The sequence below is a fragment of the Rhizobium changzhiense genome, from assembly GCF_013087625.1.
GTDB classification, from domain to species: Bacteria; Pseudomonadota; Alphaproteobacteria; order Rhizobiales; family Rhizobiaceae; genus Rhizobium; species Rhizobium sophorae.
Map to the genome: position 1 here is coordinate 283467 of NZ_JABFCQ010000001.1, position 111976 is coordinate 395442.

The 111976-nt window shown below is 61.1% G+C and carries 113 protein-coding genes, 1 tRNA gene and 1 pseudogene (2 of these 115 only partly in view); 72 read left to right on the top strand and 43 right to left on the bottom strand.

Annotation, left to right across the window (positions count from 1 at the left end):
- The 4 genes from G9X68_RS01415 to alr form a co-directional block, all read left to right on the top strand.
- Positions 1-782 carry the 3' portion of a DUF2232 domain-containing protein gene (locus G9X68_RS01415; RefSeq protein ID WP_171600978.1) on the top strand. Its footprint begins 205 nt before the window's first position, so the window shows 782 of its 987 coding nt (coding positions 206-987); the start codon falls outside the window, past its left edge; it ends in the stop codon at positions 780-782.
- Positions 783-804: 22 nt separating this feature from the next.
- Positions 805-1383 carry a 50S ribosomal protein L9 gene (gene rplI, locus G9X68_RS01420; protein ID WP_171600979.1) on the top strand — a complete coding sequence of 193 codons (579 nt, stop codon included), beginning with the start codon at positions 805-807 and terminating at the stop codon, positions 1381-1383.
- Positions 1384-1757: 374 nt separating this feature from the next.
- Positions 1758-3254, top strand: a complete 1497-nt coding sequence (locus G9X68_RS01425) for a replicative DNA helicase (protein ID WP_026188341.1) — start codon at positions 1758-1760, stop codon at positions 3252-3254.
- Positions 3255-3342: 88 nt separating this feature from the next.
- Positions 3343-4512, top strand: coding sequence for an alanine racemase (gene alr, locus G9X68_RS01430; RefSeq protein WP_171600980.1), 1170 nt, complete (start codon positions 3343-3345; stop codon positions 4510-4512).
- Between the two features lie 9 nt (positions 4513-4521).
- Here alr and G9X68_RS01435 read toward each other — a convergent pair whose 3' ends face one another.
- On the bottom strand, positions 4522-5157 hold the full coding sequence (locus G9X68_RS01435; protein WP_171600981.1) for a LysE family translocator: 636 nt from the start codon (positions 5155-5157) through the stop codon (positions 4522-4524).
- A 163-nt stretch (positions 5158-5320) separates the two neighbouring features.
- On the opposite strand from G9X68_RS01435, the gene radA reads away from it, so the two are divergent.
- The 4 genes from radA to G9X68_RS01455 all read left to right on the top strand — a co-directional run bounded on the left by radA (position 5321) and on the right by G9X68_RS01455 (position 9896).
- Complete coding sequence (gene radA / locus G9X68_RS01440) at positions 5321-6721, top strand: DNA repair protein RadA (protein ID WP_025393959.1); 1401 nt, start codon at positions 5321-5323, stop codon at positions 6719-6721.
- A 90-nt stretch (positions 6722-6811) separates the two neighbouring features.
- Entirely contained in the window at positions 6812-7438 is a 627-nt protein-coding gene (locus tag G9X68_RS01445) for a CvpA family protein (RefSeq protein WP_017959796.1), read from the top strand.
- Between the two features lie 148 nt (positions 7439-7586).
- On the top strand, positions 7587-9077 hold the full coding sequence (gene purF, locus G9X68_RS01450; RefSeq protein WP_171600982.1) for an amidophosphoribosyltransferase: 1491 nt from the start codon (positions 7587-7589) through the stop codon (positions 9075-9077).
- A 78-nt stretch (positions 9078-9155) separates the two neighbouring features.
- Entirely contained in the window at positions 9156-9896 is a 741-nt protein-coding gene (locus G9X68_RS01455; RefSeq protein ID WP_171600983.1) for an SDR family NAD(P)-dependent oxidoreductase, read from the top strand.
- Between the two features lie 113 nt (positions 9897-10009).
- Here the strand turns inward: G9X68_RS01455 and G9X68_RS01460 are convergent, their stop codons facing one another.
- The gene (locus G9X68_RS01460; RefSeq protein WP_171600984.1) at positions 10010-10759 is read right to left on the bottom strand and encodes a glycoside hydrolase family 25 protein; all 750 of its coding nucleotides are present in this window, start codon (positions 10757-10759) and stop codon (positions 10010-10012) included.
- Positions 10760-11091: 332 nt separating this feature from the next.
- A complete protein-coding gene (locus tag G9X68_RS31695; RefSeq protein ID WP_244956084.1) occupies positions 11092-11466 on the bottom strand; it encodes a hypothetical protein in 375 nt (124 codons plus the stop codon).
- Between the two features lie 309 nt (positions 11467-11775).
- On the opposite strand from G9X68_RS31695, the gene cysS reads away from it, so the two are divergent.
- The 8 genes from cysS to rarD all read left to right on the top strand — a co-directional run bounded on the left by cysS (position 11776) and on the right by rarD (position 18978).
- On the top strand, positions 11776-13167 hold the full coding sequence (cysS, locus tag G9X68_RS01470; RefSeq protein WP_171600985.1) for a cysteine--tRNA ligase: 1392 nt from the start codon (positions 11776-11778) through the stop codon (positions 13165-13167).
- A 241-nt stretch (positions 13168-13408) separates the two neighbouring features.
- A complete protein-coding gene (locus tag G9X68_RS01475; RefSeq protein ID WP_171602128.1) occupies positions 13409-13777 on the top strand; it encodes an endonuclease domain-containing protein in 369 nt (122 codons plus the stop codon).
- Complete coding sequence (locus G9X68_RS01480) at positions 13774-14253, top strand: GFA family protein (RefSeq protein ID WP_171600986.1); 480 nt, start codon at positions 13774-13776, stop codon at positions 14251-14253. The genes G9X68_RS01475 and G9X68_RS01480 overlap by 4 nt, the downstream gene beginning before the upstream one ends.
- A complete protein-coding gene (locus tag G9X68_RS01485) occupies positions 14250-14738 on the top strand; it encodes a GFA family protein (RefSeq protein ID WP_171600987.1) in 489 nt (162 codons plus the stop codon). The genes G9X68_RS01480 and G9X68_RS01485 overlap by 4 nt, the downstream gene beginning before the upstream one ends.
- Complete coding sequence (locus G9X68_RS01490; protein ID WP_171600988.1) at positions 14735-15211, top strand: GFA family protein; 477 nt, start codon at positions 14735-14737, stop codon at positions 15209-15211. The genes G9X68_RS01485 and G9X68_RS01490 overlap by 4 nt, the downstream gene beginning before the upstream one ends.
- Positions 15208-16164, top strand: a complete 957-nt coding sequence (pip, locus tag G9X68_RS01495; protein ID WP_171600989.1) for a prolyl aminopeptidase — start codon at positions 15208-15210, stop codon at positions 16162-16164. The genes G9X68_RS01490 and pip overlap by 4 nt, the downstream gene beginning before the upstream one ends.
- A gap of 82 nt (positions 16165-16246) precedes the next feature.
- The gene (gene cimA, locus G9X68_RS01500; RefSeq protein ID WP_171600990.1) at positions 16247-17860 is read left to right on the top strand and encodes a citramalate synthase; all 1614 of its coding nucleotides are present in this window, start codon (positions 16247-16249) and stop codon (positions 17858-17860) included.
- A 206-nt stretch (positions 17861-18066) separates the two neighbouring features.
- On the top strand, positions 18067-18978 hold the full coding sequence (gene rarD, locus G9X68_RS01505; protein WP_171600991.1) for an EamA family transporter RarD: 912 nt from the start codon (positions 18067-18069) through the stop codon (positions 18976-18978).
- A 69-nt stretch (positions 18979-19047) separates the two neighbouring features.
- On the opposite strand, the gene G9X68_RS01510 is transcribed toward rarD, so the two are convergent.
- From G9X68_RS01510 to G9X68_RS01520, 3 genes are all read right to left on the bottom strand, one after another.
- Positions 19048-19980 (bottom strand): hypothetical protein, encoded by a 933-nt coding sequence (locus G9X68_RS01510; protein WP_168316236.1) that lies wholly within the window; start codon positions 19978-19980, stop codon positions 19048-19050.
- 107 nt (positions 19981-20087) lie between these two features.
- A complete protein-coding gene (locus G9X68_RS01515) occupies positions 20088-21095 on the bottom strand; it encodes an alpha/beta hydrolase (protein ID WP_168316235.1) in 1008 nt (335 codons plus the stop codon).
- Positions 21088-21981, bottom strand: a complete 894-nt coding sequence (locus G9X68_RS01520) for an MBL fold metallo-hydrolase (protein ID WP_171600992.1) — start codon at positions 21979-21981, stop codon at positions 21088-21090. Before G9X68_RS01520 ends, G9X68_RS01515 begins: the two co-directional genes overlap by 8 nt.
- An 87-nt stretch (positions 21982-22068) precedes the next feature.
- Here G9X68_RS01520 and G9X68_RS01525 point away from each other — a divergent pair, with 87 nt between their 5' ends.
- Complete coding sequence (locus G9X68_RS01525; protein ID WP_171600993.1) at positions 22069-23004, top strand: LysR family transcriptional regulator; 936 nt, start codon at positions 22069-22071, stop codon at positions 23002-23004.
- A 47-nt stretch (positions 23005-23051) separates the two neighbouring features.
- Here the strand turns inward: G9X68_RS01525 and G9X68_RS01530 are convergent, their stop codons facing one another.
- Positions 23052-23675, bottom strand: coding sequence for an LOG family protein (locus G9X68_RS01530; protein ID WP_003558142.1), 624 nt, complete (start codon positions 23673-23675; stop codon positions 23052-23054).
- A gap of 155 nt (positions 23676-23830) precedes the next feature.
- Here G9X68_RS01530 and G9X68_RS01535 point away from each other — a divergent pair, with 155 nt between their 5' ends.
- The 5 genes from G9X68_RS01535 to G9X68_RS01555 all read left to right on the top strand — a co-directional run bounded on the left by G9X68_RS01535 (position 23831) and on the right by G9X68_RS01555 (position 30096).
- Entirely contained in the window at positions 23831-25837 is a 2007-nt protein-coding gene (locus G9X68_RS01535; RefSeq protein ID WP_171600994.1) for a LysM peptidoglycan-binding domain-containing protein, read from the top strand.
- 212 nt (positions 25838-26049) lie between these two features.
- Positions 26050-27927 (top strand): ABCB family ABC transporter ATP-binding protein/permease, encoded by a 1878-nt coding sequence (locus tag G9X68_RS01540; RefSeq protein ID WP_171600995.1) that lies wholly within the window; start codon positions 26050-26052, stop codon positions 27925-27927.
- A gap of 29 nt (positions 27928-27956) precedes the next feature.
- The gene (locus tag G9X68_RS01545; protein WP_264257558.1) at positions 27957-28760 is read left to right on the top strand and encodes a phosphatidylserine decarboxylase; all 804 of its coding nucleotides are present in this window, start codon (positions 27957-27959) and stop codon (positions 28758-28760) included.
- Between the two features lie 10 nt (positions 28761-28770).
- Entirely contained in the window at positions 28771-29616 is an 846-nt protein-coding gene (pssA, locus tag G9X68_RS01550; protein WP_171376506.1) for a CDP-diacylglycerol--serine O-phosphatidyltransferase, read from the top strand.
- A 333-nt stretch (positions 29617-29949) separates the two neighbouring features.
- Positions 29950-30096 carry a hypothetical protein gene (locus tag G9X68_RS01555; RefSeq protein WP_168309772.1) on the top strand — a complete coding sequence of 49 codons (147 nt, stop codon included), beginning with the start codon at positions 29950-29952 and terminating at the stop codon, positions 30094-30096.
- A 223-nt stretch (positions 30097-30319) separates the two neighbouring features.
- On the opposite strand, the gene G9X68_RS01560 is transcribed toward G9X68_RS01555, so the two are convergent.
- Together G9X68_RS01560 and G9X68_RS01565 are read right to left on the bottom strand one after the other, a co-directional pair.
- A complete protein-coding gene (locus tag G9X68_RS01560; protein WP_171600997.1) occupies positions 30320-31084 on the bottom strand; it encodes an SOS response-associated peptidase in 765 nt (254 codons plus the stop codon).
- Between the two features lie 41 nt (positions 31085-31125).
- A complete protein-coding gene (locus G9X68_RS01565) occupies positions 31126-31446 on the bottom strand; it encodes a YnfA family protein (protein ID WP_171600998.1) in 321 nt (106 codons plus the stop codon).
- A gap of 74 nt (positions 31447-31520) precedes the next feature.
- On the opposite strand from G9X68_RS01565, the gene G9X68_RS01570 reads away from it, so the two are divergent.
- From G9X68_RS01570 to G9X68_RS01605, 8 genes are all read left to right on the top strand, one after another.
- Positions 31521-31937, top strand: coding sequence for an NUDIX hydrolase (locus tag G9X68_RS01570; RefSeq protein ID WP_171600999.1), 417 nt, complete (start codon positions 31521-31523; stop codon positions 31935-31937).
- 34 nt (positions 31938-31971) lie between these two features.
- A complete protein-coding gene (locus G9X68_RS01575) occupies positions 31972-32415 on the top strand; it encodes a TIGR02301 family protein (RefSeq protein WP_011651218.1) in 444 nt (147 codons plus the stop codon).
- A 103-nt stretch (positions 32416-32518) separates the two neighbouring features.
- On the top strand, positions 32519-32776 hold the full coding sequence (locus tag G9X68_RS01580) for a hypothetical protein (protein WP_003546972.1): 258 nt from the start codon (positions 32519-32521) through the stop codon (positions 32774-32776).
- Positions 32777-32792: 16 nt separating this feature from the next.
- Complete coding sequence (locus tag G9X68_RS01585) at positions 32793-33551, top strand: hypothetical protein (protein WP_171601000.1); 759 nt, start codon at positions 32793-32795, stop codon at positions 33549-33551.
- Positions 33552-33649: 98 nt separating this feature from the next.
- A complete protein-coding gene (ygfZ, locus tag G9X68_RS01590; RefSeq protein WP_171601001.1) occupies positions 33650-34495 on the top strand; it encodes a CAF17-like 4Fe-4S cluster assembly/insertion protein YgfZ in 846 nt (281 codons plus the stop codon).
- Positions 34492-35100: an HD domain-containing protein gene (locus G9X68_RS01595; RefSeq protein ID WP_029872987.1), complete on the top strand. Its 609-nt coding sequence runs from the start codon at positions 34492-34494 to the stop codon at positions 35098-35100. Before ygfZ ends, G9X68_RS01595 begins: the two co-directional genes overlap by 4 nt.
- Positions 35097-35627 (top strand): protein tyrosine phosphatase, encoded by a 531-nt coding sequence (locus G9X68_RS01600; RefSeq protein ID WP_171601002.1) that lies wholly within the window; start codon positions 35097-35099, stop codon positions 35625-35627. Before G9X68_RS01595 ends, G9X68_RS01600 begins: the two co-directional genes overlap by 4 nt.
- Positions 35628-35685: 58 nt before the next feature.
- A complete protein-coding gene (locus G9X68_RS01605) occupies positions 35686-36570 on the top strand; it encodes a mechanosensitive ion channel family protein (RefSeq protein WP_171601003.1) in 885 nt (294 codons plus the stop codon).
- A 109-nt stretch (positions 36571-36679) separates the two neighbouring features.
- On the opposite strand, the gene G9X68_RS01610 is transcribed toward G9X68_RS01605, so the two are convergent.
- Together G9X68_RS01610 and G9X68_RS01615 are read right to left on the bottom strand one after the other, a co-directional pair.
- Positions 36680-37195 (bottom strand): superoxide dismutase family protein, encoded by a 516-nt coding sequence (locus G9X68_RS01610; protein WP_171601004.1) that lies wholly within the window; start codon positions 37193-37195, stop codon positions 36680-36682.
- A gap of 232 nt (positions 37196-37427) precedes the next feature.
- A complete protein-coding gene (locus G9X68_RS01615; RefSeq protein WP_171601005.1) occupies positions 37428-37781 on the bottom strand; it encodes a hypothetical protein in 354 nt (117 codons plus the stop codon).
- A 425-nt stretch (positions 37782-38206) separates the two neighbouring features.
- Here G9X68_RS01615 and G9X68_RS01620 point away from each other — a divergent pair, with 425 nt between their 5' ends.
- The 3 genes from G9X68_RS01620 to G9X68_RS01630 all read left to right on the top strand — a co-directional run bounded on the left by G9X68_RS01620 (position 38207) and on the right by G9X68_RS01630 (position 41886).
- Complete coding sequence (locus tag G9X68_RS01620; protein WP_171601006.1) at positions 38207-40111, top strand: putative bifunctional diguanylate cyclase/phosphodiesterase; 1905 nt, start codon at positions 38207-38209, stop codon at positions 40109-40111.
- A 248-nt stretch (positions 40112-40359) separates the two neighbouring features.
- Positions 40360-41019, top strand: coding sequence for an HD domain-containing protein (locus G9X68_RS01625; protein WP_171601007.1), 660 nt, complete (start codon positions 40360-40362; stop codon positions 41017-41019).
- Positions 41020-41028: 9 nt separating this feature from the next.
- Positions 41029-41886 (top strand): MOSC domain-containing protein, encoded by an 858-nt coding sequence (locus G9X68_RS01630; protein ID WP_171601008.1) that lies wholly within the window; start codon positions 41029-41031, stop codon positions 41884-41886.
- Positions 41887-41891: 5 nt separating this feature from the next.
- Here the strand turns inward: G9X68_RS01630 and G9X68_RS01635 are convergent, their stop codons facing one another.
- The 12 genes from G9X68_RS01635 to rpoZ all read right to left on the bottom strand — a co-directional run bounded on the left by G9X68_RS01635 (position 41892) and on the right by rpoZ (position 52446).
- Entirely contained in the window at positions 41892-42887 is a 996-nt protein-coding gene (locus tag G9X68_RS01635; RefSeq protein ID WP_171601009.1) for an aldo/keto reductase, read from the bottom strand.
- 101 nt (positions 42888-42988) lie between these two features.
- Positions 42989-43759, bottom strand: a complete 771-nt coding sequence (gene recO / locus G9X68_RS01640) for a DNA repair protein RecO (protein WP_171601010.1) — start codon at positions 43757-43759, stop codon at positions 42989-42991.
- A 120-nt stretch (positions 43760-43879) separates the two neighbouring features.
- On the bottom strand, positions 43880-44365 hold the full coding sequence (locus G9X68_RS01645; RefSeq protein WP_171601011.1) for a response regulator: 486 nt from the start codon (positions 44363-44365) through the stop codon (positions 43880-43882).
- 208 nt (positions 44366-44573) lie between these two features.
- A complete protein-coding gene (locus tag G9X68_RS01650) occupies positions 44574-45326 on the bottom strand; it encodes a Crp/Fnr family transcriptional regulator (RefSeq protein ID WP_171601012.1) in 753 nt (250 codons plus the stop codon).
- A gap of 150 nt (positions 45327-45476) precedes the next feature.
- Positions 45477-46418: a GTPase Era gene (gene era, locus G9X68_RS01655; RefSeq protein ID WP_171601013.1), complete on the bottom strand. Its 942-nt coding sequence runs from the start codon at positions 46416-46418 to the stop codon at positions 45477-45479.
- Positions 46419-46425: 7 nt separating this feature from the next.
- Positions 46426-47145: a ribonuclease III gene (rnc, locus tag G9X68_RS01660; protein WP_171601014.1), complete on the bottom strand. Its 720-nt coding sequence runs from the start codon at positions 47143-47145 to the stop codon at positions 46426-46428.
- Positions 47142-47885 carry a signal peptidase I gene (lepB, locus tag G9X68_RS01665; RefSeq protein WP_003546939.1) on the bottom strand — a complete coding sequence of 248 codons (744 nt, stop codon included), beginning with the start codon at positions 47883-47885 and terminating at the stop codon, positions 47142-47144. Before lepB ends, rnc begins: the two co-directional genes overlap by 4 nt.
- Positions 47886-48086: 201 nt before the next feature.
- On the bottom strand, positions 48087-48491 hold the full coding sequence (gene acpS, locus G9X68_RS01670) for a holo-ACP synthase (protein WP_129418589.1): 405 nt from the start codon (positions 48489-48491) through the stop codon (positions 48087-48089).
- Positions 48492-48529: 38 nt separating this feature from the next.
- Positions 48530-49120, bottom strand: a complete 591-nt coding sequence (locus tag G9X68_RS01675; protein WP_171601015.1) for a DUF2062 domain-containing protein — start codon at positions 49118-49120, stop codon at positions 48530-48532.
- Positions 49121-49281: 161 nt separating this feature from the next.
- Positions 49282-49431, bottom strand: coding sequence for a DUF3563 family protein (locus tag G9X68_RS01680; RefSeq protein WP_003558084.1), 150 nt, complete (start codon positions 49429-49431; stop codon positions 49282-49284).
- Between the two features lie 194 nt (positions 49432-49625).
- Positions 49626-51860, bottom strand: a complete 2235-nt coding sequence (locus tag G9X68_RS01685; RefSeq protein WP_168309750.1) for a RelA/SpoT family protein — start codon at positions 51858-51860, stop codon at positions 49626-49628.
- A gap of 181 nt (positions 51861-52041) precedes the next feature.
- Positions 52042-52446, bottom strand: a complete 405-nt coding sequence (gene rpoZ / locus G9X68_RS01690; RefSeq protein WP_003558080.1) for a DNA-directed RNA polymerase subunit omega — start codon at positions 52444-52446, stop codon at positions 52042-52044.
- Between the two features lie 297 nt (positions 52447-52743).
- Between rpoZ and G9X68_RS01695 the strand changes: the two genes are divergently transcribed.
- Positions 52744-53325 carry a LabA-like NYN domain-containing protein gene (locus G9X68_RS01695; protein ID WP_003546927.1) on the top strand — a complete coding sequence of 194 codons (582 nt, stop codon included), beginning with the start codon at positions 52744-52746 and terminating at the stop codon, positions 53323-53325.
- A 120-nt stretch (positions 53326-53445) separates the two neighbouring features.
- Here the strand turns inward: G9X68_RS01695 and smpB are convergent, their stop codons facing one another.
- The gene (gene smpB / locus G9X68_RS01700) at positions 53446-53925 is read right to left on the bottom strand and encodes an SsrA-binding protein SmpB (protein WP_003546925.1); all 480 of its coding nucleotides are present in this window, start codon (positions 53923-53925) and stop codon (positions 53446-53448) included.
- Positions 53926-54025: 100 nt separating this feature from the next.
- A complete protein-coding gene (gene dapA, locus G9X68_RS01705; RefSeq protein ID WP_171601016.1) occupies positions 54026-54910 on the bottom strand; it encodes a 4-hydroxy-tetrahydrodipicolinate synthase in 885 nt (294 codons plus the stop codon).
- A 214-nt stretch (positions 54911-55124) separates the two neighbouring features.
- Between dapA and G9X68_RS01710 the strand changes: the two genes are divergently transcribed.
- Positions 55125-57200 carry a lytic transglycosylase domain-containing protein gene (locus tag G9X68_RS01710; protein ID WP_171601017.1) on the top strand — a complete coding sequence of 692 codons (2076 nt, stop codon included), beginning with the start codon at positions 55125-55127 and terminating at the stop codon, positions 57198-57200.
- A gap of 64 nt (positions 57201-57264) precedes the next feature.
- Positions 57265-58161 (top strand): alpha/beta fold hydrolase, encoded by an 897-nt coding sequence (locus G9X68_RS01715; protein WP_171601018.1) that lies wholly within the window; start codon positions 57265-57267, stop codon positions 58159-58161.
- Between the two features lie 99 nt (positions 58162-58260).
- On the opposite strand, the gene G9X68_RS01720 is transcribed toward G9X68_RS01715, so the two are convergent.
- The 4 genes from G9X68_RS01720 to G9X68_RS01735 form a co-directional block, all read right to left on the bottom strand.
- The gene (locus G9X68_RS01720) at positions 58261-59283 is read right to left on the bottom strand and encodes a porin (RefSeq protein WP_171601019.1); all 1023 of its coding nucleotides are present in this window, start codon (positions 59281-59283) and stop codon (positions 58261-58263) included.
- Between the two features lie 558 nt (positions 59284-59841).
- Positions 59842-59932 (bottom strand) — tRNA-Ser (locus G9X68_RS01725).
- Positions 59933-60171: 239 nt separating this feature from the next.
- Positions 60172-61389, bottom strand: a complete 1218-nt coding sequence (locus G9X68_RS01730; RefSeq protein ID WP_171601020.1) for an FAD-dependent oxidoreductase — start codon at positions 61387-61389, stop codon at positions 60172-60174.
- Positions 61390-61474: 85 nt separating this feature from the next.
- A complete protein-coding gene (locus G9X68_RS01735; protein WP_171601021.1) occupies positions 61475-62590 on the bottom strand; it encodes a Gfo/Idh/MocA family protein in 1116 nt (371 codons plus the stop codon).
- A gap of 207 nt (positions 62591-62797) precedes the next feature.
- Between G9X68_RS01735 and G9X68_RS01740 the strand changes: the two genes are divergently transcribed.
- The 8 genes from G9X68_RS01740 to G9X68_RS01775 all read left to right on the top strand — a co-directional run bounded on the left by G9X68_RS01740 (position 62798) and on the right by G9X68_RS01775 (position 71295).
- Positions 62798-63673, top strand: a complete 876-nt coding sequence (locus G9X68_RS01740; RefSeq protein ID WP_171601022.1) for a MurR/RpiR family transcriptional regulator — start codon at positions 62798-62800, stop codon at positions 63671-63673.
- A gap of 92 nt (positions 63674-63765) precedes the next feature.
- Positions 63766-65700: a bifunctional 5-dehydro-2-deoxygluconokinase/5-dehydro-2-deoxyphosphogluconate aldolase gene (locus G9X68_RS01745; RefSeq protein WP_171601023.1), complete on the top strand. Its 1935-nt coding sequence runs from the start codon at positions 63766-63768 to the stop codon at positions 65698-65700.
- 203 nt (positions 65701-65903) lie between these two features.
- The gene (iolD, locus tag G9X68_RS01750; RefSeq protein WP_171602129.1) at positions 65904-67754 is read left to right on the top strand and encodes a 3D-(3,5/4)-trihydroxycyclohexane-1,2-dione acylhydrolase (decyclizing); all 1851 of its coding nucleotides are present in this window, start codon (positions 65904-65906) and stop codon (positions 67752-67754) included.
- Positions 67755-67819: 65 nt separating this feature from the next.
- The gene (gene iolE / locus G9X68_RS01755) at positions 67820-68737 is read left to right on the top strand and encodes a myo-inosose-2 dehydratase (RefSeq protein ID WP_026158607.1); all 918 of its coding nucleotides are present in this window, start codon (positions 67820-67822) and stop codon (positions 68735-68737) included.
- 192 nt (positions 68738-68929) lie between these two features.
- A complete protein-coding gene (iolB, locus tag G9X68_RS01760) occupies positions 68930-69727 on the top strand; it encodes a 5-deoxy-glucuronate isomerase (RefSeq protein WP_171601024.1) in 798 nt (265 codons plus the stop codon).
- 89 nt (positions 69728-69816) lie between these two features.
- Entirely contained in the window at positions 69817-70044 is a 228-nt protein-coding gene (locus G9X68_RS01765; protein ID WP_171601025.1) for a DUF1127 domain-containing protein, read from the top strand.
- A gap of 51 nt (positions 70045-70095) precedes the next feature.
- Positions 70096-70932, top strand: coding sequence for a helix-turn-helix transcriptional regulator (locus G9X68_RS01770; protein WP_171601026.1), 837 nt, complete (start codon positions 70096-70098; stop codon positions 70930-70932).
- Between the two features lie 201 nt (positions 70933-71133).
- Positions 71134-71295, top strand: coding sequence for a hypothetical protein (locus G9X68_RS01775; RefSeq protein ID WP_012756769.1), 162 nt, complete (start codon positions 71134-71136; stop codon positions 71293-71295).
- A gap of 44 nt (positions 71296-71339) precedes the next feature.
- On the opposite strand, the gene G9X68_RS01780 is transcribed toward G9X68_RS01775, so the two are convergent.
- Entirely contained in the window at positions 71340-72704 is a 1365-nt protein-coding gene (locus tag G9X68_RS01780) for an MATE family efflux transporter (protein WP_171601027.1), read from the bottom strand.
- A gap of 87 nt (positions 72705-72791) precedes the next feature.
- Positions 72792-73232 (bottom strand): glyoxalase superfamily protein, encoded by a 441-nt coding sequence (locus G9X68_RS01785; protein WP_171601028.1) that lies wholly within the window; start codon positions 73230-73232, stop codon positions 72792-72794.
- Positions 73233-73586: 354 nt separating this feature from the next.
- On the opposite strand from G9X68_RS01785, the gene G9X68_RS01790 reads away from it, so the two are divergent.
- On the top strand, positions 73587-73919 hold the full coding sequence (locus tag G9X68_RS01790) for a hypothetical protein (RefSeq protein ID WP_018241377.1): 333 nt from the start codon (positions 73587-73589) through the stop codon (positions 73917-73919).
- Here G9X68_RS01790 and G9X68_RS31700 read toward each other — a convergent pair.
- Positions 73870-74121: a hypothetical protein gene (locus tag G9X68_RS31700; protein ID WP_240602390.1), complete on the bottom strand. Its 252-nt coding sequence runs from the start codon at positions 74119-74121 to the stop codon at positions 73870-73872. The genes G9X68_RS01790 and G9X68_RS31700 overlap by 50 nt on opposite strands.
- Positions 74122-74212: 91 nt before the next feature.
- Here G9X68_RS31700 and G9X68_RS01795 point away from each other — a divergent pair, with 91 nt between their 5' ends.
- Positions 74213-75079, top strand: coding sequence for a LysR family transcriptional regulator (locus tag G9X68_RS01795; RefSeq protein ID WP_171601029.1), 867 nt, complete (start codon positions 74213-74215; stop codon positions 75077-75079).
- A gap of 167 nt (positions 75080-75246) precedes the next feature.
- Here the strand turns inward: G9X68_RS01795 and G9X68_RS01800 are convergent, their stop codons facing one another.
- On the bottom strand, positions 75247-75693 hold the full coding sequence (locus G9X68_RS01800; protein ID WP_171601030.1) for a baeRF12 domain-containing protein: 447 nt from the start codon (positions 75691-75693) through the stop codon (positions 75247-75249).
- 161 nt (positions 75694-75854) lie between these two features.
- Here G9X68_RS01800 and G9X68_RS01805 point away from each other — a divergent pair, with 161 nt between their 5' ends.
- The 3 genes from G9X68_RS01805 to G9X68_RS01815 all read left to right on the top strand — a co-directional run bounded on the left by G9X68_RS01805 (position 75855) and on the right by G9X68_RS01815 (position 78106).
- Complete coding sequence (locus G9X68_RS01805) at positions 75855-76277, top strand: DUF2177 family protein (RefSeq protein ID WP_425328633.1); 423 nt, start codon at positions 75855-75857, stop codon at positions 76275-76277.
- Positions 76278-76478: 201 nt separating this feature from the next.
- Complete coding sequence (locus G9X68_RS01810; protein ID WP_129418568.1) at positions 76479-76880, top strand: PilZ domain-containing protein; 402 nt, start codon at positions 76479-76481, stop codon at positions 76878-76880.
- Between the two features lie 113 nt (positions 76881-76993).
- Positions 76994-78106 (top strand): pyridoxal phosphate-dependent aminotransferase, encoded by a 1113-nt coding sequence (locus tag G9X68_RS01815; RefSeq protein WP_171601031.1) that lies wholly within the window; start codon positions 76994-76996, stop codon positions 78104-78106.
- 208 nt (positions 78107-78314) lie between these two features.
- On the opposite strand, the gene G9X68_RS01820 is transcribed toward G9X68_RS01815, so the two are convergent.
- Positions 78315-78581 carry an SEL1-like repeat protein gene (locus tag G9X68_RS01820; RefSeq protein WP_171601032.1) on the bottom strand — a complete coding sequence of 89 codons (267 nt, stop codon included), beginning with the start codon at positions 78579-78581 and terminating at the stop codon, positions 78315-78317.
- Positions 78582-79022: 441 nt separating this feature from the next.
- On the opposite strand from G9X68_RS01820, the gene G9X68_RS01825 reads away from it, so the two are divergent.
- From G9X68_RS01825 to G9X68_RS01835, 3 genes are all read left to right on the top strand, one after another.
- Positions 79023-79361: a DUF2147 domain-containing protein gene (locus G9X68_RS01825; protein ID WP_113547143.1), complete on the top strand. Its 339-nt coding sequence runs from the start codon at positions 79023-79025 to the stop codon at positions 79359-79361.
- Between the two features lie 271 nt (positions 79362-79632).
- Positions 79633-79812, top strand: coding sequence for a hypothetical protein (locus G9X68_RS01830; RefSeq protein WP_027685326.1), 180 nt, complete (start codon positions 79633-79635; stop codon positions 79810-79812).
- A gap of 89 nt (positions 79813-79901) precedes the next feature.
- A complete protein-coding gene (locus tag G9X68_RS01835; RefSeq protein WP_171601033.1) occupies positions 79902-81404 on the top strand; it encodes an AMP nucleosidase in 1503 nt (500 codons plus the stop codon).
- Between the two features lie 9 nt (positions 81405-81413).
- Here the strand turns inward: G9X68_RS01835 and G9X68_RS01840 are convergent, their stop codons facing one another.
- Positions 81414-81629 (bottom strand): hypothetical protein, encoded by a 216-nt coding sequence (locus tag G9X68_RS01840; RefSeq protein ID WP_171376500.1) that lies wholly within the window; start codon positions 81627-81629, stop codon positions 81414-81416.
- A 156-nt stretch (positions 81630-81785) separates the two neighbouring features.
- Between G9X68_RS01840 and G9X68_RS01845 the strand changes: the two genes are divergently transcribed.
- The 4 genes from G9X68_RS01845 to G9X68_RS01860 are packed head-to-tail and all read left to right on the top strand — an operon-like array spanning position 81786 to position 84123.
- On the top strand, positions 81786-82142 hold the full coding sequence (locus G9X68_RS01845) for a YciI family protein (protein WP_171601034.1): 357 nt from the start codon (positions 81786-81788) through the stop codon (positions 82140-82142).
- Positions 82143-82152: 10 nt separating this feature from the next.
- Positions 82153-82512, top strand: a complete 360-nt coding sequence (locus tag G9X68_RS01850) for a YciI family protein (RefSeq protein WP_171601035.1) — start codon at positions 82153-82155, stop codon at positions 82510-82512.
- A gap of 2 nt (positions 82513-82514) precedes the next feature.
- Positions 82515-82874, top strand: a complete 360-nt coding sequence (locus G9X68_RS01855; protein WP_171601036.1) for a YciI family protein — start codon at positions 82515-82517, stop codon at positions 82872-82874.
- Positions 82875-82881: 7 nt separating this feature from the next.
- A complete protein-coding gene (locus G9X68_RS01860) occupies positions 82882-84123 on the top strand; it encodes an RNA polymerase sigma factor (protein ID WP_171601037.1) in 1242 nt (413 codons plus the stop codon).
- Here the strand turns inward: G9X68_RS01860 and G9X68_RS01865 are convergent.
- Positions 84091-85053 carry a lysylphosphatidylglycerol synthase domain-containing protein gene (locus G9X68_RS01865; RefSeq protein ID WP_171601038.1) on the bottom strand — a complete coding sequence of 321 codons (963 nt, stop codon included), beginning with the start codon at positions 85051-85053 and terminating at the stop codon, positions 84091-84093. The genes G9X68_RS01860 and G9X68_RS01865 overlap by 33 nt on opposite strands.
- Positions 85054-85226: 173 nt before the next feature.
- On the opposite strand from G9X68_RS01865, the gene G9X68_RS01870 reads away from it, so the two are divergent.
- The 7 genes and pseudogenes from G9X68_RS01870 (at position 85227) to G9X68_RS31710 (ending at position 91609) form a co-directional block, all read left to right on the top strand.
- The gene (locus G9X68_RS01870) at positions 85227-86720 is read left to right on the top strand and encodes an ArnT family glycosyltransferase (protein ID WP_171601039.1); all 1494 of its coding nucleotides are present in this window, start codon (positions 85227-85229) and stop codon (positions 86718-86720) included.
- A gap of 138 nt (positions 86721-86858) precedes the next feature.
- Complete coding sequence (locus tag G9X68_RS01875; protein WP_171601040.1) at positions 86859-87875, top strand: glycosyltransferase family 2 protein; 1017 nt, start codon at positions 86859-86861, stop codon at positions 87873-87875.
- A 12-nt stretch (positions 87876-87887) separates the two neighbouring features.
- A complete protein-coding gene (locus tag G9X68_RS01880; protein WP_171601041.1) occupies positions 87888-89387 on the top strand; it encodes an ArnT family glycosyltransferase in 1500 nt (499 codons plus the stop codon).
- Positions 89388-90872: an ArnT family glycosyltransferase gene (locus G9X68_RS01885; RefSeq protein ID WP_171601042.1), complete on the top strand. Its 1485-nt coding sequence runs from the start codon at positions 89388-89390 to the stop codon at positions 90870-90872.
- Between the two features lie 177 nt (positions 90873-91049).
- Positions 91050-91301 carry a ribbon-helix-helix domain-containing protein gene (locus tag G9X68_RS01890; RefSeq protein ID WP_171601043.1) on the top strand — a complete coding sequence of 84 codons (252 nt, stop codon included), beginning with the start codon at positions 91050-91052 and terminating at the stop codon, positions 91299-91301.
- A gap of 70 nt (positions 91302-91371) precedes the next feature.
- Positions 91372-91419, top strand: a pseudogene (locus G9X68_RS31705) (type II toxin-antitoxin system RelE/ParE family toxin); the annotation flags it as partial.
- 10 nt (positions 91420-91429) lie between these two features.
- A complete protein-coding gene (locus G9X68_RS31710; RefSeq protein WP_244956085.1) occupies positions 91430-91609 on the top strand; it encodes a type II toxin-antitoxin system RelE/ParE family toxin in 180 nt (59 codons plus the stop codon).
- Between the two features lie 25 nt (positions 91610-91634).
- Here the strand turns inward: G9X68_RS31710 and G9X68_RS01900 are convergent, their stop codons facing one another.
- The gene (locus tag G9X68_RS01900; protein WP_171376493.1) at positions 91635-93002 is read right to left on the bottom strand and encodes an aspartate aminotransferase family protein; all 1368 of its coding nucleotides are present in this window, start codon (positions 93000-93002) and stop codon (positions 91635-91637) included.
- Between the two features lie 82 nt (positions 93003-93084).
- Here G9X68_RS01900 and G9X68_RS01905 point away from each other — a divergent pair, with 82 nt between their 5' ends.
- On the top strand, positions 93085-94437 hold the full coding sequence (locus tag G9X68_RS01905) for a glutamine synthetase family protein (protein WP_171376562.1): 1353 nt from the start codon (positions 93085-93087) through the stop codon (positions 94435-94437).
- 35 nt (positions 94438-94472) lie between these two features.
- Here the strand turns inward: G9X68_RS01905 and G9X68_RS01910 are convergent, their stop codons facing one another.
- The gene (locus G9X68_RS01910; protein WP_168309718.1) at positions 94473-95417 is read right to left on the bottom strand and encodes a diacylglycerol/lipid kinase family protein; all 945 of its coding nucleotides are present in this window, start codon (positions 95415-95417) and stop codon (positions 94473-94475) included.
- Between the two features lie 301 nt (positions 95418-95718).
- On the opposite strand from G9X68_RS01910, the gene G9X68_RS01915 reads away from it, so the two are divergent.
- Positions 95719-96945 carry an MFS transporter gene (locus G9X68_RS01915; protein ID WP_171601044.1) on the top strand — a complete coding sequence of 409 codons (1227 nt, stop codon included), beginning with the start codon at positions 95719-95721 and terminating at the stop codon, positions 96943-96945.
- On the opposite strand, the gene G9X68_RS01920 is transcribed toward G9X68_RS01915, so the two are convergent.
- On the bottom strand, positions 96904-97308 hold the full coding sequence (locus G9X68_RS01920) for a winged helix-turn-helix transcriptional regulator (RefSeq protein WP_168309716.1): 405 nt from the start codon (positions 97306-97308) through the stop codon (positions 96904-96906). The genes G9X68_RS01915 and G9X68_RS01920 overlap by 42 nt on opposite strands.
- A gap of 102 nt (positions 97309-97410) precedes the next feature.
- On the opposite strand from G9X68_RS01920, the gene G9X68_RS01925 reads away from it, so the two are divergent.
- Together G9X68_RS01925 and mgtE are read left to right on the top strand one after the other, a co-directional pair.
- Positions 97411-98424, top strand: coding sequence for a zinc-binding alcohol dehydrogenase family protein (locus G9X68_RS01925; RefSeq protein ID WP_171601045.1), 1014 nt, complete (start codon positions 97411-97413; stop codon positions 98422-98424).
- 312 nt (positions 98425-98736) lie between these two features.
- Positions 98737-100110 carry a magnesium transporter gene (mgtE, locus tag G9X68_RS01930; protein WP_171601046.1) on the top strand — a complete coding sequence of 458 codons (1374 nt, stop codon included), beginning with the start codon at positions 98737-98739 and terminating at the stop codon, positions 100108-100110.
- Positions 100111-100133: 23 nt separating this feature from the next.
- Here mgtE and G9X68_RS01935 read toward each other — a convergent pair whose 3' ends face one another.
- Entirely contained in the window at positions 100134-100655 is a 522-nt protein-coding gene (locus tag G9X68_RS01935) for an Lrp/AsnC family transcriptional regulator (RefSeq protein WP_171601047.1), read from the bottom strand.
- Positions 100656-100751: 96 nt separating this feature from the next.
- Here G9X68_RS01935 and G9X68_RS01940 point away from each other — a divergent pair, with 96 nt between their 5' ends.
- On the top strand, positions 100752-101657 hold the full coding sequence (locus tag G9X68_RS01940) for a DMT family transporter (protein ID WP_171601048.1): 906 nt from the start codon (positions 100752-100754) through the stop codon (positions 101655-101657).
- Positions 101658-101755: 98 nt separating this feature from the next.
- On the opposite strand, the gene G9X68_RS01945 is transcribed toward G9X68_RS01940, so the two are convergent.
- Complete coding sequence (locus tag G9X68_RS01945) at positions 101756-102370, bottom strand: L,D-transpeptidase (RefSeq protein WP_171601049.1); 615 nt, start codon at positions 102368-102370, stop codon at positions 101756-101758.
- Positions 102371-102506: 136 nt separating this feature from the next.
- On the bottom strand, positions 102507-104171 hold the full coding sequence (locus G9X68_RS01950; RefSeq protein WP_171601050.1) for an electron transfer flavoprotein-ubiquinone oxidoreductase: 1665 nt from the start codon (positions 104169-104171) through the stop codon (positions 102507-102509).
- Between the two features lie 251 nt (positions 104172-104422).
- Here G9X68_RS01950 and G9X68_RS01955 point away from each other — a divergent pair, with 251 nt between their 5' ends.
- Positions 104423-105211: an SDR family oxidoreductase gene (locus tag G9X68_RS01955; protein WP_171601051.1), complete on the top strand. Its 789-nt coding sequence runs from the start codon at positions 104423-104425 to the stop codon at positions 105209-105211.
- 10 nt (positions 105212-105221) lie between these two features.
- On the opposite strand, the gene G9X68_RS01960 is transcribed toward G9X68_RS01955, so the two are convergent.
- Positions 105222-106100, bottom strand: coding sequence for a phosphotransferase family protein (locus G9X68_RS01960; protein ID WP_171601052.1), 879 nt, complete (start codon positions 106098-106100; stop codon positions 105222-105224).
- 289 nt (positions 106101-106389) lie between these two features.
- Between G9X68_RS01960 and G9X68_RS01965 the strand changes: the two genes are divergently transcribed.
- The 3 genes from G9X68_RS01965 to G9X68_RS01975 form a co-directional block, all read left to right on the top strand.
- Complete coding sequence (locus G9X68_RS01965) at positions 106390-107700, top strand: efflux RND transporter periplasmic adaptor subunit (protein WP_171601053.1); 1311 nt, start codon at positions 106390-106392, stop codon at positions 107698-107700.
- Positions 107697-110813, top strand: coding sequence for an efflux RND transporter permease subunit (locus G9X68_RS01970; RefSeq protein ID WP_171601054.1), 3117 nt, complete (start codon positions 107697-107699; stop codon positions 110811-110813). The genes G9X68_RS01965 and G9X68_RS01970 overlap by 4 nt, the downstream gene beginning before the upstream one ends.
- 217 nt (positions 110814-111030) lie before the next feature.
- Positions 111031-111976: the 5' portion of an Hsp70 family protein gene (locus G9X68_RS01975; protein WP_171601055.1), read on the top strand. Its footprint extends 347 nt past the window's final position; the window shows 946 of its 1293 coding nt (coding positions 1-946); it begins with the start codon at positions 111031-111033; its stop codon lies beyond the right edge, outside the window.

Here is a 111976-nt window from a genome sequence, read left to right on the forward strand (position 1 = left end):
CGATCTTGATCTCGCCTTCCTTCGCGCTGATCATGACGATGGTGACGCTGCTGCCGGCCGGTTGGCTCAGCCATCTCGCCAATCTGGCGCGTCCGGCCGCCGAACTCGGCGGACCCGACCATCTGCTTGCCTGGTACCCGCTCTCCGATATCCTGCTGCATCTCTGCGGTCTGGTGACGCTCGCCGTCATCGTCATCGGTGTGATCATCGGCTACGGACCTGAGATCACCGATCCGATCGTCGATCTGCTGATCACCTCGCTTAAGCAGCAGCAGCCGGAATTCATGCCCGATCCGGCAGCGACCGCGCAGACCAAGTCGCTGATCCTGCTGATGCTGCCGGCTTTGCAGGGCGGCATGTGGGTCAGCATGCTGTTTGCCGCCTATTATTTTGCCGTGCGCATCGTTGCAGCCTCCGGCCGCGGCCTTCGTCCGCGCGAGGATATTCCCTCGTCGCTGCGGATGAACCGCAACTCGATCTTCATCTTCCTGGCCGGGCTTGCCGCCTGCTTCTTCGGCGGCGTCCCGGCGCTGGTCGGTGCGACCGTGATCGGCGCCTTCGGCGCCGGTTTCATGCTTTCCGGTTTCGCCTCGCTGCATTTCCGCACGCGCGGCAAGGATTGGCGCATACCGGCCCTCATCCTCTGCTATCTGGCCTCGACGCTCATGCTGCTGCCAGCTCTGCTCATCCTCGTCCTCGGTCTCAGCGATACGCGCAAGGCGATCGCACTGACCCCGACGAAAGATGCTGATGCCCCCAAACAATCCGATACGAAAATCTGAGACACAAGAAAGGAAAAAGAAAATGGAAGTCATCCTTCTCGAACGCATCTCCAAGCTCGGCCAGATGGGCGAAACCGTAAAGGTTCGCGACGGCTTTGCCCGCAACTACCTGCTGCCGCTCGGCAAGGCGCTACGCGCCAACGCCGCCAACAAGACCCGCTTCGAAGCCGAGCGCGCGACGCTCGAAGCCCGCAATCTCGAGCGCAAGTCGGAAGCCCAGACGGTCGCCGACGTTCTCGACGGCAAGTCCTTCATCGTCGTGCGTTCCGCCGGCGAAACCGGCCAGCTCTACGGTTCGGTTGCTGCCCGTGACGTCGTCGAGATTCTCGCCTCCGAAGGCTTCAACATCGGCCGCAACCAGGTTCACCTCAACACGCCGATCAAGTCGATCGGCCTGCACAAGGTCGAGCTGCAGCTGCATGCCGAAGTCGAAATCCACGTCGAGCTGAACGTTGCGCGTTCTGCCGAAGAGGCAGAGCGCCAGTCCAAGGGCGAAGAACTCACCTCGGTCGACGCGATCTACGGCGTCGACGAAGACGCGCTGCGTCCGGAAGACTTCTTCGATCCGGAAGCTGACGGCGTCGACGAAGACGAAGCATAATTCTCGTCGGAGCGATCCGCGTGAAGGAAAGCCCGGCCACCGCGCCGGGCTTTTTCGTTTCCAACCCTTCGATATGAGCTGCCGATCGGTTCGCTTTTTTAAGGGGATCTTCCGGATGTTTTTGCTGCGTGCCTTATCGCATCGCGCTAAAATGACATTCTCCGAAACGGATGGGCTGAGTCGGCGCCATACCGTGTCGTGCGGGTGACACTGCCAGTATTTCTCCTTTGTGTCGCCCAAGACTGTGGAGAAGTCGAACAACGTGCACAGCGTTCAGGATTTAGGCGAAGCGAGCCCCCGCTCCTTTCGTAGCCTCTTGATTTTCGCGTCCGGAATTGCAAATCCGGAGCTGGAAAAAGACAGAACGGATGATGATGAACGACGCCGCTCGAAAGATTACAGCTGTTGCCCCGTCGGAGCAGCATTATCGCGAAGCACCCAACAATATCGAAGCCGAGCAGGCGCTTCTGGGTGCGATCCTGATGAACAACGACGCCTATTACCGGGTGTCGGATTTCCTGAAGCCGATCCATCTCTATGAACCGCTGCATCGGAAGATCTTCGAGGTTGCCGGCGATATCATCCGCATGGGCAAGATCGCCAATCCGGTTACGATCAAGACCTTCCTGAAGGCCGACGAGAAGGTCGGCGACATGACGGTTTCGCAATATCTGGCGAGCCTGGTTAGCAATGCCGTCACCGTCATCAATGCCGAGGATTACGGCCGGGCGATCTACGACCTGGCGCTGCGCCGGGCGCTGATCACCATCGGCGAGGACGTCGTCAACATCGCCTATGACGCGCCGCTCGACATGCCGCCGCAGTCGCAGATCGAGGATACCGAACGCCGCCTCTTCGAACTGGCGGAAAACGGCCGCTACGACGGCGGCTTCCAAGCCTTCAACGATGCGGTTGCGCTGGCGATCGACATGGCGGCCGTCGCCAAGGAACGTGACGGCGGGCTTTCCGGCATTTCCACCGGCATCCATTCGCTGGATTCCAAGATGGGCGGCCTGCAGCGGTCGGACTTGATCGTGCTGGCCGGACGCCCCGGCATGGGCAAGACCTCGCTTGCCACCAACATAGCCTACAATATCGCCGCCGCCTACGAAGGCGAAGTCCAGTCGGACGGCAGCATGAAGGCGAAGAACGGCGGCGTCGTCGGCTTCTATTCGCTCGAAATGTCGTCCGAACAGCTCGCCACACGTATCATCTCCGAGCAGACCGAAGTTTCCTCCTCGAAGATCCGCCGCGGCGACATCAACGATGCCGATTTCGAAAAGCTCGTCGCCTGCTCGATGATGATGCAGAAGGTGCCACTCTATATCGACCAGACCGGCGGTATCTCGATCGCCCAGCTTTCGGCCCGCGCGCGCCGTCTGAAGCGCCAGCGCGGCCTCGACGTGCTTGTGGTCGACTACATTCAGCTGATGACCGGCTCGGGCAAATCCAGCGACAACCGCGTGCAGGAAATCACCCAGATCACCACCGGCCTGAAGGCGCTCGGCAAGGAGCTCAACGTTCCGATCATCGCGCTGTCTCAGCTCTCGCGCCAGGTCGAAAGCCGCGACGACAAGCGGCCGCAGCTTTCCGACCTTCGCGAATCCGGCTCGATCGAGCAGGACGCCGACGTCGTGCTCTTCGTGTTCCGCGAGGAATATTACGTCAAGAATTCGGAGCCGCGCGACATCCACGATCCCAAATATCCGGAATGGGAAGCGCTGTTCGACAAGGTGAAGGGCACGGCCGACGTCATCATCGCCAAGCAGCGCCACGGGCCGACGGGCACGGTGAAGCTCGCCTTCCAGTCGGAATTCACGCGCTTTGCCGATCTCGCCGATCCCTCCTTCACCCAATATGAAGAGCACTGATCGCGCGGATGCTGCGTGCAGCGCCGGGCTTTCCCTTGACATAGTTGAGCTTTAAACTGGCCGGAGAATCCTTCTCCGGCTCTTTTCGATGCGGATCATGAGCGAATTTTTCGACGCCCCCGAAGATGACAATTTTGCCTCGGCAGGCCTGCGGCTGACCGTCGACCTGACCGCCCTGACGGAGAACTGGCGCGACATGGCGCGCCGCTCCGGTGCGGCGCGCACCTCTGCGGTCGTCAAGGCGGATGCCTATGGCATGGGCATCGAGGATGCCGGCGAAGCGCTCTATATGGCAGGCGCGCGCGACTTCTTCGTCGCGACCGTCGACGAGGGCGTGACGCTTCGCCTCTATGCGCCGGAGGCGCGCATCTTCGTGCTTTCCGGAATCTGGCCGGGCACCGAGCGGCGCTTCTTCGACAATGATCTGGTCCCGGTGATTTCCTCCGACGAACAGCTCGCCTTCTGGATGGCGGTGCTTGCCGATTACGGCGACTACCCCTGCGCGCTGCATGTCGATACCGGCTTCAATCGGCTCGGACTGCATATCGACGATGCGATCGCGCTCGCCGACGACGTCTCGCGGCCGGCGAGCTTCGCGCCCGTGCTTGTCATGAGCCACCTCGCCTGTGCCGACGATCCCACCCATGCGATGAACCGGCAGCAGCTCGAATCATTCCACAGGGTTAGCGCCGCTTATGAAGGCATCGATTCAAGCCTTGCCGCCTCGGCCGGCATCTTTCTCGGCGAGGATTATCACTTCGACCTGACCCGCCCCGGCATCGCGCTCTATGGCGGCGAACCGGTCTGCGGCATGGCGAACCCGATGCGGCCAGTGGCGACGGCGGAAGCGCGTATCATCCAGGTACGCAACGTCGAAGCCGGCGAGACCGTCAGCTATGGGCGGGCGCTGCAGCTTCGCCGTGAAAGCCGGCTGGCGATCGCCTCTGCCGGTTATGCCGACGGCTACATGCGCAGCCAGTCGAGCGGCGGCGTGCCGCTGCGCCAGGTGGTGCCGCAAGGCGGGCAAGGTTTCATCGCCGGACACAAGGTTCCGGTTGCCGGCCGGATCACCATGGACCTGACGATCTTCGATATCACCGACCTGCCCGACAATGCCGTGCGCGCCGGGGATTATGTCGAGCTGTTCGGAAAGAACCTGCCGGTGGACGATGTGGCGCGGACATCCGGCACAATCGGATATGAGATCCTGACCAGCATGGGGCTGCGCCACGAGCGGCGCTACCTGGCCGAGGAATAGCCTTCCTATTCAGCGGCTGCTGAGGGCGAGACGGACGCCGAGCGCCACGAAAAGTGCACCGAGGCCGCGATCGAGCCAGAGGCCGATTTTTTGATTATGCCTGATTGCATCCGCAAGGCGCCCGCCGAGAAGGACGAGCGGCGGTTCGATGAAGGCGGCGACGACGATGATAAGCCCACCATGCAGCATGAGCTGCGCCCATACCGGCCCTGCCCCTTCGACGACGAATTGCGGCAGGAAGGCCAGGAAGAATATCGCCACTTTCGGATTGAGCAGCGACACCAGAATTCCCTGCCGGTAGATTCTTGCAACCGGCAAACTTTCACCGGCAGCCTTTATCAGGCCATCGCCGCCGCCGGAGCGCAAAGCCTGAATGCCGAGCCAGACGAGATAGGCGGCACCAATCCATTTGACCGTCGAGAAGGCGACGGCGGAAGCGGCAAGTATGGCCGAGAGACCGAGTGCGGCCATCAGCACATGCAGGCAGGCGCCGGACCAGACGCCGAACAGAGCGGAAAAACCGGCACGTTTGCCGCTTCTCATCGTGTGACCGAGGATGAAGGCGATATCGGGACCGGGCGAGAGATTGAGCAGAACCGCCGCCGACAGAAATGCAAGCCAGTGCGCAAACGAATAATCGAACATCTTCCACCGTTCCGGATAAGCAGCGGCCGAGGATAGGCATGGGTGCGCTGATGGGGAAATCATTAGTTTTGATCCGTCGTGATAGCCATTATCTCAGGCACGACAATGATTCGGTGAAGCGGCGCGTCGCTTCGCTCGGGAACCCGGACTGAAAGAGTAATTGATGGCGAAGGCCAGGACACAATTCATCTGCCAGAGTTGCGGCACGGTTCATAACCGCTGGGCCGGCAAATGCGAGAACTGCGGCGAGTGGAACACCATCGTCGAGGAAGATCCGATGGGCGGAATCGGCTCCGGTCCCGGCAAGACGCCGAAGAAGGGCCGCCCGGTGGCGCTGACGGCGCTCTCCGGCGAGATCGAGGAGGCGCCACGCATCCATACCGCCATGTCGGAGCTTGACCGGGCGCTCGGCGGCGGCTTCGTGCGCGGTTCGGCGGTGCTGATCGGCGGCGATCCCGGCATCGGCAAATCGACGCTGCTGATGCAGGCCGCCGCCGCCCTTGCGCGGCGCGGCCACAAGATCATCTACGTCTCCGGCGAAGAAGCCGTGGCGCAGGTCCGACTGCGGGCGCAACGCCTTGCAGCGGCCGATACCGATGTGATGCTGGCGGCCGAAACTAATGTCGAGGATATTCTGGCGACGCTCGCCGAGGGCAAGCGGCCGGACCTCGTCATCATCGATTCCATCCAGACGTTGTGGAGCGAACTTGCCGAATCCGCGCCGGGGACGGTGACGCAGGTGCGCACCGGGGTGCAGGCAATGATCCGTTTCGCCAAGCAGACGGGCGCCGCCATGGTGCTCGTCGGCCACGTGACCAAGGACGGACAGATTGCCGGGCCGCGCGTCGTCGAGCACATGGTCGATGCCGTGCTCTATTTCGAAGGCGACCGCGGCCATCACTACCGCATCCTGCGCACAGTCAAGAACCGCTTCGGCCCGACCGACGAGATCGGCGTCTTCGAAATGTCCGACAGAGGATTGCGCGAAGTTGCTAATCCTTCCGAGCTCTTCCTTGGTGAGCGCAACGAAAAATCGCCGGGTGCTGCCGTCTTTGCCGGCATGGAGGGCACCCGCCCCATTCTCGTCGAGGTGCAGGCGCTGGTGGCCCCAACCTCGCTCGGCACGCCGCGGCGCGCCGTGGTTGGCTGGGATTCGGCACGGCTCTCTATGATCCTTGCGGTGCTGGAAGCCCATTGCGGCGTCCGGCTCGGCCAGCACGACGTCTATCTCAACGTCGCCGGCGGTTACCGCATCTCCGAACCGGCGGCTGATCTTGCCGTCGCCTCAGCGCTCGTTTCCTCGCTTGCCGGTATTGCCCTTCCTGCCGATTGCGTCTATTTCGGCGAAGTCAGCCTGTCGGGCGCCATCCGGCCGGTTGCGCACACCGCCCAGCGCCTCAAGGAAGCCGAGAAGCTGGGCTTTTCCGCAGCCCTGCTTCCGTCCGCCTCCGCCGAATTGCCGAAGGGCTCCGGCGGGCGCTGGAGCGAAGTCGCAAGCCTGCCGGATCTGGTCGCGCGCATCGCCGGGTCGAAGGGAGCGCTGCGTGTGGAAGACGAGGTTTGATCCTTTCATTGCCGGGAATGGTGATGATATAGGAGGCACACGATAAGGCACGACACGGCCGCCAAGCGGCAGTCCTGGAGTTGAATTTACATGCCCATTACGATTTTCGACGGTATTGTCATCGGCGTCGTGCTCTTCTCCGCCGTGCTGGCGATGGTCCGCGGCTTTTCGCGCGAGATCCTCTCGATCGCCAGCTGGGGCGGTTCGGCCGCCGCTGCCTATTACCTCTATCCCTACCTGCTGCCCTATGCGAAGAAATATACCGATGACGACCGTATCGCGATCGTCGGTTCGGCAGCGGTCGTCTTCCTGATCGCGCTCATCGTCATCTCCTTCATCACGATGAAGATCGCCGATTTCATCATCGACAGCCGCGTTGGCGCGCTCGACCGCACGCTCGGCTTCCTGTTCGGGGCAGCGCGCGGCGTGCTGCTCCTGGTCGTCGCCGTCGCCTTCTGGAACTGGCTGGTCGATGCCGACCACCGTCCGACCTGGGTCAACGAAGCGAAGTCGAAACCGTTCCTGGATTCGATGGTCGTGAAGCTGAAATCGGTTCTGCCGGAGCAATTTGCCCAGATGATACCGGAAAGCATCCGTGATAAGCTGCAGCCGCCGGCACAGGGCGCCGAAGGTACCACTCCGCCGACGGGCGACCAGGCTCCGGCGGAAGACGCACCGACCGCGCCTGCGGACGGCGCGCAACAGCCGGCGAATTGACACAGTGTTCAAGAGCTTGACCCGCCTTCCGGCAATCGCCATTTGAGCGGGACGTGAAATGAGGGTCCGGCCGGGCATTCCAGCTCCGCCGGGCTCAGCTATTTCTGGAAATGCCGATCCATTCTTGTGAGAGCAGAGGCCCGCAGAAATGAACCAGTCCCATTCCTTCCCGACCGACGATCCGCTCGACGGAGATACGCTGCATGAAGAATGCGGGGTTTTCGGAATTCTGGGACATCCGGATGCCGCCGCGCTCACGGCTCTCGGCCTGCATGCTCTGCAGCACCGCGGACAGGAAGCGGCCGGTATCGTCTCCTTCGACGGCAAGCGCTTTTATCAAGAGCGCCACATGGGCCTCGTCGGCGACCACTATACCAATCCGATGACGCTTGCCCGCCTGCCTGGCAGCATTACGATCGGTCATACCCGCTACTCGACAACCGGCGAAGTGGCCATGCGCAACGTGCAGCCGCTCTTTGCCGAACTGGAAGAAGGCGGCATCGCCATTGCCCATAACGGCAATTTCACCAACGGCCTGACGCTGCGCCGCCAGATCATCGCGACCGGCGCCATCTGTCAGTCGACCTCCGATACCGAAGTCGTCCTTCACCTCATCGCCCGTTCCCGCCACGCTTCCACGTCCGACCGCTTCATCGATGCCATTCGCCAGATGGAAGGCGGCTATTCGATGCTCGCCATGACGCGCACCAAGCTGATTGCCGCGCGCGACCCGACCGGCATCCGCCCACTGGTGATGGGCGAACTCGACGGCAAGCCGATCTTCTGCTCGGAGACCTGCGCGCTCGACATTATCGGCGCCAAGTTCATCCGCGACGTGGAGAACGGCGAGGTCGTCATCTGTGAAATCCAGGCTGACGGCTCGATCAGCATCGATGCGCGCAAGCCCAGCAAGCCACAGCCGGAGCGCCTCTGCCTGTTCGAATATGTCTATTTCGCCCGCCCGGACTCGGTCGTCGGCGGCCGCAACGTCTATACGACGCGCAAAAGCATGGGCATGAACCTTGCCAAGGAATCGCCCGTCGATGCCGACGTCATCGTGCCGGTGCCGGATGGCGGCACGCCGGCGGCGCTCGGCTATGCGCAGCAGAGCGGCATTCCCTTCGAATACGGCATCATCCGCAACCATTATGTCGGGCGCACCTTCATCGAGCCGACCCAGCAGATCCGCGCCTTCGGTGTGAAGCTGAAGCACTCGGCCAACCGGGCGATGATCGAAGGCAAGCGCGTGGTGCTGGTTGATGATTCCATCGTGCGTGGCACGACGTCCCTTAAGATCGTCCAGATGATCCGTGAAGCTGGGGCGCGCGAAGTCCATGTCCGCGTCGCAAGCCCGATGATCTTCTTCCCGGATTTCTACGGCATCGACACGCCTGACGCGGACAAGCTGCTGGCAAACCAATATGCCGATGTCGAAGCCATGGCGAAATATATTGGTGCGGATTCGCTCGCCTTCCTGTCGATCGACGGCCTCTATCGTGCCGTTGGCGGTGAGGACCGCAACCCGGCCCGGCCGCAGTTCACCGACCACTATTTTACCGGCGACTATCCGACCCGCCTGCTCGACAAGAACGGCGAGTCCATGGGCAACAAGATTTCCATGCTTGCCAGCAACGGCTGACACGGCGCGCCGGTTTTTCCATTGTCCATTCCGAGGGGTGCATTGCACCCCTCTCCCTTCGTGAGGGAACACGACATCATGAATATCAATCTTGAGGGCAAGATCGCACTCGTCACCGGTGCGTCGCGCGGCATCGGCTATTTCACGGCGCTGGAACTTGCCAAAGCCGGCGCCCATGTGATTGCCTGCGCACGCACGGTCGGCGGGCTCGAGGATCTCGACGATGCGATCAAGGCCGTCGGCGGCACGGCGACGCTCGTGCCCTTCGACCTTGCCGATATGAACGCGATCGACGCGCTCGGCGGCTCGATCTTCGAACGCTGGGGCAAGCTTGACATCCTCGTCGCCAATGCCGGCGTGCTCGGCGTCATTTCGCCGATCGGCCATATCGAGGCGAAGGTGTTCGAGAAGGTGATGACCATCAACGTCACCGCGACATGGCGGTTGATCCGTTCGGTCGACCCGCTGCTGGCCCGCTCGGATGCCGGGCGTGCGGTGATCCTCTCTTCGGGTGCTGCCCATAAGTGCCGCCCCTTCTGGGGCGCCTATTCCGCTTCGAAGGCTGCGGTCGAAGCGCTGGCACGCACATGGGCGGGTGAAAGTCAAAACACCCCGCTGCGGGTCACCAGCGTCGATCCGGGTGCGACACGCACGGCGATGCGGGCGCAGGCCGTGCCCGGCGAAGTTCCGCAGTCGCTGCCGCATCCCTCCGAAGTGGCGAAGGCAATCCTGCCGTTGCTCGGGCCTGGTGTGACGGAGACGGGCAAGCTGTTCATCGTCCGGGAGAACAAGCTCGTCGATTATCGCCTGCCGGAATAAGTCACTGCATAACTCCTTAAATCGGTACCGATTTAAGGATAAAATTATGCAGAGTTCAAAGTGCTACAGCGTCCTTTGCGGCTCTCGAAAAGACGCGCGGCGCTGTAGACGTTTCAATTCGCAGCGACGGCGGGGAATAGATGCGCCAGGCCCGTTTCCGACGGGCATAGCGCATTGAGGTCAACCGGTCCCTGGATGCCGTCCAAGGTGCCGTTGTCGGCAAATTGCCAGATCGACCAATGACTGCACGCTTCCTGACTCGGTTCCCTGAACACACTACGCAGCCATAGATAGTGGTCGGGAAAGCGCGATTCATTGCCTTTCAGATATTGATCGAAGAACTCCTGCGTGACGTAGAAAATAGGCTTTTCCGGAAAAGTGCTCTTCAGCTCGGTGAAAAAGGCGTTCACCTCAGCAACCATTTCCTCGAGGGTCGGGACTTTGCTGCAATTGCCGACAAACTCCAGATCGACGGCGATGGGCAAGGTTCCCTGCTCCTTCGGCACGGTCGCCAGAACATTCTGCGCCTGATCCTTGCCCGGGCGGCAGAAGGTGAAGAAATGGTAAGCGCCCCGGACCATTCCCGCATCTCCGGCGCGCTGCCAGTTGTCGGCGAACTTGGAATCCCGATGGTCTCCGCCTTCGGTCGCCTTCATGAAGGCGAAGCGGACATTCGGCTGCGCGGCAACGACCTTCCAATCGATATCGCCCTGGTGATGGCTGACATCGATGCCTTGGATCGGATAGTTGCTGAGAGAGGGATTGTTGAAGCGAAGCATCCCGAAATCGTATGCGAAATATGCAGCGAATGCGACCGCCAGAACTGCAGTCGCTCCGATCGTTCCCCAGACCAAGCTTCTCACTCATTCCCCCTATTTTCAGCAATCTGCCAATTGGCTATTCGCGATTTGCGCCGTGAAAATGGCGGACGAGGTCCAGCGTGCGCACCGCTCGGAGTGTGAACCAAGCCCGGGTCGAGCGGCATGGGCTTTTACGCGATTCTTTCCATCCGGCACCGTTCGAGCAACGGGTAGCTATCGAGGAATGGTTTCAGGCGCGATACCATCGTTTCCAAATCATCGCCATATATGTCAAGCGCCGTGTCCTGTGGACCTTGCCAATTACTTGCGACCAAACCAACGCCTTCAAGAAGCCGTCCGAATTCATCCACCACGTGATTGATATCGCAAGTTTCTTAGACCGAGGCCGGTAAATCGGTTCCGTTGACATAGATCGCCAGACCATGCTGGCGCCCGAAATCGATCCCCTGCTGACCTGGGATGTGCAGAGTCGATCCGATTGGCGCAAGCATGGATTCCAAGACGTTGATGAGCAGGGTCAATCGTGCATCTGTGGGATTGTCGACTTCCATTTCGATGTCGCATTCTTTGATCTCGCCGCTCGGTTGCTGCAGCGTTCCACCCCCAACCACCCTCATGCGATGCCCGCGTTGCTCCATAAAGGCGTCCAGACCATCCTCCAGCGGCGCCCTATCCATGGGTTGAAGGCGAGCATTCAGTGTGACGACAACAATCGTCTTCTTTTTGGATTTTCCAAATAGACCCAACATTCTCCGCCCTCCTAGATGATAGCTTCGCTTCGTATTCGAAATTTCCTGAAACGAACAGACATCACCTCATTCCTCCGGAAGTTGTTAGGTGTCCGACCGCCGCCAGAACAAACAGCAGACCCTTGACCTTTTTTCCGGCGCAAGCCATAACCTTCGCCATGAAAACGGTTATCTGCATTATCTGCCGGAAGATTATTCGCTAGCGCGAGCGCTGGCCCGGCCGTTTTCGTCTCCCAAATAGTCAAGATGCGAAACGCCCCGGTCCGCCGGTCGCGATATTTTTCTGATCGTGCAATTTGGGAGAGTGAAATGGACGCGACGCCAGAACTGAAGCTGTACAACACGCTGACACGGGAAAAATCGGTGTTTTCGCCGATCGATCCCAACAATGTCCGCATGTATGTCTGCGGCCCGACCGTCTATGACTTCGCTCATATCGGCAATGCCCGGCCGGTCATCGTCTTCGACGTGCTGTTCCGGCTGCTGCGCCATGTCTATGGCAAAGACCACGTCACTTATGCCCGCAACATCACCGACGTCGACGACAAGATCAATGCGCGCGCACTTCGGGACCATCCGGGCCTGCCGCTCAACGACGCGATCCGCGCGGTCACGGAAAAGACCGAGACGCAATTTCACGCCGATGTCGCCGAACTCGGCTGCCTGGAGCCGGACTTCGAGCCGCGCGCCACCGACAATATCGTCGAGATGACCGAGATCATCGAGAAGCTGATCGGCAACGGTCATGCCTATGTCGCATCGGGCGAAGTGCTGTTCGACACCAAATCCATGGCGGATTACGGTCAGCTTTCGAAGCGCCCGCTCGACGAGCAGCAGGCCGGCGCCCGCATCGCCGTCGATGCGCACAAAAAGAACCCGGGCGATTTCGTGCTCTGGAAACTGTCGAGCCACAACGAGCCCGGCTGGGAGAGCCCATGGGGCCGCGGCCGGCCCGGCTGGCACATCGAATGCTCGGCGATGAGCAAGCGCTACCTCGGCGATGTCTTCGACATTCACGGCGGCGGGCTGGACCTGATCTTCCCGCATCATGAAAACGAGATCGCCCAGTCGCGCTGCGCCCACGGCACCGAGGTGATGGCGAATGTCTGGATGCATAACGGCTTCCTGCAGGTCGAAGGCCGCAAGATGTCGAAATCCGAAGGCAATTTCGTCACCATCCACGAGTTGCTGCACACGGAAATCTTCGGCGGCCGCAAATGGCCAGGACAGGTGCTGCGCCTTGCCATGTTGATGACGCATTACCGCGAGCCGATCGATTTCTCGATCAAGCGACTGGAAGAGGCTGAACGTCTGCTCGCCAAATGGCCGGCAACAGATGCCGGCGATGCGGCGCCTGATGAAAGCGTGCTGAACGCGCTTTCGGACGATCTCAATACGGTCGCGGCGGTGCAGGCATTGCATGCATTGGCGCAAGCTGCCCATACGGATCCCGCCGTGGGCGCCACCTTTGCCGCAACGGCCGACCTTCTGGGTCTGCTGCCGAAAAAGATCGAGATCGACGAAGCCGTCGCATCGGCAATCGATGCGCTGGTCGCGATGCGTCTCGAAATGCTGAAGGCGAAAAACTTCACCGAGGCCGACAAGATCCGCGACGAGCTGACGGCGAAGGGCATCGAGGTTAAGGACGGCAAGGATCCGGTGACGGGCGAGCGCGTGACGACGTGGGAGGTCAAGCGGTAGGATGGGTTCGGCGGCGAGACATACCCCCCTCTGCCCTGCCGGGCATCTCCCCCACAAGGGGGGAGATTGGCTGGAAGCGCCCGCTCGCCCCGATCAAAGATCAGAAATGGCCGAAGCTGCCTGGTGCACGATCAAGATTTCGGGAAGCCGGCACGTCTTGCCGATCTCCCCCCTTGTGGGGGAGATGCCCGGCAGGGCAGAGGGGGGTGTGCCCCGGTCACTTCAGAGCGAGAAGCAGGACATGCCACATGCACCAGTTCCGCTGCAACGACGGGCGAACGCCCGACGCATGCGCAAGGCCATGACCGATGCTGAACTGAAACTCTGGAATGAGCTTCGTGCCCATCGCCTGATGGGCCTCAGCTTCCGTCGGCAGATGCCGATCGCCGGCTATATCGTCGATTTCGCATGCCCCATCCATCGCCTTATCGACGAAATAGATGGCTCGCAGCACGCCCTTGCCCCTAATTTCGTCTCCGATGAGATCAGGACTCAACGTCTCCAGTCAGACGGCTGGACTGTTCTGCGCTTCTGGAATGACGATATTCTCCGGGATATGGACAACGTGTGCAGCCATATCATCCGCACCATCGGAACGGATCTGCCATGACCAAGACCTATACCGGCGGCTGCCAATGCGGAGCGATCCGTTTCCGCGTCAGCGGCGACGTCAAAGATTCGTCGATCTGTCATTGCCGCATGTGCCAGAAGGCGTTCGGTGCTTATTATGCGCCGCTGGTCTCCGTGCGCGGCGCCGATTTCGAATGGACACGCGGAGAGCGGAAAAAGTTCCGCTCTTCCAATTTCGTCGAGCGCGGCTTCTGCGGCGACTGCGGCACGCCGCTGACCTACGAGGCGCCGGATGGAATGGCAATTGCCGCCGGCGCCTTCGACGATCCTTCGGCATTTCCGCCGCTGGTCCAATTCGGCATCGAGGGAAAGATCGGTTTCGTCGATCATCTGCACGAATTGCCGGGGCACCGGACGGAGGAGGATGCGCAAGCCGCCCCCTTCCTGCTTGAGCTCGTCTCCTACCAGCATCCCGATCATGAGACGCAGGCATGGCCACCCAAGGAGCTCGGATGACGACGGAAACGGACAAAAGCGGCGGATGCCAGTGCGGTGCATTGCGTTACCGCGCTGGAAGCGAACTCGGCTATCCCCATCTTTGCCATTGCCGCATGTGCCAGAAGGCGGCGGGCAATTATTTTATGCCGCTGGCTGCGGCAAAGCGCCAGGATTTCGAATTGACGCGTGGCGCGCCGAAATGGTTTCAGTCGTCGGATCTGGTGCGACGCGGTTTCTGCGGCGAGTGCGGGACGCCGTTGTTCTACGACATCCCGGGGACTGATTTCATCAATCTCACGCTCGGCTCGCTCGACGAGCCTGATGCCGTCAAGCCGGTGGCGCAGTCGAATACCGGTCAGAAGATGTCCTGGTTTCACGCGCTCGACGATCTGCCGCTGGAACCAGAACCTGAAACGCCCAACCGCGAAAACGCGATCGCGGCAAGCAATCATCAGCACCCCGACCACGACACGAAAATCTGGCCCCTCGGAGAGACCTCATGACGGACACGATCAAGACCGGCGGATGCCAATGCGGCGCCGTGCGCTTCCGCATCTCGGGCAAACTTGGACGCCCCTCGATCTGCCATTGCCGCATGTGCCAGAAGCAGTTCGGCGGCTTCTTCTCTGCGCTCGTCACCGCGCCTGAGGAAGGCATGGAATGGACGCGCGGCGAGCCGAGCTACTTCCAGTCCTCGGTCAATATCGAGCGCGGCTTCTGCAGCAATTGCGGCACGCCGATGACCTATCGTCATCCGGGCGGGCTGGAGCTTGCGATCGGCACTTTCGACGATCGCAGCGACCTCGCACCGCAGATCCAGGTCAATTACGAGGCTCGCCTTCCCTGGGTCGAAGAAATCTTCGAGGCGCCGGTACTGAAGGATCAGGATTTCTATGCACGGCAGGAAGCGATCATCTCCTTCCAGCATCCCGATCACGATACAGAAGTCTGGCCTGCGAAAGGCGTGAAGATATGACCGAGATCCTGCGCACACTCTATCCCGAAATCGAACCCTATGCTTCCGGCCATCTCGATGTCGGCGACGGCCATGTGATCCATTGGGAGCGCTCGGGAACGCCTGGCGCCAAGCCCGCCGTCTTTCTGCATGGCGGCCCGGGCGGCGGCATTTCGCCCGCCCATCGCCGGCTTTTCGATCCCGCTCTCTACGACGTCATGCTGTTCGACCAGCGCGGCTGCGGCAGGTCGACGCCGCATGCGGAACTCCATGCCAACACGACCTGGCACCTCGTTGCCGATATCGAGCGGCTGCGCGAGATGGCAGGCGTCGACAGCTGGCAGGTGTTCGGTGGCTCCTGGGGCTCGACGCTGGCGCTCGCCTATGCCGAGACACATCCGGAGCACGTGTCCGAGCTCATCCTGCGCGGCATCTATACGCTGACGAAGGCCGAGCTCGACTGGTACTACCAATTCGGCGTCTCGGAAATGTTCCCTGACAAGTGGGAGCGCTTCATCGCCCCCATTCCGGCGGAAGAGCGGCATGAAATGATGCATGCCTATCATCGTCGCCTGACGCATGAGGACAAGAACGTGCGCCTCGCAGCCGCGCAGGCCTGGAGCATCTGGGAAGGCGAAACGATCACGCTGCTGCCGGAACCTTCGACGAGCGGCAAGTTCGAGGAGCCGGAATTCGCCTATGCATTTGCGCGCATCGAAAACCATTTCTTCGTCCATGCCGGCTGGATGGACGAGGGACAGTTGATCCGCGATGCCGGCAGGCTCAGGGATATTCCCGGCGTCATTGTGCATGGACGCTACGACATGCCCTGCCCCGCCAAATATGCCTGGCTGCTGCACAAGGCCTGGCCGAAGGCAGAGTTCCACCTGATCGAGGGCGCGGGCCATGCCTATTCGGAGCCTGGGGTTCTCGATCAGCTGATCCGGGCGACGGATAAGTTTGCCGGGAATTGAGACTGACGGCTGGCATCGGCGGCAGCCGGATGAGGGGCAGCATCCGCACTCCATAACAACCCGCTTGGCGGGAGGAAACGACATGAAAGAACGCATTTACCTCTTCGACACGACGCTCCGGGACGGGCAGCAGACGCCCGGCATCGATTTCTCCGTCGAGGACAAGATTGCGATCGCCGCCATGCTGGACGAGTTCGGCATCGATTACGTCGAGGGCGGATATCCCGGCGCCAATCCGACGGATACGGCCTTCTTCAGCGAGAAGCGCACCAGCCAGGCCAGTTTCGTCGCCTTCGGCATGACGAAGCGGGCGGGCGTTTCGGTCTCCAACGATCCCGGCATTGCCGGGCTGCTGCAGGCAAAATCCGACGCCATCTGTTTCGTCGCCAAGAGCTGGGATTATCATGTCGCGGTGGCGCTTGGCTGCACCAACGAGGAAAACCTCGAAAGCATCGCCGAAAGCGTCAAGGCGGTGGTTGGCGCGGGCAAGGAGGCGATCGTCGATTGCGAGCATTTCTTCGACGGCTTCAAAGCCAATCCGGCCTATGCGCTCGCCTGCGCCAAGACGGCCTATGAGAGCGGCGCACGCTGGGTGGTGCTCTGCGACACCAATGGCGGCACGCAGCCCCCGGAGGTGCGGGCGATCGTCGAGGCGGTGATCGCCTCAGGCGTTCCCGGCCACTGTCTTGGCATCCATGCGCATAACGACACCGGCCAGGCGGTCGCCAATTCGCTTGCCGCGGTCGAAGCCGGCGTCAGACAGATCCAAGGCACGCTGAACGGCATCGGCGAGCGCTGCGGCAATGCCAATCTGGTGACGCTGATCCCGACGCTGGCGCTGAAGAGCGCCTACAACACACGTTTCGAAACGGCGATCGACGAGGAGCGGCTGCTTAACCTCACCCGGCTCTCGCATGCCTTCGACGAGTTGCTCAACCGCTCGCCCGACCACCAGATGCCCTATGTCGGCGCTTCCGCCTTCGCCACCAAGGCCGGCATCCATGCATCGGCGCTGCTCAAGGACCCGCGGACCTATGAACACGTGCCGCCGGAAACCGTCGGCAACTTCCGCAAGGTCATGGTCTCCGACCAGGGCGGCAAGGCGAACTTCATCAATGCGCTGAAACGGCGCGGCATCCAGGTCGCCAAGGACGATCCCAAGCTCGACCTGCTGATCTCCATCGTCAAGGAACGTGAATCCATCGGCTATGCCTATGAGGGCGCGGATGCGAGCTTCGAGCTGCTGGCGCGCCGCACGCTCGGCACGATCCCGGAATTCTTCACCATCGAAGGCTTCCGCGTGATGATCGAGCGCCGCTTCGACAGTCTCGGCCGCGTGAAGATTGTCTCGGAGGCGGTGGTCAAGATCACCATCGACGGCCAGACGCTGATGTCGGTTGCCGATGCCGAAGGCCCCGTCAACGCGCTCGACCTCGCGCTACGCAAGGATTTCGGCAAGTACCAGCACGAGATCGACGATCTGGTGCTCGCCGATTTCAAGGTGCGTATCCTCAATGGCGGCACGGAGGCGATCACCCGCGTGCTGATCGAATCCACCGACAGCGACGGTGTGCGCTGGTGGACGGTCGGCGTCTCGGAGAACATCATCGACGCTTCGTTCCAGGCGTTGATGGATTCCGTCATCTACAAGCTGATGAAGAACCGGCAGCTGGCGGGCAAGATCGCTGCGGAATAAACCTATTCCGCGGCTCGGCGGAGGGTCCCACCCCTCGCCAGAATACCATTCGCTTCCTTCGGACTCCGGCTTCCAACGCAGGGCGCCGGATCATTGCGTCGTCTCCCGCTTCAAATCCTCTCACCCTTCGTTCAACGAAATGAATTGGCCTATTCACGGCGCTTAAGCTAGGCCGGATCAGAAGAAGAACAAAGATGGAAACACCGATGTCGACCGATGCATCCGTTCCGTTGGCGAAGAACGAAGACAGTCCGCGCGGTTTCGCCTTTGCGCTGACGGCCTATCTGCTCTGGGGCTTCCTGCCGATCTACATGAAGGCGGTGGCGCATATCTCGCCGGCCGAGGTGATCGCCCATCGCATCGTCTGGTCACTGCCGCTGGCGGGCATCGTGCTGATAGTGCTCGGGCGCACGCAGGATATCCGCGCAGCGCTCAGTTCCCCGCGCATGCTGGCGATGGCGGCGCTGACGGCGTCGCTGATCACCGTCAACTGGGGCACCTATGTCTGGGCGATCGGCGCCGGCCATTCGCTCGATGCAGCACTCGGCTATTTCATCAATCCGCTGTTCAGCATCTTCCTCGGCGCGATGTTCCTCAAGGAAAAGCTGCAGCCGCTGCAGATCGCCGCGATCGCGCTTGCGGCGCTTGCCGTCGCCATTCTCGCTCTGGACAGCGGCGGCATCCCGTGGGTGGCGTTGACGCTGGCGGTCAGCTGGGGTTTCTACGCCCTGTTGCGCAAGACGCTGCCGCTCGGGCCGAACCAGGGCTTCTTCCTCGAAGTGCTGATCCTCAGCGGGCCGGCCCTTCTCTACATCCTCTATCTCGAATTCGGCGGCCAGGGCCACTTCTACCGCACCGGTCTTGCAGATACGACCCTGCTGCTCGGCTGCGGCGTCATCACCGCCGTGCCGCTGATGATTTATGCGAACGGCGCCAAGCTGCTGAAACTCTCGACGATCGGCATCATGCAGTATATCGCGCCCACGATGATCTTCCTGATCGCGGTCTTCGTCTTCCGCGAGCCATTCGGCACGGCGCGCATGATCGCCTTCCCGCTGATCTGGGCGGGGTTGTTCCTCTATAGCTGGTCGATGCTGAAGGGAAGCCGCGGGCGCTAGCTGCTCGGTCCCGCCATTTTATGAGCATTATTCCTTCGGAGCGGAGGCATCATGGCGGAGCGCATAGGCTCAAAGCCATGATACCAGCGCCACGCGAATAATGATTCCGGCCAGCGCACACAAGACGGCGACGCCTGCAACGGGTCGGAGCGCAGGTACTGAAGCGGTAAGAATGGAGATACCGGGAAGGTCGAGAGGGTTCAGCAGCAATGCGGAACTATGAATGATTTTCTCGGTTGGGAGGCTTAGCTCCTTGTGAATGTCGAATAACAGTGTGACGGCTGCGCTCGATCCTGCCAGGCACTTCGTCAGGAAGAACAGGACATCCTGTTGCGAAACGCCGAGCAACTGCAGCAGGGGCTGCGTAACGGACGTGAATGCTGAGAGTGCTCCTGTACTTTGGATTAGTCTTACTAGCGCAAGAGAGATCACGAGCACCGGCAGGACCGAGGAAATGACCCGAATGGCATCTGCGCCACCGCGATTTATCGCCGCGAGCAGGTCAAGCCTTGCGGCGACGTGGTAATCCGCTTTGTCATCGGAACAAATCTTTCCAGACACAGGACGGCGCCCAAGCATCCAATATGCAAGAGTGGACGCGACAAGCGCTCCGCAAATGCCGTTCAATATGATCAATGCGGGATCGACACCGAGACCGGCGAGCGGAAAGCTGGCATTTGCCGGCGCCGCCGCAAGCACTGCGGCGAGGGCGGCGGCCATAAATCTGTCCGATGTTTTTCTGTGCGCCATGAGCGACAGGGCCGCAATCGGGGCAGCCGAACTTACGAGGCTGAGCTGTAAGACCGCCAAGGCTCCCAAACCATCCAAGCCGAAAGACCTGAAGAGCGGATTGGCTCGGCCGGCGACCCATCGCAATGCGCTCATTCCTTCGAGGTAACGCATCAGCGAGAATGTCACGATCATCAGCGGCAGAAACGTAAATATCGCAATATCGACGGCACTGCGCCCAGCATCCAGGATAGCATTGATCAGAATCGTCATAGAACACGAGAGGATTTGACGGCCAGGCTGAAATTCTCGGCCGGCCTGATAGGAGAAGCGCGGCCCCCGGGGATGTCGGATCCCCGGGGCCCCTTGTCGTTCAATTCCTATTCCGGTTTGAAAGTCTCATCGAAGAAATCCGCAACTTCGGAATAAACCTGCATGCGGTTGCTTTCCATGAGGGCGAGGTGTGTCGTCTCTCCGATTTCGACCCATCGCCGGTAAGGGGTGCCGGTGAGTTGCTTGAAATAGGCCTGCGCCAGATCAAGCGGAACGTCGATGTCCCACTCGCCATGCAACAGCAGCACCGGAGAGCGGATCTCGCTCGGCTGATAGTAAGGATTTCCCGCTCTCCAATAGGTGCGGATGTCCTGGATGGGACCGTTGGTGGCTCGGAGTTTTCCTTGCTCCCTGTCAGCTTCCGAGGTCTCTTCTGAAAGCGTGAATTTTGCCCAAAGATCGAACCAGCCCTCGGGAACAAGACGTTCACGCGCGTATTCGGGTGCCGTGCTCAACCAACGAGCCAAGGCGGCGTGAACCGGAACAAGCCGATAGGAACCCAGGGGGCCGCCCTGGTCAATCGGGATGGGAATGTCGCTGAGCCATTGCGGCGCGAGCAGCGCGAGCTTGACAACCTTGTCCCCGTTGCGCGCGGCATATGCGCCCGCCACGGTACCACCCCACGACATTGCGAAGACGTTGACGGCCTTGAGACCGCGAAGTCGGAGGACGAAATCGACCGCCGTAGCGAAGTCCGCAACACCAGTGTCGGTGGCGACAAGTGGCGGGTTCAGATCGGGCTCCGCCAGCATTTCCGGCGGTCGGCCGGACTTTCCGTAGCCCCGGACATCAACCGCAAAGACGTCGAAGCCTTGATATGCAAGGAAGTCAATGAAGGAGATCCCGTTGAAAGGAACATCGTAAAGACTTCCGGATGAGAAGGTCGCCCCGTGCACCATCACGATGGTTCTCTCCGCGAGAAAGGCTTTATGGTCTTTCCTTATCTTGTTGCGGACATAGAGCTTGATGCCATCGGTTCCGCTATCGACGTAGTGCTCTTCGAATGCAATCTCGCCGGCGTGAAAACCTGAAAATGTGAGCTTGTTCTTAGACATAGGACCACCTGAATTTTTCGCCATCGCGGGTGACATATCCGGCAGACGAGCCGGGGAAATGCGTTGAGAAGTACATCGCGTGCTTGTCGGCTGTGAGTTCAAGTACGCGCCGTCTGGACTGGGCCGCCAGGTCCAAAAACTCGCAGAAGACCGTGTTGAAGTCCGGACGTTCCACCTGGATTGGGTGATGCATGACATCGCCTGCGAATATTGCCGATTCATTATCCGCTTCCAGCAAAACGGACATGTGGCCGATGCTGTGCCCGGGCGTCGGCAAGAAGGTGAAGCGATCCAGGAATGTGCCACCTTCCCTGTCGATGAAATCAGCAATCCCCGCGTCGATTACGGGCCATACGCTGTCTTCATAGACGCCGGAACTGGGAATATTGACGTCGTTGTGGCTGGCCGTTGACGAGTAGTATTCCTGCTCGACGCGCGGAAAGATGTAACGCGCATTCTTGAAAGTGGGGACCCATTTCCCATCCTGCAGCACGGTATTCCAGCCGGAATGATCGACGTGGAGATGGGTATTTATGACGAAGTCAACATCTTCCGGCGCAACACCTGCACGACGCAGTCTGTCGAGAAATGGAATGGTCTGATGATGAAAACCGGGGTTGCGAGGCCTTTCCTTGTCGTTACCCGAACCCGTATCAATCAGAATGACGTGATCGGGCGTCTTTACCAGCCAGGTGTGTATGCTGACGACAAGGGTGTCGCGGTCCTCGTCCATATCGATCCCGGCGAGCATGGGCCCGATCGCTTTGATCTCTTCAGATTTGGCGCTCGGGTAAAGAAACGAGGGCGGTACGTCGTGCAGGTACTGTTCCTGCACTTTCCTCACCGTAACGCCGGCAATATGATATTCCTTTCCAAGATCGCTCATGGAACTTCCTTTCAAATTGAACTGAACCGGGACAGCGCTGTCTGATGGCCATGGACAATAAGAAGAATTCGTGGAACGATCAAATCGATGAATGAGATTGTCTCCATCGATCATTTCAATTTGTGGTCCTTCGACCTGAACCTGCTTGTTGCGTTCGATGCGCTCATGAAGGAGCGGAGCGTGACGAAGGCTGCTGTTCGCCTGAAAATCCAGCAGCCTGCCATGAGCCACAATCTCGGAACTCTTCGGACATTGCTCCAGGACGAGCTCTTTGTGCGTGTCGGCCAGGTGATGCAGCCAACCCATCGAGCGCTACAGTTCGCGGAAGCCGTAGAGCAGATACTGAGCCGCACACAGCAAGCAATTGTAACTTCGACGACCTTCGAACCTGGTCGGGCGGAGCAGATATTCCGCATCGGTTTTTCCAGTGAGTTGGAGGTGTTGCTGGTGCCGCGTCTGGCGGCCATGCTGAACGAGACAGCCCCGGGTATCAAAGTGCTTGCCCGTTCGGTCGATCCGGAACTGGTTCACAAGCTTCTTGACGACACTGTCATCGATCTTGGCGTCGGCTGCTTTGATGACGGCAACAATAGACATCGGCGAAGCCTGCTATTCGAGCAGTCTCTGATGTGTTGCTACAATCCGAGGCTTGTTGAACTTCCCGAAATATTGGATCGTGACACCTATCTCGGGCTGAAGCATGCACTGGTTTCCCAAAAGGATGCCATCGAAGGCTGCATTGATACAGCCCTCAAGCGCATTAACGTGCATCTCGACGTGTCGGTGGCGGCTCCGGAATTTTTGACTGTGCTTACCGCTGTCCTGGAAGCGCCCTTGATCGCGACCCTGCCGAGCAGAATCGTGAAGCGGTATGCCGGCCTGTTTGGCTTGGCGGTCGCCGACGTTCCCCTCGATTTAACGGTAAGCCCGATATCGATGGTCTGGTCGGCGGCAAGCGACAATGATCCCGCCAACCGATGGATGCGATCTCAGGTGACGCAGCTTGTTTCGGCTTATAGCTGAATTCGCCTGCAATATAGCTTGACCGCGCCAGGGGCCCCCTGCCCCGCCTACATTTTCGAAATCACTTCGTCCTCGCCGTCACGATCGGCGGCGAGTTGGGCTGCCTGGGCCATGATCGCCGGAATAATGCCGGAGATCTCGTCGACGACGAGCGGCTGCACCCGGTGGGCGGTGTGCAGGAAGCCCTCTTCGGTCATATGGCGCATCAGTTCCATCATCGGATCCCAGAAACCGTTGACGTTGGCAAAGACCATCGGCTTCTCATGGCGGCCGAGCTGCGCCCAGGTCATGATCTCGACGATCTCCTCCAGCGTACCGATGCCGCCGGGCAGCGCCACGAAGGCATCGGAGCGCTCGAACATGGTGTGTTTGCGCGCATGCATGTCAGGGGTTACAATGAGTTCGTTGAGCTGACCGAGCGAGTGGCGAGTCGCTTCCATATCGATCAGGAATTCGGGAATGATGCCCGTGACCTGACCGCCGCCCGAAAGCACGCCGCTGGCAACCGCGCCCATGATGCCTTTGGTACCCCCGCCATAGACGAGGCGCAGGCCGTATTCGGCGATCTCTCTTCCGAGAGCACGCCCGGCCGCCATGTGGGAAGGATCGCGTCCCGGCCTGGAGCCGCAGTAAACGCAGATGGATCGAATCGATACAGATTGTTCGGTCATGAGGGCAAAACAACTATTCCATTTCAATGCAGTCAAGAAAATTGACTGAAAAGCAGCATGCCTAGCTTGCCTAATTGCTTTGAATGCTTGTGGAAAGCAACGGGAATCGCTAGCAATTTTGGGTATTACGGCAAATTGCCGCCTTGGGAGACATAATGATGAAGAACCGTGCCGGCTTGCTGGCCCTTGCAGTGCTCGCAATCGCAATCCTACTGATGGTGTTTGTCGTCATGCCGCGCATCGGCAGCGATGCAACCAAGGTCGGCGACGCCATCAACCAGGCGGGCACGGAGGTCAAGAACACGGTTAACGAGGCGGCAAAGACATCGCGCTCCGCCGTGGGCGACGCGGCTGCGGTCGCCGACCAGGTGGGTCGCCTTTCGGCCGATGCCGGCGTATCGCTCAGTGAGCTCAAGGCGCTGTTTGCCGACGGCAAAGGCCCGGCCATCGATGTCTTCACTGCCGCCAAGACCAAGGCCGTCAACGCGCTGACCGCGCTTGCCGATTTCACCATTCCCGAGGGCCTCGATCCCGCGACCCAGACCCTTGCCGCCAAGGCCAAGGACGGTGGCGCGAAGGCGCTCGCCATTGTCCGGTCGCTGCCCGAGAACATTGCCGATGCGCTTGCCGCGATCGCCAAGGCCGAGGTTGCGCTGACCGGTGCGCCGGACACCGCCCCTGGGGCGAATACGGCAGCGGAAAATACCGGCCCGAAGCTTCCGGCCTTCGACGTCTTGCGCGTCGAGCCCGACGGATCGACGGTGATTGCCGGTTCGGCCGAACCGAACGGCAAGCTCGAGGTGCTCGACGGCGAGAAGGTGGTGACGACGGCCAATGTCGATGCGAGCGGCGATTTTGCTGCCGTTCTCGACGATCCGCTTCCGGCCGGCGACCATCAGCTCGTGCTCAAGTTCACAGGCAAGGACGGCAAGAGCACGCTTTCCGAAGAAGTCGCGACCATTTCCGTGCCGAAAGACGGTAATGGCGCCAATCTGCTCGCCATGGTTTCCAAACCCGGCGCGGCGAGCCGCATCATCACCGCGCCGAAGGCCGGAACCGAAGTTGCCGATGCCTCCAATCCGATGGTGCCGCCTGCTGACAAGCCGGCAACCGGCGAGCTGGCTTTGCAGACGCCGAACCTCACCGACACCCCCTCCGGTGGCGCTGATACCGCGCCGGCCATTCCCGGCACCGCAGCACCGGATAATACGAATATGCCCGACGTGATGGTCAATGCCGTCGAGATCGAAGGCAACAAGATCTTCGTCGCCGGCACGACACGCGCCAACGCCAAGGTCATCGGTTATGCCGACGACAGCCTCATCGGCCAGGACACGGCCGGCTCCGACGGCCATTTCGTCATCGACGGCGTGGTGGCGCTTTCGGTCGGCGACCACAAGATCCGCGTCGATGTCGTCGATCCCGCAGGCAAGGTGATCGTGCGTGCGGCGGTGAATTTCAATCGCCCGGCCGGCGATCAGGTGAGGGTTGCCGCGCAATCGGCGCCCGCCGACGCGAACGGTGCTTCCTCGATGGTGCCGCTCGACGAAGGCGAGCTCGGCAAACTCAAAGCAGAAGTCGGCAAAGCCTTCGGGCTGCTGAAGGGGCTATTTGCCGATGGCAAGCTGCCCGGGGCCGAACAGCTTGCGGCGGCGCGCTCGGCAACGGAATTCGCGCTGCGCTCCGTCGCCGACTTCCGTCCGGCCGCCGATGCGCCTGATGTCTTCAAGCAATCGTCGGGTTCCTCCTCGCAGATCGCCGGCAATGCGCTGAAGCTGCTGCAAGGCTTGCCTGGGGATGCGAAGTCCGTCGGTGCCGCACTCGACAAGCTGGGCGGGATGATCGCCGAACTCACCGCTGCACCCGCGCCGGCAACGCCATCTGCAGACGATGTCGGAAGCAACCAGCCGAAGACGATCGAACAGGCGCCGCTGACGGCAAATAACGCGGCGGTCATCATTCGCCGCGGCGACACGCTGTGGCAGATCTCGCGCCGCACCTATGGCCTCGGCGTCCGTTACACGACGATCTATATCGCCAACGAGGACAAGATCATGAATCCCGATCGCATTCGCCCCGGTCAGATCTTCGGCCTGCCGAAGGATGTATTGCCGAATGCCGAAGAGCTGCACCGCAAGCGCATGTCCGGCCAGCATCTCTAAGCTGTAAAACAACACGACAAGGCCGGGCGGGATAAGCGCCCGGCCTTGTCGTTTCCTTACCCCAGCAATTGTTGTATTCGTCCGCCCGGCACCCTATCTGGCGGTGGCGGCTGCGGGTTGTGGGAAGCGCTTTCAGGCCCGTTCCGGTTCCGCGCTCTTGCCGACATCGAAGCGCCTCAATCGGGGCAAGCCCATCCGGGCTGGAGACAAGCATGGCAAACGGCAAGACAGTCTCGGAATCCAACCTGGCGCAGACGCTTCTCAACCTCTGGCCCTACATGTGGCCGGCCGGCCGGCCCGACTTGAAAATGCGCGTCGTCTGGGCCTCGGTTTACCTGCTGATCTCCAAATTCGTCCTGCTGCTCGTTCCCTATTTCTTCAAATGGTCGACCGATGCGCTGAACGGCAGGATGGATCTTGCCGGCTCAGTGCCGCCGCTGCTGGCCGGCGCCATCGCGCTGGTGATCGCCTATAACATCACCCGGCTGATCCAGCTCGGCCTCAACCAGCTGCGCGACGCGCTCTTTGCCAGTGTCGGACAACATGCGGTGCGCCAGCTCGCCTACCGGACCTTCGTGCACATGCACGAGCTGTCGCTGCGCTTCCATCTCGAGCGCAAGACCGGCGGGCTGTCGCGCATTATCGAGCGCGGCACCAAGGGTATCGAGACGATCGTGCGCTTCACGATCCTCAATTCGGTCCCGACCGTCATCGAATTCCTGCTGACGGCAGCGATCTTCTGGTGGGGCTACGGCTTCTCCTATCTCGCCGTCACCGCCTTCACCGTCTGGGCCTATATCTGGTTCACGATCCGCGCATCCGACTGGCGTATCGCCATCCGCCGGTCGATGAACGACAGCGATACCGACGCCAACACCAAGGCGATCGACTCTCTCCTCAATTTCGAGACCGTCAAATATTTCGGCAATGAGGAGATGGAGGCAAAGCGTTTCGACAAATCAATGGAACGATACGAGAAGGCGGCGACCGATGTCTGGACCTCGCTCGGCTGGCTGAATTTCGGCCAGGGCGTCATCTTCGGCATCGGCACGACCATCATGCTGGTGCTGTCGGCGCTGGCGGTGCAGCGCGGCGAGCAGACGGTCGGCGATTTCGTCTTCGTCAATTCGATGCTGCTGCAGCTTTCCGTACCGCTCAACTTCATCGGCTTCGTCTACCGCGAAATCCGCCAGGGACTGACCGACATCGAGCAGATGTTCGATTTGCTTGAGGTGCAAACCGAAGTCAAAGACGCGCCCGATGCGACCGAACTGCGGATCGGCCAGGGCGCGATCTCCTTCAAGGACGTGCATTTCGCCTATGATGCGGCCCGTCCGATCCTGAAAGGCATTTCCTTCGAAGTGCCGGCCGGCAAGACCGTCGCCGTCGTCGGTCCGTCGGGTGCAGGCAAATCGACGCTGTCGCGCCTGCTCTATCGTTTCTACGATATCCAGAGCGGCGCAATCACCGTCGACGGTCAGGATATCCGCACGGTGACGCAGAAGAGCCTGCGCTCGGTGATCGGCATGGTGCCGCAGGATACCGTGCTCTTCAACGACACGGTCGCCTACAACATCCGCTACGGTCGCACATCGGCCAGTGACGGCGAAGTCTTTGCCGCCGCCGAGGTGGCGCAGATCGCGCATTTCATCGAAACACTGCCCGAGGGTTTCGAAACCAAGGTCGGCGAGCGCGGGCTGAAGCTTTCGGGCGGCGAGAAGCAGCGGGTGGCGATCGCCCGCACCATCCTCAAGGCGCCACCGATCCTGATCCTCGATGAGGCGACGTCGGCGCTCGACACGACGACGGAACGGGAGATCCAGGAGGCACTCGACCTGGTTTCGAAAAACCGCACGACGCTGGTCATCGCCCACCGGCTTTCGACGGTGATCGGTGCCGATGAAATCATCGTGCTCAAAAGCGGCGAGATCGCCGAGCGCGGAACACATGCCGCCCTCCTCGAAAGGGACGGTCTTTATGCTTCGATGTGGAACCGCCAGCGCGAGGCGACACAGGCGGAGGAACATCTGAAGCAGGTGCGCGAAAGCGACGACCTCGGCGTGATAACGCGGCTTGCTCCGGCAAGCTGACAGGGTAAACCGACGCCGGCCGGCTTTTGTTGTTCAGAACCCCGGCGCGGGAACCAGGGCCGAGGCCACAGCATTGCCCCAGAGACGGTTTTTCGCTAACCAGCAAAAATGAAAACGCAAGGAGACCGGCAGCCATGAGCCTGTTCAACACGGTTCGCAACACGATCGTCCCCGTGCACAAGGAAGGTTATCCCTTCGTTGCCGCCTTTTTCGTCGCGTCGCTGGTCTTGGGCTGGATCTTCAAGCCGCTCTTCTGGATCGGCATGATCTTCACCCTCTGGTGCGCCTATTTCTTCCGTGATCCGGAGCGCGTGACCCCGCAGGACGACGATCTGGTGATCTCTCCCGCCGACGGCAAGGTCTCGGCGATCCAGATGGTGACCCCGCCGGCCGAGCTCAACCTCGGCTCCGAGCCGATGTTGCGCATCTCCGTCTTCATGAACGTCTTCAATTGCCACGTGAACCGGGCGCCGATGCGCGGGCGCATCGTCAGCATCAACTACCGCTCCGGCAGCTTCGTCAACGCCGAGCTCGACAAGGCGAGCGAAGACAATGAGCGCAACGGGCTGGTGATCGAAACCGGCCACGGCCAGATCGGCGTGGTGCAGATCGCCGGCCTGGTGGCGCGGCGCATCCTTTGCTGGGCGAACCCCAACGAGCCGGTGGATGCCGGCGAGCGCTTCGGACTGATCCGTTTCGGCTCGCGGCTCGATGTGTTCCTGCCCGCCGGTGCTGCGCCACGCGTCGCGCTTGGCCAGACGGCGGTTGCGGGAGAAACCGTGATCGCCGAATTCGCCTCCGCCAAGGGTCCCGTCATCAGCCGCCGCAGCTAGGAACGTCGATATGGAAACGCCCTTTCCGCCCTTCGAGCCCAATGGACCTGATGATTCCGCCCGCGGCCCGCGTCTGCGCGAAATCCCGCTCCGGCTCGTCTTTCCGAACCTGATCACCATTCTGGCGATCTGTGCCGGGCTGACCGGCATCCGGCTGGCTTTCGAGAACCGTTATGAGCTCGCCGTCGCCATGGTGCTGCTCGCCGCCTTTCTCGACGGCATCGACGGGCGCGTGGCGCGGCTGATGAAGGCGACTTCGAAGTTCGGGGCGCAGATGGATTCGCTTGCCGACATCGTCAATTTCGGTGTCGCACCCGCCCTCGTCGTCTATGTCTTCGCGCTCGACCAGGCGCGTTCGCTCGGCTGGATCGCCGCCCTGATCTATGCGATCGCCGCCGGGCTTCGCCTTGCCCGCTTCAATGTCATGGCCGAACGCGAGAACAAGGCGAGTTGGCAGTCGGAATATTTCGTCGGCGTGCCGGCGCCGGCCGGCGCCATGCTGGTGCTCTTGCCGGTCTATCTCGGCTTCCTTGGGCTGGCGACGGACCGCACCTTCGCCTATCTCTCGTCGATCTACACGGTGGTCATCGCCTTCCTGCTGATCAGCCGGCTACCGGTCTGGTCGGGAAAATCGGAAGGCAATCGCTTGCGGCGCGATCTCGTGCTGCCGATGATGCTCGGCGTCGTGCTCTATGTGGCTCTGCTGATGAGCTACACCTGGGAGGTGATGGTCTTCACCGTTGCCGCCTACCTCATATCGCTCCCCTTCGGCGCACGAAAATGGCGGCGGAAATACGGGACGCTGACGATCGAGGAACCCGGCATCGGCGACGACGATATCGGCCGGCATATCTGATCTCCGAACATTTCCGGACTTCTCCGAATGACGGAAATGCTTCTCTCCCTTCGTTGAGACCTATCCCCGGGAAAAGCATGCGCTTTCCCCGGAGAAAACTCTGCGCTTGTCCGAGTGAAAACTATTCCGTGCTTTTCCCCAGAAAACCGTGTTCTGACTTTTATTGGAACTGCTCTCTTCAGTAAGTATTAACCAACGTAGGCTTCAGTTAAGCCTCGCGAATTATGGTGGGCGTTTACAAATCCTGATAAGCTACGCCCCCGTTTTGTCGCTATTCGTGACGAAACATCAAACTATAAATTACCCAGGGAAGAACCACGTAAGGAGAGTATCGTGACTTCGAAGAAGAGCAGTACCGGCGAACAGCAGACGGCCAAGCCAGATCTCGCCGCCAACTATCGCCCCGTCGGCCTGAAGGCTGTTGCCGCAGCATCGCTGATGGCGAAGCATAAGCCGACCAGCGTCAAAAAATCCGCTTGAGGCGGAAGGCTTCAATTGGAATCATGCGTGCTTTCGGGTTACATGCGTTAGGCACCGCTGACGAAGTGAATGACGAGGCGATCGCCGGAAGTCTCCCGACAACGCTCTGGCGACATAAGCACAACCCGAAAAACCTGATGGACGAAGCGACGCATCGCCGCCGCTCATCTGAGACGTCGGCGCCGATCGGTCGCCGACCGGCCTGTAGCTATACGGATAGTGTTTAGAAGAAGCTGAGTTGGCCGTCGTCAGGCTTGTGCTTGTCGGGCGCCTTCAGCGGCTTTTCGACGACGACCGGCTCCTGCAGGTCGGGACCCATGTTGGCAACCTTGTTGACCTTGTCGGAGACCGGTACGGCCTCGAAGAAATCATCCTGAACCGGCTGCATCAGGTCGACCACCTCGCGCGGTTCCTGCGTCTTGCAATCGAGCCAGCGCGAAAAATCTTCGGGCTTGATGACGACAGGCATGCGATCATGGATCGCTGAAATGCCCGAATTGGCTGACGTCGTCAGGATCGCGCCGGTATCGACCTCGGAGCCGTCGGCCGAGGACCATGTCTCCATCAGCCCGGCAAAGGAGATCACTCCACCTTGGCGCGGCCTGATCCAGTAAGCCTGCGGCTTCTCGCCGCTTTCCTTCGACGGGCGATGCCATTCATAGAAACCGGAGGCCGGAATGAGCACGCGGCGATGACGCATGGCGGCGCGGAAAGAGGCCTTGCCAATCGCGGTTTCGGAGCGCGCATTGATCAGCAGCGGGAAATCTCTCGGATCCTTGACCCAGCCCGGCGTGAGGCCCCAGCGCACGAGCACGGCGCGCCGGTCGGCCAAGTTGCTGCCCTGCTCTCTGCCCTCGCCTGATATGACGACGAGGATCGGCTGCGTCGGCGCGATGTTGTAGCGCGCCGGAAAATCGTCGAGATCGAGACCGGAGAAGACGTCGCTCAGGTCGACGCTGGAGACTGTCAGGGCGAAACGTCCACACATCGGTCTGTCTTTGCACCCGGCACGTATCCGGTCAAGACGCCTCAGCCTCTCGGCGCGAAGAGGATAAGGCTGGCGCCGGCAAGGCAGATTAGCGCACCGCCGATATCGTAACGATCAGGCACGCGGGCTTCGACCAGCCAGAGCCAGAGCAGCGAGGCGAGGATATAAATGCCGCCATAGGCCGCGAAGGTACGGCCGGCAGCTTCGCTCGGCACCAGCGTCAGAAGCCACGCGAAAAGCGCCAAGGAGACTATGCCCGGCGCCAGCCACCAGATGGGCTTTTCGAGCTTCAGCCATGCCCAGAAGGCAAAGCAGCCGGCGATCTCGAAGAGGGCGGCAAAGGCAAAGATGATGTAGGTCACGGAAGCACCTTTCGAATCCCCGTCGCACTATTCATCCGATAAGATAAACCATCACAGCAACAGAGCAGCCTCCGATGATCTCTACCGCCAAACCCGGCTCCGCCGCCATTCTCGAACGCGACGGACGATTCCTTCTGGTGTTGCGGCGCAACCCGCCTTCCGCCGATATGTATGCCTTTCCCGGCGGGCGGGCCGAGCCCGGTGAAACACCGGAGCAAACGGCATTACGCGAACTCCATGAAGAGACCGGCATTTCGGCACGCAATCCGAGGCTGTTTTCGACCTACGACCTGAAGACGCATGCGGCCGACGGCAGCGTCAACAGCCATTTCCTGCTGTCGGTCTTTCGCGTCGATGCGGATCGAGATGCCGTGGCGGAAGCCGCCGACGATGCGGCCGCCCTCGGCTGGTACACTGTGGAGGAAATCCGGCAATTGCCCGTGCCACAGAGCGTGCTCGAATGCGCAGAGCGGCTTTCGGGCGGCGAATAGACGTGGAAATTTTAAAGCACGCCTTGTTGCCGTCATGCTGAGCGTATCAACTGTGAGCATGATTCCCGTTCGACGCGTCTTTCTGTCCCTGCTCGTGCTCGCCGGCCCCACGATGGCGCAGGGCAAGAATACGCCGCCTCCACAGGAGGAGGAGATTGCACCGCCGATCGTGAGCGTGCCCTATGACGACAAGCTGGCGCGGTTCGCCGAGGTGCTGGGTTCGGTGCATTATTTAAGAACACTCTGCAAGGCGGCGGGTGGCGACGAGTGGCGAAACGGCATGCAGCAGCTGCTCGATTCGGAGACCGGCAACGAGCCGCAGCGCAAGGAAAAGCTGACGGCGGCCTTCAATCGCGGCTATCGCGCCTTCGCCTCGGTCTATACGGATTGCACCCCGGCGGCCATCGTGGCAGAAGAGCGCTACCGTAACGAAGGTGCAACACTTGCCACAGAAATTACCTCGCGCTTTGGAAATTGACGTTTAATTAACCTGTTTTCGCAAGCGGACGTGTCGTTTTGGGAAAAGGCTGTTAGTGTTGTTAACTGTGCAGTAAGACATGAGAAGTTCTGAGGAAAAGACAATGGAAGCAAGCCTCAACGACATCGACGACATGATCGTCCACGAAAAGATGCAGGCAGCTCTGGAGTACCAGAACGAGGCTTGGGCCGACGGCATGGCCGACGGGATCGAGCCTGAAATCATCGCTGATGCTGCCATTGCACATGCGCTGCGCGAGACGATCAGATTGCATGGGGAAAAGAGCGCCGAAGCCCTGCTCGATTCGCTGCGTGAGCGCATGCTTGCCGGCGAATTCTCCGCGAACCGCACCCTGCAATAATTTATCAGAGAGTTTGATGCACACCGGTAAAGAGAAAGTTTCGCGAATTTCGCTCGCGCCGGTGCTGCTTGCGTTCAGCCTCGCCGCCGGCAATATTTTCCTTGCGCCGGCAGCCTACGCGCTTTCCGAACTGCACAAGATCCCCGGCCAGGCGGCCAATGAGGCGCCGCCCGCACAGGGAAGCGCTCAGGGACAGAGCCAGCCGCAGGGCGGGACCACTCCCGGTGTTCCCATGGCCGATCCGCTGGTCAACAACCAGAACAATCAGGGTGTCGACAAGACGCCGGGCGCTCAGGACAATTCCAAGCCCGCCGAGGTGATCTACGACATCAGCAAGGTGCCAGAGCCGGTTCGCAAGATGCGCGAGCAGATCGTCGAGGCGGCTGCCTCTGGCGATCTCGAGCGGCTGCGGCCGCTGATGGGCGCCGGCGCCGACCAAACGCAGGTGACTGTGGGCGAACCGACCGACGATCCGATCGGCACGCTGAAGGATTTGTCGGGTGATCCCGATGGCGACGAGATCCTTGCCATCATGCTCGACATCATCTCGACCGGCTTCGTGCATGTCGGCCAGGGCACAGCAGACGACATGTATGTCTGGCCCTATTTTGCCGAGAAGGACCTGAAGTCGCTGACACCGCCGGAGCGCGTCGAGTTGCTGCGCATCGTCACGGCCGGCGATCTCTCCGACATGCAGGAATTCGGCGGATATAATTTCTATCGCCTCGGCATTACGCCTGAGGGTAAATGGAAATTCTTCACAGCGGGCGATTGATGCCTGTCTCGCCTGCGCTTTTCACGTTTCGCATGGCGCTTGCGATCCACCTCGTGAAGACATACCTCTGAGCGATGACCAACGCGACAGGTTCCGCCATGCCAGCCGTATTCCTAAAAGACCGCTCCTTGCTCTTCGTCAGCGGCGCGGAGGCCCAATCCTTCCTGCAGAACCTGATCACCACCGATATCACTGCGCTCGGGGCCGACGAGGCGCGGCCCGGGGCATTGCTGACGCCGCAGGGCAAGATCCTGTTCGACTTCATGATCTGGCAGGACGGCGAAGGTTACATGATCGAGACCGATGCCGGCCAGCGCGACGGCCTGCTGAAGCGGCTGACGATGTACAAGCTGCGCGCCGCCGTCACAGTTGCGCCAAGCACCGAAGAGGGTGTCACCGTTTCCTGGGGCGAGGATGCCGAGGGCAGCCAAGGCGCCCGAGACAGTCGCTTCGCCAAGGCGGGCGTCACGCTGACCCGCCGGGCAGGGAGACACGGAGATGGTGCAGAGGCGCTCTACGACGCGCTGCGCATCAGCCACGGCATCGTCGCATCAGGATCTGACTTCGCCCTGCAGGACGCCTTCCCGCATGACGTGCTGATGGATTTCAACGGCGGCCTCTCCTTCAGGAAAGGCTGCTATGTCGGGCAGGAGGTCGTCTCGCGCATGCAGCATCGCGGCACTGCGCGCCGGCGCGTCGTGACGGTGTCCGCCGCAACGGATCTGCCGGGGACCGGGACGGAGATTACCGCCGCGGGCAAGCCGGTCGGAACGCTCGGTTCGGTCGACGGCGGCAATGGACTTGCGATCGTGCGCATCGACCGCGCCAGCGCCGCGATGGCGGCAGGCACGCCGCTGCTGGCCGGCGAAACGCCTGTTTCTCTTGCCCTGCCGGTATGGTCCGGTCTCGTCTTTCCCGCCAGCGCCGACGAGGCCAGCGCGTGACAACGACGAAAGCTCCGCGTGCCTGGCAACGCATGCTGTCCGGGCGCAGGCTCGACCTGCTCGACCCTTCGCCGCTCGATGTCGAACTGATCGACATCGCCCATGGGCTTGCGCGCGTGGCCCGCTGGAACGGCCAGACCTCCGGCGATCATGCCTTTTCGGTGGCCCAGCACAGTCTCGTCGTCGAGGATATCTTCCGCCGCTTCAACGACGCGCGGCCGCAGGAGTGCCTGATGGCGCTGCTGCACGATGCACCCGAATATGTGATCGGCGACATGATCTCGCCGTTCAAATCGGTGGTCGGCGGCGGCTACAAGACGGTGGAAAAGCGGCTGGAGGCTGCCGTGCATCTGCGCTTCGGCCTGCCGCCGCATCCCTCGCGCGATCTCAAGGACCGGATCAAAAAAGCCGACACGATCGCCGCCTATTTCGAAGCGACCGTGCTTGCCGGTTTCACACCCGCCGAGGCACAGAAATTCTTCGGCCAGCCGCGCGGCATCAGCAAGGACATGCTGATGATCGAGCCCCTGCCCGCGATCGAAGCGCAGCGGTTGTTCTGCGAGCGCTTCGCGGCGATCGAGGTCGAACGGGAGATGGTGTCGTGACCTTCATCGTCGTCTCGCCGCTGTCGCGCATCGCAGAAATGGCAGTGCGGCACAAGGCGCGTGACATGATCAGCCTGATCGCCAAGGAGCAAGCCTTTCACCGGCCGGGCGTGATCGCGGCCGAGCGCCATCTGACACTTGGTATGAACGATATCACCTTCAAAGGCACCGGCGATCTCGTGGCGCCTGGCGAGACGCATGTACGCGGGATTATCGACTTTGCCGCCTCGTGGCGGCAGGAGACGCCGCTGCTTATCCATTGCTGGATGGGCGTGTCGCGATCGCCGGCCGCAGCGCTCATTGCCGCGCTGTCGCTGGCACCCGATCAGAGCGAGGAAACGCTTGCCGGCCGGCTGCGGGCCGCCTCGCCTTTCGCAACGCCGAATGCCCGGCTGATCGAGATCGGTGACGCGCTGCTTAACCGCGGCGGCCGGCTTGTCGCGGCGGTGCGGGCAATCGGACGCGGTGCCGATGCCGACGGCAATGCGCCCTTCGTGCTTGCGATCCGAGACGCCGCCTGCGGTTGACGCTCCCGCCAGCCGCTCCATCTAGCCCCCGACCACGAACAACCGACAGGGCCAGATCATGGAACAACAGGCAGCCGATGTCCTCCTCGCCACGCGAACGGCACTCAGCCAGGCAAGCGCACTTGCCGTGCAATATTCCTTCTCCGTCCTCGGAGCGGTGATCCTGCTCGTCCTTGGCTGGACACTCGCCGGTTTTGCCAGCCGCTGGGCTTATGAAGGCCTGTCGCGCGTTCATGGCATCGACGAGACATTGGCGCGATTCTTCACCAATGTGCTGCGCTATGCGCTGCTCATCCTGGTGTTCATCACCGTGCTCGGTCAATTCGGCGTCCAGACCGCCTCGATCATCGCCGCCCTCGGCGCGGCGGGCCTGGCGATCGGACTGGCGCTGCAAGGGACGCTGCAGAATATTGCCGCCGGCATCATGCTGTTGATCCTCAGGCCGTTCCGCGTCGGCGAATATATCGAGACCAGCAGCGTGGCGGGCACGGTGCGTGAAATCGGATTGTTTGCAACCGAACTCAGAACTGGCGACGGGCTCTACCGGTTGGCGCCGAATTCGACGCTCTGGAACACGCCGATTACCAATTTCAGCCGCGAGCCCACGCGGCGGGACGAGCTGAAAATCAGTGTCGCCCCTGAGGACGACATCGATCTGGCGATGGAGAGGCTGATGGGCCTTGCCAAAGCTGATTCCAGAGTGCTGACGTCACCGGCACCCAGCGTCTTCATCGATAGCCTCGGTGACAGTGCGATCTCCGTAACGCTGCGCTATTGGGCAAAGACCGGCGATTGGTGGCTTGTCAGCCGTGACATGGTGAAGCGCGTGAAACTCGCCTTCGACGAGAATCCTGCCGCTGTGGCGAATGCTTCAGATGCCGCGCCGTCAAAAAAGTCCAATGGCGGGGCAACCGCCGAAAGACCGACGCAGACGCGGCAGTAAGACATTGCAGCGCCGCGGACCTTTTAAGACCAGCGACGCTGTGCGCACGTTGAAATTGCTGCATAGCTTTGTCCTTCAATCGATTCCGATTTAAGGAATTGTGCCGTAGCTATTGGATGACGCCGCAGGAAAGTCTTTCGCCGGCATCACCAGAAGGCTGGCTGCGATAATCATCCGAATTGGCGTGCACCATCAATGCGCGGCCGCGAATACCGTCGGTCTTGCCGTCAAGCGTGACCATGCTGTCGAAAATCTGTGCCCGCAGCACGCCGTCCTGCCCGACATATTGGTTGGGCATGTCGCCGGCGTGCGGACCCTTGGCGGCAAGAATGCCATGCTCCGCCTTCTCAGGATTGAAATGACCGCCCGCCGATTCGTGATGGGTCGCGGCGTCGCAGCGGCCGGTCTCATGAACATGGAAGGCCACCCATTTGTTCGCCGGCAGTCCCGATATCTCGACTTCGATCAGGACGCCGCCAGTGGCGGCAGCCGTCAGCTGTGCGCGACCGTCTTCCTTGCCGTCCTTGCCGACGAAATTGGCGACCGCCGTCTGCTTGTCCTGAGCGCCTGCCGGCAATGCAACCGCAAGCAGGCTCAGGGCGGCGATAATGCGCATGGCTTCCATGGAGATCTCCTTCCGTCCAGTTGTCCTTCTGAACGTGTCAAACCGGAAGGTGTTCCTGATCCCGAGCGTCGCGTGTCCGACAGGACGCGCTAGGGACGCTCTACGACTTTAAATTGGCGCATAATCCTTTCGGAAAATCATTCCTATTTTCGGCGTTATCCGCACAAATATCGGACGAGAAAAGCCGGCCAAACGGCCGGCTTGCAGATTACCCGAATTGAGACGCCGGTCGTCAGGCGACAGCGTTGAAGTCGAACTGGCCGTAAGTGTTGCGGTAGAGATCGTCGGACTGATCGCCGGTCGCCGGCGCGGTCTGCTGCAACGGATAGGAAACCGCGATGCTGCTTGCCGCGCCACTGTTGCGCGTGTCCATCATCAGCGCGATGAGGCTGCCGGAAAATTTCGGCTGCGTGTCGCCGCTCGTGTCGTCTTCCAGGAGTTCCTTGATGATGCCGGGCTTCTCATCGGCGGCGCGTTCGCCGCGGCTGAGGACGCCATCGCCATTGGCATCGAGACGCGAAAGCGTCGCCAGATATGCATATGAGGTGTCTGAAACGGATGTGGTGCTGGTCATACAAACCTCCATTCACCGCCTTTTGCCGGTGGTGTTTGTACGCAATACGAACGTGGAAAATCAGTGTTGACTCGGTGGTTAAACTGATTTGCGCAGTGCGTCAATAAGTTGTTAACTTCTCATTAACGATGATTGACAAGAGTTAACGGAATGCGCCGAGGCCAACCTTCCGCCTGCGTCAGACAACGGGCTCTACCGGTATTTCAGCGATTTTTCACATAGAAAACAAACGTCTAACAAACTGCCATCGCTGCTGCACTGCAACCGAATATTAATCCAGCCCATCCAGAATGGGCGTTGCAAGGCACCACCTTGACGTTCGGCTTATAAAAAATCAATTTTATGTTCACTTTAGAAAGGTTTTCCGAAGCGATGAGGTACGTTCATCAGTTGAAGACGATCATTGCCGTCGCAGCCGTCCCACTGGACGCGCCCACATGAAAGCTGAAGCGCTCTTCTGGCAGCAATGCAGCCAGGCCGTCACGGCCGATGGATCGGTCGATGCGCAGCGTCTGATGGAGCTGGTGATCGCGACCTACCGCGTCCACGAAAGCGACTATGGCGAAATCGAGCGAAGCGCTGAAACATTGTTGAGGGAGAACCATAGGCTGAGAGGCAATATTTCAGCCCTCAGCCAGGCGTTCGACGGACAGAAAAAACTCTTCGAAATCATCCTCAACAACCTGCCGCTTGGTCTCAGCGTCTTCGACGCCGACCAGCGGTTGACGCTTTCCAACATCCGCTTCCGTCAGCTCTTCGACCTAACGGATGAAGATGTCATTGCTGGCGCGACAATCGCCGATCTCACGGCCAAAATGCGCGGCACGGAGAGCGCCAGCGCCAAGCCCGGCCGGCGGACCGGGCGACATTCCTCCGCAAACGCAAGAAGCAGAGGTATCCGTCGGCGCGAATGGTTGATGGATGATGGCCGCATCATCCAGAGCATGGTGACTATCCTTTCCGACGGCAGCAACATTTCCATTCATGCCGATATCACCGAGGATCGAAGGGCGGCCGAGCGCATCACCTATCTCGCCCACCACGACCCGCTGACCGGCCTTCCGAACCGCATCCATTTCCGCGAGCAGGTCGATGCGACGCTCACAGAACGCAAGCCCGATGAGCAGATCGCCCTCGTCCATCTCAATCTCGACCGGTTCAAATCGATCAACAACACGATGGGCGTGTCAGTCGGCGACAAGATCCTACAGCAAGTCGCAGAGCGCATCCGAGCCTCGGCCGGTTCGGAAAACACCCTGGCGCGCCTCGGCTCGGACGAATTCGCCATCCTGCAGACGGGCAAGCAGCAGCCGTGGAACGTGACGGCGCTTGCCGAGCAGATCCGTCGTGAGCTTTCCGAACCATTCTTCCACGGCGAGAAACAGGTGGAGCTCAGCGTCTCCATGGGCATCGCAATCGCCCCTGAGGATGGTGAGGAAACCGATATTCTGCTGAAAAATGCCGGCGTGGCGCTGTCGCATGCCAAGGCGGACGGGCGCAAACGCGAGCGCTTCTTCGCCAGTGAGATGGAAGCGCAGATGCAGCTGCGCCACGCGCTGGAGGCAGACCTCAGAGCAGCCGTCGAGAACGAGGAATTCGAGCTGCATTACCAGCCGCTTTATGACCTCTCGCAGCGGCGCATCTGCGGCTTCGAAGCTTTGATCCGCTGGAACCATCCGGTCCGAGGCCGCGTTCCACCGATGGATTTCATTCCGCTTGCCGAAGAGGTCGGCCTCGTCGTCGATATCGGCCGTTGGGTTTTGCGCCGGGCCTGCAACGATGCAGCGTTATGGCCGGAAGGCATCAAGGTCGCCGTCAACGTTTCGGCAATCCAGTTCAGCAGCAGCGACCTGACGCGCGATGTCAGCGAGGCGCTTGCCGCCGCCGCGCTGTCGCCGTCGCGGCTCGAACTCGAAATCACCGAGAGCGTGCTGATGGAAAATCTGAGCGAAGTGCTGCCGATCCTGCATGCGCTGAAGGAGCGCGGCATCCGAATCTCGATGGACGATTTCGGAACCGGCTATTCCTCGTTGAGCTACCTCTCGAGCTTCCCCTTCGACAAGATCAAGATCGATAAATCCTTCGTCAACGACATCGTCGACAACAAGGAAGCGCATGCGATCATGCACGCGATAATCCTGCTCGGCGATGCGCTTGGCATGCGCGTCACCGTCGAAGGCGTCGAGACGGCCGAGCAGCTGGCGTTGCTCGAATGCGAGGAATGCGACGAGATCCAGGGCTATCACATCAGCCCGCCGCGACCGGCGCGTGACGTGCCCTATCTTCTCTCCCTGCCGCCGAAGAACGGCGGCGTGACGCGTCTCCCCAAAGCCAAGCGCTGAGATCACCCTCGATTGCGACTCGTACGGCAAGCCGTTAGAACAGGATGATTTTAGGCCGACCTGGCCTAAAATCTGAATCCTGTTCTACAATATATAGTTAGAGCATGATGTCGCCCGAAAACCGCTCACACTTTTCGGCATCATGCTCTAGAAAATCGACTGCGATTCCGAGATCTGGTTGTCGCATTCTCTTACCGTCCGCATCCACTTCCGCGCCGATGCTCTATCGGCGGAAAACGATTTTCCTCATGACAGGTGGCGCTATGTTCGCGGCTGAAGCCTTCTCCCCACACGAAACGCTTGCCGCGGCGCTGATTGCGCATGCGGCCGACGGCGACGACGGCTCGCACGACCTTGCCCATATCCTGCGCGTCTTCAGGAATGCCATGCGCATCCATGCGGGAGAAGGCGGCGACGGGCGGGTTCTTGCCGCTTCCGTGCTGCTGCACGACTGCGTCGCCGTCGAGAAGGATTCGCCGCTGCGGGCAAAAGCATCGGATTTGGCGGCGGAGAAAGCATCGGCGATCCTGGCAGAACTCGGCTGGAGGGGCGCGGATATCGAAGCCGCAGCCCACGCAATCACCGCGCACAGCTTCTCGGCCGGGGTGGTGCCGCAGACGCTGGAGGCGAAGATCCTGCAGGATGCCGACCGGCTGGACGCGATCGGCACGATCGGCGTCGCCCGCTGCTTCTATATCGCCGGGCGACTGGGATCCGGGCTCTACGATCCGTTCGACCCGGCGGCGGCAGACCGTCCGCTCGATGACAAGCGTTATGCCATTGACCATTTCCAGACGAAGCTGTTCAAACTGGCGGAAGGATTCCAGACCGAGACCGGCCGCAGGCTGGCGGCCGCGCGTGACAAAAGCCTGCGCGATTTTCTCTCGGAATTCATGGACGAAATCTAGGAGAACGGCATGCGTGTCAGCGACCTCTTCATCTATCCGCTCAAGAGCGCCCGCGGCATTGCGCTGCCGGCCACCGACATCGACGCCTACGGGCTTCCCGGCGACCGGCGGGCGATGGTCACCGATGCGCAGGGGCACTTCATCACCCAGCGCGAGTTGCTCGACCTCGCACGTATCGAGGTGCGACCGGAAGCGAAGGCCTTTCGGCTGCTGATGCAGGGAAAACCTGACATATCGGTCCAGCCGCCTCAGCCTGAGACCCGCATGGATGTGACCGTGTGGAAATCTGCCGTCAGCGCCGCCGTCGCCGATCCGGAGAGCAACCGGCAGCTTTCCGAATGGCTTGGCCGCGAGGTGCGCTTGGTCTTCTTCGACGGGCAGGCGCGGCGGACGGCGAATGCCGAATGGGCCGGCGAAGCCACGCCCGTCACCTTTACCGACGGCTACCAGATCCTGGTGACGACGACCGGCTCGCTGAAGGCATTGAATGCCGATCTCGCCGCCCATGGCGAGGGCAGCGTCGGCATGGAACGCTTCCGTCCGAACATCGTCATCGAAACCGACGAGGCCTGGGCGGAGGACCGCTGGGCGGCGATCGAGATCGCCGGCATCCGCTTCGATCTCGTCAAACCCTGCTCCCGCTGCATCATGACGACGCAGGACCAACTGACCGGATCCCGCGAGGGACCAAACCCGATGCCGGCCATGGGCCGCATCCGCATGTCGGCCGACCGGCGTGTGCCCGGCCCGCTCTTCGGCTGGAACGTTACGCCGCGCGGCAGCGGCAGGATCACGATCGGTGACATCGTCCGCATCGTTGAAGAGAAGCCGGAAGGCTGGGCGCTCAAGCGTCGCGCCGCAGCGTAGCCTTTTCAGACGCGATCGAGCGCGGCATCGATCTCCGCCATGACATCGGTCGGCAGCGGTCCCTTTTCCAGCGCGCCGGCATTTTCCTCCACCTGGGCAACGGTGCGGAACCCCGGAATGGGAAGGGTGCGCGGCGAGCGTGCCCAAAGCCAGGCAAGCGCGCCCTGCGTCAGCGTGCGGCCGCCTGAGGTCAAGAGATCGCGAACGGCATCGAGCCGTGCGGCGAATTCCGGGGCCATGCGCCCGTCCTTGAAATAGACCATCCAGTCAAGGGCCGCCCCACGGACATCTTTGGCGCCCACCGCCTTGTCGGCGGTGAACTTGCCGGTCAGCAGCCCCATCGCCAGCGGACCGCGATTGATGGAGATCAGCCCCTTCCCCTCGATCACCGCAATCATCTCCGGCACCGGTTCGAAAACGTTCATCGTATGCTGGATCGAGACGTAGCCCTGGCGGCCGACATGACGGGCGGCGCGATCGGGAAAATCGGTGCTCCAGCCGAACGCATCGATCTTGCCTTCGGCGCGCAGCGCTTCCAGCGTATCGAAGACGGCATCCGATTGTTCCAGCGGAAAATCATTGAGGTGGAACTGCAGGAGATCGAGGCGATCGCGCTTGAGACGGCGCAGCGAGGTCTCGACCGAATGGCGGATGAAGGCCTCATCGGCGAAGGCACCGGTTGCCTGCTTGGTTTCCGAATCGGTGGCGAAGCCGAACTTGGTGGCGATGACGATATCGTCGCGATTGCCGATCGCCCGGCCGAGCACCTCCTCCGAGTGGCCGGCTCCGTAATTCGAGGCCGTGTCGAAGAAACGGATGCCGAGTTCGATGGCGCGGTTGATCGCCTGCACGGATTCATCGTCGTCGACATCGCCCCAGCCGAGCGGCGTGTCGCCGGCGAAGAAGGGACCGCCGATCGCCCAGCATCCCATGCCGAGGCGCGGAATTTCGCGGCCGTTCCAGAGCGTGATCGTCGTCGGTGATGCGGTCTTGGTCAGCATGAGGTCCTCCTTGATTGGCAATCCTCTGAAGACATAGGAAGCGCTCACGGGTGGGTAAACCGCCAAATCCGGAGGATGTTTTGCACCCGTAAAAAACGGGGTCAGGCGGAAATACCATTCGGGCCGGAAAGCGTCCGCAAGGCTGGATTAAGCGCCTTGAGCGCGGCCTGAACGAAGCCCTCGCGGGCAGCTGCCGCCTCGATGCCGCGCGGCTCGTAGACATGACGATGCAGAAAGAACCCTGTCAGACGGAAGGCGGCTGCGAGACTATCGAAATCGGCGGCGTGATTGCCCTCGATGCTGAGGAACGGCGGCAGAAGCAGCATCTTGTCCGCCCAGGGAGCACCAGCGGCACGGCTGACGGCGCGGCCGGATTTCGGCGAGACATAGACGAGATTGGAACGGGCGCCGGTGGCGGCGCATTCGGCAAGATCGAGGCCGAAGCCGAGGTCGTTCAGCACCGCAAGCTCGAAGCGCACGAAGAGTTCACCGGCATCGGCCGGGTTGTGCAGGTGATCGAGGATGACCTCCAGCGCATCGAAGAGGTGCGGATGCGGGTCACGCTCCGGCAGCAGCCGCAGCAGCGCGCCCATCGCCTGGACGCCGTAGACAGCAGTGGCCGTTTCCATCAGTCGGGCAGCGCGCAGCGTCACCGGCTCGACGCGGAATTCGCCCAGATGCTCGTCAAGCCGGGCACGCCAGATGACCTCCACCGCATTGCCCGCTTGCAGCACCGGCTGCATGGCGCGCGAGCGGCCGGAGCGCACCAGGCCGAGATGGCGGCCGCGATCACGCGTCATTACCTCAGCGATGACGCTGGTCTCGCCGTGGCGCTTGACGCCCAGGATGATCGCATGGTCCTGCCACTGCATCGAAAGAAGTCCTTACGGCTGACGAATCATCCTACTGCATAATTCAACGCGTTACAGCGTCCTTTGCGCGTTTGAAAAAACGCGCTGCAATGCAAGGTCTGGCTTCCGTCATGGACCGCGTCAGGCGACAGCCGGGAAAAGCCTCTGCAGGAATTCCCGCATCGCCGTTTCGTCGAAAGGCTTCACCAGAAGCGGTATGTTCTGCAGATCGGGCGGGAAATCGCCGGTATCGGAATAGCCGCTGACGAAGCCGAAGGGGATGCCGATATCGAGAAGATGGCGGGCAAATCCGAAGCTCATCCCCTCGCCGAGATTGACGTCGAGAAGGGCGAAATCATATGTCTCCGCAGCAATGGCAGCCCTCGCCTGTTCGACGCTGCCGACGATATCGATGCTCTCGACGCCGGCCAGGCGGAGAATATCCTCCGCCTCCATCGCGATGATCAAACTGTCTTCAAGAACCAGAACACGGATTGCGCTCATGATTCGATGCCCCTCGTCGGGCGCCTGTCGCAGCACCCCGGCCGTTTCGCCAACATCATTGCCCTCCGGTGCCCCGCATGGCACGCTATCGGTGAATTCCGCCAACTTTTCTGAATAAACCATTTTTCTGCCCGGTCGATAAGAATCAAAATCGGAGGAAGATGACGGCCGACCTTATTTTCCTTGCTGCTAATCTGCATTTAAAAAAGACATAACGAAGCTGCTTGGCTGAAGCATGTCGCGCAAAACTGTGCAGTGGTTTTGCGCTGACGACATGCGTAAAACAAAGACCTAAAATGCGAGGAGCGAATCTGAAAGATCGCGACGCGCTTTAGATGAACGGGCGTTTGCCCTCTCCGAGCCCTTCCCAGCCTGATATCGCCATCAATTCCTCGCCATTCAGCACCTCGCAGCCGCGCTCCTGCCAGCGGATCAACCCACGTTCGCTGAGCTTTTTCAAGGTCTTGTTGGTGTGAACGATGGAAAGGCCGAGCGTGTCGGCAATATGCTGCTGGGTGATGGGGATGAATTTGCGGCCGTTGAAGATATTGAGCTTCCGACCGCGCTCGAACAGGAAAGCGATCAGGTAGGCTGCTCTTTCCAGCGCCGTGCGGCGGCCTATACTCAAGAGATGCTCATCCAGGATGCGCTCCTCGCGCGCGGCGATCCAAGTGATGTCGAAGGCGAGCGAGGCGTGCTGGTTGTAGAGCGTCATCAGCCTGTCACGCTCGAAGACACAAAGGGACACGGGCGAAAGCGCTTCAACGGAATGCTGCATCTCACCGGCAATCGTTCCCTGCAGTCCGACCAGGTCGCCCGGCATGATATAATTCAGAATCTGGCGGCGTCCGTCCTCCAGCATCTTGTAGCGGAAGCCCCAGCCAGCGAGCACCGTGAAGAGATGAGCGCTATGTGCGCCCTCGACGAGGATGGTGGAGCCGGCATCGACGGCAAGCTCACCCCTCTTGAAGCTCGAGACGAATTCCAGCTCGTCACGGCTGAATTCCCTGAAATGTGGCAAGGGCCGCAAAGGACATTGCTCGCAAGGGGTCTTGAAAGAATTGATGGGTCTCGACGTCGCCATACTTGCCCTTGCCGTCGCAAAATCGGCGCGCCAACATTGGCGCGCCGTCCATCAATGAATGCGCGAGCCACGGATTTGTTCCGTGAGCGATGCGAGTTCTTTATGCGAAAACAAAGGGCTGGCGCCAACCCGACGAAATCCTTGCCATGTTTATTTCGGGAAATCGAGCCCCATTTCGCGGAACCGCTCAGGATCATCACCCCAATTCTCGCGAACCTTGACGAATAGGAAGAGATGGACCGGCTGTTCGAGGATCTCCGACAATTCCTTGCGGGAAGCAGTCGAGATCGCCTTGATGGTTTCACCACCCTTGCCGAGCGCGATCTTCTTCTGGCTATCGCGCTCGAGATAGATCACCTGCTCGATCCGCACCGAGCCGTCCTTGCGCTCTTCCCACTTCTCCGTCTCGACATGCGAGGCATAGGGAAGCTCCTGGTGCAGGCGCAGAAACAGCTTCTCGCGGGTGATCTCGGCAGCGAGCTGGCGCATCGGCAGATCGGAGATCTGGTCTTCTGGATAGTACCACGGCCCCTCCGGGAGCGTTTTCGCCAGATAGTCCATGAGGTCGTCGCAGCCGGAGCCGTTTTCGGCGGAGATCATGAAGGTGCGATCGAAAGCGATCTTCTCGTTGGCGCTCGCGGCCAGCGCCAGCAGATCCTCGCGGTTGACGCGGTCGATCTTGTTGAGCAGCAGTATCTTCGGCTGCCGGACTTCCTTGAGGCCTTCGAGGATGGCCTCGGCATCGCCGCGCAGGCCGCGCTCGCTATCGATCAGAAGCACGATCAGATCGGCATCCCTCGCACCGCCCCAGGCCGAGGTCACCATGGCTCGGTCAAGCCGGCGGCGCGGCTTGAAGATACCAGGCGTATCCATGAAGACGATCTGGGCATTGTCGTGGATGGCGATACCGCGGACGATGGCCCGCGTCGTCTGCACCTTATGGCTGACGATCGAGACCTTGGCGCCGACGAGGCGGTTGACCAGCGTCGACTTGCCGGCATTGGTCGGCCCGATCAGCGCGACAAAGCCCGAATGCGTCGGACCATTGGTTTCTGCAGCAGCTTCGGCCGCGATATCTTCTTCTTGTGTCATTGTCCCGTCAGTTTCCGGCAGGCGATTGCTGCCAAATGCCTTCGCGCTCGAGCATCTTCGTTGCCGCCACCTGTTCGGCGGCACGCTTCGACCGCTCTACGCCGGTTTCGGGCTTAATGCCAGCAACTTCCACCGTCACCTTGAAGCGCGGATCATGATCCGGTCCGCTGCGTTCATCAACCCGGTAGATCGGCGTGACGCCGAATTTCGCGTGCGACCATTCCTGCAGCTCGGTCTTGGCGTCGCGCTTGGCGCCATCTGCCCGCACCGCCCTGCCCTGCCAGTAACGCAGAATGAACCGGCGGGCGACTTCGAGGCCGCCGTCGAGATAGATCGCGGCGATCAGGCTTTCGACGACGTCAGCGCGCACATTCATCATGCGCTTGCCGGTGAGTTTCTTCACATCGGCGCCGGTGCGGATATAGAGGTGAAGATTGAGTTCGTCGGCGACCGCAGCACAGGTTTCGGCGCTGACGAGCTGGTTGAGGCGAACCGAGAGCTCGCCTTCTCCCGCCGTGCCGAAGGTGCGAAACAGAAGCTCGGCGATGCAGAGCCCGAGGACCCTGTCGCCGAGGAATTCCAGCCGTTCATAATTGCCGCCCTTTTCGGTGCGGGCGCTGGCATGGGTCAGCGCGCGATCCAGGCGTTCCTTTTCAGCGAAGTCATGACCGATCAGGCCTTCAAGCTTTGCGCGGTCCACCGCAGAAAGCGTCTGCGCCTTACTCATTCAACAACCTTGAAGAGGCGGTCCCAACGCATGTTCGTCGGCCACTTCCAGATTTCGCGGAAGGAGGTGTCGTTGCCGAGCGAGAAGAAGATGACGCTGGCACGGCCGACAAGATTTTCGGCAGGCACGAAGCCGACGTCGAAGCGGCTGTCGAGCGAGTTGTCGCGATTGTCGCCCATCATGAAATAATGGCCTTCCGGCACGATGAATTCACGGGTGTTATCACCACGCGACACCGGAGACTGATCAAGCGTGTCGTAGGACTTGCCGTCGTCGAGTGTTTCGCGGAACACCGGCACGTCCTCGCCCGGGTCGAGCTTGTAATCCGAAGTGAACGCCCCGTCCGCCACCTTCGGAACCGGCTTGCCGTTGACGTAGAGCACGCCGTCGGTCACCTGGATGCGGTCGCCCGGCAGGCCGATGCAGCGCTTGATATAATCGATGTCGGGGTTCGGCGGGAAACGGAAGACGACGATGTCGCCACGCTTCGGATCGGCACCGAAGAGGCGGCCGCTGAATATATCGGGCGAGAAGGGCAGCGAATATTTCGAATAGCCGTAAGCGAACTTGTTGACGAAGATGTAGTCGCCGACAAGCAGCGTCGGCATCATCGAACCGGACGGAATGGTAAAGGGCTGGAACAGCACCGTTCGGATCACCATCGCCAAAATCAGCGCCTGGATGATGACTTTGATATTTTCCCACAGGGCGTTCGGCTTGGCTTCGACTTTTTCGGACACGCAGTCTTATTCCTTCAAGACGCCGCTGAGGCGCAATTCTTTCTGTCGTTCTCTCTAGCGGCTTCGGCCGGTTGCGGCAATGGCGACAACATCAAAAGCGACGAGAGGTCGCGTCGAACGCTTCCGAGGTCGCGTTCAACCGCTTCCGTGGTCGCGATCAACCGCTCCCGAGATCACGATCAACAGCTCCCGAGGTCGCGGTCAGAGGCTCTCGGGCAACGCCTCGATAATAACGAAGGCCTGCGCCAAGGGATAATCATCGGTTATTGTCAAATGAATGGCGGGCCTGTGCCCCGCGGGCAGCAACGATTCGAGGATCAGGGCGGCGGCGCCTGATAAGAGCATGGTCGGCTTGCCGCTCGGCAGGTTGACGACACCCATGTCCTTCCAGAAGACGCCCTGCGCTATGCCGGTACCGAGCGCCTTGGAACAGGCCTCCTTGGCGGCAAAACGCTTGGCATAGGATGCGGCACGGTTTGCCCGCTTATCGGACCGCGCGCGCTCGATCTCGGTGAAGCAGCGATGGGTGAAGCGCTCGCCGAAGCGCTCGATGGATTTCTCGACGCGGCGAATGTCGATCAGATCGCTGCCAATGCCGATGATCATGCCGGAACCTTCCGTCGCTTAAGAATTCTTGATCGGGTTCATATGCTCGGCATGTCGCCGGCCGGAACGGCAAGACGCAGGCGGGCCCGCTCCATCAGCCGTATATGGCGGCGCGTCTGAAAACCTCTGACGGTGTAGAACGTCAGCGCATAGAGCGCAACGGAGGTGACGATCGCCGGCGGAATGGCACCGACCAGCATCGGCTCCAGCACCGGCTTCCATAGCTCAGTGAAGTTCAGCTTGTGGAAAAGGGCGGCGAGATCCACCGTCTGACCGGCCAGTTGATCCTCGCGGCTCAACAGCAGATGCCCGATCTCCCACGTGATGCCCCAGATAAAGGGATAGGTCAGCGGATTGCCGAAGGCGGCGCAGCCGAGGGCGGCGGCCACCATGCTGCCGGAAAGGAAATAGGTGATGACGAAAGCCATGACGAAATGCACGCCAATGAAAGGCGTCCACGAGACGAAGACACCCGCAGCGACGCCGGCGGCAACCGCATGCGGCGAAGCGCTCAGGCGCAGGACGCGCATTGTCAGGTAACGGATCGGGCGAAGGAAACCTTTGCGAGGCCATAAAAGCTCCCGCATCTTTTCCTTGAATCCCGCAGGTTTGCGACGGCGAAACAACATGGCCGGTATTTAGTGCAGCGCACACCACCATGACAAGAGCGGCAAATGATACCGCTCGAAAAACCGCCCCTCAGTTCTCTTTGCGAAAAGGAGCTTCTTCATGCCGAGGGGCGTCCGTTATGCATAACGTCCCTCACTTACCTCAAGTATAAAGTCCAGTATCAGCGATTGCGGAACAGACCGCGGTCGACCTGGCGCTGACGAAACTCGAGATCGATACGATCGAGCGAGCCATTCAAATATGCCATTTCACGTTCCTGCGTGGTCGGAGCGCGAAAGGCGCGAGCGAATTTCTTGATAGGGTCAAACATTACCTTGTCTCATCTTCTGTTTATGTTTCGATGACCAGAAGATAGGCCTTGCAAAGGTTAATTACCACCGCCGCAACATGGATACAGCCATGCACTCAACGCATCGCTCGCCTTTTTAATGCGCCGTTTCGACCCCAAAACGATCATAAAATGTGCAATCTTTCGCTCGAATTCCTGAGCGGCTTAACAAAAACTTACTCGTAGAGGCGCCGGATCGTGGCGATGCAATCCAGTTCCTTCATCTGGGCGAGCAGCTGGTTGAGCTGACGCAGGTCCCAGACCTCGACCTCGAGCATCATTTCGGTGAAATCGGCCGCGACCCGCACCGTGTTCAGCAAGCGAATATTGACGTCGAGGCCTGCGACCGTCTGGGCGACCTTGGCGAGCGTGCCGGGTTCATTCAACCCATTCACCATGATACGCGCCATGAAACGCGACTTGTTGGCTTCGTCGAGATCCCAGCGCACGTCGATCCAACGATCGGGCTGATCGTCGAAACGCTGCAGGCTCGGCGACTGGATCGGATAGATGGTGATGCCGTTGCCCTGGTCCATGATGCCGACGATGCGATCGCCGGGCACGGCGCCGGTCGGCGCGAACTTGACGTCGACATTGCCGGACAGGCCGCGAATCGGGCCGATATCGGCCTCAGTGTCGATTTCCGAATGGCCTCCCTCGTGCCCTGCCTTGGTCTTGCCCGGGATCTTGAAGATCATGCCGGCGGCGCTGCGGACGTTGAACCAGCCGTCATCGCCGGAGGGCTTCACGGTGACCCGCTCATCCTGATGATCGGGATAGACGGCGCGCAGCACGTCGAGCGAGGACATCTCGCCGCGGCCGACGGCGGCGATCGCATCCTCGACATCCTTCTGGCCGAGACGGTGCAGCGCCGGCTTCATCGCTTCGCGCGAGAAGATCTTGCCGGCCCTGTTGAAGGTGCGCTCGAGAATGCGGTGGCCGAGACCGGCATATTGCTTGCGGATCGCCATGCGGGTGGCGCGGCGGATGGCGGCGCGCGCCTTGCCGGTCACGACGATCTCCTCCCAGGCGGCCGGCGGAACCTGCACGCCGGAGCGGATGATCTCGACTTCGTCGCCATTTGCAAGCCGCGTCACCAGCGGCATGATGCGGCCGTTGATCTTGGCGCCAACCGTGGTGTCGCCGATATTGGTGTGCACCGCATAGGCGAAATCGATCGGGGTGGCGCCACGCGGCAGGGCAATCAGCTTGCCCTTCGGCGTGAAGCAGAAGACCTGGTCCTGGAAGAGCTCGAGCTTGGTGTGTTCGAGGAATTCTTCCGGGCTGTCGCCCTCGGCGAGCGCCTCAATCGTATGACGCAGCCAGGAATAGGCATTGGATTCACGAGAAAGGATGTCGCCATCGGCATTGGTGGCGCCGTCCTTATAGAGCGTGTGGGCGGCGATGCCGAATTCGGCGATTTCGTGCATGCGCTTGGTGCGGATCTGCAGTTCGATGCGCTGGCTAGAGGGGCCGACGATGGTGGTGTGCAGCGAACGGTAATCGTTCTGCTTCGGCGTCGAGATATAGTCCTTGAAGCGGCCGGGCACGACGCGCCAGCGCGTGTGGACGATGCCGAGCGCCCGGTAACAGGAGGGGATGTCCTCGACGATCAAGCGGAAGCCGTAGACATCGGAAAGCTGCTCGAAGGAAAGCGATTTCGACTGCATCTTGCGGAAGACCGAATAAGGCTTCTTCTGCCGGCCCTTGACGTAGGCGCTCGTCAGGCCGCTTGCGACCAAAAGGTCGCGCAGTTCGGCCTCGATCTTTTTGACGATGCCTTCGTTGCGCTTCGAAAGCTCTTCCAGCCTTTTGGTGACGGTCTCGTAGGCTTCCGGGTTCATATGCCGGAAGGAGAGTTCCTCGAGTTCCTCGCGCATGTCCTGCATGCCCATGCGGCCGGCGAGCGGCGCATAGATTTCCATCGTCTCCTCGGAAATGCGGGCGCGCTTGTCGGCCGACATGTGATCGAGGGTGCGCATATTGTGCAGGCGATCGGCAAGCTTGACGAGCAGCACGCGCACATCGTCGGAAATGGCCAGCAGCAGCTTGCGCAGGTTTTCTGCCTGCTTGGCCTTCTTGGTGACAAGGTCGAGCTTCTTGATCTTGGTCAGACCCTCGACCAGGCGGCCGATATCCTCGCCGAAGAGTTCGTCGATCTCGGCGCGCGTCGCCGTCGTATCCTCGATCGTATCGTGCAGAAGGGCAACCGCGATGGTCGATTCATCGAGGTGCATGTCGGTGAGAATGGCGGCGACCTCGAGCGGATGGGAAATATAGGGATCGCCGCTCGCGCGCTTTTGCTGGCCATGCTTCTGCATGGCGTAAACATAGGCTTTGTTCAGCAGTGCTTCATTGGCATCGGGCTTGTATTGCTGAACCCGCTCCACGAGCTCGTACTGCCGCATCATTCCAAAGCCACTCCGATAAAAATAAAAGCGCGCCAATCAACGATTGGCGCACACATGGGCAATAATATGCCTAAGCAATAAAGGTGCAAGATTGACGATTGGTAATCGTCGCTCTTTTGCATCGCATGCAGCTTTTTCCGGATCGCATCTGACCGATGCGACAGGGGATCGGCCAGCGCGCTTAGTAGTCGTCGCTCTTTTCCGGCGGCACGAGGCCTTCGATGCCGGCAAGCAGCTCTTCTTCCGACATCTGGTCGAAAGTGATCGTCTCCGGCACGTCGTCCTGCTCTTCGCTATCGGCTGCGGCGACACCGCCGGCGGCGATCATGCTTGCCGGATCGGGCTCGGGCTCGTCGACTTCGACATGCTTCTGCAGCGAATGGATCAGATCTTCCTTGAGGTCATCGGGCGAAAGCGTCTCATCGGCAATTTCGCGGAGCGCCACCACAGGATTCTTGTCATTATCGCGATCAATGGTGATCGAGGCACCCTGGGAAATCAGCCGGGCGCGGTGGCTGGCGAGCAGAACCAGCTCGAAGCGGTTCTCCACCTTGTCGATGCAATCTTCAACTGTGACACGGGCCATTGCCTGTCCTTTACGGTCGTCATTTCGGGATCAACACGCCCGATACAATTAAAACCGGGCAAATACAAGTTTTTCATTCCGGCTCCCCTCGTCTTTATCCGCGGCTGAGCTAGATTTCCATGGAGAATGTCATAATTCCACCGAAGGTTGCTTGGAATATGTCGAATCGTGCCCTAAATCTTTCATATATGAATAATTCATAAAGTAAGGATCAGATCGAAATCGAAACACAAGCTATTGTTTTTATTGAAGTTTGGCCCATGCGGATTTCGATTGCTCTCATTGGATTGGTAAGCGATGTTTGACCCACGCGAAAAAATTGCACTCTTCATTGACGGCGCCAACCTCTACGCTGCATCCAAGAGCCTCGGCTTTGACATTGATTACCGCAAGCTATTGAAAGCATTCCAGAAACGCGGATATCTGCTGCGCGCGTACTATTATACCGCTCTGATCGAAGATCAGGAATATTCGTCGATCCGGCCGCTGATCGACTGGCTCGACTACAACGGCTACAAAGTCGTCACCAAGCCCGCCAAGGAATTCACAGATTCCATGGGCCGCCGAAAGATCAAAGGCAACATGGACATCGAGCTTGCCATCGACGCCATGGAACAGTCCGAAACGGTCGATCATCTCGTCATCTTCTCGGGCGACGGCGATTTCACGAACCTGGTCGAGGCGTTGCAGCGCAGAGGCCGCAAGGTCTCGGTAATCTCGACCATGGCGACCCAGCCGCCGATGATCGCCGACGACCTGCGCCGGCAGGCCGATCATTTCATCGATCTCTTGTCTCTGAAGGCTGAAATCGGTCGCGACCCCTCCGAGCGGGCGCCACGCCCGGCCGAAGTCGCCCCGGCCAGCGATTTCGAGGACTGACCTCTCGCTGTAACAATTTGAATTATGCAGAGGCGCGGCGGCCAGCTCCTCGCGTGGCCACGCCTTTACACGGACGAGACGCGACAACGGCCGATTGTAGTGTGATCGGCCCCAGCGTGGTCAACCATGAGCCTTCAGCAGGCGGCTCTTCTGCCGGTTCCAATCGCGCTCCTTCTCGGATTCACGCTTGTCGTGCAATTTCTTACCCTTGGCGAGCGCCAGTTCCATCTTTGCCCGACCGCGATCGTTGAAATAGATCTTCAGCGGGATCAGCGTCATGCCTTCTCGGTTGATCGCAGAGCGCAGGCGATGGATTTCACGGCCCGACAGCAGCAGCTTGCGGCGCCGGCGCGGTTCGTGATTGAAGCGGTTGGCCTGCAAATATTCCGGCAGGTAGGAATTGATCAGCCAGATCTCGCCGCCCTCATCCGAGGCGTAGGATTCGGCGATGTTGGCCTTGCCTTCACGCAGCGACTTGACCTCCGTGCCCATCAGCACGATGCCAGCCTCGTAAGTATCGATGATCTCGTAGTTGAAGCGGGCCTTGCGGTTTTCGGCCACGACCTTGTTCACCACGCGTTGGCTGCCTTTGGGGGCCATGACGACATTCCAATTTCTTTTTGGGGCGCGAAAAGCCGCGCCCTCATTTCTTGCCCTTATGTAAGGGAGAGACCCCGTCTTGTGAAGAAGGCCCGTCTCGTCAGTTCAGCAGGCCTGCATGGCGCATGGCGGCGTCGATCGCCGATTCCGTTGCCGGCTCCAGCGTCGAAAGCAGCGGCGAGCGAACGTTGCGGCTCATCCGGCCAAGTCTGGAGAGCCCGTATTTGGCGCCGCAAAGACCCGGCTCAAGGAAGATCGCCTTGTGCAGCGGCATCAGCCGATCCTGATATTCCAGGGCGCGGGCATAGTCGCCTGCCAGCGTTGCCGCCTGGAAGTCGGCGCAAAGGCGCGGGGCGACATTGGCCGTGACCGAAATACAGCCGACACCGCCATGGGCGTTGAAGCCAAGCGCCGTCGCATCCTCGCCGGATAACTGCCTGAAATCCGTGCCGCAGCTGATGCGCTGTTCGGAGACGCGCTCGATCTTGCCCGTCGCATCCTTGACGCCGACGATATTCCTGTGCGCCTTGGCGAGCGCACCCATCGTTTCCGGTGTCATGTCGACCACCGAGCGGCCGGGAATATTGTAGATATAGATCGGCAGATCGACGGCCTCGGCGATCGCCGAAAAATGCGCGATCAAACCCTTCTGCGTCGGCTTGTTGTAATAGGGCGTGACGACCAGAACGGCGTTCGCACCGACCTTTTCGGCGTGCTGGGCAAGCTCGATCGCCTCACGCGTATTGTTCGAGCCAGCGCCGGCCATGACGGGAACGCGTTTTGCAGCAACCTCGATGCAGAGTTCCACCACCCGTTTGTGCTCGGCATGCGACAGCGTCGGGGATTCGCCGGTCGTGCCGACCGGAACGAGACCACCGCTGCCTTCCTTGATCTGCCAGTCGACATGAGCGGCGAAGCTGTCTTCGTCGATCAGTCCGGCATCCGTGAAGGGGGTGACGAGGGCGGGAATGGACCCATTGAACATGCAAAGCTCCTCACGACCAAATCCTTGCTTCGGCCGCATTCCATGAATATGAGTTGCGCACCATAAAGCGCCGAAATCATCGCGACAAGCGCGCAGAGTTCGGTTTAGGGCAAATTCCGATAGCAGATGTGAATGAATTTTACCTGGTACGGTAAGGTTTCGTTAAGATGCCTCTAGCCAAATGGCAGGGCGTGTTTTCGTTGCGAGATCCCGGATGAAGAAAGCTGTCTTGATTCTGTCCGCCTTCGGCTTCATTGCCGCCGCGTGGAGCAGTGTTGCGTCGCCGCTTCCCGGCGAGAGCACTGCCACGCCTGCCGTCAAGCCGCTCGGCTTCATTCCCGAAACAGCCATACCGGAATCGATCACGACAGGCGCCATTCCGCGCAATCCGACCATCGCGCCCGTCAACGGCGACCTGAAAGCCGGCCTCAACGCGCTTTCCGACAAGGACCCGCAGCTGGCACTTTCGATCCGCAACGGCATGCGCGACGGGACGCTCGACCGCCATATCCTCACCTGGGCGATCGCCGTTTCCGGATTGAAGGGTGTTCCTTCTTATGAAATCGCCAGCGCCGCGCAAGAGCTCAAGGGCTGGCCGGGTCTTTCACGGCTGCGCGCCTATTCCGAACGCGCGATCTATGACGAGAATCCCGCCCCTTCCGCCGTCCTCGCCGCTTTCGGCGATACCGCGCCCGAGACGATGCAGGGCGCCGTCATCCTCGGCCGGGCGCTGGTAGCGTCAGGCAAGCAGCCGCAGGCGGCAAAATATATCCGCAAGGTCTGGCGCGGAGAGGCTCTCGACAAGGCGACCGAGGACAAGATTCTCATCGAGTTTTCCGCGCTGTTGACACCTGCCGACCATAAGGCGCGGATGGACTATCTGATGTATCGCGGCCGGGTGGCGCAGGCCAAGCGCTTCGGAGACATGGGCCAGGCGCAGTCGCTCTACACGGCCTGGGCTGCCGTCGACGCCAAAGCCGGCAATGCCGGCGCGCTGCTCAACGCCGTCGATGCGAAATGGCGCGGCGATGCCGGCCTGCTGTTTGCGCGGATCGAATATCTGCGCAAGCAGGACAAGTATGCCGAGGCGGCAGCACTTCTGCAGCAGATGCCACCCGAGCGTAGCGAACTCGTCAATTCCGGCGAATGGTGGAACGAGCAGCGCATCATCAGCCGTGGTCTCGTCGACCAGGGACAGTTCAAGCCTGCCTATCGCATCGTCGCAAACTACGCCGCAACGAGCCCGACGGATATCGTCGAGGCTGAATTCCATGCCGGATGGTACGCGCTTCGCGGCCTGCAGGACCCGGCAACGGCGGAAAGACATTTCCGCAAAATCCTCCAGACATCAAACGGACCGATCTCGGTTTCACGCGCCTGGTATTGGCTGGGACGAGCAGCGGAGGCCGGAGGCCCCGGCAAATCCAGCGAATTCTATGCGAAGGCCGCGAATTTTCCGGGCACCTTCTATGGACAGCTCGCGGCCGAAAGGCTGGGGCGAAAGACGCTTAATGTCACCTATCCCGCACCGAGCGCGGCCGACCGGCAACGCTTCCAGGCACGCGAAGCCGTGCAGGCGATCGCCCGGCTGGAAGCCGCCGGCCATGGATGGCGGGCCGCCATTCTCTATCTCGCGCTCGCCGATCAACTGCAAAGCCCCGGTGAATTGGCTGTCCTTGCGGCACGGGCCGAGCTGTCCGGCGATCATCACCTCTCGCTGCAGATCGGCAAGATCGCCTATGGACGCGGCATCGATGTCGCAGCGCTTGCCTTTCCGGTCGGCGTAATCCCGGCGAACGCCAATATAACAGGCTCCGGCAAGGCGCTTGCCTATGCCATCGCCCGGCAGGAAAGCGCCTTCAACCCGGCCGCCGTATCGGCGGCGAACGCGCGCGGCCTGCTGCAGCTTCTGCCGGGAACAGCCCAAGCGGTGGCCAAGCGCCACAACATCGCCTTTTCCAAGGACAAGCTGACGGCCGATGCCGGCTATAACGCGACACTCGGCGCCCATTATCTCGGCGAGCAGATCGACGCCTTCGGCGGCTCCTATATCCTCACCTTCATTGCCTATAATGCCGGACCGAAGCGAGTGCCGGAATGGATCGGCCGCTACGGCGATCCGCGCGGCAGGCCGATCGACGAGATCGTCGACTGGATCGAGCGCATCCCCTTCCCCGAAACGCGCAACTATGTGCAACGGGTGATGGAGAATTACGAGGTTTATAAAGCCCGTCTCGGCCAGCCCACCGATATCGAGCGCGACCTGATCGGCGGGCGCAGCGCCTCCTGAAGCCATTTGGCGCGGCTTGAAAAGCAAGCTACATCTTCGGGATCAGACAGGTCTCGAGGATGCGATGCCGGATATGGATGCAGGCGGTTTCCAGGAACGATTTTATACGTCTTCTGATGGGTTGAGGCTTTATGCCCGCGACTATCGACCCGATCAGGCGGCAACCGCCGGATGGCTGCCGGTGATCTGCCTGCCCGGCCTGACCCGCAATACGCGGGATTTTCATCCGCTTGCGCTGCTTCTCTCCCGGGACACAACAATGCCGCGCAGGGTGATTGCGCTCGATTCGCGCGGACGGGGAAACTCGGCATGGGATGAGAACAAGGCGAACTACAATCTCGCCATCGAGGCCGGCGACGTCCTTGCCGCCTGCGCAGCGTTCGGCATCGAGCGGGCGATCTTCATCGGCACGTCGCGGGGCGGGTTGATCGTGCATCTGATCGCGGCGACGCGGCCGGATCTTCTCGAAGCCGTCATCCTCAACGATATCGGGCCTGTGCTCGAGGCCGAGGGGCTAATGCTGATCCGCGATTACCTCAACAGCGGCAGGAAGCCGGCGAACTGGAACGAGGCGGCCGATATATTGAAGGAAAATCATGGCGCGTCGTTTGCCGCGCTTGCAGAGCAAGACTGGCGCGAGATGGCGCTTGCCCTTTATCGCGATATCGATGGAAGGCCGGTCGCCGACTTCGACCCGGCGATAGCAGAGGCACTGAAATCGATCGATTTCAGCCAGCCGTTGCCTGATCTCTGGGGGCAATTCGAAAGCCTGAGCCGGTTGCCGCTCATGCTGATCCGCGGTGAAAATACGTCGCTGCTTTCACAGGAAACCGCCGACGAAATGGCGCGGCGGCATTCGCGGCTGATCCTTCATGCTGCTGAAGGACAAGGGCACGCGCCCCTCCTGCATCTCGGCAATATCCCCACGACAATTCGAGCTTTTCTCCACACCTGCCGATAACCTCACGAAATTGGTCAGCTGGCACAATGGGCCATTCGTCCGAATCAAAAAGCCCGGCTCGAGAGCCGGGCTTTCCTGATTGACCGAAGTCAGATCAGATTAGAACGAACGCTGCAGGCGGAAGTAGCCAGCCGTCTGATCGTCATCATCTTCCGGATCGAGGTACTGAACCGAAGCCTTGGCGTAGAAGTTGTCGACGATCTGGTAATCAACCGTCAGACCGACCTTCCAGGCATCGCCGTCGCCGAAGTCGTCGCCAGCAACGTAGTAGTCGCTGTAGTACTGAACACCAGGAGTGATCTTGAGCTTGTCGGTTGCCTTGATAGCGTATTCGGCAGCGACAACCCATTCAGCCTTGGTGTAGTAGGAGCTCGGGCCGGTAGCGTATACGGCAGCGAGGCCGAGCGTACCAGGACCGATGTCAACCGTACCCATTGCGCGGACAGCGCCTTCTTCGTTGTCGACGTCGTAGCCGGCAGTGATCTGGTAGCTGAACGCACCAGCCTTGCCGCCGAGACCGACTGCAACACCAACGTTGTTCGGCTCTTCGTCCGTCTTGTAGAAGCCGTCTTCGAGTTCGTCGACGCTGATGCCAGCGTAGAAGGCATCGGTTTCGTACTGATAACGGATAGAGTTATGCAGCGTGACCGGCGAGCCGATGTCGTCGGTTTCGCCGGAGAGACCATCGTCCCACCAGCTGTAGAAGAGACCAGCGCGGAAGCCCGCGATGTCGAGGTAAGCGGAGTCGAGGATGGCTTCCTGCTCAGAGGAGTTGTCAGCATTGAACTGCATGACGATGACGCCGGTCAGCGGACCATACTCGGTGTCGCTCTTGGCCGTGAACTGAACCTGGCCACGAGTTCTTGCATCCCAATCGGAGTCGTTAGAAGCCGACTGATTGAGCGGCTGATCGCCAATATCAACCTGGAAACGGATGTAGCCTTCGATCTTGAGGCAGGTTTCGGTGCCCGGGATGTAGAAGTAGCCGGTGCCGTAAGCGTCGCAGACGCGAACATATTCAACCGGTTCCGGCTCGGCAGCAACGATAGCGTCAGCAGCCTGAGCACCGGAAACTACTGCGAGAGCAGCAGCGGAGCCGAGAAGAAGGCTCTTGATGTTCATAAATGACCTCCAATTCAAAGTTTCGATCGGGTTTGGGATCTTTCGCTGAGCAGCGTTCCCTGCCCCATCCCCGTGTTTCAAGAAGTGGACGATCAGTCGCCCTTGCTTCCGACATTGAAAATACAAGACGGAAGCCGTCACGCAATCACCAACTTACTCGGATGGGTGATTTGAGGGAGCCTTCCCGACATTCTGTTGCTGAAAGGACACAAGTCGGGCAGCCGCCCCCGATTTCCTTTATGCTTTGTTAAGAAAACCCTGATTTTGCGGAGGCTTAGGGGAGGCCAGCAAAGAATTGAACATGCGCTTTGCGACACATTCGTGACGCTTTTTCGTCAAAATGCGCTCTTGCGGGGGATTCATGATTGCCGGAAGCGTAACCCGACGTGCACCGATCCGCTTTCGCCCCCTGCTGGTGGCTTCAGCGCGGGAGGTGATTCCCGCAGGCGATTCTCTCGCTTGAGACAGAGAGATCGTTTCGTCGCCCGGCCTAGCCGACTAAACGAACATGAGTCCCTGCTAGAAACTAACGATCGACGCGTGTTCAGGAAATCGGGATGGCGGAGAAGATGGGATTCGAACCCACGATACGCTTTTGACGTATACTCCCTTAGCAGGGGAGCGCCTTCGACCACTCGGCCACCTCTCCGGTGCGGCCTAACTATGGTGACCGGTCTGTGAATGCAAGGGTTTTTTGAGTTTTCACCAGAAGAAATGCAGCGAGACAGCATTTCGGCTGGTTGCGAAAACAGACCTCACTCCTGCCGAGATCCGCCGAATTTGATCGCGCTTCGTTCTCTTCGATAAGGAAGCCGAGCTTTTGCCGCCCGGCGCCCGGCAGGATGGCGCGCCGGGCACGGCGTTCCCTTGCCACGATCGGTCCTGATCTCAGCCGAGCAGGCTCTTGAGGTCAGCAGAAGGGTCGGCGAGAATCGATTTGTCGGGATTGGTCCCGGATTCCAGCAGTTTTTTGCCGGTCACATAGGCCTTCGCGTCGTTGATCGCATCGACGGCGATCAGCCGGCCTTCCCTGAAGTACCAGACCGAATGGGCGCCTTCGCGGGCGCCGGGGCGCAGCAGCGTCTCGTCATAACCGAGATTGAAGCCGGCGATCTGCAGCTTGACGTCATACTGGTCGGACCAGAACCACGGCTTCGGATCATAAGGCTCGCTGCCGCCGGCGATGACGGCTGCCGCCGCTTCGGCCTGGTCGACGGCGTTCTGCACCGATTCGAGCCTGATGCGGCCGCCCTGCCAGGGAAGTGCGGCGCAATCGCCAGCCGCAAAGATCGCCGGATCGGAGGTGCGGGCAAATTCGTCGACGACAATGCCGTTGGTGACTTCGAGACCGGCTTCCTTGGCAAGCTGATCGTTCGGCGCGACGCCGATGCCGACGACGGCGAAATCGATGTCAATGACCGATCCGTCGGAAAGTGCGGCGCCGCTGACGCGGCCATCCTTGCCGATCAGGTGCTTGAGCCCGGTCTTTTCGCGGATCACCACGTCATGGCTTTCATGGATCCGGCGCATGATGTCGGCGGTTTCCTTCGCCGCGACGCGCTGCAGAATGCGGTCGGCCATCTCGATGACGGTCACTTCAAGGCCGCGATGGCGGGCAACGGCTGCCGCCTCAAGGCCGATGTAACCGCCGCCGATGATGAGGACGCGGCGACCGGGACGCATCTCGTCGGCGAGCAGATCGGCATCGCGCTTGTCACGGGCGACATAGACGCCGTCGAGATCGCCGCCGATCGCGGCCGGCAGCCGGCGCGGCGTCGAGCCGGTGGCCAGTGCCAGCGTGCCGTACTCGAGAACGGAGCCGTCCTGCAGCAGAACCTGCTTGCTGTCCGGCTTGATCTGCTCGGCCCAAGTCGAAAGGCGAAGGTCGACGTCATTGTCGCCATACCAGTGCTGGTCGCGAAACAGCAGGCGGTCGAAGCTCATTTCGCCGAGCAGGTATTTCTTCGAAAGCGGCGGGCGCTGATAGGGAGCGACGTCTTCGGCGCCGATGAGGGTGATCGGGCGCGTATCCTTCAACGCACGCAGCTTGGCCGCCAATGCGAAACCGGCCTGGCCCGCGCCGATGATCACCAGTCTATCCGTCACGATCTCACTCCCGAAACTGCGCCCGACACTCCGTCAGGCCTATCGCCTGCCTCATGCACCGTCAACGGAAAGCGGCCTCTTACATTCAGCCGATTTCGATCCAGCGGTGCTCGTGGAAGGACTGTGCCATGGCATGCACCGACTTCTCTATCCTGAGACCGTCTTCGAATGTCACGATCGACGACGGCTCGCCTGAAATTGCCCGGATCAGCTCGCGGCATTCGATGATCTTCAGATCGTTGAAGCCGAGGCCATGGCCTGGCGCCGGGATAAATCGATCATAAGGCCGATGGGCGGGTGCCGCCAGTATCTTGCGGAAGCCCTGTTCGGAGCCACGGCCGTCGGCCTGATAGAGTTCGAATTCGTTCATGCGCTCCTGGTCGTAGACGATCGAGCCTTTCGAGCCGAAAATCTGCAGGGCGATGCGGCCTTTGCGACCCCAGGCGGCGCGATTCGCCATCAACACGGCAGAGATGCCGCCGCCAAGCCGCATCAGCACGTTGGCGCCATCGTGGTTTTCGACGGCACGGCGACCGCCCTCGCTCAGCGGGCGGTCGGCATAGGGTTTGACCATATCCGTTATGACGGCCTCGACATGGCCGAAGAGATACCAGAGCAGCGAGAGCGGGTGCACGGCGAAATCGTCAAGCGCGCCGTAGCCGGCGGAAAGCTCGCTCTTCCAATAAAAGAAGACATCGGGATCGGCCATGAAATCCTCATCCATCTCGACGCGGATGTGGTTGACCGTGCCGATGGCGCCCTCGCCAATCAGCGTCCTGATATGCCGCATGACAGGATTCTGGATGTAATTATAGCCAAGGGCGGCAACCTTGCCGGATCGCTTCGCCGTTTCCAGCATGCGTTCGGCATCGGCATAGGCCGGCGCCATCGGCTTTTCGCACCAGACATGCTTGCCGGCATCGAGGGCTGCAATCGCCATCTCGGGGTGGAACTGATTGGGCGTGGTGACGGAGACGACGTCGACCTCCGGGTCGACAATCAGCGCCCGCCAGTCGGCCGTCGCCTTCTCGAAACCGAATTCGCCGGCACGCGTCTCAGCAAGCCCGGCATTGGCTTCGGCCAGATGCACGAGACGTGGGCGCTCGACATCGCCGAACACCGTCTTCACCGCATTCCAAGCCAGCGCATGGCATTTGCCCATGTAACCGGTGCCGATCAAACCGATGCCGAGTGGCTTCATTTCCGTCTCCTCCAGAGCTGCGCGCGGATTTTTGGAATATTTGGATCATTTTGACAAGGGACCTGCTCACAGGCATTTCTGCGCCTTTCCCTGACAAACTGTCTAAAAGCCTTCAATTACAGAGGATTAAAAACAATTAGGCGTGTCGTTTGAAATCGTTTATGCTCGATAATATGGAATATTTGTTTCATCTCGTGAGCCGCAAGCATGGATAACGATCCCCAGAGGCACACACGCGTGCCGCGCGACTTTGAAAGCCTGCGCAGCACCATCATCGAGCGCAAGGCGAGCATGCCGAAGCGACTGGCGCAGGTCGCCGCCTTCGCGCTCGGCAATCCCGACGAAATCGCCTTCGGAACGACGGCGAGCATCGCGGCCGCCTCCGACGTCCAGCCCTCGACGCTGGTGCGCTTGGCGCATCATCTGGGTTACGGGGGCTTCTCCGACCTGCAGAGCATTTTCCGCGAAAGATTGCGCGACCGGACGCTCAGCTATGAAGAGCGGCTCGTCACGCTGGAGCAGGCGAGCGGCGACGATGAGGACGCCAATCTGCTCTCCGGCTTCATTGCCGCCGCCAGCCAGTCGGTCAACCGGCTGGCAGCGACGGTGCAGAGCGATACTTTCACGAAAGCGGTGAATATCCTTGCCAGCGCCGAGACGATCTATCTGATCGCCAAACGGCGCTCCTACCCGCTGACGGCGCACATGACCTACGCTTTTTCCAAGCTCAATATCCGCCACCAGATCGTCGCCTCGCCGAACGGCGTCGACCCTGAAATGGTGCAGTTCGCAACACCGAAGGACGCAGCGATCGCGGCGAGTTTCTCACCCTATGCGGCCGACAGCCTTAACCAGAGCCAGGAGCTTGCCGACCGCGGCGTCCCCGTCATCGCGATCACCGATTCGGCTTTCTCGCCGCTTGCCGCCTGCGCCACCCACTGGTTCGAGGTGGCGGAGGCGGATTTCGCCGGCTTCCGCTCGCTTTCGGCCTCGATGGCGCTGACAATGGCACTGCCGGTTGCAATCGCCGAGCGGCGGCGCAAGCGTCTGCAGTCAAAACCTGTAAAAGGCAAAATGGAATAAACATTCTGAATTGACAAAATATCGGAACCAATGTTTCATTATTGAAAATTCGTAGGCACTGGAAGCCGCGCAAAATCTAGCGGGAGGACATCATGGTACAATCGAATCCGGGTTCACAGCCGGAGCCGGCGCTTGATGTGATCACCATCGGCCGTTCCTCGGTCGATCTTTACGGCCAGCAGATCGGTTCGCGGCTTGAGGATATCGGCTCCTTCGCCAAGTCCGTCGGCGGCTGCCCGGCCAATATCGCCATCGGCACGGCGCGGCTCGGCCTCAAATCCGGTCTCATCACCCGCGTTGGCGACGAACAGATGGGACGCTTCATCCGCGAGCAGTCGGCGCGCGAAGGCGTTGCGACAGACGGCATCGTCACCGACAAAGAGCGATTGACGGCACTGGTGTTGCTTGCGGTCGAGGCCGAGGGCGTGTCGCCGATGATCTTCTATCGATCGGACTGCGCCGACATGGCGCTCGATGAAGGCGATATCGACGAAGATTTCATCAGATCGTCGCGCGCCGTTCTCGTTTCCGGCACGCATTTCTCGCGGCCGAATACCGAGGCCGCGCAGCGCAAAGCGATCCGCATCGCCAAGGCGAACGGCCGCAAGGTGATCTTCGACATCGATTACCGGCCGAACCTCTGGGGCCTTGCCGGCCATGCGGAAGGCTTCGAGCGCTACGTGAAATCCGACCGCGTCTCTTCGAAGATGAAAGAGACGCTGCCGGACTGCGATCTCATCGTCGGGACCGAGGAGGAAATCCTGATCGCTTCCGGCGCCGATGACGTGCTCGGTGCGCTGAAGGAGATCCGCCGACTGTCGCCGGCGACGATCGTGCTCAAGCGCGGCGCCATGGGCTGCATCGTCTATGACGGACCGATCGCCGACGATCTCGAAGCCGGCATCGTCGGCCAGGGCTTCCCGATCGAAGTTTTCAACGTGCTCGGTGCCGGCGATGCCTTCATGTCCGGTTTCCTGCGCGGCTTCCTGCGCGACGAGCCGCTGAAGACCTGCGCCACCTGGGCCAATGCCTGCGGCGCCTTCGCGGTCTCCCGTCTTCTCTGCTCGCCGGAATATCCGACCTGGGCGGAGCTCGACTTCTTCCTGACGACCGGCAGCAAACATCGGGCGCTGCGCAAGGACGAGGCGATCAACCATATCCACTGGGCATCGACCCGGCGCGGCGAAATCCCGCTTTTGATGGCACTGGCAATCGACCACCGCTCGCAGCTCGTCAGCGTCGCCGATGAGCTCGGCGTCGGCCATGAGAAGATCGTCGCCTTCAAGCGCCTGGCGGTCGCGGCAGCGGCGCGGGTTTCGAATGGCCGCGACGGCTACGGCATGCTGATCGACGAGCGCTTCGGCCGCGACGCCTTCTTCGATGCGGCGACGAAGAATTTCTCCTGGATCGGCCGGCCGGTGGAATTGCCGGGCTCGAAGCCGCTGCGCTTCGAATTCAGCCAGGATATCGGCTCGCAGCTTGTGGAATGGCCGCTCGGTCATTGCATCAAGTGCCTGTGCTTTTATCATCCCGATGATCCGGCTGACCTGAAGACGGAGCAGCAGGAGAAGCTGCGCACGCTGTTCGAAGCCGCCCGCAAGGTCGGCCGCGAGCTGCTGGTGGAGATCATCGCCGGCAAGAACGGGCCGCTCACCGACGACACCATCGCGACCGCGCTGGAGGAGCTCTATGCGCTCGGCATCAAGCCGGACTGGTGGAAACTGGAGCCGCAGGCATCCAGCGAAGCCTGGAAGAAGATCGATGCGGTGATCGCCAAAAATGATCCATGGTGCCGCGGTATCGTGCTCCTGGGGCTTGAGGCGCCTGCCGACGAGCTGATCTCCTGCTTCGAGGCGACGCTGGCTGCCCCCTCCGTGAAGGGCTTCGCCGTCGGCCGGACGATCTTTGCCGATCCGGCGCGCGCCTGGCTTTCCGGCGAAATGAACGACGAGGAGGCGATCGCCGACATGGCCGGCCGCTTCCGGCAACTGACAGAGGCGTGGCTGAAAACCCGCGGACATCAGTAGACTTTAGAATTAAGCCCCCTCCCCAACCCCTCCCCACAAGGGGGAGGGACTTAACCCGGAGCACCGCCTCACGCCATCAGCAAGCTTCCCTTTGGAGGAGACGTTGCGGCGAGAATGTAGAGAGCCCTGCAGGTTAGCCCTCCCCCTTGTGGGGAGGGGTTGGGGAGGGGAAAATGCGAAAAGAAAGATTGCGGGAGGCCTCGATGGGCAAGACGATACGGTTGACGATGGCGCAGGCCGTCGCGCATTTCCTGAAGGTACAGATGACGATTGTCGACGGCAAGAAAGTGCCGATCTTCGGCGGCGTCTGGGCGATCTTCGGTCACGGCAACGTCGCCGGCATCGGCGAGGCGCTCTATCAGGTGCGCGAGGAATTGACGACCTATCGCGCCCACAATGAACAGGGCATGGCGCATGCGGCGATCGCCTATGCCAAGGCGAATTTCCGCACGCGCTTCATGGCCTGCACGAGCTCAATCGGTCCGGGCGCGCTAAACATGGTGACGGCCGCCGGCGTGGCGCATGTCAATCGTATTCCCGTTCTCTTCCTGCCGGGCGACGTCTTCGCCAACCGCGCGCCGGATCCGGTGCTGCAGCAGATCGAGGATTTCGGCGATGGCACGGTTTCGGCCAATGATGCCTTCCGTCCGGTTTCCCGCTATTTCGACCGCATCACCCGGCCCGAGCAGATCATCACGGCGCTGAAGCGCGCCATGCAGGTCCTGACCGACCCGCTCGATTGCGGCCCGGTGACATTGTCGCTCTGCCAGGATGTCCAGGCCGAAGCCTACGATTATCCGGAAAGCCTGTTTGCTGAAAAAGTCTGGACGACCCGCCGGCCGCAGCCGGATGCGGACGAGCTGGCGAATGCCATCGCGCTGATCAAGGCGTCGCAGAAGCCGGTGATCGTTGCCGGCGGCGGCGTACTTTATTCGCAGGCGACGAAGGAGCTTGCCGGCTTTGCCGAGGCCCACGGCCTTCCCGTCGTCGTCACCCAGGCCGGCAAGTCGGCGATCAACGAAACCCATCCGTTGGCGCTCGGCTCGGTCGGCGTCACCGGCACGTCGGCGGCCAATGCGATCGCCGAAGAGACAGATCTCGTCATCGCCGTCGGCACACGCTGCCAGGATTTCACCACCGGCTCCTGGGCGCTGTTCAAGAATGACAGCCTCAAGATGGTCGGCCTCAACATCGCCGCCTATGACGCGGTGAAGCACGACAGCCACCCACTGGTGACTGACGCCCGCGAAGGACTGAAGGCGCTTTCGGCAGGGCTTTCCGGCTGGAAGGCGCCGGCAGCACTCGCCGAGAAGGCGACTGCGGAGAAGAAGGTCTGGATGGAGGCTGCGACCAGGGCGATGGCGACGACCAATGCCGCCCTGCCCTCCGATGCGCAGGTGATCGGCGCGGTGGCGCGCACGCTCGGCGGCGAGAATACGACGGTGCTTTGCGCTGCGGGCGGCCTTCCCGGCGAATTGCACAAGCTCTGGCGGGCGACGGCGCCGGGCAGCTATCACATGGAATACGGCTTTTCCTGCATGGGTTACGAGATCGCCGGCGGGCTTGGCGCCAAGATGGCGCATCCGGAACGGGATGTCGTCGTCATGGTCGGCGACGGTTCCTACATGATGATGAATTCCGAGCTCGCCACCTCGGTCATGCTCGGCCTCAAGCTCAACATCGTCGTGCTCGACAATCGCGGTTACGGCTGCATCAACCGGCTGCAGATGGGAACCGGCGGCGCCAACTTCAACAATCTGCTGAAGGACTCCTATCACGAGGTGATGCCGGAGATCGATTTCCGCGCGCATGCCGAAAGCATGGGCGCCATCGCCGTCAAGGTCGCCTCGATCGCCGAGCTGGAGCAGGCGATCACCGACTCGAAGAAGAACGACCGCACCTCGGTCTTCGTCATCGACACCGATCCGCTTGTTACCACGGAGGCCGGCGGCCACTGGTGGGATGTCGCAGTGCCTGAGGTCAGCCCGCGCGAACAGGTCAACGAAGCGCGCAAGGGCTATGTCGAAGCACGCACCGCCCAGCGCATCGGCTGATCTATTGCTATGATTTCTCGGAAGAGCGTCCCGGCTCTTCCGCAATGCTTTTAAGGAGAATGTTGATGAAGGCCAAACTCGGCATGTCGCCCATCGCCTGGTGGAACGACGATCTTCCTGAGCTCAGCGACGATGTGTCCCTCGAGGAATGCCTGCGGCAATCGCGCAGCGCCGGTTTCACCGGCATGGAGCAAGGCCGCCGTTTCCCTAGCAATCCGGAAGAGATGCTGCCGATCCTGCGCGCCGCCGACGTGACGCTGTGCGGTGGCTGGTTCTCCGGCACGCTGGTCAATGAGGAGCTTGCCGCCAACAAGGACCGCATCGCGCCGATGATCGCGCTGTTCAAGGCGGTCAATGCACCTTGCATCGTTTATGGCGAAGTCGGTCGCTCGATCCAGGGCGACCGCTCCAAGCCGCTCGCGACCAAGCCGCGCCTCTCCGATGACGAGATGAAGGCCTATGCGCGTCGCGTCACGGAATTCGGGGAATGGTGCGCCGAGCAGGGCATGCCGCTTTCCTATCACCACCACATGGCGGCCGTGGTCGAAACCGAGCCGGAACTCGACGCCTTCATGCGCCATTCGGGCGAAGGCATCCCGCTGCTGCTCGATGCCGGGCATTTGGCCTTTGCCGGCGGCGACGTGCTGCGCGCCATCGGGAACCACCACGCCCGAATCAACCATGTTCACGTCAAGGATATCCGCAAGCCCGTGGTGGATGGACTTGACCGTAGCCGGCAGTCCTTCCTCGATGCGGTGGCACTTGGCGCCTTCACGGTGCCGGGCGACGGCTCGCTCGATTTCGGCGCCATCGTCCAGCGGCTGGCCGATCACGGCTATGAAGGCTGGTTCGTTGTCGAGGCCGAACAGGATCCGCGCAAGGCTCCGCCGCAGAAAATGGCCGAGATCGGCCACGCCGAGTTGATGCGCGTCATGACGGCTGCGGGCTATACCGTGGAAACGGAAGGCTTCCCCAAGGGATAAAGGTAGCAAAAGCCCCCTCCCCAACCCTCCCCAAAAGGGGAGGGACTGACCTAGCCGCCGCCAAGTGCCACAAGCGACCTTGATGAAAGTCGCAACGGTGATGATTTTGAAGGCGGTGCTGCAGACTAGCCCCTCCCCCTTGTAGGGAGGGGTTGGGGAGGGGAAATTTCCAACTTACGAGGAAAAACACCAATGCCAAATCTCAAGGTGAAACCGTCCGGGACACATGGCCGCGTCACGCATGTCACCCCGGAAAACGCCGGCTGGACCTATGTCGGCTTCGATCTGCATCGGATGAAGCCGGGCGAAACCGTTTCGGGAGAGACGGGCGATCGGGAAGTCTGCCTCGTCTGGGTGACCGGCAAGGGAAAGGCGTCTGCCGGCACCAAGGATTTCGGCACGCTCGGCGGCCGCATGAACCCGTTCGAAGGCGCGCCGCATGCGCTCTACATCCCGATGGAATCGACGTGGTCGGTGACCGCGGAGACCGATCTGGAGCTCGCGGTCTGCTCGGCACCCGGCGGCGGCACCTATCAGGCGAAGGCCATCCCGCCCGGCACGCATCCACAGGTGACGCGCGGCAAGGGCACGAATGTGCGCTACGTCAACAATATCATGCCTGAAGACGACAGCTCGGCGCATTCGCTGCTGGTCGTCGAGGTGATTACACCGGGCGGCCACACCTCCTCCTATCCGCCGCACAAGCACGATCAGGACGACCTGCCGAACGAGAGCTTCCTGGAAGAGACTTATTACCATCGCCTCAACCCGCCGCAGGGCTTCGCTTTCCAGCGCGTCTACACCGACGATCGCTCGCTTGACGAGGCAATGGCGCTCGAGGACGGCGATGTGACGCTGGTGCCGAAGGGCTATCACCCCTGCGCCGCCTGCCATGGCTACGACCTCTACTACCTCAACGTCATGGCCGGGCCGCAGCGGATCTGGAAATTCCACAATGCCGCCGAACACGAGTGGCTGCTGAAGGTGTAAGCGTCGCGTTCGATCGCTAAATAATCTGACAGCGCGAAATCGCCGCTGATGGTTCACTGCCTCCATCCAAACACTGATGGAGGATCACCATGCACAGCTCGAACTTCACGATACCGGCTCGAAATATTCGCTCTTCGCGTCCTACGCGACCCGGCCTGTTCCTTGCCGCAATCACGGCGGCGCGCTGGCTGGCCCGCAAAATAAACGAACGACGCAACCGGAATGCGTTGATGGAGCTTTCCGACGAACAGCTGAAGGATATCGGCCTTTCCAGGGGGCAGACGCTAAGCGATGTTCATGTCTACAGCCGCTACTAAAGTGCTGTTATAAGTACGGTCGGTTCTGGCCTGTCTGATACGGAATATGCAATGTCGCAGTTCTCAACGGCACCGCTTCTGAAAACGAAGATGGTCACTATTCGTGACATCGTCTGCAATGGCGAGTGCCGTCATAAGAGCGACGAGGAATGCGCCCACAGGACGAGCCTCGTCTATCCCTATCGCGGCGTCTTCATGCGCCATGTCGGCCGCAATGATACGGTGGCCGAAGCCAATCAGGTCTTGTTCTTCAATGCCGGTCAGGGCTATCGGATCAGCCACCCGATCGAGGGTGGTGACGCCTGCATCGATCTGGCGATCGACGACTCCATGCTCGAAGAGCTGACGCCGAAGGAACAGGCGCAGCCCGGCCTGCCCTTTTCCTTCCGCCGCCAGCGCCGGCGGATCGATCCGCGCGCGCAGGCGCTAGTTGCGCTCCTGCGTCATGGTCTCAGCCGCAACGTCGCCGAAACGCTGGAAGCGGAAATATTGGCGCTGACACTCGTGCGCCGCTCGCTCGGCGAGCGCACGTCACATGCGGCGGGCGCCAGCGCCGGCCGGCAGAAGCTGGTCGACCGGGCAAAGCTGGTGCTTTCCTCCGATCTCGCGCGGCGCTGGACACTTTCGGAAATCGCCACGGAAGTGGGCGTCTCGCCCGTTTATCTGACCCAGGTCTTCCAGCAGGTCGAGGCGACGCCGCTCTATCGCTACCAACTGCGGCTGCGGCTTGCCCGTGCTCTCGATCTGCTCGGCCAGTATGAGGATCTGACCGCGCTCGGTCTCGATCTCGGCTTTTCCAGCCACAGCCATTTCAGCGCATCCTTCAAGCAGACTTTCGGGCAGACTCCGGCCGAATTCCAACGGGCGGCGCAACTGCGGCGCAGGTGAAAGCCTACAGCGCCGCGCGTCTTTTCAGACGCGCAAAGGACGCTGTAGCACTTTGAATCCCCGCATAATTCCTTAAATCGATCCCGACTTAAGGAATTATGCGGAGGGTCGATCGCTAAAGATTTCGACAGCGGCGATGCGGTCTTCGATGATCTTATGATCCTGTCCCGATCCGGGGACGACCGACAGGAGGATCACCAGATGAAGAAGACTACATGCGCTGCCTGCGACTGCGAACTTGGCGCGGAGACCATCACCGTCAAGCTCGGCGGCAAGACTGTCGAGGTCTGCTGCCAGGAATGCGCCGAGGCGTTGAACGAGGCGGAAGCCGCGACAACGGCCGCTTCGAGCGGCAAGGAATAGACGACAGCAGGAAAAGCCGCGCTGGCGAGTGCGGCTTTTCCGTCTCAGGTTGGTAAAAGCCCGTAGCGCCAACCGCGGCGCTTCGCATTCTGCGACAGCACCAGGAAGGCAAGGATGAACATGCCTGCCTCGGCAAAGACCGGCACCATCCAGATCCCCTGCTCGCCGAAGACGAAGGGCAACAGGAAGGTGAGCGGCAGGGTGAACAGATAGGGCCGCGACAGGCCGAAGATCGCCGCGCGCGGGGCATCGCCGATCGACTGGAAATAGGACGACAGGATCAGCATCTGCCCGAAGAGAAAATAGGCGCCGATCGTCCAGGGCAGAATTCGTCTGACCTCGGCGATAATGGCGGGATCGGCGACGAAGACGGCGCCGAGGCGGCCGGCCAGCAATTCGACGGTGATCTCCACCAGGGTGCAATAGACGAGTGCTGCGAGCATGGCGATCTGCAGGCTGCGGCCGACCCGGAGCCCGAGGCCGGCACCGTGATTATTGCCGGCGACCGTCTGCAGCGCGATGCTGAGGCCAAGCAGCGGCAGATAGGTGAAGGTCATGATTCGGGTGATGATGCCGTAGGCAGCCACCGTCGCAACATAGTCTGCCATGCTCCAGAGCGAGACGTTGATCAAAATGGCGGCCGAGGCCAGCGATATGCCGATGAAGCCGAGGCTCATCGGCGCGCCGAAGGCGACGATGCCGCGCCATTCGGCAAGAGCAAATCCCGCCGAAGGCCTAAGTGCCGCCGGGCGGCGCCAGCGATAGGCGAGCACGGCTGCGAGACAGGCGAACTGCGAGGCGATGGTGCCGGCTGCCGAACCGAGCACGCCCCAGTGCATCACCGCCATGAACAGCCAGTTGGCGAAGATGTTGAGCAGCGAGGCCGACAGCGTCACCAGCGTCATGAAACCGATCTTGCCTTCGCAGCGCAATCCGTCGAGATGCAGCGACAGGAAGAAGCCGACCGGCGCACAGGCGATCATCGCGCCCATGAACAGCATGGCGCCATCGGCCACGGCGGCATTGCCGGCGGCACCGGCATCGATGATCTGCCGGCCGACAGTCCAGTAGACCAGATTGAGAATGAGGGTAATGGCGAACGTCAGCGCATGCGCGCCGGCAAACACCCGACGCGCGCCTTGACGGTCGTCGGCGCCGAGCCGGCGCGCGAGGATGCTCGCCATGCCGTTTGAGACCAGCGACTGCAGGGCGACCAGCAGCATCAACCCCGGGAAAATCAGGCTGACGGCAGAGAGCGCATCCGGGCCGACATAGGCGCCGAGGAAATAGGCGTCGACGACGGTGAACAGGCCGTTGACGGTGGTGATCGCGACGATCGGTGCCGTCCTGATGAAGACCCCCGGCAGCCAGCCGGTGAGAAAGGCATTGCCTTGGGAAAGATCGGTCATAGAGAAATCCGTGTAATATCGGCGAGACGCTAGCCCGGCTTGTAATCATGCGGATTCGGGCCGCCTCAAAATGAAAAGAGAGGCAACTTACAGGTCGAGTACCAGATGCGGCACGCCGTTCGAGGTCTTTCTCGGCGAGATGCCATCGGCATCGATCTGCGCGTTCACACGCTGGCGAAAGGCGGAAAAGCTCTCGAAGGTAACGACATCCACCGGCTCGTCGAAATGGATGGTGATCCTGTGGAGGTCGCCGCCCGGCAGGGCCGAAAGCGCCAGGACTTCGCCGGTGAACGGCTGATTAAGATAACGGCCGCGAATATGCGCGCCGACGAAGAGCGGCGTCTTCGGGCTAGCATTGGGCTTTGCCGCAAGCGCCGCAAGCGTGTTCCAATCGCGCACGCCGTGCTGGCGGGCAATCATTTCCAGGGCCGCACTGTGGGTCAGCGTGGTGCCGCGATCATTCATCGCCTGGCGCAGGCGCTTGGCCTGGGCCTTCAATTCGTCAATGGCAGGATAGGTCGTCGTCATGGCGTGAGCCTTCGCAAGGCATGCTCTTCGACTGCGGATGGGAGCTCGCATTGCCGCCAGTCAGCATGCACAAAGGGCCGTGACCATGATCGCGAGGACTTCACCATGGATTTTCATCCGCGAGCGGCCGGTGCCTCGAACCGGCCTTTGTATGCGCGAACGCCCCCGATATGTCAAGAATGGCGCATCTGCGCCGGGAATGCGCAACTTTGGGGCAGATCTGCACGAAATCGGTGCGATTTTCCTGCAAGCTTCACAGAAGCATTCAATCTTAACGGTGTTCTTCAGCAAATGTCAGCATTCTTCAGCTAATATCCTGTCGTATAACAAGCGGAGGCTAAAAGGGCCTTTCAGATGCACCTCGACACAGAACACCCCAAGCCGGAACGTGCCTACAGGGAATTCAATCTCGACAGGCCCGGCAACATCATCTTCGTCGGCCATCACCTCAGCACCGGAACGCAGGTGCGCTGCCTGATCCGCACGATCACGCTTGCCGGCGCATTGCTCGAAGTCAGCCCGAACCTGGAAATACCGAGCCATTTCTTCCTCGAAATCCTCGGCATCCATGACGAGATCGGCGCGACCGTGGTCAAGCGCGAAGGCGAATTGGTGACGATCAGCTTCAACATGCTGATCAATCCGGAATTCCTGCACCACGTGTTGCGATTGAACTTCGAAACCTGAGGCTTTTTCCGATCCGTGAATCATCGCGGCGCGTCGCCTTTGTTTCGCTGCTCCGTCTTGCGGCGAGACGCGCGATGATCGGAACGGCCCAGAGAAATCCGCGCCATTCCGGACGATCGAGCGGATCGCTCAAGGGATCATGGCGGATCCGGCGATTGCCGATTTCGATTTCCCTAAAGAGAACAACCCAGTTGAGATCCATTGCTTCATCCTCCATCTATTTGGCTCAGGCATTGAGCTAAGCCTTCGCGCCCCTCCGATGTAGAGGCGCTGGGGAAAGGGGGTTTTCATCCATGAAAGATGCGAGCTGGGACGACCTGCAACTTTTCTTCCACGTTGCGACCGGCGGCGGGCTTTCGGCGGCGGCGACGCGCACCGGGCTCAGCGCACCGACGATCGGCCGGCGCATGCTGGCGCTCGAACGGGTGACCGGCCGCTCGCTCTTCAGCCGCGGCCCCACCGGTTATCTGCTCGCCAAGGACGGGCAGGAGCTGCTCGATCGCGTCCGGCTGATGCAGGATGCTGCGCGTGCGATCTCCGACTGGCGCGGCGAGGTGCTGACACTGCCGATCGTCTCGACGGCCGCCGACAGCTGGACTTCGCGCTTTGTCGCCGACCATCTGGCCAGCGTCTGGACGCCGAAGGATGGATTCCGCATGTGCTACAAGACCTGTGATGCGAGCGTCGATTTCACCTATCGCGAGGCGCATATCGCCATTAGCCACAGCCGGCCGGAGAGCGGCAACGTCGCGATCCGCCGTTCGGTGAAGGTGGCACATGCGGCTTATCAGGCGGCCGGCTATGACGAGACAAACTGCAACTGGATCTCGCTCGGCACCGATACCGCCATCACGCCGGCGGACAAATGGACTTTCGAACAGCCGGATTCCTGGATCACCAGCTGGACGAACACACCACATATGCTCTTTTACCTCATCCGCGGCGGTGCCGGCCGCGGCGTGCTGCCCTGTTTCATCGGCGATCAGGAGCGCAGGCTCGTCCGCGCCGGGCCTGTCATAGACGAACTGACCTATGAGATGTGGATCGTTGCGCATGACGATGAGCGGCAACGGCCGGAAGTCAGGATCGTCATCGACCGCCTGGCGGCGCTCTTTGCCGATCATGAAGATCTGTTTGCCGGGCAGAGACCGTCCGCGTGACGCGACGGCATGAAAAAACGCGGGCCATTCGACCCGCATTCATTAGAGCGGTTCAGCTTTTCATGGAATCGGAGAACCGCTCTAAGTTTTTATTTTTACGCAATTCCGCACGGAAAACCGCTTCGCACTTTTCCTGGAATTGCTCTAATAGGTAGGTTTTTGCCGGCTCAGGCGGCGAGATGCCGCTCAATCTCGTCGACCGGCATATTGGTATAGTCCTTCGCCAATTCTAAGGAGATCGCTGCCTGCGTATCGGCGCTGAGGGCCGGCCGAAGCGCGCCGAGTGCTTTCGGCGGCGCAACGAGGACAATGCGGCGGACATCCTTTTCCTGCGCCAGCTCGTCCATCCTTTCCGCGACCTGTTTCAGGAACTGGGCTTCGGCCTGATCCTGCCAGTTGGTCTCCTCGACAGCACTGCGACTGAAGCCATCGGCGGCATGGCTGCGGCCGGGCTTGTCGGCGCCGATCTCGCGGTCGGGCTCGCTCGGCTGTGTCAGAGTTTCCAGCACCTTCAGATTCATCAGCTGGGCATCGCCGGCATTCTGCATGATCAGAGCCTTGGCTCCGTTGCAGACCACGACCCATGATTTCCAAGGGATTTTAACGTCGGTCATCTTCAACTCCTCGCTGTCATCATTCGAAGCGCGCCGTGCTTCATCGATCAAGGCACAACGCCCGGCAATTGAAAGAGTTCGGGAAAATTGCGCCGAAATCGAACGGGGCGGCGATCCGGCCGGCCCCTGCTGCATAGAAAAGCAAGCTCGGGAGATTGACGATGAAGACATCACTGCTCGCCTATGCCGGCACCTTTTTCACCCTTCTCGTCTGCGACGGGATATGGCTCGGCCTCATCGCCCGCAACTTCTATCGCGACCAGCTGGGAGCGCTGATGCTGCCCTCGCCCAAGCTGGCGGTCGGCGCACTTGTTCTACCTGTTCTTCACCGCCGCGATGGTTGTGCTTGCCGTGCTGCCGGCGCTGTCGGCGGGCTCTATCGTCACGGCGTTTCTCCACGGTGCCACTCTGGGAGTGGCGGCCTATGCACTTGTGACATCACCAATCTCGCCACGCTTTGCAACTGGCCGCTCGCCATAAGCCTGGTCGACATGGCCCGGAGCACGGCTCTGACCGCGCTGACTGCAGTCGGCGGATATCTCGCCGTCAGATTTTTTTTGGCTGAAACGGGAGCTTGGAGATGAAAGCCCGCGTCCCGATAATGGACATCGGGCGTCCCGCTTGGGAACAAAGTTTAAACTCGTTAAAATTGTAATTTTATATTTGACGAATGTGCAAAACATTCATGTGACCTTGGTTGGAGCAAGACCCCAGCTTGAATGAGATCAAGACCAGCTTGCTCGCGATCAAGACCCCAAACGTGCCATGTCTGACGGAGAATGTGAATGACTATGCTCCGCGCTACACACCTTGCCACGGTCAAATCCGCTGTCTACGACCTGCGCTGGGAAGAGTTCAACGTCAAGCGACCCGCCCGTATCGTCGCTGTCCGCCCGTGCCTGACCGGTGTGTCGATGCGAAGCGCCGAGATCATCGATATCTCGCAGGGCGGCGCCACCTTCGTCGTATCGACCACCGCCGGTCTGCCGAAACATTATTATCTCAACATTCTCGGCCTCGCCTACCGGATCGGCTGCGCCGAGGTCTACCGCCATAAAGAACGCATCGGCGTGCGATTCATCAACATCATGGACCCCGAGGTTCTGCGCCGCGTCGTCCGCACCGATTTCATGATCGGCAACATGGAAGCAATCGACGCCCGGCGTGCGCCGATCTTCCGCGCGTAAACAGGCCGGCGACACGCGCGGCGCTGCCATTGCGGAAATAATCTTGCTTGCGTTGGCCGTGCCCGGGCCTATTGTTGCGCCGATTGTCAATATGTCCGGGAAACTGCCTTCGCATGTCCGCCTTTTCGCGCTTCACACCTCTTGCCAGCGCCCTGCCCTCCACAGTTCCCTTCGTCGGCCCCGAGGCGATCGAGCGCCAGCGCGGACTTGCCGTTTCGGCGCGCATCGGCGCCAATGAGAACGGCTTCGGCCCAGCCGCTTCCGTGTTTGAAGCGATGCGCGAAGAGGCCGGCAATATCTGGAAATACAATGATCCGGAGAATTTCGCGCTTAGGGAAGCGCTTGCCGCCCATCTCGGCGTCTCGGCCGCCAATATCGCCATCGGCAGCGGCATCGACGAATTGCTCGGCCAGATCGTCCGGCTGGTGATCGAGCCGGGCGCACCCGTCGTCACCTCGCTCGGCGCCTATCCGACCTTCAATTTCCATGTCGCCGGTTTCGGCGGCCGGCTGGTGACCGTTCCCTACGCAAACGACAGCGAGGATCTCGACGGGCTGCTCGATATGGTGAGACGCGAGAATGCGCCGCTCGTCTATTTCGCCAACCCCGACAATCCGATGGGAAGCTGGTGGGATGCCGACAGCATCGTCGCTTTCGCCCGCGCGCTGCCCGAGACGACGCTGATGGTGCTCGACGAGGCCTATAGCGAGACGGGGCCGGCAGGTTCGCTGCCGTCGATCTCCTCGCTCATCGAGCTGCCGAACGTCGTTCGCACCCGCACCTTCTCCAAGGCCTACGGGCTTGCCGGCTCACGCACCGGCTATGCGATCTCGACGGCGGGCACGGCTCAGGCCTTCGACAAGATCCGCAACCATTTCGGCATGAACCGGCTGGCGACGGCAGCAGCGCTCGCGGCACTGAAGGACCAGGCCTATCTCGTCGAGGTGGTCGGGAAAATCCATGCGGGCCGGGAGCGGATCGGCGGTATCGCCCGGGTGAACGGCCTTCAACCGTTGCCCTCGGCGACGAATTTCGTGGCGATCGACGCCGGACGCGACGGCGCGTATGCGCGAGCGATCGTCGACGGGCTGATGGAGCTCGGGGTTTTCATCCGCATGCCTGGCGTGGCGCCGCTCAACCGCTGCATTCGCGTCAGCGTCGGGCCGGAGGCGGATATGGCGCTCCTCGAAGAAGCGCTGCCGCAGGTCCTGAAACAGATCGGCTGATAAAACGAAGAACCGCGGCCGGTGGAGGATCCGGTCGCGGTTCCGTTCTCCCGGCGTCGGCCCCGTCCAAAGCGCCCCGCCAGCTCCCTCTTTTTGAGGTTGTTATTGCTGCTCTTGTCGAATTGATCGGAGACGATCTCAGAGCATGATGCCGAAAAGTGTGAGCGGTTTTCGGATGACGGCCGACCTGGCCTAAAATCATCCTGTTCTAGTGAACCGTCATCCACTCGCGGGCGGCGCGCAGCGCTGCTGCGAGCTGCATCTTGTCCATGGCGGCGGCCACGTCGGCACGAAGCTCGGCGGCGCGGTCGTTGCCCTTGATTGCGGCGATGTTCAGCCATTTGTGGGCTGCGACGAGATCGACTTCGCAGCCGCGGCCGGTCGCATACATCAGACCCATTTCACAGAAGACATCGGCGTTGTTGTCGCCACCCATGGTGGCCGTTTCAGCATTGTGCATTTCAAAGCGTGCCATCGGTTTTATCCCTGTTAGCCTGTTTATGACTGACCCTGTTTTACCTCCGGGCCTTGCCGTCTATCGCGGCTTAGGCCCTTCCGGTCCGGCGGGTTTGCCCCGCTCGTTTGATGGGTTCACTATGCCAAACGGCTTTCAAAAAACGCCTAAAATGCATGATTAATTTGAGACAAACAAAGTGCAAACGCTTGGTAAAATTGGATTTTCGTTAAACATCGGACTCCCTGCGAATTAAGGATTTTCGCTCGAATTTTACGAAAGATTCAGATTTGAAAATAAAGGGATCGTTCATCATGAAATCAGCAGGCCCTATCTGTGGAAGCTCACCGCACGGCTTTTCTCGTGTTTTTCAGCCAGGCGGCATGACAGCGATTGACCCTGTTTACCTTTACGTTCGCGTCAGTTATTTTCCCCGCGATCAAGGACATCATGGAGGAAAAGATGATCCGCAGCTTCGTTCTCGCCGGCGCCATAACAGTCATCGCGGGTATCGCGCATGCCGAGGAGCCGATCGTCGGCAACTGGAAGACGGCCGCCGGTGATACGGCGGTGATCGCATCCTGCGGCGGCAGTTACTGCGTGACACTGAAGACCGGTAAATATGCCGGCCGGAAGATCGGCACGCTTGCGGGAACCGGCGGCAGCTATGCCGGCGAGATCACCGACCCGGCCGCCGAAAAGACCTATAGCGGTTCCGGCAAGATTTCCGGCAATTCGCTGAGGATGCAGGGCTGCGTGATGAAGATCCTCTGCAAGTCGCAGACCTGGACGCGGCTCTGAAGCCATAAGGCGCGCACGCAACGATCATCCCAAACTGAGAAGCATGCCAACGCGACGGCGTGCTTCGAAGCCCTTTGCGGCCTTCTCCGTCAAGCCGTCCGGCGAAGCCGAACAGTCGAACTGGGCCCGCGCCTCCCTACAAGTCCTCTTCGCAACCTGGCCGAGCCTGCCCAGAAAGCTGAACGGCTGATGAACCGGGATCTCAGCACTCGTTCAGCCGTCGCATGGCAAAACTCTTGTCACGATAGAGTTGCGTATCGGGGATAAGGGGATGAACATCTATATTCTGGCAAGACGCTTTAGCATCATCACGCTGTTTGCGGCGATCTTCGCGATCACATTTTCAGCGGTCGTGGTGCACGAAGGCGGCGGCGGCGCGCAGTCGCATTTCGGGGCAAGCTATACCTGCCTGGAGAGAAACGGCACCTTCTGCGCGCCCACGGTGCGGTGACCGGCATCCACACACCGAGGAAGATAAAAAATCGGGATTCCGCCGGCGCGCGTCGTTTGCTTGTCAAGAACAACTCTCTATAATGCGTCATGAACAAACGAATCTCCCTTTTGTCGCCCCTCGACACATCCTCTCCACCGCCTTTCCAGCCTCAGAGCTTCGATGATCCCGCCAAGGCGGTCGAGACGCTGACGGCGCTTTACGAGCGCAACACGGCGTTTCTGATAGAGAGCTTCAGCCACCTTGCGCAGGGCGCTCCGATCTCCTCGCGCTACCGCGCATTTTATCCGCAGGTCAGCATCGAGACGACAAGCTTCGGCCATGTCGATTCGCGGCTTTCCTACGGTCATGTCACGGCACCCGGCATCTACACGACGACCGTCACCCGACCGAAGCTCTTCAAGCATTACTTGAAGGAGCAACTGGCGCTCTTGATGAAGAGCCACAACGTGCCTGTGATCGTCTCGGAATCGACGACGCCGATCCCCTTGCACTTCGCCTTCGGCGAGGGCGCGCATGTGGAAGCTTCGACCAACGCCTTCGTCGACGTTCCGATGCGCGATATCTTCGACACGCCCGACCTCAACACCACCGACGACGAGATCGCCAATGGGGAATATATCCCGCCGCCGGGAGAGCCCTCACCGCTTGCGCCGTTCACCGCGCAACGCATCGACTATTCGCTCGCCCGGCTGTCGCATTATACGGCGACGCATGCCGAGCATTTTCAGAATTTCGTGCTGTTTACCAACTACCAGTTCTATATCGACGAATTCTGCGGCTGGGCGCGCAAGCTGATGGCCGAGGGCGGCGACGGCTATACCGCCTTCGTCGAGCCCGGCAATGTCGTCACCCTGCCCGGCTCGAACGCGCCGGAGACGGATGCGGCGCTGACCCGCCTGCCGCAGATGCCGGCCTACCATCTGAAGAAGAAGGGCCATGCCGGGATCACCATGATCAATATCGGCGTCGGCCCGTCCAACGCCAAGACGATCACCGACCATGTCGCCGTGCTGCGCCCGCATGCCTGGCTGATGCTCGGCCACTGCGCCGGGCTACGCAACAGCCAGCGGCTCGGCGACTATGTTCTCGCCCATGCCTATATGCGCGAGGACCATGTCCTCGACGACGACCTGCCGGTCTGGGTGCCGATCCCGGCGCTGGCCGAAGTGCAGGTGGCGCTCGAAGCGGCCGTTGCCGAAATCACCGGCTATGAAGGTTTCGAGCTGAAGCGCATCATGCGCACCGGTACCGTCGGCACGATCGACAACCGCAACTGGGAACTGCGCGACCAGCGCGGGCCGGTGAAGCGGCTCTCCCAGGCGCGCGCGATCGCGCTCGACATGGAATCGGCAACGATCGCCGCCAACGGATTCCGCTTCCGCGTGCCCTATGGCACGCTGCTCTGCGTTTCCGACAAGCCGCTGCACGGCGAGTTGAAGCTGCCGGGCATGGCAACGGCCTTCTACCGCACGCAGGTCAACCAGCACCTGCAGATCGGCATCCGCGCCGTCCAGAAGCTTGCCGCCATGCCAAAGGAAGCGCTGCATTCACGCAAGCTGCGCAGCTTCTTCGAAACGGCCTTCCAATAGGCCGGTTCCTCACCTGCCGGTCACGACAGGTGCTGACTGCTGCACAAGCATCTGCGGCCTGCCGGCGGCAACATTCAGCCCCGCGATCAACAGGGTGAAGGCGACGAAGACGAAAGCGACGCGCAGGAGAATCTTCAGCCCATCGCTTTCGACGAACTCCAGCTCACGCTTTTCATGGCGGCGCGCCCATATCTGGCTTGCCACAGCGATTTCAAAAATACTCATTGCTATTCTCCTCGACAGGTTTCGACGAAGCCTTGTCGAGTGCTGCCTTGCGATTTCGACACGAGCGGGCACAAAAGATTTTTTCCCGCCGCTGTCGAAATGCGCGAAGATCGTTCGTCCAGAGGTATTGGAACACGGCAAGGAAGGTTGTCCGCGATGAAATATCTCTGTCAGGTCTGGTTCGACGGCGCGATACTCGACGCCATGACGAAAGAGGAGAAGGCCGAGCTCGACACAAATTCCCTCGACTACGACAAGGACCTCGCCGAAAGCGGGCATATGATAATCGCCCAGGCGCTGCAGCCACCGAAATCGGCGGTGATCGTGCGGGTGCGCAATGACGAGATGTCGGTGACGGACGGTCCCTTCACTGAGACGAAAGAGGCGCTCGGCGGCTTCATCCTGATCGAGGCAAAGGATCTCAACGAAGCGATTCGCGTTGCCGCCGGTATCCCGCTTGCCAAGCTCGGCGCGATCGAAGTGCGGCCAATCCACGAATTCGGAGCTAAGTGAGGAGAGACCAATGAAATTTCTATGCCAGATCTGGTTCGACACCGAAAAAAGCAAGCTAGTCCCTCAGACCGAATGGGATGCGCTGACACAGGAGTGCATCATCAGCGACAATCGCTGGCGCGAGAGCGGTCATCTGCTGGTGGCGCTCGCGTTGCATGAACCGTCAACAGCAATCACGGTCCGCCTGCGCGATGGCGAAGCCTTTGCGACCGATGGCCCATTTGCCGAAATCAAAGAGCACCTCGGCGGTTTTGTGCTGATCGAAGCTGAGACTATCGAGGAGGCGAAGACGATCGTCTCGAGTTTTCCGATCCTCAAATATTGCTCGATCGAAGTGCGCCCGACTTACTCCATCCAGGATGGGAAATAGCCATGCGCTACATCTGCCTGATTTATAACAGCACCGACACCGACGGCACGCTGACGCCTGATGAAACCAATGAACTGATCAAAGCCCATTTCGCCTTCGACGAAGAACTGCTCCGCGATGGCATCATGATCCATTCCGACGCGTTGGAGATGCCTGACCAGGCGATGGTACTGCGCGTTCGAAACAACACGCTGTCTGCCACCGACGGTCCCTATGTCGAGACGAAGGAGCACCTGGCCGGCTTCTATGTCATCGAGGCACCTGACAGGGTCAAGGCAAAAGAGATTGCCGGGCGGATCCCTTCGGCGCGTTTCGGCGCGGTCGAGCTCAGGCCCGTACGGACGCTGACGCTGCTGGAGTAGGTGGTCGTTGGAAACCGTCATCGAGGAAATTTACCGAACGCAGTCGCGCCGGGTGCTGGCGACGCTGATCCGCCTGCTCGGCGATTTCGACCGGGCGGAGGAAGCACTTCAAGATGCTTTTGCCGCAGCCGCCCGGACTTGGCCGGTGGATGGCATTCCCGGCAATCCCTTCGCCTGGCTCGTTTCGACGGGACGCTTCAAGGCGATAGATACGATCCGGCGGCGGGCACGTTTCGATGCTTCGCAGCAGCACATCGAGGACAGCCTCTACAGCGTCGACGAAACGGAGATCGGCGATATGGAACCGATCGAAGACGACATGCTGCGGCTGATCTTCACCTGCTGCCATCCCGCTATTCCGGCCGACGCGCAGACGGCGATGGCGCTGCGGGAAATCTGTGGATTGACCACCGAAGAGATCGCGCATGCCTTCCTCATTCCAGCCCCGACGATCGCCCAGCGGATCGTGCGCGCCAAAGGCAGGATCCGTGCGGCGAAGATCCCCTATGAAGTGCCGGGCCGCGAGGCGCTGCCGCCGCGACTCGACCGAGTGCTGCACGTCATCTACCTCGTCTTCAACGAGGGCTATTCGGCCTCTTCGGGCGAGGAGGTGGTCCGCGCCGACCTGACCGCAGAAGCGATCCGTCTGGCGCGACTGCTTCTGGCGCTGCTGCCGCATCCAGACGTCTCCGGCCTGCTGGCCTTGATGCTGCTGCAGGATTCCCGCCGCACCGCCCGCAGCGGTGAGCAGCGATCGCTGGTGCTGCTTGCCGATCAGGACCGCTCGCTCTGGGATCATGCGAAGATTGCGGAAGGCCTGGCGCTGCTCGCCGCAGCGATGGAAGCCGGAGAGATCGGCACCTATACGCTGCAGGCGGCGATCGCCGCCGAACATGCCAAGGCGCCGGCTGCCGAAGAGACCGATTGGCGACGGATCGCCTTCTATTACGATCTGCTTCTGGCCGCACAGCCCTCCCCGATCGTCGAGCTCAACCGCGCGGTGGCGATTGCGATGGCGGAAGGGCCGGCGAAGGGGCTGGAACTGGTCGATGGCATTCTGGGACGCCGGGAGCTGCAGGCCTATCACCTCGCCCATTCGGCGCGCGCCGATTTCCTGCGCCGTCTCGGCCGGAGGCAAGAGGCGATCGCCGCGTATGAAACAGCGCTGTCGCTCTGCCGGCAGGAGCCGGAGCAGGCATTTTTGAGAAAACGCATTTCAGAGCTTGCCGCGGCGTCCGAGCGGCAGTGAGATCGCAGTTCCCGTCAGCGCCGAGACAATGATCAACAGGTGGGCATTGACGCTCGCCTGCGCCAGCGCGGCCAGAGCCATCCGCTCGCTCGATGCGCCCAAGGCGATGGCGCCGGCGGTGATGCCGGCCGGATAAGTGCCGACGCCGCCCGGTGCATGCATCGGCAGCACGGAGGAAAGCTCGCCGCCCAGCGCGCCGCCGAAGCTTGCCGCCATCGGCAGCACGCCCATCAGGCCGAGCGCCCATGCGAGCACCATCACCTTCACCAGCCAGTTGAAGATGGTCATCGTCCAAGCGCGCGCAAAGGCGATGGCATCGAGCGGCAAGCCGTTTTCGATCTCGGCGACGAATTTCTGCGCCTTGTTCGGCAGCAGCCTGGCGGCGAGGCGCAGCAGCGGCTTGCGGGCGGCGAAGGCCGCGACCGGCAACAGCAGGAAGGCTGTCCAGAGCGCCCAGGCAACAGCGGCATCGGCTGAAGCGACGGCAAAGCCGATGCCGGCGGCGGCCAGAAGCGCGTGTAGGTCGAGCAGCCGCATGACGAACAGCGCCGAGGTTCCGCGCGTCAGCGGAATGCCGAATTCGGTGCGCATCAGCAGCGGAAAGCTGGTCTCGCCGGCGCGGAAGGGCAGCATGATGTTCAGCAGATTGTGGATCTGCGTGACGCGGAAGAGGACCGCGAACCGGCCAGCCGTCTCGTTCGGGAAATAATCATAGATGCGCCAAGTGCGCAGGAAATAGGTGCTCGTCAGCAGCACGAGCGCACCGATCACCGGACCCGCGCCGACATCGGACCACTGCCTGATGATAACAGGCCAACCCCAGAACCATTGGATGAAGAGGCCATAGGCTGCGACGATGACGACCGTCAGAACGGTCATGCGATTGCGCATAAACCAGGATTGCCGGCTTTCAACGATCGAACTCTTCATGTAGTAGGCATTCCTCGCTTGGCTTCGGCATAGGCAGCGGTTCCGTCGCCAGGCCTTTTATGAGAAATGAAGGTTGCGCACAACGACGGAGTTGATGGCGGGGCCTTCTGCGCCGACGATCCGAGCGACAGACTGGTAGATGACGGCGCCTCGCCGGTTTGACGTGGAGATCGATGTTGGAGCGGATTACCAGAAGCATTACGAGCGCAAGCATTTTTCTGGCGGCCTATTTCCTGCTGAACATCGCGCTTCGCATCGCCTTGCCGCATACGCTCGATCTCGACGAGGCGGAGCAATCCTTCTACTCGCAATACCTGCTTGCCGGCTACGGTCCGCAGCCGCCGTTCTACAACTGGATCCAATATGCCATCGTCTCGGTGACCGGCATATCGATGTGGGTGCTCTCGGTGCCGAAGAACATCATTCTCTTCGGCTGCTATCTCTTCTACGGCCTTGCTGCCCGCGAGGTGCTGAAGAGCCGTTCGCTCGCAGCCGTCGCCATGCTGAGCCTGATTACCCTGCCGCAGGTTGGCCTGATGGCGCAGCGCGAACTGACCCATACGGTTGCCCTGCTGTTTGCGACCTCGCTCTTCCTTTTCGGTTTTTTCCGCACGCTACGCCAGCCGACGCTCGGGAGCTATCTCCTCATCGGCATCGCCACCGGCATCGGGCTCATCTCGAAGTATAATTTCGCCATCCTGCCATTTGCCGCCCTCATTGCCGTGCTTCCGGAGCGGGAATGGCGCAGCCGTCTCATCGACTGGCGTTTGCTGCCGGCCGCCGTCCTTGCCATTCTGATCGTGCTGCCGCATGCGCTCTGGCTGCCTGACAATCTCGCCAGCGCGTCTGCACCGACGCTGGAGCGGATGACTGCCGAACACTTGGCCCCGGCCGGCCTTCCCCGCATCGGGCAAGGACTGCTGTCTCTCGTGATCGCCGTCCTCGGCTTCGTCGCATTGCCGATCGTTCTCATCGCGGCCGCCTTCCGGCGTGACTTCTTTCGCGCGCTCTCCTCTTCCAGCCCGATGATCCGGGTGATCGAGCGGATGATGGTCATCAGCCTGCTCGCCTTCGTCGGCGTGGTCCTCTTCGCCGGCGCCAGCGATATCCACGAGCGCTGGCTCGACCCATGCCTGCTCGTGCTGCTGATCTATCTGTTCCTGAAACTGGAAACCGCGAACATCGATCTTTCCGCCGGTCTTGCGCGCTTCCGGCCCGTGGTGCCGGTCTTCATGGTCGTCATCCTGTCGATCCTTCTTTTCCGGATCGTCGGCATTCAATATATCGACACTTATACGAGAACGAACGTACCCTTTTCCGGCTACGTGGCTGAATTGACCGCGACCCGCAAGCCGGTTCTCATCGTCGCGGGAACCAAGTTCATTGCCGGCAACATGCGGCTGAAGTTTCCCGATGTTCCCGTGGTGATCCCGTTCTTCCCCGGACCCGGAGTTCCCGAATATGCGGACGCGAAGGGGCCGGTGCTGGTTATCTGGCGCGGCGAGACCGCAGATGATCCAACAATTTCCCCCGGCTTCGCCAATGACCTCGTCAAATCGGGCATTCATCTGCAAGAGTTGAAGACGCTGACGCTGCCCTATCTCTTCGGTGACGGCAAACGCAGCTTCTCCATTGGTTACTCCTGGGTGGAAGGCGGCGCGAAATAGCGCCCCGGCAGGTCAGCCGATTACGGGGAATCCGGCATTGCCCGCTGGCAACCGGCGGACACTTCATGTAGTAGCCTTCCGCAAGCGCGGCGGCAGCAGTAAAGATTGCGCGGCCGTCCGGCCTTTTGGAGATGAAAGTTGCAGACATCGGTAGAGCCCATTCGCGGTACGAATGATCCGGTACAATCGCTCGAACTGTCGCTGGTCGTGCCCATTTTCAACGAAGAGCAAAGCGTCGGCCCGCTTGTCGAGCGTGTCGTGGCTGCGATGGTTAGCTACCCCCATCGCTGGGAGCTGATCCTCGTCGACGATGGCAGCACGGATGCGACGCTCGTCAACGCCCGGAAGTACGTCGGACGCGAGGGGCTGGCGCTCAGAATCGTCGAGCTGCAGCGCAACTTCGGCCAGACAGCCGCCATGCAGGCCGGTATCGACACCGCCCAGGGTCGCCTGATCGCGACGATGGACGGCGACCTCCAGAACGATCCGAAGGACATTCCTTCGATGGTCTCCGAGCTAGAACGGCGCGAACTCGACCTCTTGGTCGGCTGGCGCAAGAACCGCAAGGACGGTCTGTTCTTGCGCAAGATCCCGTCGTGGTGCGCCAACTACCTGATCGGCCGTATCACCGGCGTCAAGCTGCACGATTACGGCTGCAGCCTGAAGATCTACCGTGCCTCGATCATCAAGCAGGTGAAGCTGATGGGCGAGATGCACCGCTTCATCCCAGCCTGGGTCGCCGGTGTGGTGCCGAGCTCGCGCATCGGCGAGATGGCCGTCACCCACCATGCCCGCGAGCACGGCGTTTCGAAATACGGCATTTCGCGCACCTTCCGCGTCATCCTCGATCTGCTGTCGGTGATGTTCTTCATGCGCTACAAGGCGCGGCCGGGGCATTTCTTTGGTTCGCTGGGTCTCGGCCTCGGCGCGCTCGCCATGCTGATCCTGCTCTATCTCAGCTTCGACAAGTTCATCCTGGGCAACGACATCGGCACGCGACCGATGCTGATGGTCGGCGTCGTGCTGCTGCTGTCGTCGGTGCAGATGATCACCACCGGCATCCTGGCGGAAATGATCGCGCGCACCTATTACCGCGACGATGCCTCTCCGAATTATATCGTGCGGCAGATCTTCGACGATCAAAGCCAAGCCTAAGCCGGCAGCACGATGCTGAAGCGCGCGACGAGGACGATCAAAACCGCGGGCCTGCTGCTTGCGGCCTATTTCGTGCTCAACATCGTGCTGCGCATCGCGCTTCCGCATTCGCTGGAGCTCGACGAGGCCGAGCAATCCTTCTTCTCGCAATATCTGCTGGCGGGCTACGGCCCGCAGCCGCCCTTCTACAACTGGATGCAATATGCCATCGTTTCGCTGACGGGCATGTCGATCGGCGCGCTGATCGTTCCGAAGAATATCCTGCTGTTCCTGTCCTATCTCTTCTATGGCCTTGCCGGGCGGCGTGCGCTGAAGGATGAGGCACTTGCCGCCGTCGGCATGCTGGCGCTGATCACCCTGCCCCAGGTCTCCTACATGGCCCAGCAGGATCTGACCCACACGACGGCGCTGCTTTTTGCGAGCTCGCTGTTTCTCTACGGCTTCTTCCGCACGCTTGACCGGCCCGATATGGCGAGCTACCTGCTGCTCGGGCTTGCGACCGGCATTGGGCTGATCTCGAAATATAATTTCGCGCTGATGCCTGTCGTCGCCTTGATCGCCATCTTGCCCGATGCCGAATGGCGGCGCCGGGCGCTCGACTGGCGCATATTGGTCGCGGTCGCCGTTGCGCTCGTCATCGCCCTGCCGCATGCGATCTGGCTGCGAGACAATCTCGCATTCGCCTCTTCCGATACTCTGGTCAAGATGGCCGCCGGCAACGAACCCGCCGGCATCGTGCGGATCGGCAAGGGTCTTCTCGCCTTTCTGGTCGCCATCATCGCCTTTGCGGCGTTGCCGGTGGTGATCTTCGCTGCCACCTTCCGCCGGGATTTCGTCCGGGCGCTCTCGGCGGGCAACCGCTGGACCGGGATGATGGAGCGGATGATGCTCGCAAGCCTCGCCGGCATCGCTTTGATCGTGCTGTTGACCGGCTCGACAACTGTTCGCGAGCGCTGGCTCGACCCCTTCCTGCTGGTGCTGCCGATCTACTTCCTTGCGAAAATGCAGGCCGCCGGGCTCGACTTTTCCGCCGGACTGCGCCGCTTCCGGCCGGTACTGCCGGTGCTGATGGCCTGCGTGCTGATCGCACTCGGATTCCGCGTCGTCGGCGCCGGGCTGATCGGCACTTACAGCCGGCCGAATGTGCCGATGGCGGGTTTTTCGCGCGAGATGACGCGACAGGCGCAACCGGCGCTGGTGATCGCTTCCGACACCTATATCGGCGGAAACATGCGGCTGCAATTTCCCGATGTGCCGGTGGTGATCCCGGATTTTCCGGCACCGGGCATTCCGGCCTATGCCGAGGCCAGGGGGCCGGTGCTGATCGTCTGGCGTGGCAAGAAGACGGCGACGGCTGCCGATGCGCTCATGCCGGAGCGGTTTTCCGCGGCGCTGACGGCGGCTGATATCGCGCTGCAGGAGATCGGCTCGCTGTCGCTTCCCTATTATTTCGGCCGCCAGGGCGACAATTTCGCACTCGGCTACGCCTGGGTGCAGCCGGAGACCAAATAGATGACCGAGAGCAAGCTTCGCGACATCAGGTGGATCTTCGTTCTGCTGGCAGCCTATTTCGCGCTTCAGGTCGGCGTGCGGCTCGCTACCTCGCATTCGCTCGATCTCGACGAGGCCGAACAGGCCTTCCGCTCGCAATGGCTTGCCGCCGGCTACGGCCCGCAGCCGCCCTTCTACAACTGGCTGCAATACACTGTCTTTCAGTTTGCCGGCGTCTCGCTGACCGCCCTTTCCATCGTGAAGAACCTCCTGCTGTTCATCTCCTATCTGCTGTACGGCCTGACGGCGCGGCTCGTGCTGCGCGACAAGGCGCTGGTGGCGATCGCCACGCTCGGGCTGCTGACGATCCCGCAGATGGCTTTCGAGATGCAGCGCGACCTGACGCACACGGTCGCGGTGTTCTTCTCGGCCAGCATCTTCTTCTACGGCTTCATCCGCAGCCTGAAGCAGCCGAGCCTTGCCTCCTATCTCATCGCCGGCATCGGCATCGGCTTCGGCCTGCTTGCCAAATATAATTTCGCGATCCTGCCGGCGGCAGCCCTGATTGCCGCGCTGGCCGATGCGCGCCTGCGGCAGCGGATCTTCGACTGGCGGCTGGTGCTGACAGCGGCGGTGGCACTCGTCATCACCCTGCCGCATCTCTTCTGGCTGAAGGACAATCTCGATTTCGCCACCGCGCGCACGCTGGAGAAGATGACCGCGAGCGGCGATGCGAGCTATCTCACGCAGGTCGCCATGGGCGTCAGCTCGCTCGCCCTCGCCACTATCAGCTTTGCCGGATTGACCGTGGCGGTATTCGCGCTCGTCTTCGGCAAGAACCTTCGTCCGGCGCTTGGCTCCGGCTCGGAATGGACGCGGCTTCTCGAGCGGATGATGCTCGTTTTCTTGGCCGGCATTCTGCTTTTGATCGTCTTCGGGGGTGCTGCCGGCATCAAGGATCGCTGGCTGGTGCCGATGCTCTTCATCCTGCCGCTCTATTTCTGCCTGAAGATCGAGGCAGCAGGCGTCACGACAGACAGAGCGTTCCGGCGTTTTATACCCATCCTCGCCGTCATCATGATCAGCGTGCCGGCGGCCCTCTATGGGAGCGTTGCGACTGCACGCTTTACCGGTCATTACGAGCGGCTGAACAGGCCTTATGCCGGCATGCTGGAAACCTTGCGCAGACAGGCCGAACCGGCGGCGATCCTTGCCGGCGACAGCCTGCTCGCCGGAAACCTCAGGCAGGATATTCCGAGCGTTCCGGTTCTTTCCGTGGATTATCCCGGCTTCAATCCGGATCTCTCCGGCCGGCGCCCGCTTCTCCTCGTGTGGCTCCTCCCCAAGGGCGGAAGCGAAGCACTTCCGCCTAATATGGCTCAATGGCTGCAGACCAATCTCGGCATGTCCGCCCCGCAGGCGTCGGTGATCGGCGTGCCTTATGTCTATGGGCGCGGCGACGACAGCTATCGTTTCGGCTATGCCTGGGTCAACCAGCCGGGCTGAGCGCAATCAGGATTTCAGCTCCCCCAGGCCGCCATCCAACGCCAGTTTCGTGATCCTCGCTATCTCATTCACTGTGCTCTGAGGCGCTGAGCCATTGGCTCGTTGGCCATATCTAGCGTGTTCAAATATTGTAAAAGTATTGTATTTGTCATATACTAAGAGCAGGAGTAAACTTACATGGCACGGGCAAAGACCTTTTCCCTTGGCGATACCTATGAGGGGATCCTATCGGATCTTGTCCGCAATGGCCGGTTCGGCACCGAAACCGAGGCCGTGCGGGCAGGCATCCGTATGCTCGCCGACCACGAGTTGAAAATACAGGCGCTGCGTAGGGACATTCAGGCGGCGGACGCCGAGATCGAAGCCAGCCTCGGCAAGGAATACGCTACCGGCGCGGATCTCCTCAAAGACGTCATGAACAAAAGCTAGGGCCATCAAACCGAAACGCCTGATTATCGCTCCATCCGCCATTGAGGATCTGCGGAATATTCGGCGCTATATCGCCGAGAGCAATCCCCATTACGCGCAGGAATTCCTGGCCGACCTGACCGCGAAGATTGCCTGGATCGCCCAAGTGGACTTCACCGGATCTCCCCCGCGACCACATTGCGGAAGGCCTGTGCGGCCTGCCCTACCGGAACCGCTGCATCTACTACCGCTCCTATCACGACCGCATCGTGGTCTTACGTGTCAAGCATGGCGCCGAGGATATCAAGTCGCAGGATTTCGAGCTTTAGGCCCAGCCAGCTGGACTGAGCGCAATCAGGATTTCAACTCCTTCCAGGCCAAATCCAGCGCCAACCTGGTAATCCTCGCTATCTCGTCCACCTCGGCGTGGCTGATGACGAGCGGCGGCGAGGCCAGCATGCGGTCGCCGGTGGCGCGCAGCACCAGACCGTTCGCCAGCGCGTGGTTGCGCACCAGCGCACCGACCTGATCGGGCTTGGCATAACGGGTGCGGGTGCTCTTCTCGGCGGCAAGCTGCAGGCCGCCCATCAGGCCGATGCTGACGGCTTCGCCGACCAGATCATGGTCTGCCAGCGCTGCCCAGGCCCTGCCGAAATAGGGGCCAATATCGTCGCGCACCCGTTCGACCAGTCTTTCCTCCTCGATGATGCGCAGGTTTTCGAGGGCTGCGGCGGCGCAGACCGGGTGGCCGGAATAGGTGAAACCGTGGTTGAAGTCGCCGACCTCGTTGATCAGGACATCGGCGATACGGTCGCTGACGAGTACGCCGCCGATCGGCAGGTAGCCGGAGGAAAGCCCCTTGGCGATCGGCGCCAGATCGGGCTCGACGCCGAAATACTGGTGGCCGAACCAGGCGCCCAGTCGACCGAAACCGCAGATCACCTCGTCGGTCACCAGCAGGATATTGCGCGCCTTGCAGATGCGGTCGATCTCCGGCCAGTAGGTCTCGGGCGGGATGATGACGCCGGCGGCCCCCTGCACCGGCTCGGCGACGAAGGCGGCGACATTCTCCTCGCCGAGTTCGTCGATCTTCGCTTCGAGCTCGCGGGCAACCTTGAGGCCGAATTCATCAGGCGTGAGATCGCCGCCCTCGCCGTACCAGTAGGGCTGGCCGATATGGACAATGCCCGGTATCGGCAGGTCGCCCTGCTCATGCATGTATTTCATGCCGCCCAGGCTGGCGCCGGCGACCGTCGAACCGTGGTAACCGTTTCTCCTTGATATCACGATCTTCTTCGACGGCTTGCCGACGGCGCTCCAGTAGACGCGGGCCATGCGGAACCAGGTGTCGTTCGCCTCCGAGCCGGAGCCGGTGAAGAAGATATGGTTGAATCGCTCGCCGGCATGGGAGGTGACCTTCTGTGCCAGCAGCGTCGCCGGCGTCGAGGTCGTGCCGAAGAAGGTGTTGTAATAGGGCAGCTCATTCATCTGCCTGGTGGCGGCATCGGCGATCTCGCGGCGGCCATAGCCGATATTGACGCACCAGAGGCCGGCGAAGCCATCGAGATATTTCCTGCCGTGATTGTCGAAGATGTAGACGCCCTCGCCGCGCTGGATGATACGCGCGCCCTCGGCATTCAGCTTCTTCATGTCGGCGAAGGGATGCAGATGGTGTGCGGCGTCGATCGCGGCAAGGTTCGAGGGTGGGTAAGTATCGGGCATGATTGGTAAAGACCCTCACGGATTGAAAGGCTGATGTCGATGGGATAGGAGCTTGGCCTTGTCCCGGGGGATTTTCAAGGTCATGGCAAGCGACAGGATGGACGGCAAGACGAAAGGCGACGACCCGCGTTTCGAGATCCTGATCGTCGGCATGAACGGCGACCTGCGCGGCAAGCAGCTTCTATCAGGCGCCGAAGACAAGGTCTGGGCCGGTGACATCCGCCTGCCGACATCGACGCAGTCGCTCGACATCTGGGGCGACGATAATGACGATATCACCGGCCTGTCGCTGACGATCGGTGATCCCGACGGCAAGGTCATCCCCGACCGGCGCAGCCTGGCGCCGATGCCCTGGGCGCCCGAGGGCTCGATGCAAGTGCTCGCCACCATGCACGAATTCGACGGCAGCCCGAGCTTCATGGATCCACGTGCCATCCTTGCTTCGGTGGTCGAGCGCTATGCGGCGCGCGGGCTGACGCCCGTCGTGGCGACCGAGCTGGAATTTTACGTGATGTCGGGAGACTGGCGCGAGACCGGACGCCCCTGCCCGCCCGAAAGCCTCACCTATCGCGGCGAACCGAACGGTTTCCAGCTCTACGACATGAGCGCCGTCGACGCGCTCGATGGCTATTTGCAGACGCTGAGGGCCTATGCGAAGGCGCAGAACCTGCCGGCGGATGCGACGACGGCGGAATTCGGGCCGGGCCAGTTCGAGGTCAACCTGCTGCACCGCGCGGATGCGCTGGCAGCCGCCGACGATTGCCTCTATCTCAAGCGCATCGCCGAACAGGCGGCGCGCCGCCACGGGCTGAAATCGACCTGCATGGCCAAGCCCTATTCCGAACATGCCGGCTCCGGCCTGCATGTGCATGCGAGCATCATCGACGGGCAAGGCCGCAACATCCTCGATGCCAAGGGCGGCGAACCGAAGCTGCTCAAATCGGTGATATCGGGCCTGCTCGACTCCATGCGCGCGGCGCAGCTGATCTTCGCCCCCTTTGCCAATTCCTACCGCCGCTTCCAGCCGGGCTCGTTTGCGCCTGTGGATCTGACCTGGGGCAGCGGCCATCGCGGCACGGCGATCCGCATCCCCGACAAGGATGGCCCGGCCGCACGCATCGAACACCGCGTCGCCGGCGCCGACGCCAATCCCTATCTGCTGCTGGCGGCGATCCTCGGCGGCATGCTCACCGGTCTCGATGGCGAACTCGACCCCGGCGAAGAGACAACGCCCTCGCACATACCGGCGAATACGACGCGACTGACGCATGATTTCCTCAGCGCCGTCGACACCTTCCGCACCTCGCCCTTCATCGCCGATATCTTCGGCGCGCGTTATCAGGCGCTCTATGGCGACACCAAGCGCAAGGAAGCGCTTGCGCATCTGCGCACCGTCTCGGATTTCGACTACCGCACCTATCTGCCGCGGCTCTGAAATTACGCGGCGGCCGACTTACGCAGCCGGCCGACTTACGCAGCGGGCTCGCGGCGTTCGTCCGCATTCACTTGAGCGGCGAGACCCTGCTTGACGAGAACCTTCAATTCGCCCGGATGCAGCCGGATCGAGACGTCGCGTTCGAGCGGCAGCAGTTCGCCATCCATGACGCAATTGGCCTTGGAGCGCAGTTTCGGGAAATGCAGGTGCACTTCGGCCGGGTGCATCACCATGACATCGGCATTCTCGCGGACCTTGCCGCGCAGCATGTCGATGGCGAGACGGGCGACACCGAGGGGTTTCAGCGGATTTGCCGTGTAGAAGCCGAGTTCGCCGCTTCTCAAATCATCGGCGTAGAGCAGCGCGTTCTCGCCGAAGGGATTGTTGGAGACCGAGATCGCCGACACCCTGCGGCGCTCGCGCATGCCGATCGCTTCGAACTCGACCTCGAATTCCGGCGGGTTGAAGATGACGCCCAATGCCGCCTTCGTGCTCGCCCGGATCTTGCCCAGCCGGGAGCGATAGCTGTAGGCGTTGCGGTAGCGCACCATGCGGGCATGCAGGCCGGCGGAAAACTGGTGGATGAAGGGCCGGCCGTTGGCGCTGGCGATATCGACATTATCGACCTCACCGGAGGCAAGCACATCGAGCGCCTGCCAGATGTCGAGCGGCACACGCAGCGATCGGGCAAAGAGGTTCATGGTGCCGGCGGGCACGACGCCGAGCGCAATTCCGTTTTTCCACGCAATCGATGCCGCCGCCGAAATCGTGCCGTCGCCGCCGCCGGCGACGATGCCGTCGATATCGTCGCGCTTGGCCGCCCGCTCCATGGCGGGAACGATTTCCTTTCCTGAGAAGACGATGGCGTCGAAATCGTGCCCCGCTTCGCGGAAAGCCGCCTCCGCCCTCTTCTCATAGGCCAGCATGTCGGTGGTCTTAAAGGTCCCGCCGTCGCGATTGAAAAAGCCTACAAGCTTCATAAGAGCTCCCGTCCCTGGCGCGGAAATGCTCCTGCCTTGCCCCTGAGATGGTTGCGATATCGGCGATTTCAAGCGCAGCCTTCTTTCCTGACAGAGGGCAGAAATGCAAAAATTGCAATAGACGTATGCACATAGCAGGACGCTGCACTGCAAAAAATGCACTCGACGGCAGCCGCAAGCTCACGGATAGATGGTCTATCGGAGACATCGTTTCCACCTCCCGCCATTTCCACCGATCGGCTTGCGGCCGCGGCTGCGCCAGCGCGCCATTGCCAAGCAGAAACCGCCTCGAGGAGCTCTCGTGAGTGAGATTGCCGCCAATATTTCTGTTGATAGCCAGGATGAAGTGCTGCCGTCGGCAATGACCGTGGCGCTCGTCCAGCTGGCGCTCGCCTGCGGCGGTTTCGGTATCGGCACCGGGGAATTCGCAATCATGGGGCTGCTGCCCAATGTCGCCGAGACCTTCTCAGTCACGACTCCGCAAGCCGGCTACGTCATCAGCGCCTATGCGCTCGGCGTCGTCGTCGGCGCACCCGTCATTGCCGTGCTCGCCGCGAAGATGGCGCGGCGCACGCTGCTTTTGACCCTGATGCTGATCTTTGCCGCCGGCAATATATCGAGCGCCATGGCGCCGACCTTCGAGACCTTCACGCTGCTGCGTTTCGTCAGCGGCCTGCCGCACGGCGCCTATTTCGGCGTCGCGGCCCTTGTCGCCGCCTCGATGGTGCCGGTGCATCGCCGCGCCCGCGCTGTTGGCCGCGTCATGCTCGGCCTGACCGTTGCGACACTTCTCGGCACGCCGTTGACGACCTTCTTCGGCCAGTCGCTCGACTGGCAGGTGGCGTTTTTCTCGGTCGGCGTGCTCGGCCTGCTGACCGTGGCGCTGATCTGGTTCTACGTTCCGAAGGACAGGGTTTCCGCGGAGGCGGGCTTCCTGCGCGAACTCGGCGCCTTCCGCCGGCCGCAGGTGTGGTTGACGCTCGGCATCGCCGCCGTTGGTTACGGCGGCATGTTCGCAATGTTCAGCTATATCGCCGCGACGACGACTGAGGTCGCAATGCTGCCGGAAACAGCAGTTCCGATCATGCTGGTCCTCTTCGGCGTCGGCATGAATGCGGGCAATTTCATCGGCTCATGGCTCGCCGACAAATCGCTGCTCGGCACGATCGGCGGCTCACTTGTCTACAATATCGTCGTGCTGACCACCTTCTCTCTGACCGCCGCCAATCCCTATTTGCTCGGTCTCTCCGTCTTCCTCGTCGGCTGCGGCTTTGCCGCCGGCCCGGCGCTGCAGACGCGGCTGATGGATGTCGCCGCCGACGCGCAGACGCTTGCGGCCGCGTCCAACCATTCCGCCTTCAACATCGCCAATGCGATCGGCGCCTGGCTCGGCGGCCTCGTCATCGCCGGGGGTTATGGTTTTGCGGCAACCGGTTATGTCGGCGCGGCGCTGTCCTTCCTCGGCCTCTTCGTCTTTGCAGCCTCGCTACGCCTCGAGCGCCGCGACCGGAGCTCGCAGGCCGTCTGAGGCCAGGCGCAGCTCGCGGCCTTCCGGGCTGCAGAAGACATAAGCGTCACCCCAGGCGGCCAACGCCTGGATCACGGGCTTCAGCGTCATGCCGAGCGGCGTCATTGCATATTCGACCCTCGGCGGCACGACCGGATAGACGGTACGTGACACCAGGCCGGACTCTTCCAGTTCACGCAGTTGCTTGGTCAGCATGCGCTGGGTCACGGCCGGCAGCTTACGCCGCAATTCGTTGAAGCGCAGGGTTCCTTCCATCAGATGAAACAGGATCACGCCCTTCCACTTCCCGTCGAGGTAAGTCAGCGTCGCTTCGACCGGGCAGCCGGGGAAATTCTTGACGAGCTTGGCGCGCGGCAATGACATTTACAGTATCCTTTTGGGTACTACGTACAGAATTTGTGCATTCTTGCGTTGTCAGAACATAGTGCGCATCTAGCTTCCGTGCAACGAACACAGGAGTTTCCCATGCGCGCCGTCGCCTATAAAACGCCCCAACCGATCTCAGCCGAAACCTCGCTGATCGATGTCGAGCTGCCGATGCCGGAGGCTGAGGGCCACGATCTGCTCGTCGAAATCAAAGCGGTTTCGGTCAATCCCGTCGACGTGAAGATGCGCGCCCATTCCGCGCCGCCCGCGGACGAGCTCAAGGTGCTCGGCTGGGATGCCGCCGGCGTCGTCAAGGCCATCGGCGCTGATGTCACACTGTTCAAGCCCGGCGACGAGGTGTTCTACTCCGGCGTCATCAGCCGCCCGGGGAGCAATGCCGAATTCCATCTCGTCGACGAGCGCATCGTCGGCGCCAAACCGAAGAGCCTCGATTTCGCGGCGGCGGCCGCCCTGCCGCTGACCTCGATTACGGCCTACGAGGCGCTGTTCGACCGGCTGAAGGTGCAGGACGCGGTTTCGGGAGCGGGACGCTCCATCCTGATCATCGGCGGCGCCGGCGGCGTCGGCTCGATCGCCATCCAGATCGCCCGGGCATTGACCGACTTGACGGTGATCGCCACGGCCTCGCGGCCGGAAACGCAGGACTGGGTGAAGGAACTCGGCGCGCATCACGTCGTCGACCATTCCAAACCGATCGCACCGCAGGTGGCAGCGCTCGGCATCGGCGCGCCGGGATTCATATTCTCGACCACCAATACCGATAGCCATATCGGCGACATCGTCGAAGCGATTGCGCCGCAGGGCCGCTTCGCATTGATCGACGATCCGAAGACGCTCGACATCGTGCCCTTCAAGCGCAAGGCCGTCTCCGTTCATTGGGAGCTGATGTTCACCCGCCCGCTCTACGGCACCCCTGACATGATCGAGCAGCACAAGCTGCTGAACAAGATTTCCGAACTCGTCGACGCCGGAAAGATCCGCACCACGCTTTCAGAGATCGTCGGGCCGATCAATGCGGCAAACCTCAAGACGGCGCATGCCATGGTCGAAAGCGGCAGAATGAAGGGCAAGGCGGTGCTTGCGGGATTCTGAGATCGCAGCCAACAGGCCCGGTGTTTCCCGCACGGTCGTATATAAACCATACCCACCTGGAATGCCGCATCGCCGGGTGCGACATTCTGGCGTTAAGCATTTACCCTGCTTGACTTTTTCCGCGTTCGGGACCACCTAGCACTCACGTGGATGACACTCATCAGACACGGATTTCAACGGAGCCATCATAACGATGCCAAGCGACAGTAGCAGTCGATTGCCTTTGCCGTACGCGGCCCTCGTGCGCTGACCGACTCCTGTCGGCTCGCCCGATCGGACGCTACGGCGGATCGACGGAAAGGCGAGCCTCAAATGAATATCAATCGCTTCCCTCTTCGGGCAGGCCATGCCGCCCGTGCCTTCATCAACAACAGCCGCGGCGCAACGATCGCCGAACGCGTCGAAGCGTTGAACGCGCTGAGCGTCCAGGACGCCGGGCGGGTGCTGACCGGCATGCCGCTGGACTATGCGGTCAACATTCTCGACCGGCCGGAGCTTCGCAACGCCGCACAGATCCTTGCGCTGCTCAACGCCGAGGATGCCGCCCGGCTGCTGCACGGCATGTCGAACGACCGCGTCGCCGACGTGCTGCTCGAACTCGACGCTGAGACCCGCGCCCGGCTGTTTTCCAGCCTCGACGAACCGGTACGCATCGCGATCCAGCACCTGATGGGCTATCCGCCGCGCACGGCCGGCGGCATCATGACGACGGAGTTCGTCAGCGTGCCTGATAGCTGGACCGTCGCCCGCACACTCGACCATGTGCGCCAGGTCGAACGCTCGCGCGAAACCGTCTACGCCATCTATGTGCTGGATGAGGTCAGCCATGCGCTGCTGCATGTGGTGACGCTGCGTCGCCTCATCACCGGCGAGCCGGACGCTTCGATCCTCTCGGTGGCGCAGAAGGGCGCGCCGGTTTCGGCCGATCCGCTGATGAAGCAGGAGGATGTCGCCCGGCTGATCCGCAAGCACGACCTGCTCGCCCTGCCCGTCACCGACGAACATGGGCAGATGCTCGGTATCGTCACCGTCGACGACGTGATCGACACGATGATAGCAGACACGACGGAAGCGGCCCAGAGGTTCGGCGGCATGGAGGCGCTCGGCCAGCCCTACATGAAGATCAGCTTCGCCGGCATGATCCGCAAGCGCGCCGGCTGGCTCGCAGCCCTGTTCCTCGGCGAGATGCTGACGGCAAGCGCCATGCAGCATTTCGAAGGCGAGCTGGAAAAGGCCGTGGTGCTGACGCTGTTCATCCCGCTGATCATGAGCTCGGGCGGCAATTCCGGTTCGCAGGCGACCTCGCTGATCATCCGGGCGCTGGCGCTCGGCGAACTGAAGCTTTCGGACTGGTGGAAGGTGCTTTTGCGCGAGTTGCCGACGGGCGTCGTGCTCGGCGCGATCCTCGGCCTGGTCGGCTTCATCCGCATCGTCTTCTGGCAGTCGGCCGGGCTCTACGATTACGGCCCGCACTGGCAGATGGTCGCCGTCACGGTGTTTGCCGCCCTGATCGGGATCGTCACCTTCGGTTCGATCTGTGGTTCGATGCTGCCCTTCGTGCTGCAGAAGCTCCGGCTCGATCCGGCCAGCGCCTCCGCCCCCTTCGTCGCCACGCTGGTCGATGTCACCGGGCTCGTCATCTACTTCTCGGTGGCGCTGCTCATCCTCAGCGGGACGCTGCTCTAACCCGCAAGCAAGCCCGAGGGGAATTATTTTCCCTCGGGCAGCTTCAACGGCCCATGCGTCTTGATGCTGCGGATGGCGAAGTTCGAGCGGATGTCGCTGACATTCGGCAGGGTCAACAGCGTTTCCGTCAGAAGCCGCTCATAAGCGGCGAGATCCTCCACCACCACTTCGGCGAGAAAATCGGCCGTGCCCGAAATCAGAAAGCAGGAGACGATCTCGGGAATGGCGAGCATCGCCTTCTGCTGCGCCTCGGAATTTTCACGGCTGTGCTGGACGACCTTGAATTCGACGAAGACGGTCAGGCCGAGACCGACCTCCTTGCGGTCGATATCCGCCGTGTAACCGCGGATGATCCCGGACCGTTCGAGATTGCGGATACGTCGCAGGCAGGGCGACGGCGACAGGTTCACCTTCTCGGCGATCTCGACATTGGTGGCCCGCGCATCCTCCTGCAGGCACTTCAGGATGGCGATATCGAATTTATCGAGATTTGGCATTTTCGCGATCCATATAGACGTCAGTTGGCAGAAGATTGCGCATAGCATGTTTTTTGAGCCACAAATAGCAAGGACATGCCCTGACCTCTAGCGCTAGTCTTCTCTTCAACCGGACAGGCTCCGGATGAAGGAAAGGACAGGACGATGACCACCATTGCTTTCACGAACGACAAGTCGCCGTCGCAGGTACTGGGTTATGCCGGCGGCACTATTACCGTGCTGATCTGGGCGACATGGTTTCTGGTCACCCGCCACAGCGCCGCAACGCCGCTCGGCTCGATCGACATCGGGTTGATCCGCTTCGGAATCCCGGCGCTGGTGCTTTCGCCGGTCTGGCTGAAAACGGGGCTGCTGCCGAAGGCGCTGCCACTGCACCTGCTGGCGATCATGGTGTCCGGTTCCGGCGCCGTCTTCTTCCTGCTGACCACGCTTGCAATCCATTCGACGCCGGCCGCCTCTTCGGGGATTCTGCTCGGCGGCTCGATGCCGCTCGCCGCGGCGCTGATCGGGATTGCGCTGTTTCGCGAAAGACCTGACAACACCCGCATCGCCGGGCTCGTTGCGATCGTCGCCGGCGTGCTGATCCTGCTTACGCAGAGCCTTGCGGACGCCTCGCTGCCATGGACGAGCTTCGTACTGCTGCCGGCCGGCGCCATTCTCTGGGCAAGCTATACGCATGCCTTCCGCCGCTCCGGTCTGACCGCCATGCAGGCGAGCGCCCTGATCGCAGTCTGGTCCTTCCTGATCATGGGCGCGCTGGCCCTCATCTTCGGCATCTCGCTGCCACAGGCTCCTCTCCAGGAGATCGGTCTTCAGGTGCTGAGCCAGGGCGTTCTTTCCGGCCTCGTTGCCATGGTGGCCTACGGCACTGCCGTCAGAACACTCGGCGGAACACAGGCTGCCGCCTTCACGGCGCTGACGCCGGTGCTCGCAACGCTCGGCGGCGGCTTGCTGCTTGGCGAAGCGATCGGCATGACGGAAATCAGCGCCGCCGTGATCACCGGCATCGGCGTGGCGCTTTCGACAGGTATCGCCACGCCACGCCGCTGAGATCCAACACAAACAGCAGATCGAAAGCCGCCTGCAGCCATCGCTGCGGCGGCTTTTTCAATGGAGACGGCGTCCTTACCGAGCTTGGAACGGACACCTTAGGCCTGGATGACGACGACCCTGGCGCCGACTTCGACGCGGCTATAGAGGTCGATCACGTCGTGGTTCATCATGCGGACACAGCCGCTCGACATGGCGAGACCAATCGATTGCGGCTGGTTGGTGCCATGAATGCGAAAATGCGTGTCGTTGCCCCCGCGGTAAAGATACATGGCCCGCGCACCGAGCGGGTTGTTCGGGCCGCCCGGCATGCCGCCGGCGAGCTTGCGATAGCGCTCTTCGCGGCGCTGCATGTTTTCGGTGGGTGTCCAGCTCGGCCACTCGGCCTTTCGGCCGATATAGGCGTTACCGGCAAAGGCCAGCCCCTCGCGGCCGACACCGACGCCGTAGCGCACCGCCCTGCCATCGCCGAGGACGTAATAGGCGCGGCGCGCGGGTGTATCGACGATCACGGTGCCGGCAGCATGCGTGGTTTCGTAGGCCACTTCCTGGCGGCGGAGCTCCGGCTTAATCTTGTCGATCGGCACCTGCTTCAACGGGAATTTTTCGTCCGGAAGTGCGGCATAGTTCGTCTGGCTGTTCAGACCGGTCGAAGAGCAGCCGGCCACAAAAAGCGGCAGAGCGATCAGAAAGCCCCGGCGGGAGATCGTCATGAATGTGTCCTTAGTGCGTCAACTTGATGTCGCAAGCTAAGGAAATTATGGTTAACGAACGGCTAACAGCCTCCGGCGGAAGGCGATCACGAAGGCGTCAGCGCGTAAGAATTGTAGGCGGCGAGGACAATTCGCCTCACATATTCGGATAGACCGGCCCCTCGCCGCCCTGCGGGGGCACCCAGTTGATGTTCTGGTTGGGATCCTTGATGTCGCAGGTCTTGCAGTGCACGCAGTTCTGGGCGTTGATGACGAAGACGTCCTTGCCGTCCTTCTCCACCCATTCGTAGACGCCGGCCGGACAGTAACGCGTCGACGGGCCGGCATAGATGTCATGCTCGGACGACCTCTGCAGGGTCATGTCCTTGACCTGCAGATGCACCGGCTGGTCCTCCTCGTGATTGGTGTTCGACAGAAACACCGAGGACAGGCGATCGAAGGTCAAGACGCCGTCGGGCTTCGGATAGGCGATCGGCTTGTGCTGTGAAGCCGGCTCCAGGCTCTCAGCATCCGTCTTGCCATGCTTCAGCGTGCCGAAGACGGAAAAACCGAACAGCGTGTTGGTCCACATGTCGAAGCCGCCGAGCGCTACGCCGAGCGCCGTGCCGAACTTCGACCACAGCGGCTTGACGTTGCGGACACGCTTGAGGTCGCGGCCGATATCGCCCTTGCGCCATTCATTCTCGATCTCGATCACGTCGTCATGGCTGCGGCCGGCTTCGATCGCGGCGGCGATCTTCTCGGCCGCCAGCATGCCCGACAGCACCGCATTGTGGCTGCCCTTGATGCGCGGCACGTTGACGAGACCGGCCGAACAGCCGATCAGCGCCCCGCCGGGGAAGGAAAGCTTCGGCACCGACTGGTAGCCGCCCTCGGTGATGGCACGCGCCCCATAGGACAGTCGCTTGCCGCCCTCGAAGGTGGTGCGGATCGCCGGATGCGTCTTGAAGCGCTGGAATTCCTCGAAGGGATAGAGATAGGGGTTCTTGTAATTGAGGTGGACGACGAAGCCGACGGCCACCAGATTGTCTTCCAGGTGATAGAGGAAGGAGCCGCCGCCGGTCTTCATGCCGAGCGGCCAGCCGAAGGAATGCTGCACCAAGCCCGGCCGATGGTTTTCCGGCTTGACCTGCCAGAGCTCCTTAATGCCGATGCCGAATTTTTGCGGCTCGCGGTCCTTTTGCAGATCGAACTTGGCGATCAGCTGCTTGGCGAGCGAGCCGCGCACACCTTCGCCGATCAGCACATATTTGCCGAGCAGTTCCATGCCGCGGGTATAGTTCGGCCCGGGCTCGCCGTTCTTCTCGATGCCCATGTCGCCGGTAGCCACCCCGATGACGGCGCCCTGGTCATTATAGAGCACTTCGGTTGCGGCAAAGCCCGGATAGATCTCGACGCCGAGTTCTTCGGCCTTGGTCGCCAGCCAGCGACAGACGAGCCCGAGCGAGACGATGTAGTTGCCGTGATTGTTCATCAAGGGCGGCATCAGGAAGTTCGGCAGGCGAACAGAGCCAGCCGGACCGAGCAGCAGGAAGTGATCGGCGCTGACCTCGGTCTTGAACGGGTGGTCGGCCTCTTTACGCCAATCCGGCAGCAGCCGGTCGATGCCGATCGGATCGACGACGGCGCCCGAGAGGATATGCGCGCCAACTTCCGCGCCCTTCTCCAGCACGACGACGGAGAGTTCCGGATTGACCTGCTTCAACCGGATTGCCGCTGCAAGACCAGCCGGGCCTGCGCCGACGATCACGACGTCGAATTCCATGCTCTCGCGTTCGGGCAGCTCAGTCGTCTCGGTCATTCACTCGTCTCCGCTTGGCGGCACGCGGCCGTCATCCCGTCATGGCACTTTCTTGTCAAAACGAGAAAGCATTGTCGAGCCGGGATACGACAGCCAATCTTCCAATTCGCACAATGATGAGGCCTCGTGAGCCAGATTTACATAACGCTTACGTCAACGTCAATTATCAAACACCGCCGATCCGGTCACATGCCCTTTCCTTTTCCGCCGCTTGCGCCTTATACATCGCTCGAAGCTATCGGAGGACAATCATGGATCTCGGCATCAACGGCAAACGGGCACTCGTCCTCGCCTCCTCGCGCGGCCTCGGCCTCGGCATCGCCGTCGCGCTGGCGCGGGAGGGCGCAAACGTGCTGCTCTGCGGGCGCAGCGGCGAACAGTTGGAGGCCAATTGCAAGGCGATCAATGGCGAAGGCAAAGGCCGGGCCGACTGGATCTGGGCCGATCTCGGGGACGAACGCTTCGTCGAGATGACGACGACGGCAGTGAAGGAGAAGTTCGGCGGGCTCGATATCCTCGTCAACAATACCGGCGGACCGATGCCCGGCACGACAGAGGACATGACGGGCGAAAAGCTCGAAAGCTATTTCCTCTCCATGGTCGCGCGCGTGATCACGCTCACCAATGCGCTGCTGCCCGGCATGAAGGCGCAGGGCTGGGGCCGCATCCTCACGGTCGCCTCATCCGGCGTGATCGAACCAATCGCCAATCTGGCGCTGTCGAATACGCTGCGCCCGGCCCTTGCCGGCTGGAGCAAGACGCTTGCCTCCGAAGTGGCGGGCTTCGGCGTCACCACCAACCTGCTCTTGCCGGGCAGTATCCTGACGGCGCGGCTCGACGATCTCGACGGCGCTGCGGCAAAGCGGACCGGCAAGAGCCTCGAGGAGATCCGCACCGACAAGGAAGCGCGCATTCCGGTCGGCCGCTACGGCAGGGTCGAGGAATTTGCCGCAACGGCTGCCTTCCTGTGCAGCCAACCGGCAAGCTACATCACCGGCTCGCTCATCCGCTGCGACGGCGGCGCGGCACGATCCGTCTGACCATTCCCTCTCAGCCGACGCGGGCAGCCGCCGCCCATGTCGCCACACTTCGGATCATCTGTTCGACATTAGCCGGATCGTCCGCAAGTTCGGCGAGCTCGGAAAGACGATGGAAGCCAGTCAGGATCGCAATGCGGCGCCGGTCGAGCCTGCGTCCGGTCAGCATTTCATAGGCCGATACGATGCGTGCGGTCAGATCGGGCGAGATGAAGTTCGAGTAGATGAATTCCTGGTGCAGCGGGCCAAAGCCTGAATCGGCGAAATCATAGATGCCGTTCAGCCTCTTTTGCGCATGGTCGAAGGCCATGTTCCAGCCATGACCATCGAAGAAGCCGTAGATGTTGCCGTAGGGATCGGGTGGCAAGGCTTCGAAATCCGAAATAATGGCCTGCGCAAAGCTCCTGATGTCAGGCGGCAGCAGCGGCAAAGCCTTTATTCGCACCGTCTCGGGCGATTGCCATGGCTGGATCGCCCCGGCACCGGCCGACCGTATGCGATCGGCATCGAGCACGTGCAACTCGGCGTAAAAACGCGCAAGATCATCCGCGAGGCGCCGACGATCGCCTTCGCCAAGCGCATCATAATCTTCTGCAATGAGATGTTCGCCGTCGAGCTTGGCATGGCTGGAGAAGATCGGCGGCCCGTCGTGAATGCGCATGTCGGGAACCGCCATCGACAGCGACGGCCGAACGATGTCGAGCAAGGCAGCCTCCTTCTGAAGCGCTCTTTCCGCGCCGAGATTGCGGGGAAACTTGAAGATCAGCGTGTCATCGACGTCGACGGCAAGCGAATCCCAGCCCTTCGCCGCCAGCTTGAAGACGGAGGCCGTGAGTTCGGGAAACAAGCTTGTTATGAGGGAGCGAAATTCGCTGGCGTCCAACTCAGTCATGACGACCTGCCTTCTCTCGTTTTTCCGTGTTCTTCCCGCTCGATGGACGGCATACGGGTCGGCATCGTTGCCTAGCGAACCACCTTCGCCGCCGCCGTCGGGCGGCATCGGACTACACTGGCTCCATATTAGTATAGTTTGAATATTACGGAATATTCATTACAAAATTTTAAGCCGTTATAACCACTTAGTGATCGCGCACCGGGAATTATGTCTTTTTTGCGCCGCAATATAAGCAGCTCAATCAGAGCATAAAATTTGCAACCTTGCTCAAGACCGGTTCTCGCCCATGAAGAAATTTTGGATCACCGTCAGCGTTATCGCAATTGCCGCCATCGGCGTCTGGCAATTCGGGAATCTGATCCCTTATGCCTCCCGAATTCCCTACCTTTCGCAGTTCATCAAGCAGCCGGCCGGCGGCAATGGCGGCGGGCAGCAGGCGCAGGCCGATCAGGGGCAGGGCAATCAGGGGCAGGATGGGGGCCAACATCAGGGCGGCGGGCGCAGACGGGGCGGTGGCGGCCCGACCGTCGTCAAGACCGTCGCAGCCGCGAAAACGACGCTGCCGATGGATGTGACGGCGACCGGCTGGGCCGATGCCGATGACAATACGACCATTGCCGCACAGGAACAGGGCCTGATCGTCAGCGTCGATGCGCAGGATGGGGCGACGGTGAAAGCCGGCGACCTGATCGCCAAGCTGGACGACCGGACAGCCAAGGCCACCGTCGACAAGGACAATGCGATGATCGTGCGCGACGCGGCAACCCTTTCGGAAGCCGAGACCGCATTGACGCGCGCGCAGGACCTCTTCAACCAGAAGGCCGGCACCCAGCAGAGCCTCGACCAGGCGGTCGCCGCCCGCGATACCGCTGCGGCCACGGTCGATGCCGACAAGGCGTCGCTTGCCTCCGATCAGATCTTGCTCGAGCACACCGATATCCGCGCTCCGTTCGACGGCCGGCTCGGCGATATCGCCGTCAGCAAGGGCGCTTTTCTCAGTGCGGGGGCGGCAATCGTCACCATTGCGAAATACGATCCGATCTATGTCAAATTCCACCTGCAGGAACGCTATCTGCGGGAGCTGAAGAGCGCTCTGGCAAGCGGTCCGGTCGAGGTCAGCACCGCCCCCAATTCCACCAAGGGGCAAGTCCGGAAAGGCGAGATCAGCTTCTACGACAACACGGTCGATACGGCCTCGGGCACGATCCTCGCCAAGGCGAAATTCGAGAATGCCTCCGGCGCTCTCTGGCCCGGCCAGTCGGTCAACATCGTCGTGCATTTCAACAATGACGAACAGCAGGTGGTGGTGCCAACGGTTGCCGTCAGCCCCGGCCCGGAGGGCTTCTTCGCCTTCGTCGCCAAGGACGGCAAATCGCATCTGACGCCCGTCACCATTGCCCGCGCAAATGGCGGCTTCACCGCCATAGAATCGGGTCTTCAGGCAGGCGATCACGTCGTCGTCGAGGGCCAGGGGCAGCTCAGCGACCAGCAGGCGATCAACGAGCAGTTCGACGAAAAGGCGCTTGATGTCGCCTCCGCCGAAGAGCCTCGGCAACAGCAGCCCTCCGAGACAATCGCGGTGGGAGCTCAGCAATGATCCCGAATTTCTGTATCCAGCGCCCCGTCGCGACGACGCTGCTTGCGATCGGCGTCATTCTGGCCGGTCTTGCCGGTTATCAGCTCGTACCCGTCGCAGCGCTACCGCAGGTCGACTTTCCCACCATCAACGTTTCGGCGCAGTTGAGCGGTGCCTCGCCGCAGACGATGGCGACCTCGGTTTCGACGCCGCTGATCAAGCAGTTCGAGACCATTCCCGGGATCACCGAAATCAGCGCCTCCAGTTCGCTCGGCAGCACCAGCATCGTGCTGCAGTTCGACCTCAGTCGTAATATCGATGCGGCCGCAGCCGACGTGCAGGCCGCGATTTCGCATGCCACCCGGCAACTGCCCGACAATCTGACGACGCCGCCGAGTTATCGCAAGACGAACCCGGCCGATGCGCCTGTCATGCTGCTCTCGGTGCAGAGCAACACCATGCCGCGCAGCAAGCTTGACGACATCGCCGAGAACATCATCTCGCCGTCGCTTTCGACGCTTCCCGGCGTTGCCCAGGTCAGCGTCTACGGTGCGCAGACCTATGCCGTGCGCGTCGAGGTCGATCCCAACAAGCTTTTGACCCGCGGCATCGGCATCGACACCGTGAACAAGGCGCTTGCTGCCGCCAACAGCCAGCAGCCTGTGGGAACGCTGCAGAACAATTCGCAGAGCATGACCATCACGGCGAATACGCAGCGCACCAGCGCCGAACAATTCCGTTCGCTCGTCATTGCCAATCCGAACGGCGCGCCGATCCACCTCGGCGATATTGCCGATGTGCAGGACAGTGTTGAGAACCAATATACCGGCAGCTGGTACGACGGCCAGCGCGGCATCATCCTTGCCATCCAGCGTCAGCCGGATGCCAATACGGTCGATGTCGTCGATGCGATCAATGCCAAGCTGCCGCAGCTTCACGCCGAAATCCCGCCCTCCGTCAACACGGTCGTCATGAATGACGCCGCAAAGCCGATTCGCGATGCCATCTCCGATGTGAAGTTCACGCTGCTGCTCACGATCGGCCTCGTCGTTCTCGTCATCTACCTCTTTACCGGCCATGCGACCGCAACGATCATTCCCGGGCTTGCCGTTCCGCTGTCGCTGATCTCGACCTTCGGCATGATGTATGTGCTGGGCTACAGTATCGACAACATCTCGCTGCTCGGGCTGACGCTCGCGGTGGGGCTCGTGGTGGATGACGCCATAGTCATGCTCGAGAACATTCTGCGCCATGTCGAGGAAGGCATGCCGGTGCGAGAAGCGGCGATCAAGGGTGCGGGCGAAGTCAGCTACACCATCATTTCCATGTCAGTTTCGTTGATCGCGGTCTTCATCCCGATCCTGCTGATGGGCGGCGTTGTCGGCCGCGTGTTCAACGAATTCGGCATGGTGGTTGCGATTGCGATCATCTCCTCGGCAATCGTCTCGCTGACCGTGACGCCGATGCTCGCCTCGCGTCTGTCCAACCACCAGAGCCGCCCGCCGCTCATCATCCGCATCTTCGATGCCGGCTTCGAACGGACGCTGCGCGGCTATGACAGGGCTGTCGGCTGGTGCCTTCGCCACCGCCCCACGATCCTCGGCGTTTTCCTCGCCTCGGTCGCACTGACGATCTATTTCTTCATGACGCTGCCGACGAGCTTCTTCCCACAGGAGGATATCGGCCGCCTGACGATCAGCACGCAGGCCCGGCAGGACATTTCCTATTCCGCCATGGCGGCGCTGCAGCAGCAGGCGGCAGCCGTCGTCAAGGCGAACCCGGCGGTCAACCATGTGATGTCGACGATCGGCGGCAACCCGAACAAACCGCAGAACAACGGCTCGATGTTCGTCGAACTCAAGGACAAGAAGGAACGTCCGCCGCTTGACCAGACGTTGCGCGAACTGCGCACGGCGATCAACAAGATCCCCGGATTGCAGGCCTTCGTGACGCCGAACCAGAGCCTGCGCTTCGGCGGCCGCCAGACTGCCAGCCAATATCAACTGGTGGTGCAGGCGCTGAGTGCTGATCAGACCAACCTCTGGGCCGGCAAGATCCAGGCGGCTATGCGCAAGGATCGGCTGTTCACCGACGTGACCTCGGACGCCCAGAACAACGCGCTGCAGGCCAATATCGTCATCGATACCGAGCGGGCAGCCGCCTACGGGATCGACAACGATACGCTGCGCACGACGCTGCAAGAATCCTTCAGCGGATATGCAGCGGCGGAAATCCAGTCGACCGGCGACAGCTACGACGTCATCGTCGAATATGACACCAGCAAACCCTGGGATGACCAGAAGCTCTCGGAGATCCGTGTCGCCTCGGCCAATGGCAGCCTCGTGCCGCTTTCCAACTTCGCGCATGTCGAGCGCACGGTCGGCCCTGTGACAATCAACCAGACGGGCCAGCTGGTCTCGACCACCGTTTCCTTCAACCTGCCGGAAGGCGTCTCGCTCAGCGACGCGACCGCGGCAATCGACCAGATCAAGACGGAAATGAGCATGCCGGCCGACGTCTTCACCTCCTATGGCGGTACAGCGCAGATCTTCGAGCAGTCTCAGGGCAATACGCCATACCTCATCCTGGCGGCGGTGCTGACCATCTATGTCGTGCTCGGCGTGCTCTACGAGAGCTTCATCCATCCGCTCACCATTCTCTCCGGCCTGCCTGCGGCGGCATTCGGTGCGCTGCTGGCGCTTGATATCATGGGTTTCGACCTGTCGATCATCGCCCTTATCGGCCTGTTGATGCTGATCGGCATCGTCAAGAAGAACGCGATCATGATGATCGACGTGGCGGTGGAGACCATGCGCACGACCGGCGAAAAGGCGACGGTGGCGATCCACGAGGCCTGCGTGCGACGCTTCCGGCCGATCATGATGACGACCTTCTGCGCCCTGCTCGGCGCCTTGCCGATCGCGCTCGGCACCGGCGCAAGTTCGGAACTGCGCCAGCCGCTCGGCATCGCCGTCGTCGGCGGCCTGATCGTCTCGCAGATGCTGACGCTCTTCATCACCCCGGTCATCTTCGTCGAGATGGACCGCTTCGGCAATTTCCTCGGCCGCCTCATCGGCCACAAGAAGGTCGAGGAGTCGGAGGTACAGGAGGCAAGGGCAATGGCTGCCGAGTGATGACGGCCCTCTAAGTTCGGCATTGCCGATTGACCCTTGCGGCGCACTTCTTCTTCCAACCGGGAGAAGAAGTGCGCCCGCGATCACATCAACGTCCGCTCCTCTTGAATGTGTCACGCCTCTGTGGCATCACCCGCCCTCCTTGATCCGGGCGTTCGCACGCCCCCGCGGAGCGATGCTCCGTCTCCAATAACAATCGGCATGAAGAGGTGCGGGCATGGCTCAGGCGCTGGGTTTCGACTTCGGCACGACGAATACGGTTCTCGCCATGGCGGATGGTGGGGCGACACGCTCGATGGCGTTCACGAGCACGGCGGGTACGGCAGACAGCATGCGCACGGCGCTTTCCTTCATGAAGGATGCCCAGCTCGGCGCCTCAGTGCTGAAGGTGGAAGCAGGCCATGCGGCGATCCGCCAATTCATCGACAATCCCGGCGAATGTCGCTTTCTGCAGTCGATCAAGACCTTTGCCGCAAGCGCGCTGTTCCAGGGCACGCTGATTTTCGCCAAGCGGCATAATTTCGAAGATCTGATGGAGATTTTCGTCAGGCGCCTGCGCAACTATGCCGGCGACCACTGGCCTTCGGATGTCAGCCGCATCGTCACCGGCCGGCCAGTGCATTTTGCCGGCGCCAGTCCCGATCCGGCGCTGGCGACCGAGCGCTACAATGAAGCGCTGTCGCGCTTCGGCTTTCCCGAAATCCACTATGTCTACGAGCCGGTCGCTGCCGCCTTCTACTTCGCGCAGAACCTGAAGCAGGATGCCACCGTGCTGGTCGCCGATTTCGGCGGCGGTACCACCGACTATTCGCTGGTCCGCTTCGAGACCGTCGCCGGCAAGCTGACGGCAACGCCGATCGGCCATTCCGGCGTCGGCGTGGCCGGCGATCATTTCGACTACAGGATGATCGACAACATCGTCGCGCCGCTGATCGGCAAGGGCAGCCATTTCAAAAGCTTCGACAAGATCCTCGAAGTGCCGTCCAACTACTATTCCAGCTTCGGCCGCTGGAACCAGCTGTCGATCTTCAAGACGACGCGCGAATTCGAGGATCTGAAGAAGCTGGTGCGCACCAGCCTGGAACCGGAAAAACTCGAAATCTTCATCGACCTCATCGACCATGACGAGGGCTACCCGCTCTATCAGGCGGTGTCGGCGACGA

Bases quoted from the DNA above. Each gene is read 5' to 3' on its own strand.
- rplI (WP_171600979.1), top strand. From the start codon at position 805: ATGGAAGTCATCCTTCTCGAACGCATCTCCAAGCTCGGCCAGATGGGC.
- G9X68_RS01425 (WP_026188341.1), top strand. From the start codon at position 1,758: ATGAACGACGCCGCTCGAAAGATTACAGCTGTTGCCCCGTCGGAGCAG.
- alr (WP_171600980.1), top strand. From the start codon at position 3,343: ATGCGGATCATGAGCGAATTTTTCGACGCCCCCGAAGATGACAATTTT.
- G9X68_RS01435 (WP_171600981.1), bottom strand. From the start codon at position 5,157: ATGTTCGATTATTCGTTTGCGCACTGGCTTGCATTTCTGTCGGCGGCG.
- radA (WP_025393959.1), top strand. From the start codon at position 5,321: ATGGCGAAGGCCAGGACACAATTCATCTGCCAGAGTTGCGGCACGGTT.
- G9X68_RS01445 (WP_017959796.1), top strand. From the start codon at position 6,812: ATGCCCATTACGATTTTCGACGGTATTGTCATCGGCGTCGTGCTCTTC.
- purF (WP_171600982.1), top strand. From the start codon at position 7,587: ATGAACCAGTCCCATTCCTTCCCGACCGACGATCCGCTCGACGGAGAT.
- G9X68_RS01455 (WP_171600983.1), top strand. From the start codon at position 9,156: ATGAATATCAATCTTGAGGGCAAGATCGCACTCGTCACCGGTGCGTCG.
- G9X68_RS31695 (WP_244956084.1), bottom strand. From the start codon at position 11,466: ATGTTGGGTCTATTTGGAAAATCCAAAAAGAAGACGATTGTTGTCGTC.
- cysS (WP_171600985.1), top strand. From the start codon at position 11,776: ATGGACGCGACGCCAGAACTGAAGCTGTACAACACGCTGACACGGGAA.
- G9X68_RS01475 (WP_171602128.1), top strand. From the start codon at position 13,409: ATGCCACATGCACCAGTTCCGCTGCAACGACGGGCGAACGCCCGACGC.
- G9X68_RS01480 (WP_171600986.1), top strand. From the start codon at position 13,774: ATGACCAAGACCTATACCGGCGGCTGCCAATGCGGAGCGATCCGTTTC.
- G9X68_RS01485 (WP_171600987.1), top strand. From the start codon at position 14,250: ATGACGACGGAAACGGACAAAAGCGGCGGATGCCAGTGCGGTGCATTG.
- G9X68_RS01490 (WP_171600988.1), top strand. From the start codon at position 14,735: ATGACGGACACGATCAAGACCGGCGGATGCCAATGCGGCGCCGTGCGC.
- pip (WP_171600989.1), top strand. From the start codon at position 15,208: ATGACCGAGATCCTGCGCACACTCTATCCCGAAATCGAACCCTATGCT.
- cimA (WP_171600990.1), top strand. From the start codon at position 16,247: ATGAAAGAACGCATTTACCTCTTCGACACGACGCTCCGGGACGGGCAG.
- rarD (WP_171600991.1), top strand. From the start codon at position 18,067: ATGTCGACCGATGCATCCGTTCCGTTGGCGAAGAACGAAGACAGTCCG.
- G9X68_RS01510 (WP_168316236.1), bottom strand. From the start codon at position 19,980: ATGACGATTCTGATCAATGCTATCCTGGATGCTGGGCGCAGTGCCGTC.
- G9X68_RS01515 (WP_168316235.1), bottom strand. From the start codon at position 21,095: ATGTCTAAGAACAAGCTCACATTTTCAGGTTTTCACGCCGGCGAGATT.
- G9X68_RS01520 (WP_171600992.1), bottom strand. From the start codon at position 21,981: ATGAGCGATCTTGGAAAGGAATATCATATTGCCGGCGTTACGGTGAGG.
- G9X68_RS01525 (WP_171600993.1), top strand. From the start codon at position 22,069: ATGAATGAGATTGTCTCCATCGATCATTTCAATTTGTGGTCCTTCGAC.
- G9X68_RS01530 (WP_003558142.1), bottom strand. From the start codon at position 23,675: ATGACCGAACAATCTGTATCGATTCGATCCATCTGCGTTTACTGCGGC.
- G9X68_RS01535 (WP_171600994.1), top strand. From the start codon at position 23,831: ATGATGAAGAACCGTGCCGGCTTGCTGGCCCTTGCAGTGCTCGCAATC.
- G9X68_RS01540 (WP_171600995.1), top strand. From the start codon at position 26,050: ATGGCAAACGGCAAGACAGTCTCGGAATCCAACCTGGCGCAGACGCTT.
- pssA (WP_171376506.1), top strand. From the start codon at position 28,771: ATGGAAACGCCCTTTCCGCCCTTCGAGCCCAATGGACCTGATGATTCC.
- G9X68_RS01560 (WP_171600997.1), bottom strand. From the start codon at position 31,084: ATGTGTGGACGTTTCGCCCTGACAGTCTCCAGCGTCGACCTGAGCGAC.
- G9X68_RS01570 (WP_171600999.1), top strand. From the start codon at position 31,521: ATGATCTCTACCGCCAAACCCGGCTCCGCCGCCATTCTCGAACGCGAC.
- G9X68_RS01575 (WP_011651218.1), top strand. From the start codon at position 31,972: ATGCTGAGCGTATCAACTGTGAGCATGATTCCCGTTCGACGCGTCTTT.
- G9X68_RS01580 (WP_003546972.1), top strand. From the start codon at position 32,519: ATGGAAGCAAGCCTCAACGACATCGACGACATGATCGTCCACGAAAAG.
- G9X68_RS01585 (WP_171601000.1), top strand. From the start codon at position 32,793: ATGCACACCGGTAAAGAGAAAGTTTCGCGAATTTCGCTCGCGCCGGTG.
- ygfZ (WP_171601001.1), top strand. From the start codon at position 33,650: ATGCCAGCCGTATTCCTAAAAGACCGCTCCTTGCTCTTCGTCAGCGGC.
- G9X68_RS01605 (WP_171601003.1), top strand. From the start codon at position 35,686: ATGGAACAACAGGCAGCCGATGTCCTCCTCGCCACGCGAACGGCACTC.
- G9X68_RS01610 (WP_171601004.1), bottom strand. From the start codon at position 37,195: ATGGAAGCCATGCGCATTATCGCCGCCCTGAGCCTGCTTGCGGTTGCA.
- G9X68_RS01615 (WP_171601005.1), bottom strand. From the start codon at position 37,781: ATGGAGGTTTGTATGACCAGCACCACATCCGTTTCAGACACCTCATAT.
- G9X68_RS01620 (WP_171601006.1), top strand. From the start codon at position 38,207: ATGAAAGCTGAAGCGCTCTTCTGGCAGCAATGCAGCCAGGCCGTCACG.
- G9X68_RS01625 (WP_171601007.1), top strand. From the start codon at position 40,360: ATGACAGGTGGCGCTATGTTCGCGGCTGAAGCCTTCTCCCCACACGAA.
- G9X68_RS01630 (WP_171601008.1), top strand. From the start codon at position 41,029: ATGCGTGTCAGCGACCTCTTCATCTATCCGCTCAAGAGCGCCCGCGGC.
- G9X68_RS01635 (WP_171601009.1), bottom strand. From the start codon at position 42,887: ATGCTGACCAAGACCGCATCACCGACGACGATCACGCTCTGGAACGGC.
- recO (WP_171601010.1), bottom strand. From the start codon at position 43,759: ATGCAGTGGCAGGACCATGCGATCATCCTGGGCGTCAAGCGCCACGGC.
- G9X68_RS01645 (WP_171601011.1), bottom strand. From the start codon at position 44,365: ATGGTTTATTCAGAAAAGTTGGCGGAATTCACCGATAGCGTGCCATGC.
- G9X68_RS01650 (WP_171601012.1), bottom strand. From the start codon at position 45,326: ATGGCGACGTCGAGACCCATCAATTCTTTCAAGACCCCTTGCGAGCAA.
- era (WP_171601013.1), bottom strand. From the start codon at position 46,418: ATGACACAAGAAGAAGATATCGCGGCCGAAGCTGCTGCAGAAACCAAT.
- rnc (WP_171601014.1), bottom strand. From the start codon at position 47,145: ATGAGTAAGGCGCAGACGCTTTCTGCGGTGGACCGCGCAAAGCTTGAA.
- acpS (WP_129418589.1), bottom strand. From the start codon at position 48,491: ATGATCATCGGCATTGGCAGCGATCTGATCGACATTCGCCGCGTCGAG.
- G9X68_RS01675 (WP_171601015.1), bottom strand. From the start codon at position 49,120: ATGTTGTTTCGCCGTCGCAAACCTGCGGGATTCAAGGAAAAGATGCGG.
- G9X68_RS01680 (WP_003558084.1), bottom strand. From the start codon at position 49,431: ATGTTTGACCCTATCAAGAAATTCGCTCGCGCCTTTCGCGCTCCGACC.
- G9X68_RS01685 (WP_168309750.1), bottom strand. From the start codon at position 51,860: ATGATGCGGCAGTACGAGCTCGTGGAGCGGGTTCAGCAATACAAGCCC.
- rpoZ (WP_003558080.1), bottom strand. From the start codon at position 52,446: ATGGCCCGTGTCACAGTTGAAGATTGCATCGACAAGGTGGAGAACCGC.
- G9X68_RS01695 (WP_003546927.1), top strand. From the start codon at position 52,744: ATGTTTGACCCACGCGAAAAAATTGCACTCTTCATTGACGGCGCCAAC.
- smpB (WP_003546925.1), bottom strand. From the start codon at position 53,925: ATGGCCCCCAAAGGCAGCCAACGCGTGGTGAACAAGGTCGTGGCCGAA.
- dapA (WP_171601016.1), bottom strand. From the start codon at position 54,910: ATGTTCAATGGGTCCATTCCCGCCCTCGTCACCCCCTTCACGGATGCC.
- G9X68_RS01710 (WP_171601017.1), top strand. From the start codon at position 55,125: ATGAAGAAAGCTGTCTTGATTCTGTCCGCCTTCGGCTTCATTGCCGCC.
- G9X68_RS01715 (WP_171601018.1), top strand. From the start codon at position 57,265: ATGCCGGATATGGATGCAGGCGGTTTCCAGGAACGATTTTATACGTCT.
- G9X68_RS01720 (WP_171601019.1), bottom strand. From the start codon at position 59,283: ATGAACATCAAGAGCCTTCTTCTCGGCTCCGCTGCTGCTCTCGCAGTA.
- G9X68_RS01735 (WP_171601021.1), bottom strand. From the start codon at position 62,590: ATGAAGCCACTCGGCATCGGTTTGATCGGCACCGGTTACATGGGCAAA.
- G9X68_RS01740 (WP_171601022.1), top strand. From the start codon at position 62,798: ATGGATAACGATCCCCAGAGGCACACACGCGTGCCGCGCGACTTTGAA.
- G9X68_RS01745 (WP_171601023.1), top strand. From the start codon at position 63,766: ATGGTACAATCGAATCCGGGTTCACAGCCGGAGCCGGCGCTTGATGTG.
- iolD (WP_171602129.1), top strand. From the start codon at position 65,904: ATGGGCAAGACGATACGGTTGACGATGGCGCAGGCCGTCGCGCATTTC.
- iolE (WP_026158607.1), top strand. From the start codon at position 67,820: ATGAAGGCCAAACTCGGCATGTCGCCCATCGCCTGGTGGAACGACGAT.
- iolB (WP_171601024.1), top strand. From the start codon at position 68,930: ATGCCAAATCTCAAGGTGAAACCGTCCGGGACACATGGCCGCGTCACG.
- G9X68_RS01765 (WP_171601025.1), top strand. From the start codon at position 69,817: ATGCACAGCTCGAACTTCACGATACCGGCTCGAAATATTCGCTCTTCG.
- G9X68_RS01770 (WP_171601026.1), top strand. From the start codon at position 70,096: ATGTCGCAGTTCTCAACGGCACCGCTTCTGAAAACGAAGATGGTCACT.
- G9X68_RS01775 (WP_012756769.1), top strand. From the start codon at position 71,134: ATGAAGAAGACTACATGCGCTGCCTGCGACTGCGAACTTGGCGCGGAG.
- G9X68_RS01780 (WP_171601027.1), bottom strand. From the start codon at position 72,704: ATGACCGATCTTTCCCAAGGCAATGCCTTTCTCACCGGCTGGCTGCCG.
- G9X68_RS01785 (WP_171601028.1), bottom strand. From the start codon at position 73,232: ATGACGACGACCTATCCTGCCATTGACGAATTGAAGGCCCAGGCCAAG.
- G9X68_RS01790 (WP_018241377.1), top strand. From the start codon at position 73,587: ATGCACCTCGACACAGAACACCCCAAGCCGGAACGTGCCTACAGGGAA.
- G9X68_RS31700 (WP_240602390.1), bottom strand. From the start codon at position 74,121: ATGGATCTCAACTGGGTTGTTCTCTTTAGGGAAATCGAAATCGGCAAT.
- G9X68_RS01795 (WP_171601029.1), top strand. From the start codon at position 74,213: ATGAAAGATGCGAGCTGGGACGACCTGCAACTTTTCTTCCACGTTGCG.
- G9X68_RS01800 (WP_171601030.1), bottom strand. From the start codon at position 75,693: ATGACCGACGTTAAAATCCCTTGGAAATCATGGGTCGTGGTCTGCAAC.
- G9X68_RS01805 (WP_425328633.1), top strand. From the start codon at position 75,855: ATGAAGACATCACTGCTCGCCTATGCCGGCACCTTTTTCACCCTTCTC.
- G9X68_RS01810 (WP_129418568.1), top strand. From the start codon at position 76,479: ATGACTATGCTCCGCGCTACACACCTTGCCACGGTCAAATCCGCTGTC.
- G9X68_RS01815 (WP_171601031.1), top strand. From the start codon at position 76,994: ATGTCCGCCTTTTCGCGCTTCACACCTCTTGCCAGCGCCCTGCCCTCC.
- G9X68_RS01820 (WP_171601032.1), bottom strand. From the start codon at position 78,581: ATGGCACGCTTTGAAATGCACAATGCTGAAACGGCCACCATGGGTGGC.
- G9X68_RS01825 (WP_113547143.1), top strand. From the start codon at position 79,023: ATGATCCGCAGCTTCGTTCTCGCCGGCGCCATAACAGTCATCGCGGGT.
- G9X68_RS01830 (WP_027685326.1), top strand. From the start codon at position 79,633: ATGAACATCTATATTCTGGCAAGACGCTTTAGCATCATCACGCTGTTT.
- G9X68_RS01835 (WP_171601033.1), top strand. From the start codon at position 79,902: ATGAACAAACGAATCTCCCTTTTGTCGCCCCTCGACACATCCTCTCCA.
- G9X68_RS01840 (WP_171376500.1), bottom strand. From the start codon at position 81,629: ATGAGTATTTTTGAAATCGCTGTGGCAAGCCAGATATGGGCGCGCCGC.
- G9X68_RS01845 (WP_171601034.1), top strand. From the start codon at position 81,786: ATGAAATATCTCTGTCAGGTCTGGTTCGACGGCGCGATACTCGACGCC.
- G9X68_RS01850 (WP_171601035.1), top strand. From the start codon at position 82,153: ATGAAATTTCTATGCCAGATCTGGTTCGACACCGAAAAAAGCAAGCTA.
- G9X68_RS01855 (WP_171601036.1), top strand. From the start codon at position 82,515: ATGCGCTACATCTGCCTGATTTATAACAGCACCGACACCGACGGCACG.
- G9X68_RS01865 (WP_171601038.1), bottom strand. From the start codon at position 85,053: ATGAAGAGTTCGATCGTTGAAAGCCGGCAATCCTGGTTTATGCGCAAT.
- G9X68_RS01870 (WP_171601039.1), top strand. From the start codon at position 85,227: ATGTTGGAGCGGATTACCAGAAGCATTACGAGCGCAAGCATTTTTCTG.
- G9X68_RS01880 (WP_171601041.1), top strand. From the start codon at position 87,888: ATGCTGAAGCGCGCGACGAGGACGATCAAAACCGCGGGCCTGCTGCTT.
- G9X68_RS01885 (WP_171601042.1), top strand. From the start codon at position 89,388: ATGACCGAGAGCAAGCTTCGCGACATCAGGTGGATCTTCGTTCTGCTG.
- G9X68_RS01890 (WP_171601043.1), top strand. From the start codon at position 91,050: ATGGCACGGGCAAAGACCTTTTCCCTTGGCGATACCTATGAGGGGATC.
- G9X68_RS01900 (WP_171376493.1), bottom strand. From the start codon at position 93,002: ATGCCCGATACTTACCCACCCTCGAACCTTGCCGCGATCGACGCCGCA.
- G9X68_RS01905 (WP_171376562.1), top strand. From the start codon at position 93,085: ATGGCAAGCGACAGGATGGACGGCAAGACGAAAGGCGACGACCCGCGT.
- G9X68_RS01910 (WP_168309718.1), bottom strand. From the start codon at position 95,417: ATGAAGCTTGTAGGCTTTTTCAATCGCGACGGCGGGACCTTTAAGACC.
- G9X68_RS01920 (WP_168309716.1), bottom strand. From the start codon at position 97,308: ATGTCATTGCCGCGCGCCAAGCTCGTCAAGAATTTCCCCGGCTGCCCG.
- G9X68_RS01925 (WP_171601045.1), top strand. From the start codon at position 97,411: ATGCGCGCCGTCGCCTATAAAACGCCCCAACCGATCTCAGCCGAAACC.
- mgtE (WP_171601046.1), top strand. From the start codon at position 98,737: ATGAATATCAATCGCTTCCCTCTTCGGGCAGGCCATGCCGCCCGTGCC.
- G9X68_RS01935 (WP_171601047.1), bottom strand. From the start codon at position 100,655: ATGCTATGCGCAATCTTCTGCCAACTGACGTCTATATGGATCGCGAAA.
- G9X68_RS01940 (WP_171601048.1), top strand. From the start codon at position 100,752: ATGACCACCATTGCTTTCACGAACGACAAGTCGCCGTCGCAGGTACTG.
- G9X68_RS01945 (WP_171601049.1), bottom strand. From the start codon at position 102,370: ATGACGATCTCCCGCCGGGGCTTTCTGATCGCTCTGCCGCTTTTTGTG.
- G9X68_RS01950 (WP_171601050.1), bottom strand. From the start codon at position 104,171: ATGACCGAGACGACTGAGCTGCCCGAACGCGAGAGCATGGAATTCGAC.
- G9X68_RS01955 (WP_171601051.1), top strand. From the start codon at position 104,423: ATGGATCTCGGCATCAACGGCAAACGGGCACTCGTCCTCGCCTCCTCG.
- G9X68_RS01960 (WP_171601052.1), bottom strand. From the start codon at position 106,100: ATGACTGAGTTGGACGCCAGCGAATTTCGCTCCCTCATAACAAGCTTG.
- G9X68_RS01965 (WP_171601053.1), top strand. From the start codon at position 106,390: ATGAAGAAATTTTGGATCACCGTCAGCGTTATCGCAATTGCCGCCATC.
- G9X68_RS01970 (WP_171601054.1), top strand. From the start codon at position 107,697: ATGATCCCGAATTTCTGTATCCAGCGCCCCGTCGCGACGACGCTGCTT.